Origin of the sequence: Streptomyces sp. NPDC127177 (genome assembly GCF_042672475.1) — a bacterium.
GTDB lineage: Bacteria > Actinomycetota > Actinomycetes > Streptomycetales > Streptomycetaceae > Streptomyces.
In genome coordinates, this window is record NZ_JBHXUW010000017.1 from 1 (window position 1) to 113627 (window position 113627).

General features: G+C 70.7%; 104 protein-coding genes, 2 tRNA genes and 1 pseudogene (1 of these 107 running past the window's edge). 58 read left to right on the forward strand and 49 right to left on the reverse strand.

The features are described from left to right. The first annotated feature begins 191 nt into the window (after positions 1–191). Both ACFVJX_RS12995 and ACFVJX_RS13000 read left to right on the forward strand, forming a co-directional pair. Positions 192–1037: an LLM class F420-dependent oxidoreductase gene (locus ACFVJX_RS12995; protein ID WP_384136572.1), complete on the forward strand. Its 846-nt coding sequence runs from the start codon at positions 192–194 to the stop codon at positions 1035–1037. Positions 1038–1149: 112 nt separating this feature from the next. After that, a complete protein-coding gene (locus ACFVJX_RS13000; RefSeq protein WP_384136570.1) occupies positions 1150–2193 on the forward strand; it encodes an aminoglycoside phosphotransferase family protein in 1044 nt (347 codons plus the stop codon). 43 nt (positions 2194–2236) lie between these two features. Here ACFVJX_RS13000 and ACFVJX_RS13005 read toward each other — a convergent pair whose 3' ends face one another. Next, positions 2237–2995 (reverse strand): SDR family NAD(P)-dependent oxidoreductase, encoded by a 759-nt coding sequence (locus ACFVJX_RS13005; protein ID WP_384136568.1) that lies wholly within the window; start codon positions 2993–2995, stop codon positions 2237–2239. Between the two features lie 164 nt (positions 2996–3159). Here ACFVJX_RS13005 and ACFVJX_RS13010 point away from each other — a divergent pair, with 164 nt between their 5' ends. Next, positions 3160–3813: a TetR/AcrR family transcriptional regulator gene (locus ACFVJX_RS13010; RefSeq protein WP_384136566.1), complete on the forward strand. Its 654-nt coding sequence runs from the start codon at positions 3160–3162 to the stop codon at positions 3811–3813. Positions 3814–4076: 263 nt separating this feature from the next. Here the strand turns inward: ACFVJX_RS13010 and ACFVJX_RS13015 are convergent, their stop codons facing one another. Then, entirely contained in the window at positions 4077–4715 is a 639-nt protein-coding gene (locus ACFVJX_RS13015) for a class I SAM-dependent DNA methyltransferase (protein ID WP_384136564.1), read from the reverse strand. A gap of 103 nt (positions 4716–4818) precedes the next feature. Between ACFVJX_RS13015 and ACFVJX_RS13020 the strand changes: the two genes are divergently transcribed. Then, positions 4819–5589, forward strand: coding sequence for a maleylpyruvate isomerase family mycothiol-dependent enzyme (locus ACFVJX_RS13020; protein ID WP_384136562.1), 771 nt, complete (start codon positions 4819–4821; stop codon positions 5587–5589). Between the two features lie 61 nt (positions 5590–5650). On the opposite strand, the gene ACFVJX_RS13025 is transcribed toward ACFVJX_RS13020, so the two are convergent. Then, positions 5651–6064, reverse strand: coding sequence for a RidA family protein (locus tag ACFVJX_RS13025; RefSeq protein WP_384136560.1), 414 nt, complete (start codon positions 6062–6064; stop codon positions 5651–5653). A gap of 363 nt (positions 6065–6427) precedes the next feature. Here ACFVJX_RS13025 and ACFVJX_RS13030 point away from each other — a divergent pair, with 363 nt between their 5' ends. From ACFVJX_RS13030 to ACFVJX_RS13040, 3 genes are all read left to right on the forward strand, one after another. Beyond that, positions 6428–7078 (forward strand): DUF4333 domain-containing protein, encoded by a 651-nt coding sequence (locus ACFVJX_RS13030; RefSeq protein WP_384136559.1) that lies wholly within the window; start codon positions 6428–6430, stop codon positions 7076–7078. A gap of 71 nt (positions 7079–7149) precedes the next feature. Continuing rightward, positions 7150–7806, forward strand: a complete 657-nt coding sequence (locus ACFVJX_RS13035; RefSeq protein ID WP_384136557.1) for a maleylpyruvate isomerase N-terminal domain-containing protein — start codon at positions 7150–7152, stop codon at positions 7804–7806. 168 nt (positions 7807–7974) lie between these two features. Next, positions 7975–8601, forward strand: coding sequence for an RraA family protein (locus tag ACFVJX_RS13040; RefSeq protein ID WP_384136555.1), 627 nt, complete (start codon positions 7975–7977; stop codon positions 8599–8601). 322 nt (positions 8602–8923) lie between these two features. Here ACFVJX_RS13040 and ACFVJX_RS13045 read toward each other — a convergent pair whose 3' ends face one another. Beyond that, the gene (locus ACFVJX_RS13045) at positions 8924–9601 is read right to left on the reverse strand and encodes an HAD family hydrolase (protein ID WP_384136574.1); all 678 of its coding nucleotides are present in this window, start codon (positions 9599–9601) and stop codon (positions 8924–8926) included. A 119-nt stretch (positions 9602–9720) separates the two neighbouring features. Here ACFVJX_RS13045 and ACFVJX_RS13050 point away from each other — a divergent pair, with 119 nt between their 5' ends. Next, positions 9721–12303, forward strand: a complete 2583-nt coding sequence (locus tag ACFVJX_RS13050; protein WP_384136553.1) for a bifunctional FO biosynthesis protein CofGH — start codon at positions 9721–9723, stop codon at positions 12301–12303. A 61-nt stretch (positions 12304–12364) separates the two neighbouring features. Beyond that, positions 12365–12958, forward strand: a pseudogene (locus tag ACFVJX_RS13055) (hypothetical protein); the annotation flags it as partial. Between the two features lie 7 nt (positions 12959–12965). Here ACFVJX_RS13055 and ACFVJX_RS13060 read toward each other — a convergent pair. Beyond that, positions 12966–13976 (reverse strand): aminoglycoside phosphotransferase family protein, encoded by a 1011-nt coding sequence (locus ACFVJX_RS13060; protein ID WP_384136551.1) that lies wholly within the window; start codon positions 13974–13976, stop codon positions 12966–12968. A 222-nt stretch (positions 13977–14198) separates the two neighbouring features. Here ACFVJX_RS13060 and ACFVJX_RS13065 point away from each other — a divergent pair, with 222 nt between their 5' ends. Further along, positions 14199–15314, forward strand: coding sequence for an ADP-ribosylglycohydrolase family protein (locus ACFVJX_RS13065; protein WP_384136549.1), 1116 nt, complete (start codon positions 14199–14201; stop codon positions 15312–15314). 155 nt (positions 15315–15469) lie between these two features. On the opposite strand, the gene ACFVJX_RS13070 is transcribed toward ACFVJX_RS13065, so the two are convergent. Together ACFVJX_RS13070 and ACFVJX_RS13075 are read right to left on the reverse strand one after the other, a co-directional pair. Then, positions 15470–17059 carry a sodium:solute symporter family protein gene (locus ACFVJX_RS13070; protein ID WP_384136843.1) on the reverse strand — a complete coding sequence of 530 codons (1590 nt, stop codon included), beginning with the start codon at positions 17057–17059 and terminating at the stop codon, positions 15470–15472. A gap of 357 nt (positions 17060–17416) precedes the next feature. Beyond that, positions 17417–18199 carry an SDR family oxidoreductase gene (locus tag ACFVJX_RS13075; protein ID WP_384136841.1) on the reverse strand — a complete coding sequence of 261 codons (783 nt, stop codon included), beginning with the start codon at positions 18197–18199 and terminating at the stop codon, positions 17417–17419. Between the two features lie 126 nt (positions 18200–18325). Between ACFVJX_RS13075 and ACFVJX_RS13080 the strand changes: the two genes are divergently transcribed. Beyond that, complete coding sequence (locus ACFVJX_RS13080) at positions 18326–19198, forward strand: hypothetical protein (RefSeq protein WP_384136845.1); 873 nt, start codon at positions 18326–18328, stop codon at positions 19196–19198. A 110-nt stretch (positions 19199–19308) separates the two neighbouring features. Here ACFVJX_RS13080 and ACFVJX_RS13085 read toward each other — a convergent pair whose 3' ends face one another. The 3 genes from ACFVJX_RS13085 to ACFVJX_RS13095 form a co-directional block, all read right to left on the reverse strand. Continuing rightward, the gene (locus tag ACFVJX_RS13085) at positions 19309–19515 is read right to left on the reverse strand and encodes a DUF397 domain-containing protein (RefSeq protein ID WP_384136839.1); all 207 of its coding nucleotides are present in this window, start codon (positions 19513–19515) and stop codon (positions 19309–19311) included. A gap of 245 nt (positions 19516–19760) precedes the next feature. Beyond that, positions 19761–20630, reverse strand: a complete 870-nt coding sequence (locus ACFVJX_RS13090) for a helix-turn-helix domain-containing protein (protein ID WP_384136838.1) — start codon at positions 20628–20630, stop codon at positions 19761–19763. Between the two features lie 290 nt (positions 20631–20920). Beyond that, positions 20921–21643 (reverse strand): GPP34 family phosphoprotein, encoded by a 723-nt coding sequence (locus ACFVJX_RS13095; protein WP_384127106.1) that lies wholly within the window; start codon positions 21641–21643, stop codon positions 20921–20923. Between the two features lie 163 nt (positions 21644–21806). On the opposite strand from ACFVJX_RS13095, the gene ACFVJX_RS13100 reads away from it, so the two are divergent. The 4 genes from ACFVJX_RS13100 (at position 21807) to ACFVJX_RS13115 (ending at position 28326) form a co-directional block, all read left to right on the forward strand. Beyond that, on the forward strand, positions 21807–24497 hold the full coding sequence (locus tag ACFVJX_RS13100; protein ID WP_384127104.1) for a hypothetical protein: 2691 nt from the start codon (positions 21807–21809) through the stop codon (positions 24495–24497). 161 nt (positions 24498–24658) lie between these two features. Further along, complete coding sequence (locus ACFVJX_RS13105) at positions 24659–26503, forward strand: MFS transporter (RefSeq protein WP_384127103.1); 1845 nt, start codon at positions 24659–24661, stop codon at positions 26501–26503. A 225-nt stretch (positions 26504–26728) separates the two neighbouring features. Next, positions 26729–27568, forward strand: a complete 840-nt coding sequence (locus ACFVJX_RS13110) for a hypothetical protein (RefSeq protein ID WP_384127101.1) — start codon at positions 26729–26731, stop codon at positions 27566–27568. After that, positions 27565–28326 carry a hypothetical protein gene (locus ACFVJX_RS13115; protein ID WP_384127099.1) on the forward strand — a complete coding sequence of 254 codons (762 nt, stop codon included), beginning with the start codon at positions 27565–27567 and terminating at the stop codon, positions 28324–28326. Before ACFVJX_RS13110 ends, ACFVJX_RS13115 begins: the two co-directional genes overlap by 4 nt. A gap of 62 nt (positions 28327–28388) precedes the next feature. Here the strand turns inward: ACFVJX_RS13115 and ACFVJX_RS13120 are convergent, their stop codons facing one another. Continuing rightward, positions 28389–29201: a helix-turn-helix domain-containing protein gene (locus ACFVJX_RS13120; protein WP_384127097.1), complete on the reverse strand. Its 813-nt coding sequence runs from the start codon at positions 29199–29201 to the stop codon at positions 28389–28391. 138 nt (positions 29202–29339) lie between these two features. Here ACFVJX_RS13120 and ACFVJX_RS13125 point away from each other — a divergent pair, with 138 nt between their 5' ends. Next, positions 29340–30089, forward strand: a complete 750-nt coding sequence (locus ACFVJX_RS13125) for an SDR family oxidoreductase (RefSeq protein ID WP_384127095.1) — start codon at positions 29340–29342, stop codon at positions 30087–30089. Positions 30090–30461: 372 nt separating this feature from the next. Here ACFVJX_RS13125 and ACFVJX_RS13130 read toward each other — a convergent pair whose 3' ends face one another. Then, on the reverse strand, positions 30462–32183 hold the full coding sequence (locus ACFVJX_RS13130; protein ID WP_384127093.1) for an AAA family ATPase: 1722 nt from the start codon (positions 32181–32183) through the stop codon (positions 30462–30464). 167 nt (positions 32184–32350) lie between these two features. Here ACFVJX_RS13130 and ACFVJX_RS13135 point away from each other — a divergent pair, with 167 nt between their 5' ends. Further along, positions 32351–32500, forward strand: a complete 150-nt coding sequence (locus ACFVJX_RS13135) for a hypothetical protein (RefSeq protein ID WP_365357075.1) — start codon at positions 32351–32353, stop codon at positions 32498–32500. A 51-nt stretch (positions 32501–32551) separates the two neighbouring features. Here the strand turns inward: ACFVJX_RS13135 and ACFVJX_RS13140 are convergent, their stop codons facing one another. Beyond that, on the reverse strand, positions 32552–33115 hold the full coding sequence (locus ACFVJX_RS13140) for a peptide deformylase (RefSeq protein WP_384127090.1): 564 nt from the start codon (positions 33113–33115) through the stop codon (positions 32552–32554). Next, entirely contained in the window at positions 33112–34083 is a 972-nt protein-coding gene (locus ACFVJX_RS13145; protein ID WP_384127089.1) for a multiprotein-bridging factor 1 family protein, read from the reverse strand. Before ACFVJX_RS13145 ends, ACFVJX_RS13140 begins: the two co-directional genes overlap by 4 nt. A gap of 141 nt (positions 34084–34224) precedes the next feature. Between ACFVJX_RS13145 and ACFVJX_RS13150 the strand changes: the two genes are divergently transcribed. The 5 genes from ACFVJX_RS13150 to ACFVJX_RS13170 are packed head-to-tail and all read left to right on the forward strand — an operon-like array spanning position 34225 to position 38754. Further along, on the forward strand, positions 34225–35382 hold the full coding sequence (locus ACFVJX_RS13150) for a glycosyltransferase (protein ID WP_384127088.1): 1158 nt from the start codon (positions 34225–34227) through the stop codon (positions 35380–35382). Further along, the gene (locus ACFVJX_RS13155; protein WP_384127086.1) at positions 35379–36083 is read left to right on the forward strand and encodes a hypothetical protein; all 705 of its coding nucleotides are present in this window, start codon (positions 35379–35381) and stop codon (positions 36081–36083) included. Before ACFVJX_RS13150 ends, ACFVJX_RS13155 begins: the two co-directional genes overlap by 4 nt. After that, positions 36080–37315: a hypothetical protein gene (locus ACFVJX_RS13160; protein ID WP_384127085.1), complete on the forward strand. Its 1236-nt coding sequence runs from the start codon at positions 36080–36082 to the stop codon at positions 37313–37315. Before ACFVJX_RS13155 ends, ACFVJX_RS13160 begins: the two co-directional genes overlap by 4 nt. Further along, positions 37309–38184: a glycosyltransferase family 2 protein gene (locus ACFVJX_RS13165; protein ID WP_384127084.1), complete on the forward strand. Its 876-nt coding sequence runs from the start codon at positions 37309–37311 to the stop codon at positions 38182–38184. Before ACFVJX_RS13160 ends, ACFVJX_RS13165 begins: the two co-directional genes overlap by 7 nt. Before the next feature lie 39 nt (positions 38185–38223). Continuing rightward, a complete protein-coding gene (locus ACFVJX_RS13170) occupies positions 38224–38754 on the forward strand; it encodes an AAA family ATPase (protein ID WP_384127082.1) in 531 nt (176 codons plus the stop codon). 256 nt (positions 38755–39010) lie between these two features. Here the strand turns inward: ACFVJX_RS13170 and ACFVJX_RS13175 are convergent. Next, positions 39011–39083: transfer RNA gene (locus ACFVJX_RS13175), tRNA-Arg, on the reverse strand. Between the two features lie 378 nt (positions 39084–39461). Here ACFVJX_RS13175 and ACFVJX_RS13180 point away from each other — a divergent pair. Then, positions 39462–40109: a dihydrofolate reductase family protein gene (locus tag ACFVJX_RS13180; RefSeq protein WP_384127081.1), complete on the forward strand. Its 648-nt coding sequence runs from the start codon at positions 39462–39464 to the stop codon at positions 40107–40109. Positions 40110–40190: 81 nt separating this feature from the next. Here the strand turns inward: ACFVJX_RS13180 and ACFVJX_RS13185 are convergent, their stop codons facing one another. Both ACFVJX_RS13185 and ACFVJX_RS13190 read right to left on the reverse strand, forming a co-directional pair. Next, a complete protein-coding gene (locus ACFVJX_RS13185) occupies positions 40191–40340 on the reverse strand; it encodes a hypothetical protein (RefSeq protein ID WP_384127080.1) in 150 nt (49 codons plus the stop codon). A 63-nt stretch (positions 40341–40403) separates the two neighbouring features. Beyond that, positions 40404–41057, reverse strand: coding sequence for a GntR family transcriptional regulator (locus ACFVJX_RS13190; protein ID WP_384127078.1), 654 nt, complete (start codon positions 41055–41057; stop codon positions 40404–40406). Positions 41058–41236: 179 nt separating this feature from the next. On the opposite strand from ACFVJX_RS13190, the gene ACFVJX_RS13195 reads away from it, so the two are divergent. After that, positions 41237–43003 (forward strand): class I adenylate-forming enzyme family protein, encoded by a 1767-nt coding sequence (locus ACFVJX_RS13195; RefSeq protein ID WP_384127077.1) that lies wholly within the window; start codon positions 41237–41239, stop codon positions 43001–43003. Here the strand turns inward: ACFVJX_RS13195 and ACFVJX_RS13200 are convergent. Further along, complete coding sequence (locus ACFVJX_RS13200; RefSeq protein ID WP_384127076.1) at positions 42990–44267, reverse strand: M6 family metalloprotease domain-containing protein; 1278 nt, start codon at positions 44265–44267, stop codon at positions 42990–42992. The two genes, ACFVJX_RS13195 and ACFVJX_RS13200, sit on opposite strands and share 14 nt — an antisense overlap. A gap of 287 nt (positions 44268–44554) precedes the next feature. On the opposite strand from ACFVJX_RS13200, the gene ACFVJX_RS13205 reads away from it, so the two are divergent. Then, positions 44555–45217, forward strand: a complete 663-nt coding sequence (locus ACFVJX_RS13205; RefSeq protein WP_384127075.1) for a TetR/AcrR family transcriptional regulator — start codon at positions 44555–44557, stop codon at positions 45215–45217. A gap of 152 nt (positions 45218–45369) precedes the next feature. Continuing rightward, entirely contained in the window at positions 45370–46899 is a 1530-nt protein-coding gene (locus ACFVJX_RS13210; protein ID WP_384127073.1) for an MFS transporter, read from the forward strand. A 111-nt stretch (positions 46900–47010) separates the two neighbouring features. On the opposite strand, the gene ACFVJX_RS13215 is transcribed toward ACFVJX_RS13210, so the two are convergent. Then, positions 47011–47523 carry a MarR family winged helix-turn-helix transcriptional regulator gene (locus tag ACFVJX_RS13215; RefSeq protein ID WP_384127072.1) on the reverse strand — a complete coding sequence of 171 codons (513 nt, stop codon included), beginning with the start codon at positions 47521–47523 and terminating at the stop codon, positions 47011–47013. A 135-nt stretch (positions 47524–47658) separates the two neighbouring features. Here ACFVJX_RS13215 and ACFVJX_RS13220 point away from each other — a divergent pair, with 135 nt between their 5' ends. After that, positions 47659–48441 (forward strand): dioxygenase, encoded by a 783-nt coding sequence (locus ACFVJX_RS13220; RefSeq protein WP_384127071.1) that lies wholly within the window; start codon positions 47659–47661, stop codon positions 48439–48441. A 201-nt stretch (positions 48442–48642) separates the two neighbouring features. Here the strand turns inward: ACFVJX_RS13220 and ACFVJX_RS13225 are convergent, their stop codons facing one another. Both ACFVJX_RS13225 and ACFVJX_RS13230 read right to left on the reverse strand, forming a co-directional pair. Further along, positions 48643–49683 (reverse strand): questin oxidase family protein, encoded by a 1041-nt coding sequence (locus tag ACFVJX_RS13225; RefSeq protein ID WP_384127069.1) that lies wholly within the window; start codon positions 49681–49683, stop codon positions 48643–48645. 217 nt (positions 49684–49900) lie between these two features. Beyond that, positions 49901–50467 (reverse strand): GNAT family N-acetyltransferase, encoded by a 567-nt coding sequence (locus ACFVJX_RS13230; protein ID WP_384127068.1) that lies wholly within the window; start codon positions 50465–50467, stop codon positions 49901–49903. A 149-nt stretch (positions 50468–50616) separates the two neighbouring features. On the opposite strand from ACFVJX_RS13230, the gene ACFVJX_RS13235 reads away from it, so the two are divergent. Continuing rightward, complete coding sequence (locus ACFVJX_RS13235; RefSeq protein ID WP_384127067.1) at positions 50617–51615, forward strand: RNA polymerase sigma factor RpoD/SigA; 999 nt, start codon at positions 50617–50619, stop codon at positions 51613–51615. Positions 51616–51776: 161 nt separating this feature from the next. Here ACFVJX_RS13235 and ACFVJX_RS13240 read toward each other — a convergent pair whose 3' ends face one another. Further along, positions 51777–52751, reverse strand: a complete 975-nt coding sequence (locus tag ACFVJX_RS13240) for a helix-turn-helix transcriptional regulator (RefSeq protein WP_384127066.1) — start codon at positions 52749–52751, stop codon at positions 51777–51779. Between the two features lie 62 nt (positions 52752–52813). Between ACFVJX_RS13240 and ACFVJX_RS13245 the strand changes: the two genes are divergently transcribed. Beyond that, positions 52814–54358 carry an MFS transporter gene (locus ACFVJX_RS13245; RefSeq protein ID WP_384127064.1) on the forward strand — a complete coding sequence of 515 codons (1545 nt, stop codon included), beginning with the start codon at positions 52814–52816 and terminating at the stop codon, positions 54356–54358. A gap of 115 nt (positions 54359–54473) precedes the next feature. On the opposite strand, the gene ACFVJX_RS13250 is transcribed toward ACFVJX_RS13245, so the two are convergent. Both ACFVJX_RS13250 and ACFVJX_RS13255 read right to left on the reverse strand, forming a co-directional pair. Then, positions 54474–55247: a DUF6227 family protein gene (locus tag ACFVJX_RS13250; RefSeq protein WP_384127063.1), complete on the reverse strand. Its 774-nt coding sequence runs from the start codon at positions 55245–55247 to the stop codon at positions 54474–54476. 134 nt (positions 55248–55381) lie between these two features. After that, complete coding sequence (locus tag ACFVJX_RS13255) at positions 55382–56491, reverse strand: P1 family peptidase (protein WP_384127062.1); 1110 nt, start codon at positions 56489–56491, stop codon at positions 55382–55384. 379 nt (positions 56492–56870) lie between these two features. Between ACFVJX_RS13255 and ACFVJX_RS13260 the strand changes: the two genes are divergently transcribed. The 6 genes from ACFVJX_RS13260 to ACFVJX_RS13285 are packed head-to-tail and all read left to right on the forward strand — an operon-like array spanning position 56871 to position 62391. Further along, the gene (locus ACFVJX_RS13260; protein ID WP_384127061.1) at positions 56871–58022 is read left to right on the forward strand and encodes an MFS transporter; all 1152 of its coding nucleotides are present in this window, start codon (positions 56871–56873) and stop codon (positions 58020–58022) included. Then, the gene (locus ACFVJX_RS13265; protein ID WP_384127059.1) at positions 58019–60343 is read left to right on the forward strand and encodes a molybdopterin oxidoreductase family protein; all 2325 of its coding nucleotides are present in this window, start codon (positions 58019–58021) and stop codon (positions 60341–60343) included. The genes ACFVJX_RS13260 and ACFVJX_RS13265 overlap by 4 nt, the downstream gene beginning before the upstream one ends. Positions 60344–60350: 7 nt before the next feature. Further along, positions 60351–60953 carry a 4Fe-4S dicluster domain-containing protein gene (locus ACFVJX_RS13270; RefSeq protein WP_384127058.1) on the forward strand — a complete coding sequence of 201 codons (603 nt, stop codon included), beginning with the start codon at positions 60351–60353 and terminating at the stop codon, positions 60951–60953. Beyond that, entirely contained in the window at positions 60950–61678 is a 729-nt protein-coding gene (locus tag ACFVJX_RS13275; protein ID WP_384127057.1) for a ubiquinol-cytochrome c reductase iron-sulfur subunit, read from the forward strand. The genes ACFVJX_RS13270 and ACFVJX_RS13275 overlap by 4 nt, the downstream gene beginning before the upstream one ends. Beyond that, the gene (locus tag ACFVJX_RS13280; RefSeq protein WP_384127055.1) at positions 61675–62055 is read left to right on the forward strand and encodes a hypothetical protein; all 381 of its coding nucleotides are present in this window, start codon (positions 61675–61677) and stop codon (positions 62053–62055) included. The genes ACFVJX_RS13275 and ACFVJX_RS13280 overlap by 4 nt, the downstream gene beginning before the upstream one ends. Before the next feature lie 60 nt (positions 62056–62115). Then, the gene (locus tag ACFVJX_RS13285) at positions 62116–62391 is read left to right on the forward strand and encodes a hypothetical protein (RefSeq protein ID WP_384127053.1); all 276 of its coding nucleotides are present in this window, start codon (positions 62116–62118) and stop codon (positions 62389–62391) included. A 5-nt stretch (positions 62392–62396) separates the two neighbouring features. Here ACFVJX_RS13285 and ACFVJX_RS13290 read toward each other — a convergent pair whose 3' ends face one another. The 6 genes from ACFVJX_RS13290 to ACFVJX_RS13315 all read right to left on the reverse strand — a co-directional run bounded on the left by ACFVJX_RS13290 (position 62397) and on the right by ACFVJX_RS13315 (position 68688). Beyond that, positions 62397–62912, reverse strand: a complete 516-nt coding sequence (locus ACFVJX_RS13290; RefSeq protein ID WP_384127052.1) for an MscL family protein — start codon at positions 62910–62912, stop codon at positions 62397–62399. A 123-nt stretch (positions 62913–63035) separates the two neighbouring features. Continuing rightward, on the reverse strand, positions 63036–63536 hold the full coding sequence (locus ACFVJX_RS13295; protein ID WP_384127051.1) for a hypothetical protein: 501 nt from the start codon (positions 63534–63536) through the stop codon (positions 63036–63038). 462 nt (positions 63537–63998) lie between these two features. Next, a complete protein-coding gene (locus tag ACFVJX_RS13300) occupies positions 63999–64832 on the reverse strand; it encodes an S-methyl-5'-thioadenosine phosphorylase (protein WP_384127050.1) in 834 nt (277 codons plus the stop codon). A gap of 168 nt (positions 64833–65000) precedes the next feature. Next, positions 65001–65372, reverse strand: a complete 372-nt coding sequence (locus ACFVJX_RS13305; protein WP_384127048.1) for an FmdB family zinc ribbon protein — start codon at positions 65370–65372, stop codon at positions 65001–65003. Positions 65373–65438: 66 nt separating this feature from the next. After that, positions 65439–66722 carry an MFS transporter gene (locus tag ACFVJX_RS13310; protein WP_384127046.1) on the reverse strand — a complete coding sequence of 428 codons (1284 nt, stop codon included), beginning with the start codon at positions 66720–66722 and terminating at the stop codon, positions 65439–65441. Between the two features lie 331 nt (positions 66723–67053). Next, positions 67054–68688 carry a potassium/proton antiporter gene (locus ACFVJX_RS13315; protein ID WP_384127044.1) on the reverse strand — a complete coding sequence of 545 codons (1635 nt, stop codon included), beginning with the start codon at positions 68686–68688 and terminating at the stop codon, positions 67054–67056. A 277-nt stretch (positions 68689–68965) separates the two neighbouring features. Here ACFVJX_RS13315 and ACFVJX_RS13320 point away from each other — a divergent pair, with 277 nt between their 5' ends. Next, positions 68966–71716 (forward strand): penicillin acylase family protein, encoded by a 2751-nt coding sequence (locus ACFVJX_RS13320; protein WP_384127043.1) that lies wholly within the window; start codon positions 68966–68968, stop codon positions 71714–71716. Between the two features lie 18 nt (positions 71717–71734). On the opposite strand, the gene ACFVJX_RS13325 is transcribed toward ACFVJX_RS13320, so the two are convergent. Beyond that, on the reverse strand, positions 71735–72319 hold the full coding sequence (locus ACFVJX_RS13325) for a 5-formyltetrahydrofolate cyclo-ligase (protein ID WP_384127042.1): 585 nt from the start codon (positions 72317–72319) through the stop codon (positions 71735–71737). A 107-nt stretch (positions 72320–72426) separates the two neighbouring features. Here ACFVJX_RS13325 and galU point away from each other — a divergent pair, with 107 nt between their 5' ends. The 9 genes from galU to ACFVJX_RS13370 all read left to right on the forward strand — a co-directional run bounded on the left by galU (position 72427) and on the right by ACFVJX_RS13370 (position 80030). Further along, a complete protein-coding gene (gene galU, locus ACFVJX_RS13330) occupies positions 72427–73329 on the forward strand; it encodes a UTP--glucose-1-phosphate uridylyltransferase GalU (RefSeq protein WP_384127040.1) in 903 nt (300 codons plus the stop codon). Positions 73330–73333: 4 nt separating this feature from the next. Beyond that, the gene (glp, locus tag ACFVJX_RS13335; RefSeq protein ID WP_384127038.1) at positions 73334–74644 is read left to right on the forward strand and encodes a gephyrin-like molybdotransferase Glp; all 1311 of its coding nucleotides are present in this window, start codon (positions 73334–73336) and stop codon (positions 74642–74644) included. Positions 74645–74766: 122 nt separating this feature from the next. Beyond that, positions 74767–75267 (forward strand): cyclic pyranopterin monophosphate synthase MoaC, encoded by a 501-nt coding sequence (gene moaC, locus ACFVJX_RS13340; protein ID WP_384127037.1) that lies wholly within the window; start codon positions 74767–74769, stop codon positions 75265–75267. Further along, positions 75264–75782, forward strand: coding sequence for a molybdenum cofactor biosynthesis protein B (locus tag ACFVJX_RS13345; protein ID WP_384127036.1), 519 nt, complete (start codon positions 75264–75266; stop codon positions 75780–75782). The genes moaC and ACFVJX_RS13345 overlap by 4 nt, the downstream gene beginning before the upstream one ends. 17 nt (positions 75783–75799) lie before the next feature. After that, positions 75800–76411, forward strand: coding sequence for a GNAT family N-acetyltransferase (locus ACFVJX_RS13350; protein WP_384127035.1), 612 nt, complete (start codon positions 75800–75802; stop codon positions 76409–76411). Between the two features lie 167 nt (positions 76412–76578). Next, entirely contained in the window at positions 76579–77718 is a 1140-nt protein-coding gene (gene glpR / locus ACFVJX_RS13355; protein WP_384127033.1) for a gephyrin-like molybdotransferase receptor GlpR, read from the forward strand. A 96-nt stretch (positions 77719–77814) separates the two neighbouring features. Then, a tRNA-Ala gene (locus ACFVJX_RS13360) sits at positions 77815–77888 on the forward strand. Positions 77889–78414: 526 nt separating this feature from the next. Continuing rightward, positions 78415–79203 (forward strand): SAM-dependent methyltransferase, encoded by a 789-nt coding sequence (locus ACFVJX_RS13365; RefSeq protein WP_384127031.1) that lies wholly within the window; start codon positions 78415–78417, stop codon positions 79201–79203. Then, complete coding sequence (locus ACFVJX_RS13370; RefSeq protein WP_384127029.1) at positions 79200–80030, forward strand: alpha/beta fold hydrolase; 831 nt, start codon at positions 79200–79202, stop codon at positions 80028–80030. The genes ACFVJX_RS13365 and ACFVJX_RS13370 overlap by 4 nt, the downstream gene beginning before the upstream one ends. 25 nt (positions 80031–80055) lie before the next feature. Here ACFVJX_RS13370 and ACFVJX_RS13375 read toward each other — a convergent pair whose 3' ends face one another. Continuing rightward, on the reverse strand, positions 80056–80550 hold the full coding sequence (locus ACFVJX_RS13375; RefSeq protein WP_384127027.1) for a GNAT family N-acetyltransferase: 495 nt from the start codon (positions 80548–80550) through the stop codon (positions 80056–80058). Between the two features lie 50 nt (positions 80551–80600). Between ACFVJX_RS13375 and ACFVJX_RS13380 the strand changes: the two genes are divergently transcribed. Next, a complete protein-coding gene (locus tag ACFVJX_RS13380; RefSeq protein WP_384127025.1) occupies positions 80601–81416 on the forward strand; it encodes an exodeoxyribonuclease III in 816 nt (271 codons plus the stop codon). A 45-nt stretch (positions 81417–81461) separates the two neighbouring features. Here ACFVJX_RS13380 and ACFVJX_RS13385 read toward each other — a convergent pair whose 3' ends face one another. Beyond that, positions 81462–82106, reverse strand: a complete 645-nt coding sequence (locus ACFVJX_RS13385; protein WP_384127118.1) for a MerR family transcriptional regulator — start codon at positions 82104–82106, stop codon at positions 81462–81464. 194 nt (positions 82107–82300) lie between these two features. Here ACFVJX_RS13385 and ACFVJX_RS13390 point away from each other — a divergent pair, with 194 nt between their 5' ends. The 4 genes from ACFVJX_RS13390 to ACFVJX_RS13405 all read left to right on the forward strand — a co-directional run bounded on the left by ACFVJX_RS13390 (position 82301) and on the right by ACFVJX_RS13405 (position 85945). After that, positions 82301–83836, forward strand: a complete 1536-nt coding sequence (locus ACFVJX_RS13390) for a flavin-containing monooxygenase (RefSeq protein ID WP_384127024.1) — start codon at positions 82301–82303, stop codon at positions 83834–83836. Further along, entirely contained in the window at positions 83833–84774 is a 942-nt protein-coding gene (locus ACFVJX_RS13395) for an alpha/beta fold hydrolase (RefSeq protein WP_384127022.1), read from the forward strand. The genes ACFVJX_RS13390 and ACFVJX_RS13395 overlap by 4 nt, the downstream gene beginning before the upstream one ends. Beyond that, complete coding sequence (locus tag ACFVJX_RS13400; protein WP_384127021.1) at positions 84771–85664, forward strand: SDR family oxidoreductase; 894 nt, start codon at positions 84771–84773, stop codon at positions 85662–85664. Before ACFVJX_RS13395 ends, ACFVJX_RS13400 begins: the two co-directional genes overlap by 4 nt. An 86-nt stretch (positions 85665–85750) precedes the next feature. Next, positions 85751–85945, forward strand: a complete 195-nt coding sequence (locus tag ACFVJX_RS13405) for a hypothetical protein (protein ID WP_384127019.1) — start codon at positions 85751–85753, stop codon at positions 85943–85945. A 71-nt stretch (positions 85946–86016) separates the two neighbouring features. On the opposite strand, the gene ACFVJX_RS13410 is transcribed toward ACFVJX_RS13405, so the two are convergent. After that, a complete protein-coding gene (locus ACFVJX_RS13410; protein ID WP_384127017.1) occupies positions 86017–86661 on the reverse strand; it encodes a TetR/AcrR family transcriptional regulator in 645 nt (214 codons plus the stop codon). A gap of 72 nt (positions 86662–86733) precedes the next feature. Between ACFVJX_RS13410 and ACFVJX_RS13415 the strand changes: the two genes are divergently transcribed. Then, a complete protein-coding gene (locus ACFVJX_RS13415) occupies positions 86734–88287 on the forward strand; it encodes an FAD-dependent monooxygenase (RefSeq protein WP_384127117.1) in 1554 nt (517 codons plus the stop codon). 624 nt (positions 88288–88911) lie between these two features. On the opposite strand, the gene ACFVJX_RS13420 is transcribed toward ACFVJX_RS13415, so the two are convergent. From ACFVJX_RS13420 to ACFVJX_RS13430, 3 genes are all read right to left on the reverse strand, one after another. Next, positions 88912–89406 (reverse strand): hypothetical protein, encoded by a 495-nt coding sequence (locus ACFVJX_RS13420; RefSeq protein ID WP_384127015.1) that lies wholly within the window; start codon positions 89404–89406, stop codon positions 88912–88914. 455 nt (positions 89407–89861) lie between these two features. Beyond that, the gene (locus ACFVJX_RS13425) at positions 89862–90653 is read right to left on the reverse strand and encodes a calcium-binding protein (protein WP_384127013.1); all 792 of its coding nucleotides are present in this window, start codon (positions 90651–90653) and stop codon (positions 89862–89864) included. A 192-nt stretch (positions 90654–90845) separates the two neighbouring features. After that, positions 90846–94127, reverse strand: coding sequence for a S41 family peptidase (locus tag ACFVJX_RS13430; RefSeq protein WP_384127012.1), 3282 nt, complete (start codon positions 94125–94127; stop codon positions 90846–90848). Positions 94128–94320: 193 nt separating this feature from the next. Here ACFVJX_RS13430 and ACFVJX_RS13435 point away from each other — a divergent pair, with 193 nt between their 5' ends. Both ACFVJX_RS13435 and ACFVJX_RS13440 read left to right on the forward strand, forming a co-directional pair. After that, complete coding sequence (locus ACFVJX_RS13435; protein ID WP_384127011.1) at positions 94321–94893, forward strand: TetR/AcrR family transcriptional regulator; 573 nt, start codon at positions 94321–94323, stop codon at positions 94891–94893. 120 nt (positions 94894–95013) lie between these two features. Continuing rightward, a complete protein-coding gene (locus ACFVJX_RS13440) occupies positions 95014–97242 on the forward strand; it encodes an MMPL family transporter (RefSeq protein ID WP_384127009.1) in 2229 nt (742 codons plus the stop codon). 143 nt (positions 97243–97385) lie between these two features. Here ACFVJX_RS13440 and ACFVJX_RS13445 read toward each other — a convergent pair whose 3' ends face one another. Then, positions 97386–97736, reverse strand: coding sequence for an SsgA family sporulation/cell division regulator (locus tag ACFVJX_RS13445; RefSeq protein ID WP_384127008.1), 351 nt, complete (start codon positions 97734–97736; stop codon positions 97386–97388). A 188-nt stretch (positions 97737–97924) separates the two neighbouring features. Here ACFVJX_RS13445 and ACFVJX_RS13450 point away from each other — a divergent pair, with 188 nt between their 5' ends. The 5 genes from ACFVJX_RS13450 (at position 97925) to ACFVJX_RS13470 (ending at position 102552) form a co-directional block, all read left to right on the forward strand. Next, positions 97925–98992 (forward strand): energy-coupling factor ABC transporter permease, encoded by a 1068-nt coding sequence (locus ACFVJX_RS13450; protein WP_384127007.1) that lies wholly within the window; start codon positions 97925–97927, stop codon positions 98990–98992. Beyond that, the gene (gene cbiQ / locus ACFVJX_RS13455) at positions 98992–99753 is read left to right on the forward strand and encodes a cobalt ECF transporter T component CbiQ (RefSeq protein WP_123525533.1); all 762 of its coding nucleotides are present in this window, start codon (positions 98992–98994) and stop codon (positions 99751–99753) included. Before ACFVJX_RS13450 ends, cbiQ begins: the two co-directional genes overlap by 1 nt. After that, positions 99750–100526 carry an energy-coupling factor ABC transporter ATP-binding protein gene (locus ACFVJX_RS13460; protein WP_384127005.1) on the forward strand — a complete coding sequence of 259 codons (777 nt, stop codon included), beginning with the start codon at positions 99750–99752 and terminating at the stop codon, positions 100524–100526. Before cbiQ ends, ACFVJX_RS13460 begins: the two co-directional genes overlap by 4 nt. A gap of 74 nt (positions 100527–100600) precedes the next feature. Next, on the forward strand, positions 100601–101761 hold the full coding sequence (locus ACFVJX_RS13465; protein WP_384127115.1) for a serine hydrolase domain-containing protein: 1161 nt from the start codon (positions 100601–100603) through the stop codon (positions 101759–101761). After that, the gene (locus tag ACFVJX_RS13470) at positions 101758–102552 is read left to right on the forward strand and encodes an SDR family NAD(P)-dependent oxidoreductase (RefSeq protein ID WP_384127004.1); all 795 of its coding nucleotides are present in this window, start codon (positions 101758–101760) and stop codon (positions 102550–102552) included. The genes ACFVJX_RS13465 and ACFVJX_RS13470 overlap by 4 nt, the downstream gene beginning before the upstream one ends. A gap of 146 nt (positions 102553–102698) precedes the next feature. On the opposite strand, the gene ACFVJX_RS13475 is transcribed toward ACFVJX_RS13470, so the two are convergent. The 11 genes from ACFVJX_RS13475 to ACFVJX_RS13525 all read right to left on the reverse strand — a co-directional run. After that, entirely contained in the window at positions 102699–103145 is a 447-nt protein-coding gene (locus ACFVJX_RS13475) for a DoxX family protein (RefSeq protein WP_384127114.1), read from the reverse strand. A gap of 19 nt (positions 103146–103164) precedes the next feature. Beyond that, positions 103165–104922: a discoidin domain-containing protein gene (locus tag ACFVJX_RS13480; protein ID WP_384127003.1), complete on the reverse strand. Its 1758-nt coding sequence runs from the start codon at positions 104920–104922 to the stop codon at positions 103165–103167. A gap of 125 nt (positions 104923–105047) precedes the next feature. Further along, positions 105048–106157, reverse strand: coding sequence for a DUF1996 domain-containing protein (locus tag ACFVJX_RS13485; protein WP_384127002.1), 1110 nt, complete (start codon positions 106155–106157; stop codon positions 105048–105050). A 256-nt stretch (positions 106158–106413) separates the two neighbouring features. Beyond that, a complete protein-coding gene (locus ACFVJX_RS13490) occupies positions 106414–107685 on the reverse strand; it encodes a serine/threonine-protein kinase (protein ID WP_384127000.1) in 1272 nt (423 codons plus the stop codon). Between the two features lie 44 nt (positions 107686–107729). After that, positions 107730–108392, reverse strand: coding sequence for a class I SAM-dependent methyltransferase (locus tag ACFVJX_RS13495; RefSeq protein ID WP_384126999.1), 663 nt, complete (start codon positions 108390–108392; stop codon positions 107730–107732). Between the two features lie 35 nt (positions 108393–108427). Continuing rightward, positions 108428–108841, reverse strand: coding sequence for a VOC family protein (locus tag ACFVJX_RS13500; RefSeq protein ID WP_384126998.1), 414 nt, complete (start codon positions 108839–108841; stop codon positions 108428–108430). Positions 108842–108900: 59 nt separating this feature from the next. Further along, the gene (locus tag ACFVJX_RS13505; protein ID WP_384126996.1) at positions 108901–109752 is read right to left on the reverse strand and encodes an EamA family transporter; all 852 of its coding nucleotides are present in this window, start codon (positions 109750–109752) and stop codon (positions 108901–108903) included. A 17-nt stretch (positions 109753–109769) separates the two neighbouring features. Continuing rightward, on the reverse strand, positions 109770–110531 hold the full coding sequence (locus ACFVJX_RS13510) for a hypothetical protein (RefSeq protein ID WP_384126995.1): 762 nt from the start codon (positions 110529–110531) through the stop codon (positions 109770–109772). A 157-nt stretch (positions 110532–110688) separates the two neighbouring features. Further along, complete coding sequence (locus ACFVJX_RS13515) at positions 110689–112341, reverse strand: penicillin-binding transpeptidase domain-containing protein (protein WP_384126994.1); 1653 nt, start codon at positions 112339–112341, stop codon at positions 110689–110691. Between the two features lie 134 nt (positions 112342–112475). Beyond that, the gene (locus tag ACFVJX_RS13520; protein ID WP_384126993.1) at positions 112476–113201 is read right to left on the reverse strand and encodes a hypothetical protein; all 726 of its coding nucleotides are present in this window, start codon (positions 113199–113201) and stop codon (positions 112476–112478) included. A gap of 297 nt (positions 113202–113498) precedes the next feature. Further along, on the reverse strand, positions 113499–113627 hold the 3' end of the coding sequence (locus ACFVJX_RS13525; RefSeq protein ID WP_384126991.1) for a dolichyl-phosphate-mannose--protein mannosyltransferase. 1650 nt of this gene lie beyond the right edge of the window; 129 of the gene's 1779 nt are visible here — the last part of the coding sequence; its start codon lies beyond the right edge, outside the window; it ends in the stop codon at positions 113499–113501.

Here is a 113627-nt window from a genome sequence, read left to right on the forward strand (position 1 = left end):
CGCCATCGGTGAGCCGGCCGGAGGCCGGGCCGGGCGCTCGGCGGCGATACCGCAGACCGCGTAGAGCGTGATGGCGTGGACCACGGCCGCGTCGTCTCCGACGACGTGCGCCCGGCCGTCGGGGTCTCGGTTTCGCAGGCCGAACGGCATACGTTTGGGCGGTCACCCGACGACGACGGAGGTGCCCTCGCATGCGGATCGCCACAACGATCTTCCTCACCGACGAGACGATCACACCGGTACGCCTCGCGCACGAGCTCGAACAGCGTGGCTTCGCCGGGCTCTACCTCCCGGAGCACACGCACATCCCGGTGAGCAGGGACACCCCCTACCCGGCGGGCGGCGAACTGCCGCCCGAGTACGGCCGCACCCTGGACCCCTTCGTGGCGCTCGGGCAGGCCGCCGCGGTCACCGAACGCCTCGCGCTCGGCACCGGCATCACGCTGATCGCCCAGCACGACCCGATCGACCTGGCCAAGCAGATCGCCACCCTCGACCACCTCTCCGGTGGCCGCTTCACCCTGGGCCTCGGCTTCGGCTGGAACGTGGAGGAGGCCGCCGACCACGGCGTGGACTGGCGCAGCCGCCGCGACCTGGGCCGCGACCGCATGGCCCTGATGCGTGCGCTCTGGACGGAGGAACCGACCGCGTACGAGGGTGAGTTCGGCTCGGTCCGGGCCAGTCATGCGTACCCGAAGCCGTTCCAGCAGCCCCGCGGCCCGGTGGTCGGCCCGCGCACCCTGGTCGGCGGAGCGGCCGGCCCGAAGCTGTTCGCGCACATCGCGGAGTACGCGGACGGCTGGCTCCCGATCGGCGGCCGGGGCCTGACGGAGTCGGTGCCACAGCTCCGTACGGCCTGGGAATCCGCCGGCCGGGACCCGAAGGACCTCCAGGTGGTCCCGTACGCGGTCCTGCCGGGCGCGGGCAAGCTGGCGCACTACGCGGACCTGGGCATCGAGGAGGTCGTGCTGCAACTGCCCCCGGCGGGCGAGGGAGAGGTGCTTCGGACGCTGGACGCGTACGCGGAGTACCTCTAGGGGCGTCGGATGGAGGCCCCGGGACGCTCCCGGGTGACGCGGTCCGGGCCTCCGTACCCGCCGAGGCGGAAACCCGCTGGAGACCCGGCGGCCGCGCTGGTGGAATGAGGCGATGCAACGTGACGCGTCGATCGTCTCGGTGGACCGCGGGCGCTACCCGGACGCCGTGACGCCGTGGGAGGCACCGGAGCGGCGGGACGCCGCCCTCGCCTGGGCGGAGCGCGGGCTCGCCGCCCACGGCCTGCGCACGGCGAGACGGCTCACGGTCCGGCTGCGGCCGTGGTCGGTGCTGGTACGGATGTCGGCGGACGGCGAACGCGACGTCTGGTTCAAGGCGACCCCGCCCGCCGCCGCCTTCGAAGCGGGCCTGACCGAGGCGCTGGCCCGCTGGACCCCCGGCCACGTCCTGAAGCCCCTCGCCGTGGACGCCACCCGTGGCTGGTCCCTGCTCCCCGACGGCGGCAGGCTCTTCCGGGACGCGCTCCGTGACGGCCCCGACGGCCCGTGGGCGTGGGAGGAGCCGCTGCGGCAGTACGCGGCGATGCAGCGCGCGCTCGTCCCCCGTACCGATGAGATGGCACAACTCGGTGTCCCGGACGCCCGGATGGCGGTCCTCCCGGGCGTCTTCGACCGCCTGGTCGAGGAGAACACGGCCCTGGACCCCGCCACCCGGGCATCCCTGCGCGAACTGCGCCCCCGCCTCAAGGGCTGGTGCGACGCGCTCGCGGCGACCGGCATCCCCGACTCGCTCGACCACGCCGACCTCCACGACGGCCAGTTCTTCACCGCCGGAGCCGCAACAGCCGCCGGACCGGGCCGCTTCACCTTCTTCGACTGGGGCGACGCCGCGATCTCCCACCCCTTCTGTAGTCTGCTCGTCCCGCTGCGCACGGCCGCCGACCGCTATGGCCCCCAGGTACTGCCGAGGCTGCGCGACGCCTACCTGGAGGCGTGGACGGACACCGGACTCCCGTCGGCGGAACTGCGCCGGGCGGCGACCCTCGCCCGGCGCCTGGGCGCGGTGGGCAGGGCCTGCTCCTGGGCCCGGCTCTTCCCGGACGCGGGCGACGGCCTGACGGCGGTGGGCGACGCTGAGGGCGCGCGGTGGCTGCGGGAGCTGTTGACGGAGCCGGAGCTTCAGGGCCTGTCCGCATAGCCGGTCGGCGTCCGGACCGGCGCGGGGCGCAGGCCGCGCCGGGTCAGGCCGTGGCGTCCTTCGGGTAGTGGCGCCGCAGGTTGGCGGCGAGGATGCGGTCGAGCGCGCGGTCGGGCAGCACTCGGCCCAGGCGCATGATCAGGGCGGCGTCCCGGCCCGCGGTGTAGCGGATACGGGGCCTGCGTGTCGTCACGGCCTTCGCGATGACCCGGGCCGCGGCATCGGCGGTCAGGCCGGACGCGGTGCCCGATGCCATCAACTCGTTGTTCGCCCGGACCAGGCCGCCGTAGCGCTCGGTCTGCTCCGGTGTCATCCCCTCGGCGAGCTGGTTCGCCGTCGCGATCCCGCGGGAGGCCATCTCCGTACGGATGCCGCCGGGTTCGATCACGATCACCTGCACGCCCAGCGGCGCGACCTCGCGGCGCAGCGAGTCGCTGACCGCCTCAAGGGCGAACTTCGCACCGGCGTACGCCCCATAGGTGGCCATGGCGAACCTGCCGCCGATCGAACTGATGTTGATCACGCGGCCCTTGCTGCGCAGCAGTGCGGGAAGGAGCGCCTGGGTGACGGCGATGTGGCCGAACAGGTTGACCTCGAACACCTGGCGCCACTGCGCCATCGGCAGGGCTTCCACCGGGGCGTTCACCTGGACCCCGGCGTTGTTGACGAGCGCGTGCAGAGTGCGTGGGTCCTCGGCGATCCGCGCGGCGAGCGCCGTCACGTGTTCGGGCTCGGTGATGTCGAGGATGACGGGCTCGATGCCGTCGGACCGGATGGCGTCGGCGTCCCGGTCGCGGCGCACTCCGGCCAGGACGTGGTACCCCGGCGGGCCAGCTCGCGGGCGGTCGACGCACCCATGCCGGTGGATGCCCCGGTCACGGCGACGAGCTTCTGGGTTTCAGATGACATTGTCACCTTGATGACGCTACCAGTAGAGATGACACTGTCAACTGTATGATGGGGGTCATGGTCACTCGTGCGGAGTCCGCCGCAGCCACCCGCCGCGCTCTGCTCGACGCGGCCGCCGAACTCCTCGACCTCGGCGGCCCCGAAGCCGTCACCCTGCGCGAGGTGGGCGCGCGCGCGGGCGTGAGCCGGGGGGCGCCCTACCGGCACTTCACGGGCAAGGAAAGCCTGCTGATCGCTGTCACGACCGAGAGCTGGCAGCGCATCGGCGATCAGGTCCACGCCCTGCGGGCCGACCCCGCACTCTCGGAAGTCAGCAGACTGCGCGGCGCTCTGCACACCCTCCTCACCGTCGGCAGGAAGCAGCCGCACGTGTACCAGCTGCTGTTCAGGTGCCACGGGCACCGCACCGAAGAGCCCGCCGGGGGAGTCGACGGCGCCCGGCCCCAGCCGTACGGGCCGGAGGACGCATCGGTCACGGCCGGACTGCGTGCGGCCGGACGCTTCCAGGACGAGTTCCTGGCGATAGTCACCGAACTGGTCGGAGAGCGGAACACACAGCACTACGGCGCCCTGCTGCTCTCCGGTACCCACGGCATCGCGGACATGGAACTCAGCGGCCACCTGGAGGCCGACGGGCTGCGCACCACCGCGGACGAGCTCATCGACACCCTCGTCCGCATGGTCGCCGCCGTGGACGGGTCGACTACATAGCAACGCCATAGCAACGGCCGCCCCGGTGGTGCGTGGTCGTGGTCTCCCGTCAGTCACCCGGTGGTGCGTGGTCCCGTCCGCTCCCTGGTGGCGCGTGCCCCGTCCGCCCCCCGGTGGTTCCTGGCCCCACCGCCCCCGGTGGTGTGTGCTCCCGTCGCATGCTCAGTGGCGCATGGCCGCGTCCTGCCCAGCGGCGCGCCCTGCCGCCCCCCATCAGCGGCGCGGCCTTCCGCCCCACCAGCGGCTCAGCCTCAGGCAGCCCGCTACTCCGCGCGCATCAGCAGATGCCCGCGCCGGAACCGCTCCCCGTCGAGGGGTTCGCGCAGCATCCGGCCGACTTCCGTGAACCCGGCCTTGCCCGCGAGCGCGGCGAGGTCGTCGATCGGCCACCGGTAGGCAGTCGTGACCTTGTGGTCGAAGGCCGTCACCGGCCCGCCCCCGGCCTCGAAGAAGCCCAGCAGGAAGGTCCCGCCCGGGGCCAGCACCCGCCGGAACTCGGTGAAGTACGGAGGCAGTTCCCCCGGTGGCGTATGGATGACCGAATACCAGGACACGACACCGCCCAACTCACCGTCGGCCATCTCCAGCGCGTCCATCGAGCCGACCTCGAACCGCAGCTCCGGGTACGAATCGCGGGCCAGGCCGATCATCACGGGCGACAGGTCGACGCCGAAGGCGTCCAGCCCCAGCCCGTGCAGGTGCGCGGTGAGGTAACCGGGGCCGCAACCCAGCTCGGCGACCGGACCGGCACCGGCCGTCCGCGCCAGATCGGCGAACGCGCCGATCATCGCGCGGTCCAGCGGGAGTGCGGCGAGCGAGTCACGGGCGAAATCGGCGTAGACGGTCGCGATGGCGTCGTAGGCATCGGCTGTCGTCCGGAGGTGAGCGGGGAGTTCGGTCATGGGGGCCGATCCTAGGAGAGTCCGTGGCCGGTGGCCGCGAGTCCGTCGCCTCCGCTGTGAAAACCGCTGGCCGGTCGCGGGATCATGGTGGTAGACAGCCCGGGTGCACATAGAAACCCTGGAGTTCTCCGATCTGCTGCGGCTGATCGACGATCGGTCGACCGCCTTCCGCGCCGCGGTCGCAGCCGCGCCCAGCCTCGACGTGCAGGTGCCGACCTGCCCCGAGTGGACGCTGTTCGATCTGGTGCAGCACCTGGGCGAGGGGCGCCGCTCGTGGGCAGCCACCGTCGCCGCGGGACCGGCGTCGACCAAGTCCGCGGCGCTGGGGGCCCCGGCCGCACCCCGCGAGCGCGAGGCCCTGCTGGACTGGTTGGCCGAGTCCACGGAACAACTGCGGGACGCACTGCTGGAGTCCGGCCCGGACCGTGGTGTCTGGACATGGTGGGGCGCGTCGCAGTCGCCGCAGACCTGCGGCGCCGTCGCCCGGCACCAGCTCCAGCAGATGGCGGTGCACACCTACGACGCCCAGCTGGCCGTGGGCGCCTCGCAGCCCTTGCCGGACGAGGTGGCACTCGACGGTGTCGACGAGTTCCTGTCCACCTGCTGTGCCACGACGGAAGCCGCCTGGCCGCACGAGCCCGCCACCGTCGAATACCGGATCACCGAGGGCCCCTCGTGGCGCCTCCAGCTCTCCGCCGAAGGTGCACGGGTCGCCCGTATCGGCGAGGCCCCGGACACGGCCGACGCCTCCGCCCGGGGCACGGCCGGTGACCTGGTCCTGTTCCTGCACGGCCGCATTCCGGCGGACTCCCTGGAACTCGACGGCAACCGCCACCTCTTCGACCAGCTCCAGGCCTGGGACCCGGACGCGTAGGACGTCACCGCAGGCGGACCACCGCGTCCCGGCGTCCGGGCCCGGCCCCCGGCCCGGCCTCTCAGCCAGGCAGCGCCGCAGTGAGATCGACCTCTACGAGCTGCCCCGTGAAGCCGAGTTGGGCGACGCCCAGCAGGGTGCTCGCGGTGGTGAACGCCGGGCCGAGGGGGGATTCCGTGAGCCGCTGCCAGGCAACCCCCAGTGCGGCCCTGTCATCGCTGCGCACGTAGATCACCGAGCGGACGACATCGAGCGGCCGCGCGCCCACCGCGTCGAGCGCGAGCACCGCGTTCGCCACCACCTGGTCGACCTGCCGCTCCAGATCCCCCGCCCCGACCAGCTTGCCGCCGCCGTCGAGCGGGCACTGCCCGGCGAGATAGGCAGTCCGGCCGGCCTCGACGACGGTGATGTGGTGGTAGCCAGGGGTCTCGTGCAGCGGGGCGGGGTTGATACGCGTGATCTTCGCGGCAGACATGCGGACGAGTCTGACGGGCCGGATGCCGGACCGCACCCGCATTTACGACCGTGCCGGTACGGCCTCGTGCGGGTGCCGACCGGGCGGGCGCTCTCGGCCGCGTATGCGTCGCAACGTCCGGGCTCGGGGCCCTGAGTGCGGGGTCAAACGCGTCGCGGTTCCGGAGTGACAGGCCGAGGCGGGGCCAGGGGGGGCAGGGGGTCAGGCAGCCAGGGGGCCTGGAGTCCCGGGCGTGGGTGGTGCGGCCGTGGGGGAGGCGGCCGCCTCGGCGCAGGACCCGGCGAGAACCCGCCCGTCGGCGCAGGCCATGGTGATAGCTTTGCCCGCCAGATCTTGACATGAACGCTGAACACAGGGGGAACCATGCGGCAGTCGGTGCGGAGTCGAACGGCGACGCGAGCGGTGGCGGGGGTGTTGACGGTGCTCTTCGCCGTGGGCTGTTCGGCCAGTGTGGGCTCGAAGGTCGTGAAGAAGGACGAGGTCGAGAAGCAGGCATCGACGGCCCTGGGCAAGAAGGTCGGCCGCGACCCGGACTCCGTCACCTGTGAGGACGACCTCAAGGCCAAGGCCGGGGAGACCGTGCGCTGCACGGTCACCGTGGACGGCAAGAAGTTGGGCATGACGGCCACCGCGAAGACGGTCGACGGCGACAACGTGCACATGGACTTCAAGGTCGACGACGACGCCGGTGCCGGTTCCACGGCCGACCCGGCACCGAGCGACTCCGCCCAGCCCACCGAATCGGCGAGTACCGGCACCGGCACCGGCGGTGGCGAGCAGTCGGTGGACAAGGCGGAGGTAGCCCGTCAGGGCAAGGCCGCCCTGACGGCGCAGGCGGGCAAGGCGCCCGACGCCTTCTCCTGCCCGGAGAACCTCCCGGCCCGGGTGAACGCCACGGTTCGCTGCCAGTTGGCCTCGGACGGCAAGCAGTACGGCGTGACGGTCACCGCGACGTCGGTCCTCAACGGCCAGGTCAAGATGAACTTCAAGGTCGACGACACCCCGAACGGCTGACCCGACGGCCCGGACCCGGGCGGGACGTGAAATCGACTGCGCCCGGGGACGGCCACTGTTAACTTGCGGCCGTGGACCACTTCTCACGCTCCTGGACAGCACTGCTCGCAGCGGTGGCCGAACTCGCGGACGAGGACTTGGCCCGGCCGTCCGGCTGCACCGGCTGGCTCGTGCGCGACCTGGTCTGCCATCTGGTGATCGACGCCCAGGACGTCCTGATCACGCTCGCCACCCCCGCCGAGACGGAACCGACGCGGGACGCGGTGACGTACTGGGAGGTCGCGCAGACACCGCCGACCGGTGACGACCCGCTCGACGCGCTGACCGTCCGGCTGGCCGCCGCGTACGGGGAGCCGTGGCTGCTCAGGTTCCACTTCGACGACGTCGGTTCGGCCGCCGGACGCGCGGCCGGGCTCGCCGCCCCGGACCTGCGGGTGAGCACCCGCGACGAGGTGCTCACCGCGACCGACTACCTCTCGGTCTACGTCCTGGAGAGCACGCTGCACCACCTCGACCTCGTCGCACACGTGCCGGACGCGGCGGACCCGCCCGCCGAGGGGATGGCGCGGGCGCGCGAACTGCTGGCCGCGATCGTCGGCACGGGGTTTCCGTCGTCGTTCTCCGACAAGGACGCTCTCCTGGTCGGCACCGGCCGCCGCGCCCCGACGGAGTCGGAGAGGGCCGCCCTCGGCGCGTCCGCCGCGAGGCTCCCCGTGTACATCGGCTGAGAGCGGGGCGGCCGACGCCCGCCCCACCCGGACCTCTCCCGACTCCCGCCCCGGGCCGGTTGGGAGTGGGGTGGGGGCTGGGGTGGACCGGTTGACCGGGGCGCCTTCGGGCCGTGGAATACCGGTGATCGTTCCGGCCGGGGCGGCGAGGGTATCGGGAGGATGCGTATGTACGACGTCAGCGGGTTCAGGGAAGTGTCACCGACCACGCTCGCCGATCTCCTCGGGCGCGAGCAGGTGATGGATACCGGGGTGCGACCGCTGTGGTCGTCGCACGAGCGGGTCGCCGGTCCGGCGTTCACCGTGCGGTGCCCTCCGGGGGACAACCTCATGCTGCACGCGGCCATTCACCGCGCCGAGCCCGGATCGGTGATCGTCGTCGAAGCGGGGGACGTGGACTACGCGTTGGCCGGCGGAAACGTGTGTGCCGTCGCCCAGCGGCGGGGGATCGCGGCGTTCGTGCTGGACGGGGTGATCCGGGATCTCGCCGAGGTGCGCGAGATGGGTTTTCCCGTCTTCGCCCGGGGCGTCATCCCGGTTCCGGGGAAGAAGAAAGCCGTGACGCCGCTGAACGAACCCGTCCGGTGCGGTGGGGTGACCGTGCGGGCCGGGGACATCGTGGTGGCCGACGAGGAGGGCATCGTCGTCACGCCGGCGGCCCGGCAGGAGCAGGTGCTGCTCGATGCACGGGCGAAGGCGGCCAAGGAGGCGGACGAGACCCTTGACGCGTGGGAGGCGGCGCACCGCGCCCGTATCGACGAGATCCTCGCGGACAACGGCGCCGCCTCCTCCTAGCCGGTACGCCTCCCTCTGGCCCGGTGCGCCCGGTGCGGCCCGGTGCGCTGCCCGGTCCAACCCGTGCGGCGTCCGAGCACGGAACCCTTCGCTGGGTGGGCGGTTCCGAGAGGGGGCGGCCGGTCAGCCCGGCCTCGGGTCCGTCCTCAAACGCCGGACGGGCTGGATGGGGCCGCCGGGGGCAGGCTGGATCGGGCCTCCGGGGACAGGCCGGATCGGGGCGCACTGGCAGCCCGGATCGGGGCGCCGGGGGCGGCCGGACCAAGCCGCCGGGGCGGGCCGGATTGGGCCGCCGGTGCCCGGAGGGATGGGGCGGTGGGGGTCACAGCGCCCGCAGCGCCCTCGGGCGCGCCGGTGCCGGGGGCTTCGTCAGGAGGGCCGGGATGTCCGTCAGGGCGTTGATGCGGAAGTCCGCCGTGTCGATCACGTCCGGGTGGTCCGCCCACCAGTGCCCGAACGCCCCGCGCCGGAGGTGCGCCGCCGGCATCCCGGAGGACTTGGCGGGGAACAGGTCGTCGGCCGGGTGGTCGCCCACGTACAGGGTGGAGTGAGGGGCCGTCCCGGAGACCTCCAGCACGCGGGCGAAGAACTCCGGGTCCGGCTTGGAGACGCCCCACTCGTCCGAGGTGACGACCAGATCCGCCGGCAGGTCGAGGGCGCGCAGCAGTTCCCCGGCCCGGACCGTGCCGTTTCCGGCGACCACGACCCGCACGCCCAGCGCGCGCAGTTCGGCGAGGGCGGGCCGTACGTCCGGGTAGAGGTCGGACTCGTCGAGGTGCTCGCCGCGCCCCGCCGCGGCCCGCGCGAGAGACGCCTCGGTGACGTCTATGTCGGGGCGCAGGATGCTCAGCGCGTCCGCGCTGTCCCGACCCTGGGCGACCGCCGCCCCGACCAGGGCGCTCATGGTGTGCGGCGGGACGCCCAGCCAGTTGGCCCAGGAGGCCCAGTAGCGGTCGTCGCGGACGAGTGTCTCGCCGATGTCGAAGACGATCGTTTCCATCACCGTGCCGAGCCTACGGGGAGAGCCTGCGGGGAGAGGGTCGCCGCGCGGCCCCGGGCGTCAGGGGTGCGGGCGACCTGCGCCCGTCACCCGTCGGCCGCCGCTCGTATGCTCGGTTCATGACCGATCCTCAGCGCGGACGCCCCACCACCAACTCCATGAGGCGTGCCCTCAAGCGCGCCCGCGACGGTGTCGCCCTCGACGTGGCAGAAGCCGCCGTCCTGCTCCAGGCGCGCGGCGACGACCTGACGGATCTCGCCGCCTCGGCCGCGCGGGTGCGTGACGCCGGCCTGGAGGCAGCGGGCAGGCCGGGCGTGATCACGTACTCCCGCAAGGTCTTCATCCCCCTGACCCGCCTCTGCCGTGACAAGTGCCACTACTGCACCTTCGTCACCGTGCCCGGGAAGCTGCGGCGGGCCGGACACGGCATGTTCCTGTCGCCGGACGAGGTCCTCGACATCGCCCGCAAGGGCGCGGAGGCGGGCTGCAAGGAAGCGCTGTTCACCCTCGGCGACCGGCCCGAGGACCGCTGGCCGGAGGCGCGCGAGTGGCTGGAGGCCGAGGGGTACGACGACACCCTCGCCTACGTACGCGCCATGGCGATCCGCGTGCTGGAGGAGACCGGGCTCCTTCCCCACCTCAATCCGGGCGTCATGACCTGGACCGATCTCCAGCGGCTCAAGCCCGTCGCCCCCTCCATGGGCATGATGCTGGAGACGACCGCGACCCGCCTGTGGTCCGAGCCGGGCGGTCCGCACCACGGCTCCCCGGACAAGGAGCCGGCCGTACGGCTGCGCGTCCTGGAGGACGCGGGCCGGTCCAACGTCCCGTTCACCACCGGCATCCTCATCGGCATCGGCGAGTCGTACGAGGAACGCGCCGACTCCCTCTTCGAGTTGCGCAAGACCGCCCGCGCCTACCACGGCGTCCAGGAAGTCATCGTCCAGAACTTCCGTGCCAAGCCCGACACCGCGATGCGCGGCATGCCGGACGCGGAACTGGAGGAGCTGGCCGCCGCCATTGCCGTGGCCCGGCACATCCTCGGCCCGTCCGCCCGTATCCAGGCCCCGCCGAACCTCGTCGACGCCGAGTACGCGCTGCTCATCGGTGCGGGGATCGACGACTGGGGCGGTGTCTCGCCCCTCACGCCCGACCACGTGAACCCCGAGCGCCCCTGGCCGCACATCGACGAGCTGGCGGCGAAGACCGCCGAGAGCGGCTTCGCGCTGCGTGAACGGCTCACCATCTACCCCGAGTTCATCCAGCGCGGCGAGCCCTGGCTCGACCCGCGTCTGCTCCCGCACGTCCGCGCGCTCGCCGACCCGGAGACCGGGCTCGCGAAGGAGGGTGCGATCCCCGCCGGGCTGCCCTGGCAGGAGCCGGACGAGGGGTTCAACGCCTCCGGCCGCACCGATCTGCACCACACCATCGACACCGAGGGCCGGACCTCCGACCGTCGCGACGACTTCGACGAGGTGTACGGGGACTGGGAGGCGCTCCGCGAGGCCGCGGCCCCAGGCATGGTCCCGTCCCGTCTGGACGGGGACGTCCGCGAAGCGCTCAGCCAGGCCGCGGACGACCCGACGAAGCTCACCGACGAGCAGGCGCTCGCGCTCCTGCACGCGGACGGTCCGGCCCTGGACGAGCTGTGCCGGATCGCGGACACGCTCCGCCGGGACGTGGTCGGGGACGACGTCACCTACATCGTCACCAGGAACATCAACTTCACCAACGTCTGCTACACCGGCTGCCGCTTCTGCGCCTTCGCGCAGCGGCGCACCGACGCCGACGCGTACACCCTCTCCCTGGACCAGGTCGCCGACCGCGCCGCGCAGGCCTGGGACGTCGGCGCCGTCGAGGTCTGCATGCAGGGCGGAATCCACCCGGACCTGCCGGGCACCGCGTACTTCGACATCGCGCGGGCCGTGAAGGAACGCGTGCCCGGCATGCACGTCCACGCGTTCTCGCCGATGGAGGTCGTCAACGGGGCGACCCGTACGGGGATGTCCATCCGGGACTGGCTGGTCGCCGCCAAGGAGGCGGGGCTCGACTCGATCCCCGGTACGGCGGCGGAGATCCTGGACGACGAGGTCCGCTGGGTCCTCACCAAGGGCAAGCTGCCCACGGCCACCTGGCTGGAGGTCATCAAGACCGCCCACGAGGTCGGTCTGCGCTCCTCGTCCACGATGATGTACGGCCATGTCGACCAGCCCCGGCACTGGCTGGGCCACCTGCGGACCCTGGCCGCCCTCCAGCAGGAGACCGGCGGCCTCACCGAGTTCGTGACGCTGCCGTTCATCCACACCAACGCGCCCGTCTACCTGGCCGGCATCGCTCGCCCCGGCCCGACCGACCGCGACAACCGGGCCGTCACCGCGATGGCCCGGCTCCTCCTCCACCCGCACATCACCAACATCCAGACCAGCTGGGTGAAGCTGGGTACGGAGGGTGCGGCCGAGATGCTCCGCTCGGGCGCGAACGACCTGGGCGGCACCCTGATGGAGGAGACCATCTCCCGTATGGCCGGGTCGAGTTACGGCTCGTACAAGTCCGTGCAGGACCTGGTCGAGGTGGCCGAGGCGGCAGGGCGCCCCGCGAAGCCGCGTACGACGCTGTACGGGGAGGTGTCCCAGGAGCGGGTGACCGCGGCCGCCGCCTCGGACGGGCATCTGCCTGAGCTGCTGCCGGTACTGCCGAGCTGAGCGGAGCCCTGGGTGGCTTCCGGAGCCGCGCGGTCGGGCTCCGGAAGCGACAGCTCGCAACCGTCCGCCCGAGCTGCTGCTGGTCGTCTGTCAGGACCGTGCAACCGCGGAATGGGCTTCCCGCCCAGTCGCCATCGGCCCCCGTCAGTGGCCCGCGCTCACTCTGCGCCCGCTCGTCGCCGGCCCGCACAACATGCCGGTGATCACCAATGTCGCCGAGGCCCGCAAGGATCTGGCGCTCACCACGCTGGCGGCTATCACACATGCCGCCGATCCGGACATCGGTGCCATACTGAAAACGCTGTCAGCCGCTCTGCGGGACGTACCGGAAATCATCGCCGATCCCCTTGTCGAACTCACCGCACAGGGCCTGGGCAACCGCCCGGCCGCACATCAGTGGAGGAATCCGGTGGCCGTGGACCTCTCTTTCTACAAGTCCTTCATGGCAGAGGAAATCCGGGACGAGGGCCGGACGGAGGGCCGGACGGAAGGCATCGCGCAGGGCATCCTGCTCTTCCTCGCACGAGCCGGCGTCGACGTATCGGATCAGGCGCGTGAACGGATCACCACCTGCGGCGATCTCGACACCCTGAACCGCTGGCTTCTCCGGGCCCCCACCGCCAGGTCGGCCGAGGACGTCTTCGTCGGGGAGTAGTGGGTTCTCAGCCGAACCGGTCGTGGTCGGTCAGTACGGCCCCGATCACTTGTAGTTCGGAGTCGGCGCGTTCCCGGTCCTCCGCGTCGATGAACCCTGTCAGGTTCAGCAGCGCCTTCCACAGGGCCCAGCCCCGTGCCCGCGCCCAGGTGCCTTCGTCCTGGCCGACCGCGCGCCGGAACGCCTCCCGGCCGGCCCCGGAGAACAGGCCCCACGCGATCACCAGATCACAGGCGGGGTCGCCTACTCCCGACGTACCGAAGTCGATGACGGCCGTCAGCTCGCCATCGGCGACGAGGAGGTTGCCGGAGGCGATGTCGCCGTGGAACCAGACGGGTTCGCCGCGCCACGGTGCGGCGAGTGCCGCCTCCCAGACGGTGCGGGCCCGGTCCGTGTCCACACGGCCGGTGAGGGCGGTCAGACAGCGGCGGGTCTCCTCGTCGTAGTGGGCCGGCGAGGCGCCCCGGTACCAGCTGTGCTCCCCGGCGACCGGCCCGCCGGACGCGTCGCAGCCCTGGAGGGCGAGGATGAATCCGGCCACCTGGAACGCGAATTGCGTCAGATCGTCGATGCGGCCCCGGGCCGCGGTCTCGCCCCGCAGCCAGCCGCGTACGGACCACGGGAAGGGGTAGCCCTCGCCCGGGACACCGAGGCCCAGCACCGGCGGCACGGCGACGGGGAGCGAGGGGGCGAGGACCGGCAGCCAGTGGTTCTCCTTCGCCACCGCGGGGACGTAGCCGGCGGCGGTGGGCAGCCGGACCGTCATGGCGTGGCCGAGCCGGTAGGTGCGGTTGTCCCAGCCGTCGACCTCGACCGGTGTCACGGGCAGCCCGCTCCAGCGCGGGAACTGGGCGTCGATCAGGCGCTTCACGAGCGCCGCGTCGATTCCGGCCCGGCCGTCGGGACCGATGGGCCCGTCGGGGCGGACGGAGTCGGTGAAGCCGGTGGAGGTGCCGGGGCCGGTGGAGATGACAGGGCTGGGGGAGCCGTCGGGACCGTCGGGGCGTGGGGATTCCATCCTGAGATCCTGCGCCGCACGGCCGTCCCGCACAACGCAATTCGGCCGGCCGGCCGAGGACTCCGGACGCAGCGGGAATCCCCGGAGAATGCCCCGCAAAACTGAACCGAACCAGCACTTCGTACATACTGTTCCGCCCCATGAGCTGCGTGGTCGTTCGATTACAGTGCTGCGCAGTTACCGCGCAGTCGCATACGGGTGGACCGACGGGGGAGGGGCACGGTGAGCACAGGGACCACAGCTGTCTGGGGCCGTGCCGAGCAGCAGGACTTCCGCAGCCGGGTACGCGGCGCGATGCTGGGCTGTGCCATCGGGGACGCGCTCGGCGCGGGCGTCAGCGGGCTCTCGCTGGAGGAGATCCGTGAGGCCCATGGGTCCGACGCCGTCACCGACTTCGTCCCGGCCCACGGCGGGCGCGGGCACGTCACCGCCGTCACCCAACTCAACCTGTTCACCGTCGACGGGCTGATCCGCGCCCAGGTCCGGCGCGACATCGGCGCCTGGCACCCGCCGACCGACGTGCACCAGGCGTATCTGCGCTGGGCCGCCACCCAGCACGACTGGGGGCCCGACGAACGCCGCAAGGACAACGGCTGGCTCGCCGGGCAGGAGTGGCTCTACGTCCGCCGCGCACCCACCCGGGAATGCCTGAACGGCTTGGGCGACACCACGATGGGCACCCTCGACCGCCCCAAGAACCCCACCGCACACGATTCGGCCGCCGTCACCCGCTCCGCCCCCTTCGGGCTGCTCGTCGGCTGGGAGCCGCAACTCGTGCTCCAGCTCGCCGTCGAGTGTGCCGCCCAGACGCACGGCCACCCCACGGCCCTGCTGTCGGCCGGCGCCCTCGCCGTGATGGTGCACGGGCTGGCGCGCGGCGAGACGCTGGACGGTTCCGTGCAGCACGCCCTCGCCCTGCTCGCCGAGCGCCCGGGCCACGAGCCCGTCACCGATGCGCTGCAACAGGCCCTCGGCACCGTGCGGCAGGGGATACCGGGACCCGCCCTCATCGAGTCGCTGGGTGCCTCGGATTCCGCCGAGGAGGTCCTCGCGGTGGCCGTGTACTGCGCACTGGTGGGCGAGGACGTCCGGCACGGGCTGCGGCTGGCCGTGAACCACGGGGGGCCGTCCTCGGCCACCGGGGCCCTGTGCGGTGCGCTGCTCGGCGCGCTGCACGGCGAGACGGCTCTGCCGCCGGCCTGGCTCGCCGAGCTGGAGGGGCGGGCGACGCTGCTCGAACTCGCCGACGACTTCGCCATGGAGATGACCCAGGGCCCTGCCCTGCACAGCCCGGTCGCCGTCGCCGCCGGCTGGCTGGCACGCTACCCGCGCGGCTGAACACCCGGCTGAACGCCTGGGTGAGCGCGAGTGTTCACCCGAGGACGAGAGCGGACAGTCGGGGGCGGGTTACGGGGGAGCCGTCGGCATCCCCGTAACCCGCCCCCCGACTCCGTACAGCCGCACGTGGCACAGCGGCGGGCGTCGGTCCGCCGTCAGTCCTTCACGCCCTTCCCACCCTTCGCGCCCTCGACGACCGTCTCGTCGCTCGGTCCGGACTGGACCGGCAGGCTCGCGCCGGTGGCCGGTCCGTCGCCGTCCGAGTTGATCTTCGCGATGATCGCGTCGCGCTCCGGGGTGTCCTCCGGCTTGATGAAACCGATGACGATGAAGAGCACGAGCGAGATCGCCAGCGGCAGAGCCACCTGGTACTGCAACGCGACGTTCGTCTTCGTCGAACCGTCGAAGTTGTAGTTGGTGAAGTAGAACGCCAGCAGACCGGCCGCCCAGCTGACGAGCGCCGCCGTCGGCCCCGACTTACGGAACCGGCGCAGCAGCCCCAGCATGAACGGGATCGCGATCGGGCCCATCAGACCGGCGACCCACTTGATGACGACGGAGATGATGTCCTTGAACGTCGGCGAGTTGATCTGGGTCGCCAGCGCCATCGACAGGCCCAGGAAGCCGAGCGTGGAGATCCGCGCGGCCAGCAGTCCGGCCCGGCTGCTCCAGCTGCGGGCTGCCTTGGAGAAGACCGGCATGATGTCGCGGGTGAAGACGGCCGCGATGGCGTTGGCGTCCGAGGAGCACATGGCCATCGTGTGTGAGAAGAAGCCGACGACGACCAGGCCCAGCAGACCGTGCGGCAGCAACTGCTCGGTCATCAGCGCGTAGCTGTCGGAGGCGTCCGGCTTCTGCGCGTGGACCAGCAGCGGGGCGCACCACATCGGGAAGAAGAGGACCGTCGGCCAGACCAGCCACAGGACGGCGGAGAGCCGGGCCGAGCGGGTCGCGGAGGCGGCGGAGTCCGTGGCCATGTAGCGCTGGGCCTGGTTCCACATCCCGCCGTTGTACTCGAAGGTCTTGATGAACAGGTACGCCAGCAGGAAGGTCACGGTGTACGGGCCGGCCGTCGGGTCCGTGTGGCCCTCGGGCAGCTTGTCCCAGACCGTCCACAGGGTGCTGAAGCCGTCCAGCTTGCTCATGGCCGTGACGAGCATCGCGATACCGGCGAACAGCTGGATGATGAACTGCCCCAGCTCGGTGAGCGCGTCGGCCCACAGCCCGCCGACCGTGCAGTAGACGGCCGTGATGATGCCGGTGATGAAGATGCCCTGGGTGAGGGTGATGCCCGTGAAGACGGAGAGCAGGGTGGCGATGGCGGCCCACTTGGCACCGACGTCCACGATCTTCAGCAGCAGACCGGACCAGGCGAGCGCCTGCTGGGTCTGGATGTTGTAGCGGTTCTTCAGGTATTCGAGCGGTGAGGCGACGTGCAGCCGCGAGCGCAGCCGGTTGAGCCGGGGAGCGAAGAGCTTGGCACCGATGCCGATGCCGATGGCGATCGGCAGCGACCACGTCACGAAGGACGTGACGCCGTACTGGTAGGCGATCCCCGCGTAGCCGGTGAACATCACGGCGCTGTAGCCGGACATGTGGTGCGAGATGCCGGACAGCCACCACGGCATCTTCCCGCCGGCCGTGAAGAAGTCGCTGACATTGTCGACACGCTTGTGGGACCAGAGTCCGATCGCGATCATCACGCCGAAGTAGCCGATGAGCACGACCCAGTCGAGACTGTTCATGTGCCCCCTCCTGGGGTCCGCCTTGTGAACGGGTACGCACTTCGTCAGTACGGCCGTTCAGCGGTGTCCCCGTGCGGGAGCGGGGACATCGGGGATTGAACCGCCTGTCCGGTGCCTCGGTCAAGGTCTCCGGCGGTCAGAGATGTGAACGCGGATCAGTAAGCCGAACGATTTTACGCGTTCTTGACCTTCGGAGGCGTTGTCGTGAACGTGACGGCGGCCACACGATGAGCAGGCACTTCGTCAGGCTGTGCAGAAGAAACGAGAGAACGTCCACGAGAGCCGAAGAGCACAGAAAGACCGCACGGGATGCGGGTCCCGTGCGGCCGAGAAGGAGGAGACCTCTGTACGAGAGGGTCAGCGCATCAGCTCGCCGGCGTTGACCAGCAGGGACTGCCCGGTGATCGACCGTGCCCGGTCGGAGGCCAGGAAGACCGCGGCCTCCGCCACATCGCCGTCCGTGGCCAGCTCCGGCAGTGCCATGCGCCCGGAGAGCCTTTGCAGCACCTCGGCCTCGGGTGCGCCCTCGGTGTGGGCGGTGAACCGTACGTATGCCTGTACCGGCGGCCCCCACATCCAGCCCGGCAGCACGGTGTTCACCCGGATCCGGTCCGGGCCGAACTCCCGGGCCATGGAGTACATCGCGGAGGTCAGCGCGCCCTTGGAGGCCGCGTACGCCGCCTGCCGCACCTGGGAAGGGGCGGCCACCGCGGACTGCGTACCGATGACGACGACCGATCCGCCACGCTCCTTCAGGGCGGGCAGGCAGGCGCGCGTCATCCGCAGGGTGCCGAGCAGATTGACGTCGATGACCGACTTCCAGGTGTCCAGATCGGCGTCCTCGACCCCGCCGAAGTAGCTGTCCCAGGCGGCGACATGGACCACCGCGTCGATCCGCCCGAACCGCTCGACGGCCAGCGCCGCGAGCGCCTCGCACTGCGCCTCGTCGGTGATGTCGGTGGCCAGGTGCGCCGTGCGCCGGCCCTCGGGATCGATCTCCGCCGCCGACTTGGCGAGATTGCCCGCGGTGCGCGCCCCGAGGACCGCGCGGCCGCCGTCCCGTACGACCGTGGCCGCGATCCGGTGCCCGAGCCCGGCGCCCACCCCGGAAACGATGACGGTCTTCCCCGCGAGCAACATCGGCGCCTCCCGGCTCTGGCAGTTTTTCTGACGGAGCGTCAGAGTGGCGTCAGGGTAGGTGCCTCCGGCGGAGTACGGAAGGGGAACGGCGTGAGTGAGGAAACGCGGGACGAGGCGACGGACGAGGTGGCGGACGGGGCTGCGGCGGCCGGTGGCACGCGCAGCGACACGTACGCGGAGCTGGCCGCGCTGGGTCCGTACGGAGTCCGTCCCGGCCACGCGCTGATCACCATGGTGGAGCCGCACCCCGGCCACGAGTACGCGTACAACCGCTGGTACGAGGACGGCCACTACTACGCGGGCGCGATGGCGATGCCCTGGATGTTCGCCGGTCGGCGCTGGGTGGCCACCCGGGAGCTCCAGGAGCTGCGGTACCCGGAGAAGTCGGCGGTCGCGACGCCGGTCGGCGCCGGCTGCTACCTGTCCACGTACTGGGTGACGGAGGGGCGCTACGACGACCACATGAAGTGGACCGTCGGCATCAACAAGCGGCTGAACCGGGACGGCCGGGTCCACCAGGAGCGCACCCATGTCTTCACGGCGTTCCAGGACCACGAGGCGACGGTCTACCGGGACGGTGCGGCGGGGCCACGCGACTTCCACGCGCTCGACCATCCGTACCGCGGGCTGGTCCTCGAAGTGATCGACGCCGAAGGGCCGGAACAGCGGGCCGAGTTGCTGGAATGGCTGCGCTCACGGCATCTGCCGGGACGGCTGAGCGGGTCGCCGGCGGCGATGGTGACGGTGTTCCGCCCCACCCCGTTGCCGGGGGACCGGATGACGTACGTGAAGCAGGTCGAGGGCGTCGACACCCGGCTGACCCTGCTCTGGTTCCTCCAGGAGGATCCGAGGGAATGCTGGGAGCGGCATTTCACCGGGCTCGACGCGACGGTTGCGGAATCAGGCCTGGGGCGGGTGGAGCTGGTGGCGCCGTTCATTCCGACCGTGCCGGGCACGGACCGCTACGTGGATCAGCTGCGCCGGGTCGGCGGCGCCTGACACCGCGAAACCTCGCGGGGAGCCCCCTCGGCCAGGACGGCGAACCAGACGAGAGGGCTACCGGCAGCACCGGGTTCGGTGCGGCGATACGGGAATGCGGGAATCATCGGTCAGGCGGTGACGACGCCCTTGGCGACATCACGCACGAACGCGTTCCAGGCGCCGGGGACGAAGTTGATCGAAGGCCCCTCGGGAGCCTTCGAGTCGCGTACGGCGATCGCCTGCACGAGAGGGGACTTGACTTCGACGCAGGCGCCGTTGCCCCCGGAATACGACGACTTCGTCCACTTATCCGTAGCACCCTGACGAATGGCCATGTTCACTCCGGTTCAGAGAGTTGTGTGAGTGGCGCCAACGATGTGCTGTTGGCGTGATCGACGCTACTCGCCAAGCTCCCCGAGTGAAGGGGCCGTTCACTCGACCGGATGGCATCTGCCATGCAGGTCTTCCGCTACGGGGTGGCGACGGTGTATCGTGCCGTCGCCTCACCCGTAACATCGCTTCTTTTTTCGCATTCCAGACTTTACGGGCTGGCTGGTTTAAGCGCCCGTTCTGCGGGGATTCACGCCGCGTTCGGGCGCGTGTACTCCTTCGCGATCCGGTCGATGAAATCCCGGGTCTGTTCCACGTTCAACGCCTGGGCGCGCAGGTGTTCGTACATGACGCTGTACCGCTGCACGTCATTCGCCTTCTCCAGATAGAGGTCGCTGGTGACGCCCTCGATATAGACGACGCTGGAATCCGCGGCGTCCGGGAATTCCAGGATGGCGTACTGCCCGTTGATGCCCGGGTGGGCGCCCATGTCGAACGGCAGCACCTGGACGGTCACATGCGGAAGGTGCGACAGCTCCACCAGACGCTCCAGCTGTTCGATCATCACCTGCCTGCCGCCGACCAGCCGGCGCAGCGCGGACTCGTCGATCACCGCCCACAGCCGCAGCGGGTGCTCCGGGGCGTTGATCCGGTCCTGGCGGCGCGAACGGACGCTGACGCGCTTGTCGATGTCGGTCTGCGGCGCCTCCGGCAGCGCGCCGTTGATCAGTGCCTCTGCGTACTGCCGGGTCTGCAGCAGGCCGGGGACCACCTGGGGTTCGTAGACCCGCAGCGATTCGGCATCGGTCTCCAGGCCGATGTACACGCTGTACGGGATGTCCCCGAAGGCGTGCCACCAGCCCTGCTGGCGGGAGTCCTTGGCCATCTGCATGAGCGAGTCGACGATCCGGTGGTCCTCGACCTCGTACACCCCGCAGAGATCGCGGACGTCACGCTGGCTGATGGAGCGGCGGCCGTTCTCCAGGCGGCTGATCTTCGACTGCGAGACCAGAAGCCGCTCCGCCACCTCCTCGGCCGTCATGCCCTTGATCTCGCGCAGTCGGCGCAATTCCTGACCCAACCGGCGTCGCCTGACGGTGGGATTGACGTTGGACGGCACGGAAACGGCACCTCCGGCTATGTAGCTGTGCGTATCTACTGCTCAGCAGATTGCCACCCAGGCACCCGGCCGCGCTGGGAAATGGCCACACGCAGCGGCGCGGGGCAGCCGGTGGTACCGGCTGCCCCGCGCTTGGTGCGGCTCCCGAACCGGGTCTTTGGGGACGTCGGTGCGGCGGTATTCGGTTGTTGCGGTGCTGCGTTCGGAGCGGTGGTGCGTACTGCTCTCTGTGTGGTGCGTGGTGCGTGGTGCGGGTTGTGCGGGTGCTGCGTCGACGCCCGTGCGCCGCCCTAGTGGGCCGCGGTGTGCGCCATGCTGTCGCGTCGTGACTGCGACTGCGCTTGCGGTTGCAACGGCACACCCGGCGCCTGGTTGCGACGCGGTTGTGCGACCGCCCCGTTCTGGACGTCCATCACGGCATGCGCCACGAGACCGCCCATCGGGTCGTGTCTGATCAGGTCCCGGAGCCGGGAGCGCGATGAGCGCCCCTCGTTCCCGGGGTACAGGTGCTTGCCGAGTCCGACCGCGTGGGCCAGCGCGGCGAGCGCCGCGGTCCGCGGGTCCGGCGGTACGCCGGTGCGGATCGCACTGTCCAGCCGGGCCCTGATGTCCCGGCTGATTGCCGTGTCCGTCGCCTGGTAGCGAGTCGTCGGCAGCACTCCGCACATCTGGCCCGCCACGGCATGCACCATGCCGCACCGCTCCAGATGAGCGAGGTAGATCTGGCGAAGCCCCAGTCGGGGTCCGCCTATCCAGTGGACGGCCCGAACCGGGCTGCCGCGTCTGCGCAGCAGTTCCAGTGCGGAGTCCAGAGTCGGATCTCCTGTCGGCCGTGGCATCACCACGGCGATACGATCCCCGTCAGGGGCTATCCGTCCTGCCAGAGCCAGCTCTACTAGCTGAGCTCCGGCGAGGCCGAGGTCGAGCGACTGCGGCTGCGCTGTGGTACCCGTGGTCGGGTCCAGAGCGAGCAACAGAAGCTCCTCCGGAATTGTTCTGCGGCTCCTGCCCATCCATGCCTCCCCGCGTGGATGAGTGACAGGGTGACCCCTCTCACATCTGTCTGTCGAGGGTGCCTGGGTGCTTTGTACTGGAACCGTAGGTATGTCGTTCTCGTCTAGCAGCCCAGCCGAGGGTTCACACGGGACACTGGTAGATGGTTCGGACAGCGCGGGGATGTCCCCGCGCCGCATGGAGGAGGCATCGGTGGCGGGCGAGTCCCCCGACAAGTCGGAGCAGCAGAAGTCGTCGGGAGCGGCTCGGAGCGAGCACGATCCGCGGCTCGCGGTGTTCCGCGAACCCGACTCCCCGGCGGAGTCCGGCGGCAGGGCGGACACGGCGACGGCCGTTTTCAGCACGCAGCGGTCGGAGTCCGACGCGGAGACCGAGACGGAGACCGGGCCCGAGGCCGAGGCTCGGTCCGAGGCCGAGCCGGGCGCGGTAGCCGACGCTCGGAAGCCCGAGCCCGAGCCCGAGCCCGAGCCCGAGCCCGAGCCCGAGCCCGAGCCCGAGCCCGAGCCCGAGCCCGAGCCCGAGCCTGCCGCAGGCGCGGAGGGGGTCTCTGGAGGCTCTGAGGGCCCGTTGGAGGCCCCTGGGGTCGATCAGGGCGCTGCGGGGACGGCTGGGGAGCCCGAGGAGCCTGCGGAGGGCGTGGAGCCCGCTGGGGCGGCCGATGCGGCGGAGGGCGATGCGGCGGGGCCGGAGAGTGCGGCTGCCGAGGCCGGAGCTGCCGAGCCCGGGGAGGGCGACGAGCGGCTCCGGGCTGCCGTTGCGGCCTGGGTCTCGAAGGACGGCGACGAACAGGGCTCGGACCCCGAGCCCGAGCCCGAGGACGTGGGCGCGGCGGGCGAGGCTGAGGCCGCCGCCGGGCAGGACGTCGTCGATTCCGATTCCGATTCCGATTCCGACGCCGAAGGCGCTGCCGCTGCCGACGGCGATAGCGAAGGCGACGGCAACGGCGCTTCCGGCAAGGTGCGCGTGCCGCACACCCGTGAGGAATCCGGCGCGGACTCCGGCAAGGAGCCCGGCAAGGAGCCCGGCAAGGCCTCCGCGTCGAAGCTCGAATCCGACTCCGATCCCAAGCCCGCGCAGGACTCCGACCAGGATTCGGCACAGGCACCGGCACAGGCAGAGTCCGACGGGCCCGACAGGTCTGATGAATCCGACGGGTCCGACGGGTCCGACGAGAGCGCCCCCGGCACCACCGAAGGCGCTCAGAACACCACCACCACCGACGACAAGCGCGCGGTGGATCAGCCGACGGCCGTCTTCAAGGCGCCCCGGCTGCCCCGCGTCGACCAGCCCACGACCACGCTGAAGGTCACCCCGCCCGAGACGCCGAAGCCCGGGTCCGGGTCCGGGCCGGATGCCGGCCGGGAGTCGCAGCCCGAGTCCCCCGCCGAGCGGACCAGCAAGTTCGTACCGCTGCGCGCCGATGACGTACGTCCGGCCCCCGCGCCGCGCGCCCCCGTGGCGCCCGCGCGGCCATCCGGCCCGGACGCATCCGCGGCACCCGCGGCATCCGCCCAGCTGCCGCCCCCCGCATCGCTCAGCGGTGCGGAGCGGACCCGGCAGCAGCCGATGCCGCCCCGGCCGCCGCTCGACCTCCTGGCCGAGCTGACGAACACGCCTCCGCCGCCGGAGACACCGGTCCGCACGGCGGTGCGGAGGGTCAAGATCTGGACCCCGTTGGTCCTGCTTCTCCTGATCGCGTTTGCAATCGTGCAGATGGTGCGCCCGCTGCCCGACCCGACCCTCACGCTGTCGGCCAAGCCGACGTACACCTTCGAGGGCGCCAAGCCGACCCTGCCGTGGCCCGACGAGGGCCAGGGCTACATGGCGGCCACCGGCCTCGGGAAGGTCGACTCGTTCGGCGAGCAGAAGCCGGTGCCGATCGCGAGTGTGGCCAAGGCGATGACGGCGTACCTCGTGCTCAAGGACCACCCGCTCAAGCGCGGCGAGAAGGGCCCCGGCATCGAGATCGACGCCAAGGCCGAGTCGGATGGCCGGCTCACCAGCGAGGGCGAGTCCACGCTGGACACGGTGAAGGAGGGTGACGTGCTCTCCGAGCACGACGCGCTCGCCGCCCTCATGATCCCGTCGGCGAACAACATCGCCCGGCTGCTGGCGCGTTGGGACGCGGGCTCCGAGAAGGCCTTCATCAAGAAGATGAACGCGACCGCCGCCGAGCTCGGCATGAAGAACACCACGTACACCGACGCCTCCGGGCTCACCGCTTCGACGGTCAGCACGGCGGAGGATCTGGTGAAGCTGGGGGAGAAGCTCGTCGAGTTCCCGGCGCTGATGGACATCACCAAGCTGCCGGAGTGGAAGGACCCGTCGGGCAAGACCTGGCGGAACTGGAACACGCTCGTGCCCTACGACAACGCCCTCGGTATCAAGACCGGCACCACCACCAAGGCGGGCGGCAACCTGCTCTTCGCCGCACACAAGATGATCGACGGCACGGACCAGCTCATCGTCGGTGCGGTGCTCGCGCAGCACCGGTCCCCGATCATCGACGCGGCGAACGAGGCCAGCAAGAAGGTCATGCTGGCCACGCTGGACCTGCTCGACGGAGCCAAGGTCGTCAAGAAGGGCGATGTGGTCGGCGCGGTCGACGACGGCATGGGCGGCACCACACCCGTGATCGCGACGAAGGACGTGAAGGCGGTCGGCTGGTCAGGCCTCACGGTCAAGCTCGAACTGACCGACGGCGGCAAGGCGATCCCGCACTCGGCGGCAGCCGGTACGCATGTCGGGACGCTCACCGTCGGTGAGGGCACCAGCCAGGTGAAGGTCGCGGTCGCGCTCCAGAGCGACCTGAAGGAGCCGGCGGCCGGCGACAAGCTGACCCGGATCGGCTGACCGGGAGGAAGGGGGCGCCGACTCCGGCGCCCCCTTTCTCGTACGTGTTAGCGTCCCGGAACAACTCGGGGCGAGGGCACAGCGTCCTCACAGGTGAACGGCGTACGGCGTACGAAGCTCGGGGTACGGGACGGGAACTCGGGGAAACGGGGAGAGCTGTAGTGACCACCGCGGAGCCGAAACCCGGCCACGAGGCGGCCGACAGCAGAGGCAAGAGGGGCAGTAACGGCAGTATGCGGACCACAGTGCCTGCCCCCCGTACTCCGGAACCGGGCATAACCGAGCCCGAGACGACCCGGACGACGCGCCTGCTGCGGCATCCGGTGACCATCGCGACGGCCGCCGCGGCCGTCACACACGTCCTCTGGTTCTTCTTCTTCGCGAACAGCGGCGGCGACATCGCGGCGCAGGACGCCTGGGCCGAGTTCGTCGGCCGGCACCCCGGTACCGCGTACAACCTCGCCTGGTACGGGGGCATGCACCCCGTCTCGTACAGCGTCGTGTCGCCGTATCTGATGTCGGTGCTCGGTGTCCGTACGACGATGATGATCGTCGGTACGGTCTCGGCGGCGCTGACGGCGCTGATCCTGGTCAGGGTGCGGGCCGTGCGCAATCCGCTCGCCTGCTCGCTGGCCGGGGTCTTCGCGTACCTGTGCAACGCGCTGTCGGGCCGGGTGACGTTCGGGCTCGGCATGATGTTCGCGGTCGGTGCGGTGGCGGCGGTGTTCTGCTGGCCGTACCGCTGGCGCCACAAGCGGTGGGCGAAGGCGGTCGTCGCCGCGCCCCTCGCCGGGCTCGCGACGGCGGGCAGCCCGGTGGCCGGGCTCTTCCTCGGTGTGGTCGCGGCCGCCCTCTTCCTGAACAAGCGCCGCCCCGGGGCGTATGCGCTGGGGCTGGCACCGGTCGTGGTGGTGGCACTGTCGGCGTGGCTGTTCCCGTTCTCCGGCACGCAGCCGATGTCGGTCGCGACGCTCTCGGGGCCGTTCGTCTTCGCCGTCCTGATCTTCTTCCTCGTGCCGCGCGACTGGAAGACGGTGCGGACGGCGGCCGCGGTGTACGGCATCGGGACGCTGCTCACGTACGTCGTGGACTCGCAGATCGGCTCGAACGTGTCGCGGATGGCGATGCTGTTCGCCGGAGTGGTGCTGCTGGCCGCACTGCCGTACGCGGAGCCCCGCTCCCGCCGGTGGTACGCGCTGGTCCTCGCGTTCGCCGGGCTGAACTTCTGGATCGGGTTCAAGGGTGTGGACGACATCGTCAGGACCGCACCGGACGCGTCCTGGGCGCGGTCGCTGGCCCCGCTGGTCAACCAGCTCCAGAAGGTCGGCGCCGAACGCGGCCGGGTCGAGGTGGTCCCGCCGAGCAGCCACCGGGAGGCGTCCGCGCTGGCCCCGGTGGTCAACCTGGCCCGGGGCTGGAACCGGCAGGCCGACATGGAGCGCAACCCGGTCTTCTACGACGACACCCTGGACTCCGTCAGCTACCGGCAGTGGCTCGACCGCTGGGCCGTGCACTACGTGGTGCTGCCGCAGGGTTCCCCCGACTCCAGTGGGGCGGTGCAGGAGGCGGAGCTCGTCAGCAAGGGGCAGCCGTACCTGAAGCCGATCTGGTCGGACGCCAACTGGCGGCTCTACTCGGTGGACAGCCCGGTGCCGCTGGCCGACCCGCCCGCGACCGTGGACCTGGCGGGCGCGGGGGAGCTGACCATCCACGTGAAGAAGGCCGGACGGGTACTGATCCGGATCCCGTACTCGCGATGGCTCGCCCTGGTCGACGAGAAGGGGCGGAGCCTGGAGCGGCCCCAGGAGACCGAGGCGTCCAAGCACCGCGCGGACAAGGACGTCCCCAAGGACTTCGCCAACACCAACGGCTGCCTCATCAAGGTGGACGAGGACGAGTACGGCGACGAGTGGACGGAACTGCTGGCACCGCGCGCCGGTGTGTACCGGCTGGGCGCCCCGTACCAGCTGACGCCGGGCACGCCCTGCCCGGACGAACTGCGCTGACGGGGCGAGCCCGGCCGTCGGCGGCGTCGGGGTTCTTGAGGAACGGCTGCGCGGCGAGCGCCTCGTCCGTACCGGCGAGCACCGCGTGCGAGGTGTGCAGTCCGCGGGCCGTCCGCCGCTGGTGCGTGCACGGGCCCGCCGTGCTGTACTGACGAGGTGGAGCGAAGGCGCGCACCGGCATCGGCCGCCCACCTGAGGCGGCCCGGCAGGGCGGGTTCGGGCGGTGTGAGCGACCGGCGGGCGGCCCGCGTGCGCACCCGGGTCCGGCTCATGATCGAGATCACGGCACGGGCAGGGGCGTACCGGAAGGGGCTCGTCGAGGCGGCGCGCCGCCTCAGCCCGGAGGAGGCGGCGATCCTTTCGGATCTGGAACGCCACGGACTGCAGGTGCCCCAGTTGCACGACGTACTGTGCGGCGGCCACGTGCTGGTCGATGAACCGCAGCTGTACGAGGACTGGCGGTTCGCCGACGTGAGTCACGAGCGCCTGTCCAGCCACCACCGTGACATCGACAAGACGCGCTATCCCGACATCGGAATGCGCGGGGACGTGGTGCGGGAGAAGCTGCACGGGCGCACCGCCCAGGGCACCTGGATGCAGTTGGAGAAGACACCGGCCGCCTTCGGCGGGCGGAAGATCCCCAGCGTGAGCGACCTGCGCCACCTCATGGACTACGTGGTCTACCGGATCACGCGGAGCAACGTCGGGCCCTGGGGGCTGTCCCGGATGACCGAACGGCACCCGCTGTACCTGGCGCCGGTCCTCGCCCTGCCCACGTCGCTGACGCCTCCGGTCGCGCGGGTGCTGACCCAGGCACTGCGCCGGATCGAGGAGGGCGACGGCACCGCCGTCTCCACGGACCTGGCGGCTCGGTTCCCGCCCCCGGACCGGGAGGGCCTGGCCGGTGAGCTGGGACAGTCGCTGTCCGGCAGGGCGGGCCGTGGACTGTTCGGCAACTCCGAGGTGTGGGTGACCGAGACCCTCTCACGCAGCGCCGCCGCCGTGCTCCGCGAGAGTCGCGTGCCGCCCGTGGTGGAACTCTTGCAGCCCGGAGGACCGTCATGAGCGGCGACGACCAGCGCGATGTTCCCCCTGCGACGCAGTCGGACGCGGGTGCGGCGTCCACCCCCTCGGGACTGGTGTCGGCCGTGGTGAACCTGGTCGACACAGGACCGGTGCTGCTCGGCGCGTACACCGTCGCGGAGCTCATCGCCGTGGACGCGATCGTGGACTTCCTGGAGGCCAGGCCGTCGGACGACGTGATCGCCGAGGCCGTGCGCTCACTGGCGGCCCGGCAGCTTCTGCTGGCGGGTGAGACGGGCGAGGAGGTTCAGGTGCAGGGAGACCTGGGCATCGCCGTGGCGTTCCAGCAGAGGGCCCGCAAGGTGCTCGATGCCCGCACGACCGGGTCGGGCCAGGGCGAGCCGTGGCGGATCCTGTTGCTCCCGCAGCCCGAGGGGATCTGTCTCATGGTCCGCATCGACGCGCTCGGCGTCCACCAGTTGGGGCTGCACAAGATCGACGAAGCCCTGAACACGCTCACCGAGTGGCTGCCGCGAGGCCCGGCGGCGGACCCAGGAGAGCCGGTGGACGCCGAGGCGGTGCTCGCCGCCTCGGAGCGCTCCGCGCTGGTCACCGTCACCGACTACACGGCGCGGGGATCGGCCGAGACCGCGGGCAGCAGCAGGGATCTGGTGCTGGCCCGCAGTGGCGAACGGCTCCACTTCCTCGTCCGGGACCCCGGCGACCGGGAGAAGCTGGTGCCGGATCCCGAGGCGGGCAGGGCGGACGTCAGCGAACGGCTCGTCGGTCTGCTGGCGTAGCCCCGCGACTCGACTGTGCGGTGGCCGGGCCGGGCAGGTGACAGCCGTGGTCCGCCCGCCCTTCACCCCGTGCCGACGCGCACGAGGGACGCGAGCCTCGCCGCGTCCGGGCCGTCTGCCGCCGTGTACGTCCAGATCCGCACGTCCGCGTCCGGGACCTTCAGCACGTCGCAGTCCAGGGCCAGTTCACCGAACACGGCCCGGCCGCCGAGGCGGGAGCCCAGAGCGGACCGCGCCCACAGGGCGTGCCCGTCCGGGTCGGCGGACCGAGCCTCGGTGACGAGCTCCGTGAGGTCGTCGTCGTCCGGGTAGGCGGCCCGGGCGAGACGCAGTTCGGCGACGAGGGCGGTGCGGAAACCGGCGTGGAAGGGGCCCGGGGGAAGGCCGGGGGAGGCAGCTCCCGGCACGAAGACCGCGCGGACCAGATTGACGGGTGGCCCGGCCGGGGGTGCGCCCAGGAGCGCGACCCAGGCCGCGTTCCATTCCAGGAGCGTCCAGTCGGCGGCGAACACCCCTGCCGGGACATCACCCAAGCGGGCGACGACACGTCCCACGCTCGGCGGGACGCGGTCGGGGACCCGCCCCGGTGCGGGCGGGAGCTGCCCGGCGACCAGGTGCAGATGGCAGGACTCGTCGGCGGACAGCCGCAGCGTCTGGGCGAGCGCGGCCAGGACGTGCCGCGAGGGACGCCGCGCCCTTCCCTGCTCCAGACGCAGCAGGTAGTCGACGGAGACCCCGGCGAGCGCGGCCAGCTCCTCGCGCCGCAGTCCTGCCGTCCGGCGGCGTCCGGTCGCGGGCAGACCGACGTCCTCGGTGGAGAGCCGGTCGCGCCACGCACGCAGGGCCTCGCCCAGGGGGTTCTCGGTACCGCTCATGCGTCCCATTGTCGCCCGCCGCCCCGGGAGCCCCAGCCTGGTACTGCGATTCCCAGGCTCGACCGGGTACTGGCTCCGGTCGGGGGACGCGCCGACGCTGGTCCGGTACCCGCCCACCATCGCCCTGGAGCACCGCACATGAACCACGCAGCACCCTCCCTCGCCGGCCGCGTCGCCCTCGTCACCGGCGCCTCAAGCGGCATCGGCCGAGCCACCGCCATCGAGTTCGTACGGCGGGGCGCGAAGGTCGCGGTCTCGGCCCGGCGCGCCGACCGCCTCAAGGAGCTCGCGGCGGAGCTCGGCGACGCCGCCCTCGCACTGCCCGCCGACCTGACCGCCCCCGGCCAGGCCGAGGAGACCGTCCGGCGGACCCTTGGCGGTCTCGGCCGGCTCGACATCCTCGTCAACAACGCCGGGTACGCGACCAACGGGCTCGTCGAGGACGGCGACCCCGCGGTGTGGGACACCGTCGTCGACATCAACCTCCGTGCCGTCATGACCCTTTCGCGGGCCGCGCTCCCGCACCTGCTGGCGGCGGCGGGCGGCCCGGCGGGCGTCGCCGACCTGGTCACGGTCAGCTCCGTCGTCGGCCGCAGGGCCAGCGCGGGGAACGCCCCCTACGCCGCGACGAAGCACGCCGTGATCGCGTTCAGCGAGGTGATGCGCCAGGAGGTCGCGGCGCGCCGCGTGCGCGTCGGCGTGATCGAGCCCGGAATGGTCGCCACTGAAATGACCCTCGGCACCGGCATCGGCGGCGAACTCGGCACCTCCGCCGACGACTGGCTGCGGGAACAGGACCTCGCCGAGGCCATCGCGTTCATGGTGACCCGCCCTAAGCAGGCGGCCATAAGCGAGATCCTGATGCGCCCCACCACTCAGGAGTTCTGAGACCCCCGCTGATCCGTGGGGACGATTCGGGGGAAGCGACTCCCCGCCCGCTCACGCGAAACGGCCCCGGACGAGAAGTCCGAGGCCGATCAGAGCGCCTTACTGGGAGAGAAACCCCAGGTCAGCGGTGTAACGCACTGTGCCCCCGGCAGGATTCGAACCTACGACACCCGCTTCGGGAGTTTTCCCTGATCAAAGCTTTGAGCTGCATAAACGTCGGGTGCAGGGTGTCTGGCCTGCGAAAACTTCCCTCCGTAGTTCTCACGTGTTCGCGCGGTTTCCCGGCCTCATGTGTGCTGAATCCGTTCCACACGATCTCCTGCCGCCTATGCGGGCTACGCGGAGCAGGCGCCGTCAGATCAGGGGCAACTCTCAACAAGGCAAGGTCACTGCCATGAGATTGCCGTCCCCAAGGTGCAGCCATCCCCGGCCAGGAGTGATCGGCCTGCCGACAATGGAGTCTCCCGTTTTGATGCCGATCCAATCACCGGCGTGCCGCTGCTGGGGAGACAGAAGGAGGCCGCGGTGGGCTCTCTTCGCCCTGTCCAACCAGGGGTAGTGCGGTCGGAGCTTGTCCTCATCGCCTGCCAGGACCAGCGCCACCCCCTCGTCGAAGCCGTGCTTCAGCAGGTTCCGCAGCACTCGCCGGGCATCGCACTCGTCCAAGAGCTGTGCGTCGTCCATCACGACAACGATCGGCTGCTCAGCAGACGCCTCCGACAATGCCTCTTCGAGCTCGTCGTGCCCGATGTCATCTTGATCGAAGCAGGCCACCACGCCGTCTCGATCAGCCAACTCCCTTAGAGGTGAAGGCTTGGGCGTCGCGAACACGAGTTGGGTGCCCGATGCGAGCAGAGAGCGTGCGATGGTCACCAGTGCCGTGGAGCGACCTGATCCTGAGGGACCGGCCACGACGAAGGCGGGAGCCGTACCGGAGGCAAGATCAGGGCCGTACACGGCTAGATTCCCCTCTCCGACGCCCCCGACTCCTGTGAGTGCCCACATCCTCGGTGCCGCAGGGTCACGCATTGCCCACGCCTCGTCGAAGGTGATACCGGACGGTAATACGTCAGAGCGCTCCTGCGCCTCCAAGGCAGCACGGGCCGCGTCCCAAAGGCCGAGCAACAGGACGTGATCCTCCATCTGGAGTCCTGCCATGTGAGAGAACGCGACGAGCGCCTCACGCTCGGGCAACTCATCGTGGGTGTACCAGCGGATCCACGCATTCGACGAGACGCCCGTCTGCTTCTCCATGTCGGTGAAGGACCACTTGCGCTTCGACCTGTGTTCGTCAAGGCGGCGATGCAGCGTGACCAGCTCTAGTCGCGCCGGGGAGTAAGGCACCTCGAACTCTCTGCTCTTCACGCCGTAGAACGTCGCGTTCGCTGGCCGTCGCTCCTCCGCGGCATCAGCCATCTTGGCGAAGCCTTCACTACGGCGTACCACACCGAGAAACAATCTCAACGCGTCCTTGTCGTACCAAAGGGCCTGCGCTGCGTTGAGGATCAGCCCCTTCAAGGACTCCTCTGCGTAGTTGAACTGCGCAGAGGGTCGGTCAGGGTTGGATGGTGCCTTCCCGCCGACCGGTGGTTCTTCCGTTGTCCGCCGGCTTGAATCCGTGGTGTCCTGCTTCGGCAAGTCCTCCGAATGGTCAGCCGTGTCGCTCACGTCGTCATTGTCGGCAGGGGTTCTATCCGCTGGAGGCTGTACTGAAGCTTGGGCGACTGTTTCCCTGACGACTTGCTTCCACAGGTCCTTGAAACGGTTGACCTCGCCGTCTACATCGTTGTGCCCACCGACTTCGGCCAGGACACGGACGATGACCTCAAGGCGGCCCCGCGGCGGCCGATCAGGCTTCTGGAAGGTGTCCAGCACTGCCTGGTGATTCACGATCCAGTAGTCCTGCGCATCCTTCCCGACGCCGTCGCGAATAGTCCGGGCTGACGGGAGACCCGCTTCCAGCCTCAGATCGTGGAGCTCATCGTTCAGCTTCTTCAGGTCAGGCTGGTCAGCCAGCTCGGGCCTCTTCCACGGCTGAGCGACCATCGTCTCTGCCCCCTTCTGATGACTCTGCGTCAGTTTCTGGTAGGCCATGCGCGTCGGTGCCTGCACTTACGAGCGTCAGGACCTGTCCCGCGCTGTCATTCAGCGGCTGTTCTTGTCCGATGCTGTCAGCGATCGTCTTGAGCTGTCAGGGCCGTCCGTGAGGCCCCCACGCTGGATGCACAACCCAGTCGGTGCCATATGGAAGGTAGATCTTCATGGAACAGATCAGCGTGCGCCTCGTAGTCCTCCTGTTGGTCGGAGTCCTCGTAGTCGCTCTGATCCTGCATGCGCCCGAAGTCGGGGCGGCCTTGGTGGGAGCCACGGCGGTGGTGGCGCTTCTCGCTCAACTCATGGGCCGCGAGTGACCCTGCTAAGGCGGCATCACCGGTGAGCGTCGAGGTCGCTGATTTCGGGCCCTACTCGTACGCCCAAGCCCGTCCGGTCTGCCGGTACTCCCCCACGGGGATCGGTTTCACTCCAGTGTGCATGCGGGCGGTGTAGAGGAAGCCGTCGAGGTGGTCGATTTCGTGGTGGATGAGGCGGGCGAGGCCGCGTTCGTACACGGCGGACACGGTCTCACCTGTCCGGGCCGTGGTCTCCACTGTGATCTTCAGGGGGCGGGGGACCAGGCCACGGACGTCGAAGAAGCTCAGGCAGCCCTCGTACTGTTCGTCCATCTCGTCGGAGTGGGTGGTGATCCGCGGGTTGAGCAGGATGATGGCGGGGGCGTCGTCGGGCGGTTGGACAACGGCGGCGGTTCGCGCGATGCCAATCTGCGGGGCGGCGATACCCATGCCCTTGGCGAAGGGGTGGACCTGGCCGATTCGCTCCATGGCAGCGAACAGTTCGTCGGTGATGCGCTCGGCCTCGTCGCACTCGGCAGGCAGGTCGAAGGCGCGGGCCGGTTCGGCGAGGATGCCAGCGCCGTGTTGGACGACGCCGAGGTCTCGCATCTGCTGGCTGGGCCGCACGTCAATCACCTGAACTCCCCTTGGTCTGTTACGCGTTCGGGCCGTGCCCGAAACCGCCACTCCAGACGGTACCGAGCGTGCAGGGCGGGTGTGGTCGTGATCCACGTGAATTGCCGTAGTTCACCGTGGTCGCTGCGGACGGGAGGGGTTCGTAGCGGGGAGGCTTCGGCGGTCATGGAGGTCTCGGTGCCCCACACGACGGGGTCAAGGGCGGCTGGGAAAGCGAGCTGGACTTCCAACTGCTCAGTGGGCAGGCGGACGGCTCGCTGGAACCAGTTGCCCCACTTCTCGTCGCCGACGGTGTAGGCGTACTCGATCCACACGGACTCGCCGGGATAGAGCGGGAAGCGGCCGTGTTCGTTGTCGAACAGCAGCCAGACTTCCTTGAAGGCGTCGCGGTCGTGCTTGGCCTGCCACCGCATCGCCTCGCCCCGGCAGGTGGCGGTGAGGTCGAGTTCGCCCCAGGTCAGCGGGTGGGCTCGGTAGTGCGCGTTGGACTGCTCAGGGTCGCCGGGGTAGCGGTCCACGGAGATGCGAATCAAGTAGCGGGTCACCGGTTCGTCGCCGGTGTTCCGCAGCCGTCGGCGCATGGTCAGCCGGTACGAGGCGCCGTCGTACTGGAGCCGTGCCGCGTCGTGTTCCACGACGAGGGCCGAACCGGTCGCATACGGCTGTTCGGGCCTGCGCTGGGCGGGCGGCGCCGCCGGCCGCCGGGTACGGGCCCTTGCCTGCTCGTAGTCGCACCAGCGTCTCCAGATCGCCTTCCCGGCGTTCAGCGACTCGTCGGCGAGACGTGAGAACTCCTCGCTGGGCTTGTGGCGACCCGACTCCACGTGGCTGACGTAGGACGGGTCGAAGCCCATGGCCAGCGCCAACGCCCTCTTGGACATGCCGCGTACTTCCCGCCAGCGCGCCACCTCGGCCGCGTAGTCCTCGGCCGCCTGCTCGGCGGTGATCTCCTCGCCTTGCGCTTCCATCGAAGCCCCGCGTCATCGTTGGTGAGCATGAATGAACCGTGAGTGATCCAAGTTCACCATTTCGTCACGGTCTGCGTCGCCGCTTTCCTTCCCTTACTGGCCCGGATCGAGCCTCCGGGCGAATGAGGGAGGCGAAGCAACATGCGCATGCTGTACCTGCTGAACATCTCCAACCCCGACCGGCTTTCGGCCGACTCGGGGTGGATTTTCGCGGACCTGCTTGCCCCGGCTCTGGCGGATGCCGGAGCGAAGGTGACGGTCGCGGCCCCGGCATCGGTCGGGGATGCCCGCTGCGGATTCCATCAGACGAAGGTGCCGGGGACGAAGTATCGGGCCCGCTTCTCCGCGGACATTGATGAACTGGTTGCACTGATCCGGGCGGAGAAGCCCGACGTGGTCGTGGCCAACCAGATCGAGGAGACCCCGGCGATCCGCACAGCCCTGCTGGAGGCCGGATCCAACGCCCTACTGGCCGGCTACTGCCACTACCTGCCGTTCTCCTTCGCGGGCGGCGGCCAGCTCCAGCTCGACCCGTCCCTGAACGACGCGGAGCTCGGGCGGCCGGTGCTGCTGGCATTCGCCGCCGGATTGGCCGCCTGCGACCGGGTGCTGGTCCACTCCTCCACGGCCGCGTCCTGGGTGTCGGCGGCAGCCGCCCGGATGACCGTGGACATCGGCGAGCAGCTACGAGTGGTGCCCGCCCCGCGTGACGAGCGTCTGGTACGCGACCCCGCCAGCACGCAGCCCGCCTCCGGCGCCGGGGCGATCGGCGTCTACAACCACCGGCTGTACGCGCACTACGGCACCGGGCAGTTCGTGGACCTGGCCCGCGACCTGGTCGCGTCCGGCACCGTCGTGCTGCGGGTCATGGACCTGTTCGGCCAGCGCCGGGCGGAGCGCAAGGGCCTGGACGACAGCCCCGAGAGGATGCGCGACCAGCTCGCCGCACTGCCGCACGTACAGATCGTCTCCGACCGGGGCGACCGCGTTCGCTACAAGGACCTGCTGGCCGGCGCGCGCTTCGGTATCGCCCCGTTCCGGCCCGGCTGCCCCTGGTCGATGAGCGTGATCGACTGCCAGGGCATGGGCCTTCCGGTCATCTCGCCCCGTCTTGGCTGGCTCGCCGAGCACATCGACCCCGAGCTGTGCTTCTCCACCCAGGCCGAGGCCGTCGCCTTGGCCGAACGGCTCGCCACGGACGCTGAATTCCATGCCCTGCACGCCAAGCGGGCCCACGCCTCCACCGCCGACTTCACCCCCGCCCTGATCGCGGCCCGCTACCTGGAGGCCGTCTCGTGAATGGCTTCGACGCGGTTCTCCTCTCGTACGACGAGCCGATGGCCACCTCTCTGCACTCCCGGCTCCAGCGCACGCTCGGCGGCAGGGTCAAGCGCCTGCACGGCGTACACGGGATGCGCCGGGCCTACCGCCTGTGTGCAGAGCTCGTCGACCACGAGCAGTTCTTCCTCGCCGACGGGGACTTCGCCATCGACGCCAGCTTTGCCCCCGCCACGGTGGAACCGCTGGACGAGGGCGTGTCGATGCGGGTATGGCGGGCGGTCAACCCGGTCAACGGTCTGACCTACGGCTACGGCGGGCTGAAACTGGTCCGCCGCAGTGCCCTGCGCGAGATGGGCGAGGCCGTGGACGTGCTCGCTGCCCTGCCCGGACGGATCGAGTTCGCCCAGCAGACCGCGGGGATCACGAGGTTCAACCAGAGTCCTTTTCACGCTTGGAAGGCCGGTTTCCGCGAGTGCGCGATGCTCGCCCGCGGCAGCGAGTACGGCATGGCCGACGACGACTCCCGGCAGCGGGTGGAGGCATGGACCAAGAGTCGCAACGGCGAGTTCGCCCCGTACGCCGCCGCCGGGGCTCGCGAAGGGGTCGCCTTCGCCGAGGAGTTCGCCCGCGCCCCCGGACGGTTCGACCACCTCAACGACCCCACGTGGCTGCGGACGAGGTTCACAGCCGCCCACGGGGACCAGGCCGTGGGCGGGTGACCGGCCCGTTGGTGCTGATCGAGCCGTACGCCGACCGCCTGGGCGGGCACCACCAGCGCACGCTGGGGGCGCTCGCCCAGGTGCGGCCCGGGAGCCTGGTGATCGCCCCACATGGGATCGTCCGCGAGGCGGTGGCCGCCCTGCGCGAGGCCGGGGCCCGGCTGGTGACCGTACCGGCCGGGCACCCGGCAGCCGTGCTGCTGGCCGTCTCCCGCCTTGCGGCCGGGCTCTCCAAGGCTGGGCTGCGGGTCTTCCGCTCGCGCCGCTGGCCGCGCTTCCTGCGGCGGCTTCCGCACCAGATCACCCTCATCGCCCGGTGTCTTGCGGAGGCGTCGGCCCTGCGGACCGCCCGCCGGCTGGAGCCCGGCGCCGAGGCGGTGGTGATCCTGAGCGCGAACGAGGCTCTGCACGGTGCCGCCGCCCTCCTCGGCGGGCTGCCACACCTGCGGTTCGTCCACGAACAAGTAACCACCGAGGACGCCGCCGTGCGGTTCCTCGGCCGGCTCGCCCGCCGGGGCGAGAGGCAGGTTCTGGCGGTGTGCCCGACCCAGGCCGTAGGCGATCAGTTCACGGCAGCCTTCCCGGACCTGCCCGCAGTGGTCCGGGCCTTCGCGGTCGACGACGGCCGCCGCCTCACCGACGCTGAACGCGACGGCGGCCGTACCGCCTTCGACATCCCTACCGGCGAAGCCGCGGTGTGCCTCGTCGGCGGCTGGTGGCCCTACAAGGACATCGGAGTCATCGACGCCGCCCTGCCCATGCTGAAGGAGCCGCTGCACCTGATGGTCACCGGTATCCCGCTCGACGAGGCCGTGCTCGCCCGATGGCGTGACCTGCCGAACGTCCGACTCCACACGATTCCCGGACCGGTCAGTGAATCGGTGCTGCGGCTGGTCTACGCCGCCGCCGACGCCGCCCTGGTCACCCGTCACCCCGGCGTCGGCAAGGAGTCCGGACTCGTGATGGACGCCGCCCGCCTCGGCGTCCCCCTGGTCGTCTCCGACCACGACCGCGCCCTCACCGCCCGCCTTCACGGCCGGCCCTGGGCCCTGACCTTCACCGCCGGCGCCCCGGACGCCCTCGCCGACGCCCTACATACCGTCATCTGCCAGCCGCCTCCGCTGCCCGACCTCGACGCTCCCGGCTTGCTGGGGGTGCGGTCGGCCGCCGGGCAGGCCGACTTCCTCACCCGCACCTTCGCCTCACTGCGTACGAAGGACTCCCGATGCTGAGCACCCCTCCCGCGCTGATCGCCGTCGTCGGCCCCGTCGAACCCCCGCTGCTGGCCGCCTGGGTCCGCCACTACCGGTGGCTGGGTGTCGAGCGGTTCCTGATCGCCTTCCACTTCCCCGAGCACGTGCCCGACCAGCAGCGGTACGAACTCCAGGACGCCAGCCGCGAACTGGGCATCATCCCCACCGGCACCAGCACCGGCCCGTGGCACGAGCACACCAACACCCAGCTCAGGGACGCTCTGCGGCACCGGGCCGGCCAGGGCTGGCACCTGCTCGCCGATGCCGACGAGTTCCAGCAGTACCCCGCCCCGCTGAGTGAGGTGATCGCCCAGGCCGAGAGGTCCGGCCACCGTGTGGTGGGCGGCCTGATGCTCGACCGGATCGCCGCGAGCGGGCGCCTGACCGGCTGGAGGCCCGAAGGCGGACTGGATCTCGCCTATCCCCTCGGCGGGCACCTCACCCACCGGCTCCTGCACGGAGACCCCCGCAAGATCGTTCTCGCCCGCCACGATGTCACCGTTGCGGGCGGCAACCACAGGGCCCCCGGACAGCGTCCGGATGCCGGCCGTATCTGCGCGGTTCACCACTTCAAGTGGCGCTCGGGCGTCCTGGACGACCTTCGCCGCCGGGTCCAGCACTTCTCGACCGGCACATGGCAGGAACAGACCCCGGCCGTGCGCGACGAGGCCAGCCGCCTCCTGTCACACGTCGGCCAGCACGGCGGCGTGATCAACACCAGTGATCCGCGGTTCGCCTTCCGCCGGGTGAGCCTGGACCGCATGCCGTTCAGCTGGCCCAGCGAGGCCCGCAGCATCGTCACCGCCTGGCGGCCGCACGCGCACACCTGTAAGGATCAGAGACAATGACCGTGCCTACGGACAGCTCGCCGCGGAAGGGATGATCTCGTGCCCCTTGCCGTTCTCCTGGCCGGCATCACCGGCTCCGGGAAGACCACCGTCGCCCGAGCCCTCGCGGGCCACGGCTACATGCGGCTGTCCGTGGACGAGGAGGTGCACCGCCTCCACGGCCGATACGGCGTGGACTACCCCGAGGACACCTACTTCGAGCGCGAACGGCCCGTCGTCGAGGCGATCCGGCAGCGGTTCGTCAAGGAGCTGGAGGCCGGCAACGACGTCGTCCTGGACCACGGGCTGTGGCGGCGCGCCGAGCGCGACGCCTGGCAGCGGGCTGCCCGCGAAGCGGGCAGCCACCCGCTCGTGGTCTACCTCCCCGCCGACCGGGAGGAACTGCTGCGACGCCTTGCCGAACGCAACGAGCGCGAGGACGCCAACGCCCTCACTGTCACTTCCGAAGCTCTCGACGACTTCTTCGCCCGCTTCGACCCCCCGGCCGACGACGAGCAAGTCATCGTCTACACCGGAGACCTGGACGCGCTCGTGGCGGCGCTGTCTTCGGTCAGGCACAGGCAGGTCTGAAGTAATTCCACTCACTGTTCGATATCACCGAGCATGGCGTGGTCCGCCAACGGCTTGGCGGTGGCTGCGCTCATCGCTCTGCTCGCGCACTGCCGAGGGCACGGACTGCGGTGCGGTACACGAAGGACGTGGCGGGAGGCCCAAGGAGTCGAGCGGCTGTTCAAGAGCGGCTCGGCCGTGAGTGGCCGTCGCCCTTGATGTCAGCTGTAGATGTCAAAGACCCCGGGCCATGATCGGTCCGGGGTCTTTTTGCTTGTGCCCCCGGCAGGATTCGAACCTGCGACACCCGCTTTAGGAGAGCGGTGCTCTATCCCCTGAGCTACGAAGGCGGGGCTTGTCGAAGCCTTGCCGGAACCCCGGCAGGAGCGAGACAAACGCCCTGGTCAGGCTTCCTCGCGGTGGTGCAGGGGCAGGGGTCCGGAGGACGCTGTCCCGAGCAGGCGCGCTGAAGGTCGACTGACCGCTGACAGCCTAGCGGATAGGGGTCACGGAGGTCGCCCCCGTTGCCGCTAAGCGTCGGTCCGGGCTCGCGCCGGCCCCTTTGAGCTGCGAAGTTCCTCGTGGGATGCGCGGGCCGAGCCGACGCGATCAAGGTGTCGGCCGGGTGCGGGCTCGACGGGACCGGGACGACGAGGCGATGAGATTTCCCGGCCCGGCCGGTCTACCGTTCGTCAGGTGATCAGGAAGCGCGGAGTGCGAGGAGCGACATGAGCCAGTTGCTGCGGGTCCAGAACTTCACCGTCTCGAGCGACGGGTTCGGTGCGGGCGAGGGGCAGAGCCTCGAGACGCCGTTCGGTCATGCCGATCCGGGGGAGATGTTCGCCTGGGCCATCGCCACTGACCACCCACCCGTGAACCGCTCAGGGCCCGCTGGCAGTCGGGGTCTGGACGACTACATCACACGGGACTACGCCCGCAACATCGGCGCCGAGATCATGGGCCGCAACAAGTTCGGCCCGCAGCGCGGGCCCTGGGAGGACCACGAGTGGCAGGGGTGGTGGGGTGACGAGCCCCCGTTCCGCACGCCGGTGTTCGTCGTGACGCACCACAAGCGCCCGTCGTTCACGCTCGCCGACACGACGTTCCACTTCGTCGACGGCGACCCGGCCGCGGTGCTCGCCCGGGCGAAGGAGGCGGCTCAGGGCCAGGACGTCCGGCTCGGCGGTGGGGCCACGATCATCCGGCAGTTCCTCGATGCCGGTCTCGTCGACACCCTGCACGTGGCGGTCCTGCCGACGAAGCTCGGCTCCGGGGCACGGCTGTGGGAGTCCCCCGATGAGCTGCTCGACCGGTTCCACCGGGACGTCGTGCCCAGCCCGAGCGGGGTTACGCACCACTTGTTCTGGCGGAAGTGAGGCCCGGCCAACGGTGACGGCTCCGTGCCGTCACCGCCCGGCCCGGCCCTCGGGCCGAGTCGGTGTCCGTGGAACACGGGGCTACCGGATCAGCGTCTCGAAACCGGCATCGCCGCAGTACCGCACCACATGGGCCATCGCGTTGCGGTCGCCGTACTTTATCGCCGCCGCCGCCGTCTCCTCACCCAGGGAGCGGCCCCCGTTGACGGTCTCGTCCCGGATCGGTCGCATCGCGAGGTAGACGTCCTCGGCGACGATAGCGGCGTCGTCCTCGGTCGGTGGCCCCGAGCCGCGTCAGTCGTCGCGCAAGGCGTCGATCACGCTGCCGAGGTGGGCGCGGACGGCAGCTTCCGCCGCCTGCGGGTCCCTGGCCCTGATCGCGTCGATCACGGCCAGATGCTCACTCAGGGACTTCTGTGGACGGCCCGGCCTGAGCGCCAACTGGAACTGGTGGCGCACCGATTGGGCGTTCAGTCGCTCCAGGAGTCCGAGGGCCGTCTGCTGGCCGGAGAACTCCCGGATCAGGGAGTGCAGTTGGTGGTTGAGCTCGGAGTAGGTCATCGGTTCGCCGTCGGCGACGGCCTTGGACATCGCCGCGCCCGTCTCCGTCAGCCGGTCCAGCTGCTCATCGGTGGCGTCCGCCGCCACCTTGGCCGCGCACAGCCCTTCGAGGACCATCCGGCACTCGGTGATGGCGACCGCCTCCTCCTTGGTCACCACCCGCACGCGTGATCCGCGGTTACGGATCCGCTCGACCAGCCCCTCCGATGCCAGCTCGAGAAGTGCCGCCCGGATGCTGGCCCGTGTCACGCCGAACTGCTCGGCGAGTTCGTCCTCCACCAGCCGCTGGGCCGGTGCCATCTCGCCTTGCAGGATCGCCTGCCGCAGCTGCGCGAGCGCGTGCTGTTTGGCCTGCTCGCCGGTGCTTGGACGGGCTTCCTTCGGCATCAATGCCCTCCCTGAGTGAGTGCCTGTCGAACCTGAACTTAGGGCAACAAGATTGTCAACGATTTTGTTTCCGCTATTGCCGACGCGGCTCGGCGGTGCTGTGTGTCGCGCTCTTGACGGAGGCCAGGTCCAGGCATAGCGTCGCGAAGGCCCTGAGCAAGCGCTTAGAAAGGTCGTTCGTGCCGCACACCGACCCGACCCCAGCCCCATCCGCCCCCGCCGGGGCCGCCGCCCGGATCGAGGCCGCGCTGACCGGTCCGGGGGGCCCGTTCGCCGTCGTACGTGCCGAGGACGGACCCTCGGCCGGCTCGCTCGTCTACGCGGACGGGCCCAGGACCCTGCGCGAGTTCGTGGAGACCACCTGGGCGTTCGGGGACCGGCCGTTCCTGATCGCCGGGGAACGCAGTTACACGTACGCCGAGTTCTTCGCCGCCGCCTCCGCGCTGGCGTGCCGGCTGAACGGCACGTACGGGCTCCGGCCGGGTGACCGGGCCGTGGTGGCGATGCGCAACCATCCGGAGTGGCAGATCGCTTTCTGGGCCGTCCAGTTGGCAGGTCTGGTCGCCGTTCCGCTGAACGGCTGGTGGACCGAGGACGAGTTCACGTACGCGCTCGACGACTCCGGGCCGCGGGTGCTGCTGGTCGACGGTGAGCGGCTGCCGCGTGTCGCGGCCTGGGCGCGCGGGGCCGGGGCCCGGGTGATCGTCTTCCACGACGAGGAGCGCGCGGGCCGCGGGGAGCCGTCGGGCCAGCTGGAGTGGTACGAGGACCTGCCCGAGCCCGATCCGTTCGCGGCCCCGCCCGACGTCGAGATCCGGCCCGAGGACGACGCCACGATCATCTACACCTCCGGCACCACGGGCAGGCCCAAGGGTGCCGTCGCCACGCACCTCGCCCAGGCGGGTGCCGCGCGCAACCCGGGGTTCCACGCGGCGGCCTCGGCGCTCGGCCGGGGGATCATCCCGGGACAGGGCCCGGCGCCCGTCTCGTTGCTGACGTTCCCGTTCTTCCACGTCGCCGCGTTCACCGGTTTCTACGCCGCGATGTCGGCGGGAGGCGCCATCGTCCTGATGCGCAAGTGGGACGCCCGGGAGGCGCTGCGGCTGATCCGTGAACACGGGGTGACGCACTACGCCGGGGTCCCGGCCACCGCGCTCCAGCTGCTCACGGCTGCCGCCCAGGAGGGGGACGCGCTGGAGGGCCTGCAGATGCTCAACACCGGCGGGGCCGCGGCACCGCCCGACCTGGTCGCCAGGCTGACCGCCCGGCACGGCGAGCGGATCGAGCCGCGCAACGGGTACGGGCTGACCGAGACCAGCGGTGGCGTCATGGCGAACTTCGGCGCCGAGTACCGGCTCCACCCGGGCAGCGTCGGCCGGCCGACGCCCACCACGGAGGTGCGGATCGCCGGTCCGGCGGGGGAGCCGCTGCCCGACGGCGAGGTCGGCGAGCTGTGGCTGCGCGGCCAGGCGCTGGTGCGGGGCTACTGGCGGGACGAGGCGGCCACGGAGCAGGCCTTCACCGGCGGCTGGTTCCGTACCGGGGACCTGGCCGTGGTGCACGAAGGCCGGGTCAGCATCGTCGACCGGATCAAGGACATGGTGATCCGGGGCGGCGAGAACGTGTACTGCGTCGAGGTGGAGGCCGTGCTGCACGACCATCCGGACGTCGAGGACGCGGCCGTCCTCGGGGTGGCGCACCCCGTGCTGGGCGAGGAGGTCGCCGCGGTCGTCCGGCTCCTCCCCGGTGCCGGCACCACGGCCGAGGACCTGCGGGCGCACGTCGGGCGGAGCCTGGCCGCGTTCAAGGTCCCGGCCCATGTGGTGCTGTCCGGGGAGCCGCTGCCCCGCAACGCCACCGGCAAGATCCTCAAGCGCGAGCTGCGCGGACCGGTGGAGCGGCGGGTGCGGGCCGGCGGGGAAGAGGGCCAGGTCAGGGGCGGGTGACCCGTACGCGGTAGTTCCCCTTCGCGTCCTTGTCGACCACGGATATGCGTATCCCAGTGGCCCGGTCGGTGAAGGTCTGGCCGGGCTGGAACGGGGCGTCGGAGAGCTCGGCGTGCACGTTGGGCAGCCGGGTGCAGCCGCTGCTGTCCTTGGTGCTGTCCGCCACGGAGATCGGGCCCTGTCCGGTGTCGACGTCCGAGCTGACCTTGTAGATGAGCACGCCGGGCCGGCAGACCGCCTGGTCGTTGCCCGACTGGGTCCGCACCTCCACCGCGTAACCCGACTCCGCGGTCAGCGGGACGAACGCCAGCTTCGTGCCGCCGCGGGTGGACAGCGGTTCCAGGACGTGGTCGCTGGTGCCGGCCGCGGATGCGCAGCTGATCTGGTTGTTGTCGAGCCAGCCGAGCTTCCACTTGTGCCAGCCCAGCAGGTCGTTGTTGGCACCCCAGTCCTCGGACATGATGTCCCAGTGCCCGACCGAGCCGCCGCCCTCCATCGTGTACAGGTCGGGCAGGCCGAAGACGTGGCCGTTCTCGTGCGGCAGCACGCGGTATCCGGTCTGGGCGTACGAGCCCGAGCCGTCGTCCTGGCGGCTGTAGACGAAGGACGTGTTGGCGAGCGGCACACCGTCCGCGAAGGGGGCGTCGTCGTTGCCCGAGAACGTCACGGACAGCACGGTGTCCAGGGCGGAGGGCCCGGCGTTCGGGGTGACGAGGATGTTGACGAGGTCGTAGTCGCTGAAGTCCACCTTCGGATCGGCCGCGGCGACGATGTCCTGGACGAGGTGGCGGTAGCCCGGCTCGTACGGTGAACCGCGCTCGATCCCGTAGCCCGAGAACGGCAGGGGCATCCGCAGCCAGGACTTCACCGGGGTCTCCGGCACGTAGGTGAGGCGACCGTAGGAGCTGGTGCGGAACCAGTCCGTGGTCTGCGGGAAGAATTCGGCGAGCCGGTCCATGGCCGGTTCGGTCCCCGGCGCGTCCGGGAAGTCGACCATCAGGTTGAGCGCGTGGATCTGGCCGGTGGAGCGGGCGTAGCCCGGCTGGGTGGGCATGCCCTCCGACATCTGTACGCCCATGGTGGCCGATATCCGGCACGGGCCGAGACCGGCTGTGCCGGTGCTGGACACCGGTCCGGCGGACGCCCGGCTGGGGAGCGGGAGCGTGCTGCTGGCGGAGGCCAGCGCAGCGATGACCAGGGCTGTTGCCGCGCCAAGGACGACCGTCTGACGGTGCTTGCGTATCCGGTGGCGGGGCTGCTGCATTTCAGGCGCCTTCGGGTCCGCGGCAGCCGGCCGACCCTGGCTGCGCTCTGCCGATCAGCCTGTGTCGGGAGGTGCGGCGCCGCGCGTTGGGTGCGCCGAAGGGGTGGGATTTGCCCGTTTCCTGGTGAGGTGACTCAGGTCACATCGGGGCGGGAAATAACCGGGGATCGTTTCCCCGTTTGAACTCGTGTCCCCGCGAAACGGGGAGGCGGTCCCCGGTTACACGGAGAGGTCGCCCGAGTTACGAACGCACGAACAGCGAACGCGAACAGAGAAGGAGTGCCGCCGTGGACACCGTCGCCCGTACCGCCGCCGGAACGGCGCAGCCGCGTACGCCCCGGCCGAGGGCCGACGCGCTGCGCAACCGGGAGCGGATCGTGACGGCCGCGCGCGAGATGTTCGTCGAGTTCGGGCCGGATGTACCGCTCGACGAGGTCGCACGCCGCGCAGGCGTCGGCAACGCCACGCTCTACCGCAACTTCCCCGACCGGGCCGCGCTGACCCGTGAGGTCGTCCTCGCGGTCACCTCACGCACCACCGACCGTGCCGAGGAGGCCGCGAACGAAGGGGGAGACCCCTTCGTCGCACTCAGCCGCTTCGTGCACGCGGCGGCCGACGAACGGATCGGGGCGCTGTGCCCGATGCTGTCCGGCGGCTTCGACAAGGACCACCCCGAACTGCTCGCCGAGCGGCGGCGCCTCGAAGAGGCCGTCGAAGGACTCGTCGGGCGCGCCATGTCCGCGGGGCGCCTGCGTACCGACATCGCCGTCGGTGACGTACTGGTCGCCCTCTCCCAGCTCACCCGGCCGCTGCCCGGCATCGCCTGCCTGAACATCGACCGGTTCACCCACCGCCACATCCAGCTGTTCCTGGACGGACTGGAGGCCCCGGCCCGGTCCGTGCTCCCCGGGACAGCGGCGACCTTGGAGGATCTGCGGCGCCGGAACTGACCACCGCGCCGGGTCCCTGAGCGGGCTGCCCGGCCGCGTGTCCGCCACGCCTCGACCACCCGACCCCGATCGACGCTCGCCCCGACGAGCCCTCACCGCATTCACGGTTCACGACTTCGCGCGCCCGAGCGCGCCCTTAGGTGGCTACTCCCATGTCAAAAACAGACGTCCGACTCCCTGATCCGAGTCGCTGGAAAGCGCTGGCGTTCATCGCGCTCGCCCAGCTGATGGTCGTGCTCGATGCCACGATCGTGAACATCGCGCTGCCGCACGCCCAGACGGACCTGGGCATCACGGATGCCAACAAGCAGTGGGTCATCACGGCCTACGCCCTCGCCTTCGGCGGGCTGCTGCTCTTCGGAGGTCGGATAGCCGACCTCTGGGGCCGCAAGCGCACCTTCGTCGTCGGCCTGATCGGCTTCGCGCTGGCCTCGGCGCTCGGCGGGGCGGCCCAGAACCAGGGCATGCTCTTCGGCTCGCGCGCACTCCAGGGTGTGTTCGGTGCCCTGCTGGCCCCCGCGGCCCTCTCGCTGCTCGCCGTGATGTTCACCGATGCCAAGGAGCGCGCCAAGGCGTTCGGCATCTACGGTGCGATCGCCGGTGGCGGTGGCGCCGTCGGCCTGATCCTCGGCGGCTTCCTCACCCAGACGCTGAACTGGCGCTGGACCTTCTTCGTCAACATCCCGTTCGCGGTCATCGCCGCCGCCGGCGCGTACTTCGTGATCCGTGAGCCGTCCGGTGGCCGTAACCGGTCCTCGCTCGACATCCCGGGCGTCGTCCTGTCCGCGCTGGGTCTGGTCTCGCTGGTGTACGGATTCACCCGCGCCGAGTCCAGCGGCTGGTCGGACTCGCTGACCATCGGTACGTTCGTCGTCGCCGTCGTGCTGCTGGCGGCCTTCGTCCTGACCGAGTCCAAGGTCAAGTCGCCGCTGCTCCCGCTGCGCGTCGTGATGGACCGCAACCGCGGTGGCGTCTACCTCTCGCTCGGCCTGGCCATCATCGCGATGTTCGGCCTGTTCCTCTTCCTCACGTACTACCTCCAGGTGGTCCAGGGCTTCTCGCCGATCAAGACGGGCTTCGCCTTCCTCCCGATGATCGCGGGAATGATCACCGGTTCGACGCAGATCGGTGCCCGGCTGATGACCCGGGTCCCGGCCCGCGCGCTGATGGCTCCGGGCTTCCTCGTCGCCGCCGTGGGCATGCTGCTGCTCACGCAGCTGCAGATGGACTCGTCCTACGCGGCGGTCATCCTGCCGGGTGAGCTGCTGCTGGGTCTGGGCATGGGTACGGCGTTCATGCCGGCCATGTCGCTGGCCACGCACGGCATCGAGCCGCGTGACGCGGGTGTCGCCTCCGCGATGGTCAACACCTCGCAGCAGGTCGGCGGTGCGATCGGCACGGCGCTGCTCAACACCATCGCCGCCTCCGCGGCCACGGCGTACGCCACCTCGCACGCCGCGCTCGGTGCCACCGACCCGGAGCTGCTGAAGCTCCAGTCGTTGGTGCACGGCTTCACCGGCGCCATCTGGTGGGCCGTCGGCATCCTGGTGGTGGCCTCCGCGATCGCGGCGACCTTCATCAACGCCGGCCGCCCCTCGTCGGTCACCACGTCCGGCGGTACCGGCTCCGATGCCGGAGACGGTGTCGAGGACGAGGTCAGGATCCCGGTCGTCGCTCACTGAGCCACCGGGCACGACGTCCCGTGACGTGACGTGAAGCGCACTCTGCCCCGGTTCCGTTCGACGGAACCGGGGCAGAGGTGCGTGCGGTGCGGGGACGCGGCGTCGGACGGGTCAGCGGAGCCAGGGCAGGTCCGCGTCCGAACCCTCCGGCTGGAGCCCGCCCGCCAGAACCTGCATGATCTCGCCGAGCGAGCGCACCTGCTCAGGGGTGAGCCGGTCGAACATGGCCTGGCGTACCGCGCTGACGTGGCCCGGCGCCGAGCGGCGGAGCATCTCGTGCCCCTCCTCGGTGAGGACCGCGTTCTGGCCGCGCTTGTCGGACGGGCAGTCCTCGCGGCGCACCCAGCCGTTCTTCTCCAGCCGGGCGACGGCGTGCGAGAGCCGGGACCGGGTGATCTTGGCGTCCTTGGCCAGCTCGGTCATCCGCTTCTGGCGGCGGGGCGCCTGGGAGAGCTGGACGAGCAGCCCGTAGTAGATGTGCGGCATACCGGCATCACGCTGCAACTGGCGGTCGAGATGATCCTCCAGGAGCGTGGTGGCGTGCAGGTAGGCGCGCCACACCCGCTGTTCTTCGTCGGTGAGCCAGCGCGGCGCACCGGTGGATGCCGTGGTCATGTACTCCACTGTACGACCTTTTCTTGAAAGTTGAACTAGATAGAGCTAAGGTCTCCGAAGGTAGGAACTTGAAACTTAAAGAAAAGTTCCTGCCCAATGCCCATGAAGAAGACTTACCTTGAGTAGCAGCGGATGGGGAGTGTCATGACAGTCACCGCGGAGCGCATGCCCGCCCTCTATCTCTCCCACGGCGCCCCGCCCCTGGCGGACGACCCGGTCTGGCCGGGCGAACTGGCGGCCTGGTCGGCGGGTCTGCCGCGCCCCACCGCCGTCCTCATGGTCTCCGCCCACTGGGAGGAGGCCCCGCTCGCACTCGGCGCGACCGAGACGATCCCGCTCGTCTACGACTTCTGGGGCTTCCCCGAGCACTACTACCAGGTGCGGTACGCCGCCCCGGGCGCCCCGCGGCTGGCCGAGAGCGTCCGCAAGCTGCTGCGCGGCGCCGGTACGCCGGTGCAGGACATCCCGGACCGCGGGCTCGACCACGGCGCGTACGTGCCGCTGGTGGAGATGTTCCCGGAGGCCGACATCCCGGTGCTTCAGATCTCCATGCCGACGCTGGACCCGCGGAAGCTGATGGACATCGGACGCAAGCTCGCGCCACTGCGCGACGAGGGCGTACTGATCGTCGGCAGCGGGTTCTTCACCCACAACCTGGCCGCTCTGCGGCACCCGGGCGGCGGCACCCCCGGCTGGTCGGCGGAGTTCGACGACTGGGGGAGCCGCGCGCTCCAGGCGCAGGACATCGACGCGCTGCTGGACTTCGAGCACAAGTCACCGGCGGGCCGGCTCGCCCACCCGCGCACCGAGCACTTCGCCCCGCTCTTCGTCACGCTGGGAGCGGCGGAGGAAGAGCTGGGCGAGGGGCGCAGCGTGATCGACGGGTTCTGGATGGGACTGGCCAAGCGCTCGCTCCAGTACGGCTAAGGGCTCTCTGTTCCGTAATCCCTGGTGGATCAGCGCGCGGCGTCGGATGCGGTGCCACCGCAAGGCGGAGGGGCGTCCGCGTACTGGATGTGTTCGGGCGTTCCGACCACGCGGCGAGGCGCCGTGGCCGGCGTCGCGCGCCCGCCGGGGATCACGGGACAGCCCTTAGGAAGGGCCCTCGGCCGCGATGCTCCCGGGCAGTCAGAGGGCCGGCGGGTTGAGCTCGATCGAGCGGAGCGCGGCGGCCAGTGCGGGTGCGTCGCCGACGTCCAGCGCCGTGTCGGTGAACTTGATGGTGTGGTCGTCACCGTGGGCGGCCGCCCGCGCGAAGACCTCCTCGGGGGTCAGTCCGTCGGGCGCGGCCGGGTGGTCGGCGGGCCGCGCCGGGGAGTACGCCGCGGTCACCGCCGCGCCGGCCGTCCACGCCGCGTCCAGGCTCGGTGCCCACAGGTCCCGGGGGAGCGCGGGCAGTGTGCGCAGTACGGCGTTGGGCGCCGTGGCGGCGTGCACCAGCATGATCGGCCCGCCATGCGCGTACGCCGCGTAGCGGTGGGTCGCGGCCCGCACCAGCTCCTCCAGCCGGGCGCGGGCCAGGTCCGGGTCGGTCACGGGGTGCCGCGGCCACCGCGGGAACGCGGTGAGCTGTCCCAGCCTGTCCCGGATGCCGCCGCTCTGGTCAGGCACCCGGTCCACCGCGTCCAAGGCCGCCGCCGCGCCGGTGACGGGAGCGAGCGGGGCCAGTGGCGGCAGCGGCTGGTGGCGGGCCGCCCAGTAACCGAGACCGTGCGCCAGCTCGGCGATGCGGGGTTCGTTCTCCCCGGCGCTCAGCAGGGTGCGTACGCAGTGCCCGACCCGGATCACCGGGTGCGTGGCCCCGGCCGCGATGCCCGGCAGCAGCCGGGGCCACCACTCGGCGAGGACCTCCCGCCAGGGCCGGTCGGCAATCTCCCGCTGGAAGTACGCCGTCCAGTCGGCGATGCGGCGCGGGTCGCCCAGGGCCTCGCGCCAGTTGGCCGGGGTCACCTCGGTGAACCGGTCCGGCATGTCCTCCAGCTTCGCCCGGTAGTGGTCCAGCCACCGGTGCACGGCCGGCGCCTGACCGTGGTGCACCAGCGCCTCGACCGCCATCGGGGCGTGATTGCTCAGCCAGCCGTTCCGTTCGGGGCCGAAGGAATGAAGCCGCTCCAGGGCCTCGTCGAGCGTGCCGGATGTGTCGGGTGCGTTGCGCGTCGTGTCGTCCATGCGCAATCACGCTAGGCACCGCACAGGCGTCGCGTAACGGGCTGTGGACCTAGGGAGGGCCCGGGCTGCCGACCTAGGGAAGGCCCCGGCTGTGGACCTAGGCAAGGCCCGCCTGTGGACCCGGGGAGGTGCGGGCGGAGGAACTGGGGAGGCTGCGGGCCGGGGCCCGGGGAGGGCGCGGACCGCGGGCCCGGGGGAGGCCGGCGGCGGGACGGGGTCAACGGGGTCCTGTGCGCGGGCACAGTTGTTTCTCGTACCAGGCGACGTCCCAGTACCGGTCGAATTTGCGGCCGACCTCCTCGTACGTACCGAGGTGCCGGAAGCCGAAGTGGTCGTGCAGCCGGACCGAGGCCTCGTTCGGCTGGGTGATGCCGGCGTACGCCCGGTGCAGGTCCTCCTCGGCGAGCGCTTCGAAGAGCGCCGCGTACAGGAGGGTGCCGATCCCGCGCCCGGCGGCGCTGGGCGCGCAGTACACGCTCACCTCGACGGAGGTGGAGTACGCCGGCTTCGGGCGGAAGGCGCTGCTGGTGGCGTACCCCAGGATCCGGGGAACCCGGCCGTTGCCCGGTCCGTTGACATTACGGACATCCTGAGCAACCAGGAGTCTGTGCGGACCGTCTACAGGGTGGGAGCGCAACCAGGGCAGGCGCTGGTCGGCAGTGAAGGGGACCGTGTCGAATGTGAGGGCGGTCTCACGCACGTAGTGGTTGTAGATGTCGGTCAGGGCCTCCAGATCGCTCTCCATACCGGGCCTGACCTGCGTATCCGTGCCGGACTGTGTCATGCGCCCTCCATCGGTGGCGCGACAGGGTACTGCATGATCGCGAAAATGAGTGCCAGGCATGGGAATTCTGTCCGGATTCCAGTCGTTGTTTCCATCGGAAGCTGGGCACCCGAAAGGGTGTCGCGACCTACTCAGCAGGAGGAGCACGCATGGCAACCCGTGCCGTCGCCCGACGTTCGTCCGCCACCGGCGGGACCAACCGGGCAAGCAGTGTTCGCGCCGTGGGCGGGGAGATCGCCGATCGCGACCTGGTCGGCATGTACCTGGACGAGATCGCGCGCACGCCGCTGCTCGATGCCGCCAAGGAGGTCGAGCTGTCGCAGGCCGTCGAGGCGGGCGTATTCGCGCAGCAGGTCCTCGACAGCGTGGTGGAGAGCGATGCCGGCGGGGCCTCGCGCGAGGAGCTTGAGGCGCTGGTCGCCGATGGCGAGCGCGCCAAGGACGTATTCATCCGATCCAACCTGCGACTCGTGGTCGCCGTCGCCCGCCGGTATCCGCGGGCCGGGCTTCCCCTGCTCGACCTGATCCAGGAGGGCAACGCGGGCCTGGTGCGCGCGGTCGAGAAGTTCGACTACGCCAAGGGCTTCAAGTTCTCCACCTATGCGACGTGGTGGATCCGGCAGGCCATCACCCGTTCCATAGCCGACCAGTCGCGCACGATCCGGCTCCCCGTCCACCTGGTGGAGGAGCTCGGCCGGATCCGTCGTGTGCAGCGCGAGTTCAACCGCGAGCACGGGCGCGACCCGGAGCACGCGGAGATCGCCGCCGAGCTGGACTCCACGACGTCCCGCGTCGGTGACGTACTGGACTGGGCCCGTGACCCGGTCTCCCTCAACATGTCGGTCGACGACGACGGCGACACGCAGTTCGGTGACCTCCTGGAGGACACCTCGGCGGTCTCCCCCGAACAGTCCGTGATGACGCTCCTGCGCAGCGAGGAGCTGGAGGAGCTGATCGGCAAGCTCGACAACCGCACCGCCTCCATCATCCGGATGCGTTACGGCATCGAGGACGGCCGTGAGCGGACGCTGACCGAAGTGGGCAAGCAGCACGGGCTCACCCGGGAGCGAATCCGCCAGATCGAGAAGCACGCACTGCTCGAACTGAAGCGAATGGCTCACGACACGGGCTTTGACGCTGCGGCGTGAGCCCAAGTCCAGTAACCTCCGAATTGGGCCGCTTCATATCGGTCCCCCTGAGCTGAGTCCCGGCGCCCACCCCCCCCTGGCGCCGGGGCTCATCCCTTTTTACGAGGCCGTTTGCGGGGCCGTGCGTGGGGCCGTTTACGGGGCTGCTCATCCCCCTTTTTTCACGGCGCTGCTGAGGACATGGCGGCGCGGGTGAGCCTGGAGCCCAGGTCGTTCAGGTACGTCACCAGCTGCGGCGGCCGGTGCGCGGTGAACTCGCAGTCCACCAGGGCCAGCCGCAGCGCCACCCACTCCAGCGAGTCGGACAGCACCGTGCGCAGCCGGCAGCTCTGCTCGCCCGTCGGTTCCAGCGGCCCGATCGAGGCGGGCAGCCGCGCGGCGACGAACTCCGCCGGGGCCGCGAAGCTCACCTCGACCGCCAGCTCCGGCTTGATGCGCGACATGGAACGGCTCAGGAACTCCGCCGCGTCGCCGGTGGGCAGCGCACGGGGCGCGAACCGGGCCCCGGTCGCGAACGGATCGCTCACCCGGTCGACCCGGAAGGTGCGCCAGTCCTCCCGCTCCAGGTCGTACGCGACCAGGTACCAGCGCCACCCGGTGCTGACCAGGCGGTACGGCTCGACCTGCCGCCGGGTCTCGGCCCCGTCGCCCGCGCGGTAGGCGAACCGCAGCCGCTCCCGGCCGGTGATCGCCGACGCCATCACGGTCAGCGTCTGCGGGTCGATCGTCGCCCCGTCACCGCGGGTCAGCGGCACCGTCGCGTTCTGGAGGACCGAGACCCGGTGGCGCAGCCGCGACGGCAGCACCTGCTCCAGCTTGGCGAGCGCCCGCACGGAGGCCTCGTCGACGCCCTCGATGGCGTGACCGGCCCCGGCCCGCAGTCCCACCGCGATGGCCACCGCCTCCTCGTCGTCCAGCAGCAGCGGCGGCATGGCCGCGCCGGCCACCAGCCGGTAGCCGCCCACTGCGCCGCGCGACGCCTCGACCGGGTACCCCAGGTCGCGGAGTCGGTCGATGTCACGGCGGATCGTGCGCGGGCTGACCTCGAGGCGGTCGGCGAGTTCACTGCCCGGCCACTCACGCGGCGTCTGGAGCAATGACAGCAGATTCAGCAGTCGTGCCGGGGTGTCGGTCATGTCACCCAGGATGCCCGCCCATTGGGTCACGACCTGACCTAATGGACGTTTAACTTCTTCATATGACTTCTCCCGCACCCCAGCCGTCCGGGGCGGCCGCCCTCCCGGCGTCCTCGGACTCCTCGGACCGCCGCAGGTGGTTCGCGCTGGCCATCGTGATGACCGCGGCCTTCATGGACCTGGTCGACGTCACGATCGTCAACATCGCCATCCCGAGCATCCAGCGGGACACCGGCGCCACGTTCAGCTCGATCCAGTGGATCACCGCCGGATACGCCCTGGCCTTCGCCGCCGGGCTGATCACGGGTGGCCGGCTCGGGGACATCTACGGCCGCAAGCGGCTCTTCCTCATCGGGATCGGCGGCTTCACCCTGGCCTCCGCCCTCTGCGGCTTCGCGGCCAACCCGGAGATGCTGGTCGCCTCCCGCATCCTCCAGGGCGGCACGGCCGCGCTGATGGTCCCCCAGGTGCTGTCGATCGTGCACGCCACCTTCCCGGCGCACGAGCGAGGCAAGGTCTTCGGTCTGTTCGGCGCGATCGTCGGCCTCGGCGCGGTCTCCGGCCCGCTGCTGGGCGCGCTGCTCACCGAGTGGAACATCGCCGGCCTCGAATGGCGCCCGATCTTCCTGATCAACCTGCCGGTCGGCATCGCGGGCCTGATCCTGGGGAGCAGGTTCATCACCGAGTCCAAGGCGCCGAAGGCGCTGCGCCTCGACCTGACGGGCGTGGCGCTGGTGACGGCGGGGATGCTCATGCTGATCTACCCGCTGACCCGCGGCGAGGAGCTGGGCTGGCCGCTCTGGGGCTACCTCTCGATGGCCGGCAGCCTCGTGGTGTTCCTGGTCCTCGTGCTCTTCGAGCGGGCGAAGGCGAGCCGGGACGGTTCGCCCCTGATCGAGCTGTCGCTGTTCCGGGTCAAGAGCTTCGCGGCGGGCATCGCCGTACAGCTGACCTTCGGAATCGGCCTCGGCATCTTCTTCCTGGTCTGGACGCTGTACATGCAGCAGGGGCTCGGCTGGAGCGCGCTGCGGGCCGGTACGACCGGTATCCCGTTCTCGGTCGCCGTCTCGTTCGCCGCCGGTATCTCCGTGCAGAAGCTGGTGCCGCGCTTCGGGCGCAAGGTGCTCCAGGCGGGTGCGCTGCTCATGATCGCCGGTCTGCTGCTCTACATCTGGGAGTCCGATCGCTACGGCATGGGGATCACGTCCTGGCAGATGGCACTGCCGCTGGTGGTCATGGGCGTCGGCATGGGTCTGATCGTGGCGCCGCTGGCCGACGCGGTGCTCTCCGAGGTCCCGAAGGAGCACTCGGGTTCCGCCTCCGGACTGTTCAACACCGTGCAGCAGATGGGCAACGCGCTGGGGCTCGCGCTCGTCTCCGTCGTCTTCTTCGGGGCGATCGGCGACAAGCTGACGCCGCCGCAGGTCGGTCCCGCGTTCGCGGAGGCCTTCGAGCACTCGCTGTGGTGGGTGGCCGGTGTGCTCGCGGTCATCTTCCTGCTGATGTTCGCACTGCCGTCCCGGCCGAAGCAGCACGTGGAGGGCGGCGAGGCGGCCGAGGCCACCTTCCCGGCGGAGCCTGTCGACGAGCCCGTACTCACGCACTGAGACGAGCCCGTGCTCACGCACTGAGACCGGCCTGTGCAGGCTGCTGAGCGGACGGAGAACTGGACGGTGCCCGCACCCCCCGGGGGTGCGGGCACCGTCCACGTTCCGTGCGGGTTCAGCAGATGCGTGTGCGGCTCTCCATCGCGCCGCGTGCGGTGGCCTCGTCGCCGTACACCTCGCACATGTGGCGGCCGTCCGGCGTCGCCGTGTGCTCGACCTCCCACAGGCTCGTCTCGCTGCCGTCCAGGAGCAGGAAGGCGTGCTCGTACAGCGTGAAGCCCGCGTCCCGCCCGTCGACCCGGCACTGCCGGCCGAAGACCTGCGTGATGTGGTGGGCGAAGGCGGCCCGCAGCAGATGGGCGGTCCCCTCGCCCGGCACGTCCCCGTTCTCCGCGCGGCGCAGCACCCGGCGGGCGTGGTCCGCGGAATTGTCCGGGGCGTACATCCGGGGGAGCGGGGCCGGGGGCGCGGCCATCAGGGCCGTGAGGATGTCGAGGTCGGCCTGCGGTCCCTCGTCCCCGAAGACCGGGGCGTCGCGGAAGCCGCCGGCCAGCCGGGCCGCGGCGATGTGCACGTCCGCCTCGTCGTCGTAGAGCTCGTGCTGCCGGCCGTCGGTCTGCGACGAACCGTGGCGTTGGTCCGCGGTGTTCCGCTGACCGCAGTGCACCAGCTCCCAGAGGGTGAACGGGCTGCCGTCGGCCAGCAGATACGTATGCCGGTACGTCTCGCGGTGCAGGGTCGAGCTGTGGTGCGAGGAGTGCAGGGAACTGCTGTGGGCGAGGGCTGTGCCGAGCCGCTCCACCGTACTGTCGGGCAGGTCGAACGAGTTGAGAGCCCGTCGCAGGAGTCGCTCGAGGTGCTGCTCGGTTGTCTCGTACGGATCGCTCAAGGTGCTGTCTCCAGGCCGTCGCCGCGTGTTACCCGATGCGTGCTTAACGTAGTCCCTGGGTCCGACATCGTGACCGGGGTTCAGGAAAACGTACGCCGCACGCAGAAGGTTCCCGGCGTTTCGTCCGAACTTCCTTACGCGGAGGGTGAGTCGGTTCCCCCGCCGCTGCCGCCCGTCCTGCCTCGCGGTGGCCGCTGTGTGCCGTAGAGATCGCCGTACGCGGGATAGGTGCCGCCGCCCTCGCGGCCGTTGACGCCCGTGGCCGCCCGGACCGCCTTCACGATGGCCCGGGTCACGGCCTCCGCACCCGCTGCCAGCAGGCCGTTGAGCGCGACCGGGTTCGCCGGGTCCAGGGGCAGTCCGCCGGTGGCCAGGGCGAAAACGGTGTCCCCGTCGGTCAGCAGATGTACCGGCCGGATGGCGCGAGCCAGTCCGTCATGGGCCGTGCCCGCGAGCTTCTGCGCCTGCGCCCGGCCGAGATCGGCGTCCGTGGCGACGACGGCGAGCGTGGTGTTGAGCGGGGGGCGCGTGTTCTCGTCGTGCGCCTGCGCCAGGCGCTGTTGCGCTGCCCGGTGGACCTCCGGCGCGGGGGCGACGGCAGGTTCGGTGCCGCCGTACTCGCCGTACAGCACCCCGGTGAGCGGATCGAGTACGGAGCCCGCCGCGTTCACCACGACCAGGGCGCCGACCGTGATCCCGGACGGCAGCAGGACGCTCGCCGTCCCCACCCCGCCCTTCAGCCCGCCGGCGACCGCGCCCGTACCGGCGCCGACGCACCCCTGCGCGACCGCAGTCCCCGGTTCGGTGCGCGCGGCGTCCTCCACCGCGGCCCGGCCGGTCGACGCGTCCGGGCGGGCCCGCCAGTCGCCGCCCCGGCCCAGGTCGAAGACGCACGCCGCCGGGACCACGGGGACGACCTGCGCCGGATCGGCCCCGACCCGCACGCCGCGCCCCTGCTCCTCCAGCCAGGCCATCACCCCGGACGCCGCGTCCAGGCCGAACGCGCTGCCGCCGGTGAGGACCACGGCATCGATGCGCTGCACCAGATTGCGCGGATCGAGCGCGTCCGTCTCCCGGGTGCCGGGGCCGCCGCCGCGCACATCGACGGCGGCGACGGCGCCGCCCTCGGGGGCCAGGACCACGGTGGTGCCGCTGAGCGCCCCCTCGCCTGTGAGCCGCGCGTGCCCGACCCGCACCCCGGCGACATCGGTCAGCGCGTCCAGCCGGTCGGAGGGGGCTTTCACGTGCGGCGGGTGCGAGGGGTGCGACGGCCGGTGCGGCGGCCGAGGCGGCGGCGGGGGTGCGGCCGACGGCTCCGGGCGCTCCGGTGATCGGTGTCGGGGCTGCTCCGACGGCTCCGGGGTGTCCTGGCCGGTCATGCGGTGCTCCTCGTCGTGCGGGTGGCCGTCTGCGGGCCCGTGCTCGGTGAACGTACAGGGGTGGACGCGGTGGACGCGGCGGACGTGGCGTACCGGTGCCACGGGGGTCCGCGCCGCGGATGCGACAGAGGTCCGCACCGCTGATGCGCGGATCCAGGAACCCCCGAAGGCCGCGGTGCGACGCGCTCACCCCGTGGAGTCGCAAAACAGGACCAATCTCCCCATGCGGTCCTACGGTGACGGAGTGACCGAGCCACCAGAACCCTCCGCTGCCGCCGCGCGATCCGCCCACGGCGCCGGTGCCGGCTCGTCCACGACGGCCGCTGCCCCGCCGGCGGCCGAGGGGCCCGCCCGCGGCGGCGGTGCGGTACCCCGGTCCGCCACCGCGCGCGCGACCGCGGCCGGCGTCATCGTCTCCCTCCTGCTCATCGTCGCGATCGTGCTCGGCAGCAGACTTCTGGAGAACTTCGACTCGGCCCTCCTGCCCTATGCCGTGGCCACCGTCTTCCTCGCCTTCGGGGTGGCCTACCGCTACACGGTCTGGGTCTCCGCCCCGGGCGCACGACGGCTGTTCAGGAAGGGCTGGGGGAGCCTCTTCTCGGTCGCCAACTTCCGTAAGGCCCCCACCGCACTGCCGAAGATGATCGCCACCTACCTCGGCTTCCAGAAATTCCTCGGCGCCCGCTCCCACGCCCGCTGGGCCGCCCACCAGCTGATCTTCTGGGGCTGCATCCTCGCCTCCCTGATCACCTTCCCGCTGACGTGGGGCTGGTTCACCTTCACCTCCGGCAGCGGGTCCGGACCCGGTTACGAGATGCGTATCTGGGGCTTCAAGATCATCGGATTCGATTCCCTGGACATCCTCGGCTGGCTGATGTTCCACGGCCTGGACATCGCCGCGGTTCTCGTCATCCCCGGCGCCTCCTACTTCCTGTGGCGGCGGATGAAGGACCGCGGCGCCATCACCGGCCAGCGGTTCGCCTACGACCTGGTGCCGCTGATCGCGCTCATCGTGATTTCCGTGACCGGCCTGCTGCTCACCTTCTCCTCGATCTTCCTGCACGGCGGGGGATACGAGTTCCTGGCGATCCTGCACATGGTTTCGGTGGTCTTCACCCTCATCTACATCCCGTTCGGGAAGTTCTTCCACATCGTCCAGCGTCCCGCCGCGGTCGGCATGCAGCTGTTCAAGTACACCGGCCGGCAGGACCAGGAGGTCTTCGGCTGCCGCCGCTGCGAGGAGCCGATCGACACCGCCCCGTACATGGACAACCTCCGCTCCACCATGCGCGACCTCAGCCTCGACTTCGACGCGTGGGCCGAATACTGCCCGCGCTGCAAGCGGGTGCTGCGCGGCAGTGCCTATCTCTCCCAGGTGAAGAAGGGCTTCAAGTGACCGCGGACCCCCGAGCGGCCGAACCCCGGGCGATCGTGCCCCTCGACCCCTCCCTCGCACCGCCGGGCACCCGCGGCTTCCGGGACGCGGGTGGCATCCCCGCCGACCAGTGGCACGCCGACCAGAACGGCGAGACGCTCGTCCCCACCCACTGCTGCTTCTGCGGCGTCCAGTGCGGGATGTATCTGCGCGTCGACCGCGGCGGCAAGGTCTTCGGCGTCGAGCCCCGCAACCACGACATCAACCGGATGCGCCTGTGCCCCAAGGGCATCAACGCCTACCAGCAGGTCAACCACCCCGACCGGCTCACCGCCCCGCTCATGCGCCGCTCCCGCGACGAGGACTTCCGCGAGGTCTCCTGGGACGAGGCCCTCGACTACACCGTCGCCGAGATCAAGCGCATCCAGCAGACGCACGGGAACGACGCGTTCGGGCTGCTCGGCGGCGCCAGCCTGTTCTCCGAGAAGACCTATCTCGTCGGCAAGTTCGCCCGGGTCGCCCTCAAGTCCCGGCACGTCGACTACAACGGCCGGCTCTGCATGGTCAGCGCCGCAGGCGCCAACAAGCTCGCCTTCGGTATCGACCGGGCAGGCAACCCCTTCTCCGACATCCTGCTCACGGACTGCCTGCTCATCGCGGGCTCCAACGTCGGCGAGTGCTTCCCCGTGATGACCCAGTACGTATGGGGCGCCCGGGACCGCGGGGCAAGCCTGATCGTCATCGACCCGCGCGAGACGGCCATCGCCAGGACCGCCGACATCCATGTCGCGCTCAAGCCCGGTACCGACTCGGCGTTCTTCAACGCCGTGCTGAACGTGGTCATCGAGGAAGGGCTCACCGACGAGAACTACCTCGCCGCCCACGCCACCGGCTGGGAAGAGGTGAAGTCCAAGGCGGCCGAGTACCCGCCGGCCAGGTCCGCCGAGATCTGCGGGGTGCCCGCCGAACAGATCATCCAGGTCGCCCGCACGTTCGCCCGCGCGCCCAGGGCCATGGCCTGGCACGCCCGCGGCATCGAGCACCACTCGCAGGGCGTCGAGAACTGCCTCACCGTGATCAACCTCTGCACGGCCACCGGGCACATCGGCAAGCCCGGTGCCGGATACGGGACCATCACCGGCCAGGGCAACGGCCAGGGCGGCCGGGAACACGGCCAGAAGTCCGACCTGCTGCCCGGCGGCCGCTCCATCAACAACGAGGAGCACCGCCGGCAGATCTGCGAAATTTGGGGCATCGAGGAGTCCGAACTCCCGCCCGCCGGAACCTCGATGATGGAAATGGTCTGGCAGATGCAGCGCCGCGAGATCCGCGGACTGATCGGCGTCTGCAACAACCCGTTCGTCTCCCTCCCCAACTACAAGGTGGTCAAGGAGGGGTACGACGCGACTGAGTTCCATGCCCAATTCGACTTCTTCCTTTCAGAGACCGCGGCCAACGCCCATGTCGTCTTCCCCGTCACCACCTGGGCCGAGGACGAAGGAGTGATGGCCAACGCCGAGGCCCGGGTGGTCAAGCACAACAAGGCCCAGGACCCGCCCCCCGGAGTCCGGACCGACACCTGGGTGATGTGCGAACTGGCCGAACGCCTCGGCGCGGGCGACAAATTCGCCTTCGCCGACTCCCGCGCGGTCTTCGACGAACTGCGGATCGCCTCCGCCGGCACCGTCAACGACTACTACGGCATCACCTACGAACGGCTGGAGGAGACCGGCGGTATCGCCTGGCCCTGCCCCTCCACCGACCACCCCGGCACCCCCCGGCTCTTCGAGGACGGCAGGACCTACCACCCCGACGGCAAGATCCATATGCAGGTCGTCGAATGGCACCCGCCGATGGACCCGTACGACGACGAGCACCCGATGTCCCTCACCACAGGACGCACGGTCGCCCACTTCCTCTCCGGCAACCAGACCCGCCGCCTGGGCGCCCTCGTCGAGCAGACCCCGCGCCCCTGGGCCGAGATCCACCCCTCCCACGGCTTCCGCAACGGCGAACCGGTCCGCGTCGTCACCCGGCGCGGCAGCGAGGTCTTCCCCGCCCTGGTCACCGAGGCGATCCGCCCCGACACCGTCTTCGTGCCCTACCACTGGCCCGTCCCCACCGCGGCCAACGCGCTGACCATCGACGCCCTGGACCCCCGCTCCAAGATCCCCGAGTACAAGGTCTGCGCCTGCCGCATCGAGCACGCCGAGGCGATCGACGAGGTCCCCGCACCCCCTGTCGCGCCGGGCCATGCCGCCTACCCGGAGACCCAGGTCTCCCGTACCGACCCGTTGCCGCCCACGTCCCCGCAAGGCCGTGGCACATCGGAGAGGAGCTGAGGCCCGCATGATGGGCAGAACGATCTTCATCGACCCGGGGCGCTGCATCGGCTGCCAGGCCTGTGTCTCCGCCTGCCGGGAATGCGACTCGCACCGCGGCAAGTCGATGATCCACCTCGACTACACCGACGAGGGCCAGTCGGTCGCCTCCCTTCCCACTGTCTGCATGCACTGCGAGGACCCCGTCGCCCCGTGCGCCGAGGTCTGTCCCGCCGACGCGATCCTGGTGACCGCGGACGGGGTGGTGCAGCAGGCGGACACCACCCGCTGCATCGGCTGCGCCAACTGCGTCAACGCCTGCCCCTTCGGCGTCCCGAAGATCGACCTCCAGGCCAAGCTTCAGATGAAGTGCAACCTCTGCTACGACCGCACCGCCTACGGCCTCGCCCCGATGTGCGCGACCGTCTGCCCGACGGGCGCGCTCTTCTACGGCACGGCCGAGGAGCTCCAGGCCGAACGCCCCGGCGTCCAGGTCGCCGGCACCTTCGTCTTCGGCGAGAGCGAGGTCCGCACCGGAGTCGCCATGGTCGTCCCCGCCGACAAGGTCCAGTGGCCGGTCCCCGGCGGTCTGCCCGTCGTGGAGATCAACGGGAAGGACGTCCGCCGATGAGCGTCACCGAACAGCCGGCCCCCGGGGACCCGCGCGAGGCCCTGCACGACCGGATCGCCGCCGACTCCCTCACCACCCGGCGCGACTACCTCCGGATCGTCGCCACCGTCTCCGGCGGCCTCGCCGTCGGCGGTCTCGGTGTCGCCGCCGGCATCCTCCCGCGCCACGGCGACTCCGAGAGCGCCGAAGCGCCACCGCCGAAGAGGGTCAGCGCCCAACTGCTGCCCGGGGAGTCCGTCTCCTTCCGCTACCCGGACGAGGAGGACCGCGCGGTCGCCGTCCGGCTCAACGACGGGACCCTCGTCGGCTACTCGGCCATCTGCACCCATCTCGCCTGTGCCGTGCTCTGGCGGAAGGACCGCGGCTCCGAGGGCGAGCTGTACTGCCCCTGCCACGAGGGCGTCTTCGACGCCCGCACCGGCGAGGTCACCGCGGGACCGCCGCCCCGTGGACTGCCCAAGGTGGCGCTCACCGAGGAGACCGACGGCAGCATCTGGGCCGTCGGCACCACCCGCTCCGGCGAGAGCATCGAACACGGTCTGTGCCGCCGGCTGGGCGACGACCGCCCGGACCTCGCTTCACGGATCGGCTGCCCCGGAGCCAAGAAGGGCGCCGAGGCCCCCGAGGCGGCCGGAGCCACCGAGCCCCCCGGCCGCTCCCGTACCGGGGTCCTCGGGGCCGCCGGACCCGAGAGCGGTACCGAGACCCCGGGCAGGCGTACATGACCGACGCCCCGCAGCCCGCGCCCGGACCGCACTACCCGGAGTACCACCCGGGCAGCTCCCGTCCCGAACTCAACCGGCCCGTCCACGAGCGCTACCCGCAGATCCGGCCCACCAGCGGATACGGCGATCCACGCGTCCGTCACACCGGACCGGGGCCGGGAGCCGGCACCGACCAGGAGCCGGAACGCTCCTCGAAGCTCACGGCACGGCTGACCCTCGCCATGACCGTGGTCATCGGGCAGCTCTGGGGCCTGACCGTCATCATCGACGAATGGATGGAGGGCAACTCCGGCACCGCCTGGTGGGGGGCCGGATTCCTGTGCCTGTCGTTCCTCGTCGTGCTCGGTCTCTGGGCGCTGGACCCGAAGGACCGCTGAGGGCGGCGGCCGGGCACCGGAGGCCGGTGGTTCCTCGGAGGGCGGCCGTACCCTGGGGGTATGAGTGCCGCCCCCGCCCCCGGACCGCGTGATCCGAAGCCGGACCCGTCCGCCCCCTCCAACGACTCCCCGAAGCAGGACCCGAAGCAGGGCCTGAAACAGGACCCGAAGCAGGACCCGAAGCCGAAGCCGAAAGCGGCGCTGGTCTTCGACGATCCGCTGGACCAGCAGTCCTCGGACGACACGGACCGGGGCTGGGGAGAGCGGGCTCCGTCCGGCAGCAGCGCCGCCGACCTGTCCCGTTTCCTCGACGAGAAGCCGCCGCACCACGTCTGAGCGGGCTACTCCTTGCTGCCGGGCCCGGGGAGGCCGGCTCCGGGGGCACCGTCCGCCGGGCCGCTGCGCTGCGCGACCAGTGCGTCGCGGATCTCCTTCAGCACCTCCAGCTCGCTGACCTCCAGCGTCTCCTGCACGCCTTCCTTCGCCGCCTGTGCGGCCGCCCGCCGGGCGAGGTACTTCGCCATCGGCAGGACCATCAGGAAGTAGACGACGGCAGCGGTGATCAGGAAGCTGAGGGTGGCGCTGAGCACCGAACCCCAAAGGATCCGGATGCCCTCGATTGCCTCGCCCGTCTTCGGGTCCTTCACGCAGGGGCCCTTGAGGCAGGACGCGTAGTTCTCCAGGTCCTTGGTGCCGAACGCACCGACGAGCGGGTTGATGACGCCCTTGACGATCGCGTTCACGATGTTGCTGAACGCGGCGCCGATGACGACGGCTACCGCCAGATCGATCACATTGCCGCGCATCAGGAAGGCCTTGAAACCGTCCAGCAGATTGAACTTCTTCATCTCGCTCAAGGGTGAGCCGTCCTTCGTATGTGCCGTAAGGGGAGCGAACTCCTCCGCAACCTACGGCAGTACAAGGTGGAACAACCCAATTTCGCGTTGTCGTCAGGTGACATGGTGGCGCGCCAGTACGAATCAGCACAGGATCACCGCAAGACCGGCCGAAACCCCCACACCAGCCAGCGTCGCAGCGGTGGCCCGCGGAACGGACAGCACGATGAGCGCGCCGTTCTCCGTCGAGGCGTCGGCGGACGCCTGAGGCACCTGGGTCACCCGCGCACCCCTCGCCAGGATCCTGGCGTCGGCGCCGGCCTCCTCGGACGCGATCACGTCGACGTGATCTCCCGGCCGCAGCAGCCGGACGGTCGCCGCATCCGCGATCCGGACCGGAGCCGACACCAGCCGGGCCGCCGGCGACGCCCGCTCCCGTACCGCACCGGCATTACCCGTCGACGCGCCCGCCACCCCGTGAGCCGCCTCGCCGCTCCGGCCCCCGCTCCCGCCGAGGCTCGAAGCGGCCAGGGCGGCTGCCGTCAACGCCAGCCCGGCCGCCATCGCCCGGCGTCGGCGCCACACCGCCCGCCGTAACCGGTACCCGCCGCTCCCGCGCACCCGCAGCGGCGGGAAGGCGGGCACCCCGCAGGGAGCGGGCGCGGAAGCGCACGTCGGGGGAGGGCCGGAGGGCGGAACGGCCCGCGAGGGTGCGAACGAACCGGGTGGGCCAGGTGGGCCAGATGGGCCGGGTGGGCTAGGTGGGACAAGTGAACGGGGTGAGCCGGGTGCGCCGGGCGAGCTTGATGAGCCGGATGTGAGCATGCCGAACACCGCCTGCAACGGGGGAGTTGTGGGTGAACCGGGGAATTGCGTCCGCCCCGGATGAACACCCCTCACGATCCGGCATCCGAGAGATTCCCGCTGAGCCCTGTGCACGGCCGGGCCGATGTGGACAACTCCCTCACCCGGGACGGCGATGCTCACCCGGGACGGCGATGCTCACCCGGGACGGCGAAGCTCACCCGGGACCGCGAAGCTCACCCAGGGCGGCGACAGCCCACCCGGAACATCCCCCACCCCCCCACCCCGCGCCCCGCCACTGCCCTAAGGCAGCTCGATCCCCGTGTCCATCCCGTCCAGCGCGTGCGCGCACAGGCAGTCGCGGTCCGCCTCCGCGGGCAACCCGGCCACCGCGTCGAAGAGGACCGACCGCAGGCGGTCGACGTTGGCCGCGAACACCTTGAGCACCTCTTCGTGCGAGACGCCCTCACCTGACTCCGCGCCCGCGTCCAGGTCCGTCACCAGCGTCATCGTCGTGTAGCAGAGGCCCAGTTCACGGGCGAGTACGGCCTCCGGGTGGCCGGTCATGCCGACCACCGACCAGCCCATCGCCGCGTGCCAGCGCGATTCGGCCCGGGTCGAGAAGCGCGGCCCCTCGACGACCACCAGCGTCCCGCCGTCCACGGGCTCCCAGTCCCGGCCCCGGGCGGCCGCCAGAGCGGCCTTGCGTCCCGCGGGGCAGTAGGGGTCGGCGAAGCCGAGGTGCACCACGTTCGGCGCCACGCCGTCCGCCCGGGTCTCCCCGTCGTAGAACGTCTGGGTGCGGGCCTTCGTACGGTCCACCAGCTGGTCCGGCACGAGCAGCGTCCCCGGACCGTAATCCGGCCGGAGCCCGCCGACCGCGCACGGGCCGAGCACCTGGCGTACCCCTACCGAGCGCAGCGCCCACAGATTGGCGCGGTAGTTGATGCGGTGCGGCGGCACGTGGTGGCCGCGTCCGTGCCGGGGAAGGAAGGCGACCCGGCGGCCGCCGACCTCGCCGAGGAAGACGGAGTCGCTCGGCTCTCCGTAGGGCGTCTCCACGCGAACCTCGGTCACGTCCTCCAGGAAGGAGTAGAGCCCCGAGCCGCCGATCACACCGATCTCTGCGTTCACCATGCGATCACACTAGCGGGGCCGGAAACGCCGAGAACCCCGCCGAGTGGATCAGCGGGGTTGTCGGTCGCAGCAGGCGGAAGCCGGCCGCAGCGAGCCGAGCCGGAGCGGGGGCCCGACGGCTCCGGCAGCCAGCGAATCGGGCAGCCGGCGAATCGGGCAGCCGATAAATCAGGCAGCCGACGAACCGCTCGACGAAGACGAAGAGGAGGACGAGGACGTCGAGGAAGACGACGAACTCGAAGAGGAGGACGAAGACGACGAACTCGAAGAGGCCGAGGACTTGGTGTCCGACCCGGTCGAGGACGAGGCTCCGGAACCGGAGGCCTTCGCGGCAGCCGACGCAGGCGTGCTGCTCGACGAGGAGCCGCGGCTGTCGTTCCGGTAGAAACCGGAACCCTTGAAGACAATGCCGACCGCCGAGAACACCTTCTTGAGGCGTCCTTCGCAGTTCGGGCACACCGTCAGGGCGTCATCGGTGAACTTCTGCACCGCTTCGAGGCCCTCGCCACACTCGGTGCACTGGTACTGATAGGTCGGCACTTGTTCCTCCTGGCACTCTGACTCAATGAGTGCTAACGACGCTCCATAGTGACGTATTCCGCTGGATCAGTCCACCGTGACCGGCCCGCGGTGACCGATACCACGTGCCACGGTCCTCCCCGAGGTGCTCGGTACGAGCCGGGAACGCAGGCTCAGCAGGGTCGCCAGGGCCAGCACGGTGCCCACCAGCGGCACCAGGAATCCGGTGCTCGCGCCGTGGGCGTCCGCGAGCTGTCCAGCGACCGTCACGGCCGCCGCCTGGCCCAGTGCGACCGCGCCCGTCAGCCAGGTGAAGGCCTCGGTCCGGGCGGAGTTCGGCACCAGCGCCTCGACCAGCGTGTAGCCGCTGATCAGGGCGGGGGCGATGCAGAGACCGACCAGCAGCCCGAGTCCGGCCAGCAGCGGCACGGAGTGCACCGCCCACAGGCCCGACGCGGTCAGGGTCAGTGCCGCGTACCCGGCGATCAGCCGGCGCCGCGGTCCGGTCTTCCATGCGATGGCCCCGCAGGCGATCCCGGCCAGCATGTTGCCGGCCGCGAAGATGCCGTACAGCACCCCGTTCGAGCCGGGGCTGCCGATCTCCTCGGCGAAGGCGGTCAGTGAGACCTGCATGCCGCCGAAGACCGCCCCGATCCCGAGGAAGGCCACCGCGAGGACGCGTACGCCCGGTACCGAGAGGGCGGAGGCATGCCGCGGGGAGCCGGCGGGCCGGGCGTCGCGCACGCTCGGCTGGGTGGCACGCCGGGCGGCGAATAGCAGCCCGCCGGTCACCGTCAGCGCGGCCTCCGCGACGAGGCCCGCCGCCGGGTGCACCCCGGTGCAGAGCGCCGTGGCGATGACCGGGCCGATGACGAAGGTGAACTCGTCCGTCACCGATTCGAAGGCGGCCGCGGTCGACATCAGCGGCGAGGCCTCACGGCCGGGCGCCGCTCCGAGTACGGCCGCCCAGCGGGCCCGCACCATCGGTCCGATCTGGGGAATGGAGGCGCCCGTCGGCACGGCGGCCAGGAAGAGCGCCCAGATCGGGGCGTCCGCCAGCGCGAGCACCGTCAGGGCCGAAACGGACGCGGCGTGCACCAGCACGCCCGGCAGCAGGACGGCCCGCTGGCCGAACCGGTCGGCGAGCTTGCCGGTCTGCGGCGCGAACAGGGCCATGGAGACGCCGCTCACGGCGGCGACGGCGCCCGCGCTGCCGTAGGAGCCGGTGGTGTGCTGAACCAGCAGCACGATGCTGATGGTCAGCATGGCGAAGGGCTGCCGTGCGGCGAAGCCCGGCAGGAGGAAGGTCCACGCACCCGGAGTGCGCAGCAACTGCCCGTATCCGGGGCGGTCGGAGACCGTGGACACCACGGTCCATGCCTTTCTGCCGCCTGGTGGCCGTGCTCCTGCGGGCGGGCCGGCACATGAGTGCGGGGCCCGGTCAGGGGCTGCCGAGAGCTGTCCTCTTCGCGCGGAACTGCGGTAGATGCCGGGCGCTCGCAACAGAGGCGGAGGACGCCACGACCGCCATACGGTCGCGCCAGCTCTGCGTCAGGCAGAGTTGGTCGATCAAGATCGTTGAAAATCGATACTGCCCGCTGCGGAGCAGGGGCAGGATTCCTTCATGGTACAGGCGTAGTGCCGCATGTACCTGCGAATGCGGGTCAGTAACCCTCCGTAACCTGTGAACGCGGGTGCATATTCACCGGCGGGCCTTCGTCTCCCGGCCCTTCGCGTCCCGGTTCTTCGCGTCCCCGCCCTTCGTCTCCCGGTTCTTCGCGTCCCGGTTCCTTGTCTCGCGCGACGAAGTCCCCTCCGGGGTCCAACCCAGCTTCTTCACGGCCCTGAGGGCATTGGACACATGCGGTCCGGCGATGGCGTCACCGCCGGGATTGGCGGGGGGACTGGCCTCGGCCCCCAGCCAGCCGGCCAGCTTGCCGTTCTCGCCGACCGCGCGCAGCCGTGCCTCCGCCGCGTCGCGCACCGGATCGGTCGCCACCACCAGAAGTTCGTCACCGCGCCGCAGCACCGTCGACGGTGTGGGCACGAAGCTCTTGTCGTCCCGGACGACGAGGGTGACCGCGGCCCCCGACGGCAGCCGCAGTTCGCCGACCTCGACACCGTGCATCTTCGATCTGGCGGGGATGGCGACCGACAGCAGGTGCCCGCGCAGCCGCTCCAGGGGGGCCGACTCGATGCCGAGGTCGGCGGCTTCGGACGGGTCCTCGCCGATCTTGAGGGCCTTCGCGAGCCAGGGCAGGGTCGGTCCCTGGATGAGGGTGTAGACGATGACGAGCACGAAGACGATGTTGAAGACCCGGTTGGAACCGTCGATGCCGGACACCATCGGGATGGTCGCCAGGATGATGGGCACGGCGCCGCGCAGCCCGGCCCAGGACATCAGGGCCTTCTCCTGCCACGGCAGCCGGAACGGCGCCAGTGAGATGAAGACCTCCAGCGGCCGGGCCACCACGGTGAGCACCAGGCCCACGACGACGGCGGGCCAGAAGTCGTCCAGCAGGTCGTGCGGGGTGACCAGCAGACCGAGCAGGACGAACATGCCGATCTGGGCCAGCCAGCCGAGCCCGTCGGCGAAGCCGCGGGTGGCGGGCCAGTGCGGCAGCTTGGCGTTGCCGAGGATCATCGCCGCGAGGTAGACGGCCAGGAACCCACTGCCGTGGGCCATGGCGCCCGCCGCGTACGCGGACACCGCGATCGCCATCACGGCGATGGGGTAGAGGCCGGAGGCGGGCAGCGCCACATGACGCAGTCCGTACGAGCCGAGCCAGCCGACGGCGATGCCGATGGCGGCGCCGATGGCCAGTTCCAGTGCTATCTCGCCGACCAGGACGTACCAGTGGTCCACCGGTCCGACGGTCGAGAAGGCGACCACGAGGATCACCACGGGGGCGTCGTTGAAGCCGGATTCGGCCTCCAGGACGCCGGTGATCCGGGAGGGCAGCGGCACCTTGCGCAGCACGGAGAAGACCGCGGCGGCATCCGTGGACGAGACCACCGCACCGATGATCAGTGCCTGCCGCCACTCCAGCCCGACCAGGTAGTGCGCTCCGGCCGCCGTCACGCCCACGCTCACCGCGACGCCCACGAGGGAGAGCATCACGGCCGCGGGCAGCGCGGGTTTGATCTCTTTCCACTTCGTGCCGAGTCCACCCTCGGCGAGGATCACGACGAGGGCGGCATAGCCGATCACCTGCGTCAGTTCCGCGTTGTCGAACTTGACGTCGAAGAGGCCGTCCTGGCCCATGACGATGCCGATGCCGAGGTACAGGAGCAGGCTCGGGAGCCCGCTGCGTGACGAGATCCGTACCGCCGCCACCGCGACGAGCAGGACAAGCGAGCAGACGAGCAGGAGTTCGTTGAGCGTGTGGACAGTCAGTGGCCGGATCCTTCCCTGCGAACGCCTGCCGGATCGTTTCCCGGCAGCCGGTACTTCGTTACCTTACCTAATCTTTAACGTTTTCTTGATGCGTTCGAGTACTCGTGCGATCGCTACGCAATTCGAACCATCCCGATACCGCGTCAGAGGGCCTTCGGCGCTGCGCCTATGGTTGCTCCTGCACTCCCAGGACCACCCTGCCCCTCGAAGGACAGCGATGCCCGCCAACACAACCGCCTCTTCCGGCTCCACCGGTTCCGCCGGTGACAGGCCGCGCAAGAAGAAGGGGCGACGCGCCCGCCTGATCGTGATCGTTCTGGTGCTGGCGCTTGTCGCGGGTATCGGATACGGCACGTACTGGTCCGTATCCACCGTGCGGGCCTCGTACCCGCAGACCAGCGGGACAGCCCAGCTCGCCGGCCTCGACAGCAACGTCGAGGTGAAGCGCGACAGCTACGGCATTCCGCAGATCTACGCGGACTCCGATTCCGACCTGTTCCGCGCCCAGGGCTTCGTCCAGGCGCAGGACCGCTTCTGGGAGATGGACGTCCGCCGTCACATGACGTCCGGCCGGCTCTCCGAGATGTTCGGCTCCGGACAGGTCGAGACGGACTCCTTCCTGCGCACGCTGGGCTGGCGCAAGGTCGCACAGGAGGAGTACGACCACGTCCTGTCCGCGGAGACCAAGAAGAACCTCCAGTCGTACGCGGACGGCGTGAACGCCTACCTCAAGGGCCGCGACGGCAAGGACATCTCCGTCGAGTACGCGGCGCTGGGCCTCACCAACGACTACAAGCCGACGGAGTGGACCCCGGTCGACTCGGTGGCCTGGCTGAAGGCCATGGCCTGGGACCTGCGCGGCAACATGCAGGACGAGATCGACCGTTCGCTGATGACCAGCAGGCTCGACACGAAGCAGATCGAGGACCTGTACCCGGCGTACCCGTACGACACCCACAAGCCGATCGTCTCCGAGGGCGGGGTCTCCCCGGCCACGGGGAAGTTCGACCCGGCGGCGACGCCGTCCGACAACATCGCCTCGTCCACCGCGGCGGGTGCCACGGAGGGGCTGAACAGTCAGCTCGGCGCGCTCTCCGACACCCTCGACGAGATCCCCTCGCTGCTCGGCCCCAACGGCACCGGCATCGGGTCGAACTCCTGGGTGGTCTCCGGCAAGTACACGACGACCGACAAGCCGCTGCTGGCCAACGACCCGCACCTGGCGCCGCAGCTGCCCTCGCTCTGGTACCAGATGGGGCTGCACTGCCGCACCGTCTCGGCGACCTGCAAGTACGACACCGCCGGCTACACCTTCTCCGGTATGCCGGGCGTGATCATCGGCCACAACCAGGACGTCGCCTGGGGCTTCACCAACCTGGGCGCCGACGTCACCGACCTCTTCCTGGAGAAGGTCTCCGGAGACGGCTACCTGTACGACGGCAAGGTCAAGCCGTTCACCACCCGCGAGGAGACCATCAAGGTCGCGGGCGGCAAGGACCGGCACATCACCGTCCGTGAGACCAACAACGGGCCGCTTGTCTCCGACCGCAACAGCGAGCTGGAGAAGGTCGGCCAGAAGGCGCCCGTCACCAACGCGGCGCCGGACCGTGCGGACGGTTACGCGGTCGCCCTGAAGTGGACCGCGCTGGAACCGGGCCACTCCATGGACGCCGTCTTCGAGCTGAACCGCGCCAAGGACTTCACGACCTTCCGTGCGGCGGCCGAGCACTTCGAGGTTCCCTCGCAGAACCTCATCTACGCCGACACCAAGGGCCACATCGGCTACCAGGCGCCGGGGAGGATCCCGGTCCGCAAGTCCGGTGACGGCACGATGCCCAGTCCCGGCTGGTCCTCGGCGTACGGCTGGAAGAAGGACCCGATCCCGTTCGACGAGCTGCCGTACGAGTACGACCCGAAGCGCGGGTACATCGTCACCGCCAACCAGGCGGTCATCGACGAGGACAAGTACCCGTACATGCTCACCAAGGACTGGGGCTACGGCACCCGCAGCCAGCGGATCAACGACCTCATCGAGTCGAAGATCAAGGGCGGCGGGAAGATCTCGACCGACGACATGCAGAAGATGCAGATGGACAACACCAGCGAGATCGCCGCGCTCCTGGTGCCCGAGCTGATGAAGATCAACATCTCGGACAAGGACGTCCGGGAGGCGCAGAAGCTGCTGGAGGGCTGGGACTACACCCAGGAGTCCGACTCGGCGGCGGCCGCGTACTTCAACGCGGTCTGGCGCAACATCCTCAAGCTGGCCTTCGGCGACAAGCTGCCCAAGGAGATGCGGGTCAAGGGCGAGTGCCTGAACGTGCCCCCGGCCAAGAGCTCGGGCCCGGTCGACGAGCAGGACAAGCTGGTACGCGAATGCGGTCAGCGCGCCGCGGACTCGGCACAGCCGGACGGCGGTGACCGCTGGTACCAGGTCGTCGAGAACCTCATGGACAAGCCGGACAGCAACTGGTGGAAGACGCCGGCGAACCGCAAGGACGCGGCGACCGAGAACCGTGACGAGCTGTTCGCCCGTGCCATGGAGGACGCCCGCTGGGAGCTGACGGCCAAGCTCGGCAAGGACATCACCACCTGGAACTGGGGCCGGCTGCACCAGCTGACCCTGAAGAACCAGACCCTCGGCAAGGAAGGCCCCGGGCTGCTCCAGCGAGTGCTCAACCGGGGCCCGTGGAACCTCGGCGGCGGCGAGGCCGCGGTGGACGCCACCGGCTGGAACGCGGCGGGCGGCTACGAGGTCGTCTGGGTCCCGTCGATGCGGATGGTCGTCAACGTGGGGGACTGGGACAAGTCCCGCTGGATCAACCTCACCGGCGCCTCCGGACACGCGTTCAGCGCGCACTACACCGACCAGACCGACAAGTGGGTCAACGGTGAGCTGCTGGACTGGTCCTTCGGGACGAACGCGGTGGCCGGGGCGACGAAGGACACGCTGACACTGAAGCCGTAGGACCGGCCCAGGGGTTCTTCAGCGGCCGCTGAAGCGCCGCGGGCCGTCCGGTGTCACCACGGCGTCCACGGGGTGGTCGTGCGGTTCCTCCGGGACCCGCACGGCCACCTCGTTGCCGTACAGCAGGACGATCAGCGCCGGGTGGGCCCCGGCCGCCGTGAGGCGGGCCAGCACCCGGTCGTAGCTCCCGCCGCCCCTGCCCAGCCGCATCCCGCGCCCGTCGACCGCCAGGCCCGGCAGAAGCACCGCGTCGGCGTCCAGGACGGCGTCCGGGCCGAGCCGCTCCCCGGCGGGCTCCAGCAGCCCGCGGCCGGCCTTCTCCAGGCTCGCGGCGCCTTCGTACGGGGCCCAGTCGAGATCGTTGTCCGGCAGGAGCACCGGAAGCAGCACCCGTACGCCTCGCGCTCGCAGCGCGTCCAGCAGGGCGCGGGTGCCCGGTTCGCGTCCGACCGATACGTACGCGGCGACGGTACGGGCTCCGGAGAGCTCGGGGAGAGCGAGTGCGTGACGGGCCAGAACCGCGGCGGCCCTTTCGGCGTCCTCCTCGGTGAGGAGACGTCGTGCGGCGAGCAGTTCACGCCGCAGCAGTGCCTTTGCGGACATGTCGGTGTTCAACGGGGCACCCACTGATCTGTCGTACCGGCATATATGAGTACAAAGTTAACCGGAGGCTCATCTTCCGCCCATGTGCGCCGGTTAAGGTTCAGCGCATGACTCAGTCGAACCCCAGGATCAGCAAGGCGGTCATCCCGGCGGCGGGCCTCGGTACCCGCTTCCTGCCGGCCACCAAAGCCACTCCCAAAGAGATGCTGCCTGTCGTCGACAAGCCTGCCATCCAGTACGTCGTCGAGGAGGCGGTGGCCGCCGGGCTCTCCGACGTACTGATGATCACCGGTCGCAACAAGCGTCCTCTGGAGGACCACTTCGACCGCAATTACGAACTGGAGTCGGCGCTCACCCGCAAGGGCGATGCCGAACGGCTGCGCAGGGTGCAGGAGTCGAGCGACCTCGCCACGATGCACTACGTCCGGCAGGGCGACCCGCGCGGTCTCGGGCACGCGGTGCTGTGCGCGGCACCGCACGTCGGTGACCAGCCGTTCGCGGTCCTCCTGGGCGACGACCTGATCGACCCGCGCGACCCGCTGCTGGCCCGCATGGTCGAGATCCAGGAGCGCGAGGGCGGCAGCGTCATCGCGCTCATGGAGGTGCCGCCCGAACTGATCCACCAGTACGGCTGCGCCGCCGTCGAGCCCACCGCCGAAGGCGATGTGATGCGGATCACCGGCCTGGTCGAGAAGCCGGAACCGGCCGACGCGCCCAGCAACCTGGCCATCATCGGCCGATACGTCCTGGACCCCGCGGTCTTCGACATACTGCGCCGGACCGAGCCGGGCCGCGGCGACGAGATCCAGCTGACCGACGCCCTGCAGCTGCTGGCCGAGGACGAGAAGGTGGGCGGCCCGGTGCACGGCGTCGTCTTCAAGGGCCGCCGCTATGACACCGGTGACCGGAGCGACTACCTCCGTGCCATTGTCAGACTCGCGTGCGAACGTGAAGATCTGGGACCGGAGTTCCGGACCTGGCTCCGCAGTTACGTCACCGAGGAGATGTAGCACCTTGAGCAGCACGATCTGGTCGGTGGACGAGCACCTGGAAGACATCCTCGCCGCGGTGAAGCCGCTCGAACCCATCGAGCTGCAACTGCCCGAGGCGCAGGGCTGTGTCCTGGTCGAGGACGTCGTGGTGGAGATCGCCCTGCCGCCCTTCGACAACAGCTCGATGGACGGCTACGCGGTCCGCGTCGCCGATGTGGAGGGCGCGTCCGAGGAGTTTCCCGCCGTCCTCACCGTCATCGGGGACGTCGCGGCGGGCGACGCAGGACTCCTCGGCGGCCAGCGGGTCGGACCGGGCGAGGCCGCCCGCATCATGACCGGCGCCCCGCTGCCGGCCGGTGCGGAGGCCGTGGTCCCGGTCGAGTGGACCGACGGCGGCACGGGCGGTGGACCGGCGGCCGCGATGCGCGCCCACAGGGACGCCCCCGAGGGTGCGGGCGGCGAGGTCCGGGTCCACCGGGCGGCCGAGGCCCGCGCCCACGTGCGGGACCGCGGCAGCGATGTGCGCCCGGGCGATCTGGCGCTGCGGGCCGGTTCGGTGATCGGACCGCCGCAGATCGGCCTGCTCGCGGCCATCGGCCGCTCGACGGTGAAGGTGCGGCCCCGGCCGCGCGTCGTCGTCATCTCCACCGGCAGCGAACTGGTCCAGCCCGGCGAGGAGCTGACCGCCGGACAGATCTACGACTCGAACAGCTTCGCGCTGACGGCCGCCGCACGCGACGCCGGAGCGATCACCTACCGGGTCGGCGCCGTCACCGACGACGCCGAGACGCTGCGCGCCACGATCGAGGACCAGCTGATCCGCGCCGACATCGTCGTCACCACCGGTGGCGTCAGCGTCGGCGCGTACGACGTGGTCAAGGAGGCGCTGTCCTCGGTGGGCGACGAGGACGAGCCGGGCAGCGGCATCGACTTCCGCAAGCTCGCCATGCAGCCCGGCAAGCCGCAGGGCTTCGGCTCCATCGGCCCGGAACACACCCCGCTGCTGGCACTGCCGGGCAACCCGGTCTCCAGCTACGTCTCCTTCGAACTGTTCGTACGGCCCGCGATCCGCACCCTGATGGGCCTGCCGGATGTGAACCGCCCTTCCACCAGGGCCACGCTGGTCACCGACAAGGCCCTGTCGTCGCCCGCCGGCAGACGGCAGTTCCTGCGCGGCACGTACGACGCGGACGCGGGCACCGTCACCCCCGTCGGCGGGTCCGGATCGCATCTGATCGCCGCTCTCGCCCAGGCGGACGCGCTGATCGTGCTGCCCGAGGAGGTCACCTCCGTCGAACCCGGCACGGACGCCGAGGTGATCCTGATCCGCTGACCCGGGCCGGGTGGCGGTACGGTATCTGCCGCTGTGCCTTCCGGGGGACACCCCCCGGACCCCGGGCCCGCACCCCGGTGCGGCACAGGGGCAACCGGCGCCCTACCGCTAGGCGGAGTTAGTTGAGTACGCAGAACAGGCTGACGCACATCGACGAGGCGGGCGCCGCCCGCATGGTCGACGTCTCCGAGAAGGACGTCACCGCGCGCGTCGCCCGCGCAGGCGGCCGGGTCCTCGTCTCGCCGCGTGTCATCGAACTGCTCCGGGGCGAGGGAGTCCCCAAGGGGGACGCCCTCGCCACCGCGCGTATCGCCGGGATCATGGGGGCCAAGCGCACTCCCGAGCTGATCCCCCTCTGTCACCCGCTCGCCGTCTCCGGAGTCACGGTCGACCTGGCGGTGGCGGACGACGCGGTCGAGATCACGGCCACCGTGAGGACCACGGACCGCACGGGCGTGGAGATGGAGGCCCTGACCGCGGTGACGGTCGCCGCGCTCACCGTCATCGACATGGTCAAGGCGGTCGACAAGGCCGCGGTCATCACCGACGTCCGGGTCGAGGCGAAGTCGGGCGGCAAGTCCGGCGACTACCGGCGCACCGCACCCGAAGGGGCGGACGCATGAGCACGTCCGGCGCGGCCCCGGCCCCGTACCGCGCCCTCGTGGTGACCGCGTCGAACCGCGCAGCCGCCGGGGTCTACGCCGACAAGGGCGGCCCGCTGATCGCCGAGGCGCTGACCGGGCTCGGCTTCACCGTCGACGGGCCGCGGGTCGTCCCCGACGGCGATCCGGTCGAGGAGGCGCTGCGCGCCGGGGTGTCCGCCGGCTACGACGTCATCGTGACCACCGGCGGTACGGGCGTCTCGCCCACCGACCGCACCCCCGAGGCGACCCGCCGCGTCCTGGACCACGAGGTCCCCGGCATCCCCGAGGCGATCCGCGCCGAGGGCCGGGACAAGGTCCCCACGGCCGCGCTCTCGCGGGGTCTGGCGGGCGTGGCCGGCCGCACTCTCGTCGTCAACCTGCCCGGTTCCACCGGCGGGGTGCGCGACGGACTGGCGGTCCTGACCCGACTCCTGGTGCACGCCGTCGACCAGCTCCGCGGCGGCGATCACCCCCGACCCGGGAGCCCGAGCTGAACGTCCCGACCTGGCCGGTGACCCTGGTGGACGGCGACGTCGCCCTCCGGCCGATAAAGCTGCGCGACCAGACCATGTGGCGCGAGGTCAACCGGCGCAACCGGGACTGGCTGCGCCCCTGGGAGGCGACCGTGCCGCCGCCGGCCCCGGGCGGACCGGTGGCCCAGCGCCCCACGTACCGGCAGATGATCCGCCACCTGCGGGCCGAGGCTCACGCCGGCCGGATGCTTCCCTTCGCCATCGAGTACCAGGGGCGGCTGGTCGGTCAGCTGACCGTCGCCGGGATCACCTGGGGCTCGATGTGTTCGGGCCATGTCGGCTACTGGGTGGACCAGGAAGTGGCGGGCCGCGGTGTGATGCCGACCGCCGTCGCCCTCGCCGTCGACCACTGTTTCCGGGCTGTCGGACTGCACCGGATCGAGGTGTGCATTCGCCCGGAGAACGGGCCCAGCCGACGCGTCGTGGAAAAACTCGGATTCCGTGAGGAAGGGATCCGGCCGCGCTATCTGCACATCGACGGCGCCTGGCGGGACCATCTGATCTACGCGCTCACCGCCGAGGAGGTGCCCGACGGGCTGCTCCGGAGGTGGCAGCGGGTCCGACAGGAGCCACCCCGGACATCGCACTAAATAAAATATGTGTTCGAAAGTGACCATCGTTTGACCGCTAACGGGCACGCAAACACCGACTGTTGATCCGAACAATCACAAAAAAAGTCCGTGATATCAGCCGGATCGTGCGACACACCGCGCCAATTGGCGGATGCCTCCATGCAAACCCCTCTACGGTGTGAGATGTGAGCAGCAGCGGCCTCATCTACGCAGTCATCGTCGGGGCCTGGGCCGCCTACTTGGTGCCGATGTGGCTCCGCAGGCAGGACGAGCTCAACGAAGCCCGTCCGACGGAACGCTTCAGCACCGCCATCCGGCTGCTGTCCGGAAGGGCGGCGATGGAGCGCCGGTATGCCAAGGGGCTTCAGGAGCGCACCGACGATGAGGCGGCGCCCGACGCCGAACCGGACGTGAGCACGGATCGAATGGATTCCGTCGACGTCCGGAACTTCTCCGCGCCTCCGGCACATACCGAGGCCCGGGTGCACGACCCGGCTCGTACGCCGGAGCGCGCACCGAAGGAACGCCACGCCCGGGAACGATCCGCGCCCGCGTCCGACCCCGCACCCGCCTCCGCCCGGCGCCCGCGCCCCGGCGGAATCGACGCGGAACGCGCCCGGCGCGCGCAGCGCCTCCAGGTACTCGCACGCCGGCGACGCACCACAGTCGTCCTCTTCCTCGCCTTCACGCTCGGCGCGGTCGTCGCGGCGGTCGGCGGCCTGCAGTTCCTCTGGGCACCCGCGGTCCCCGCGGTGCTGCTGAGCACGTACATCGTGCATCTGCGCGCCCAGGAGCGGCGCAGGTTCGCCTTCACCATGGACCGGCGACGGGCCGAGGTGGCGGCGCAGCGGCTCCGCGAGAACCGCCCGCGCAGGCACCAGCCCGCCACGGCGGCGCCCGCCGAGCCCGACGAGGACCCCGAAGCGCGCCACCCCGCCCCCGAGCCCACCCCCACGGTCTCCCCGCAGGAGGCCGGCCGCCGCGCCCTGGTCGAGCAGACGGACCACGCGGAGTGGGTGGACCAGCAGCGCGAGCGCGGCCGGGTCCAGGGCGACAGCTGGGAGCCGGTCCCCGTCCCGCTGCCCACCTACGTCACCGCCCCGGTAGCCCCGCGCGCCACGGGCGGCGTGGAGGTCGGCGATCCGGAGACCTGGAGCGCGGCCCGCTCCAGCACTGCCGAGCCCACCCGGCCGGCCGTGGCGCCACCCGTGGACCCGGCGCCGCGCCAGCGCACCAGCCAGTCCCGCCGCGCCCGCGACCGGGGCCGGACCCCGCTCTTCGACCAGTACGACGAGGACGACCGCCCCCGCGCGGCCAACGAGTGAGACCTCCCGCCCGCGCCCTGACGCCGACTCGGCTGACCAGCGCGGAACGGATTTCCGACCACCCCGGTGAGGGTGCTAAAGTTTCACTCGTTGCAAGGGCCTGTGGCGCAGTCTGGTAGCGCACCTCGTTCGCATCGAGGGGGTCTGGGGTTCAAATCCCCACAGGTCCACCGCACAACGAAGGTCCCGTCCGGTCGAAAGATCGGACGGGACCTTCGTCGTTGCTCCAGCTCTCCAGCCCTCCAGCTCTCCAGCTCTCCAGCCCTCCGGGCCTCCGTTTCTCCGTCGCAGCGGTCTCCACCACCGTCCGGATCACGGACGTGGGCCCGCCGAGGTCGCCGTACGCCCACGGCGGGCCGGCCGGAGGACGCTCGGGGCCTTCGGGCAGCGGGATGGGGACGACGACCTCGACGCGCGGCCGGTAGTGGATCAGGCTGTCCTTGGTGAGGCCCTTTCGGGGGTCTCCGCATGGACCTCGCTCTGTCTCTGCTGGAGACCGCCCCGGGCACGGGCGACAGCGGCCACCCGCGGCCACCCGAGGGCGTTCACCGCACAGGATCGGTTCGGGGCCGCGCGTTCGAGTGCGTTTCTGTGCAGGGCTGTTGAGTAAGACCGGTGGGCAGGAAAGGATTAGACCTCGCTTAGGCTGAAAAGCGTTTACCCGCTCGCGAAGTTCTCCGTACCGAGGAGCGCCCTGTGACCGCAGGCATACCCAACCCCCGGATCGACACCAGCAAGCCTCACCCCGCGCGGGTGTACGACTGGTTGCTGGGCGGCAAGGACAACTATCCGGTCGATCAGCAGGTGGCGGAGAGGCTGCCGGAGGAGGCGCGGGGCAACGCGGCGCGGAACCGGGCGTTCATGCACCGGGCTTCGGCCTGGCTGGCGCGGGGCGGGGTCGACCAGTTCCTCGACATCGGCACCGGGATCCCCACCGAGCCCAACCTCCACCAGATCGTGCAGGCGATCACGCCGACGGCGCGGATCGCGTACGCGGACAACGACCCGATCGTGCTGCGTCACGCGGAGGCGCTGCTCGTCAGCACGCCCGAAGGGGCCACCGACTATCTTCACGCCGATGTGCGGGAGCCTCAGGCGATCCTCGAACGGGCCCGGAAGGTGCTGGACTTCGACCGGCCCATCGCCCTTTCGCTGATCGCGCTGATGCACTTCCTGCCGGACGACCAGGACCCGTACGGCATCACCCGCACGCTGGTCGACGCGCTGCCGGTGGGCAGTTACCTGGTCCTCTCGCACGGCACCGCGGATCAGCACCCGGAGCTGAAGCAGGAGACGGAGGCGGCGTACAAGAAGGGCGCCATCGCGCTGCGGATGCGTACGCGGGCCGAGGTCGAGCCGTTCTTCGAGGGGCTCGAGCTCGTCGAGCCGGGGCTCGTCCCCGCGACCGAGTGGTACCGGGAGGAACCGGCGCCGGTCGTCGAGCGCAGCGGGTTCTACGTGGGCGTCGGGCGGGTGGTGCGGTGAGCGGCCGGTTCACGGCGCGGGACGGCACCGTCCTCGTGTACGACGACCTGGGGCCGGCCGGGGATCCGCCGCCGGTCGTCCTCGTGCACGGACATCCGTTCAACCGGACCATGTGGCGGTCGCAGACCGCCGCGCTGGTGGCTGCCGGACGCCGGGTGATCGTGTCCGACCTGCGGGGGTACGGGGACAGCGACGTCGTACCGGGCCGCACCCTGCTCGCGGACTTCGCCGACGACATCGCCGCGCTGCTGGACCACCTCGGCATCGAGCGGGCCGTCGTGGGCGGGGTGTCCATGGGCGGGCAGATCGCGATGGAGTTCCACCGCTCGTACCCGGGCCGGGTGGCGGCGCTGGTGCTCGCCGACACCTCACCGGCCGCCGAGACCGAGGACGGCAAGGCGTTCCGTAACCGTCTTGCCGACCGGCTGCTCGCCGAGGGGATGGACGGGTACGCGGACGAGGTGATCGACAAGATGCTGGCCCCGTACAACGTCACCGCGCTGCCGGACGTCGCCGCCCGGGTGCTGGGGATGATGCGTACCACCGCTCCGGAGGGGGCGGCGGCCGCGCTGCGGGGCCGGGCCGAGCGGTCCGACTACCGCGACTCGCTCGCCGGGGTCCGGACGCCGGTCCTGGTCGTCGTCGGCGCGGACGACGTGTACACGCCGGTCGCGGAGGCCCGGGGGCTGCACGGGCTGATGCCGGACGCGGAACTGGTGGTGGTCGAGGAGGCCGGGCACCTGCCCTGCCTGGAGCGGCCGGAGGCGTTCAACGACGCGCTCCTGCGGTTCCTGGCCGGGGCGGACGGCTCCCGGGGCGTGGCCTGAAGGTCCCGCCTGCCGCGCGGGCGGTTCAGGACACGGCCCAGGACCGCAGCGGCTTGGCGAAGCAGCGGCTGTTGTCGTACGTGCGGTAGTGACCGAACTTCTCGCAGGGCGTGTAGCCGCTGGAGAGGTACAGGGCGATCGCCTCGGGCTGCTGGTCGCCGGTCTCCAGGACCATGCGGGTGCGGCCCGCCGCACGGGCGTCGTCCTCCAGGGCGGCCAGGATGCGGCGGGCCAGGCCCTGGCCGCGTCCCTCGGGTATCACGTACATCCGCTTCAGCTCGGCGTCGCCGTCCGAGTAGCCCTCGTCGTTGCGTTCCTGCGACCGCCAGCCCCCGGTGGCGACCGGGCTCTCCCGCGCGTCGTAGGCGATCAGGTACAGGCCGCGCGGGGGGTCGAACATCGTGGCGTCCAGCGGTGTGACATCGCCCTCGTCCCCGTAGCGCTCGGCGTACTCGAGCTGGACGCGGTCGTTGAGTTTGACGGCGTCGGGGTGGTCGAAGGCCCGAGTGTGGATATTCATACGAGCGATGGTACATGTATGCGGCATCCGGATGTCGGTATCGTGCCGGGATGCTCACTGTGACCTCCGTGAATGTAAACGGTCTCCGCGCCGCCGCCAAGAAGGGCTTCGTCGAGTGGCTGGCGCAGACCGACGCCGATGTGATCTGCCTCCAGGAAGTGCGGGCCGAGCCGCAGCAGCTGCCCGAGGAGGTGCGTGAGCCCGAGGGGTGGCACACCGTCCACGCGCCCGCCGCCGCGAAGGGCCGGGCCGGGGTCTCGCTCTACTCCCGCCGGGCGCCCGAGCGGGTGCAGATCGGCTTCGGCGGCTTCGGTGACGCGGGCGGCGAGGAGTTCGACGCGAGCGGCCGGTACGTCGAGATCGACCTGCCGGGCGTCACCGTCGCGAGCCTGTATCTGCCCTCCGGCGAGGTCGGCACCGAGAAGCAGGACGAGAAGGAGCGCTTCATGGCGGCCTTCCTGCCCTACCTCACCGGGCTGAAGGCGCGGGCCGCCGCCGAGGGCCGCGAGGTGGTCGTCTGCGGTGACTGGAACATCGCCCACCAGGAGGCCGACCTCAAGAACTGGAAGGGCAACAAGAAGAACTCCGGTTTCCTCCCCGAGGAGCGGGAGTGGCTGACCCGGGTCTTCGAGGAGGCCGCGTACGTCGACGTCGTACGGGGTCTGCACCCGGACGTCGAGGGACCGTACTCGTGGTGGTCCTACCGGGGCCGCGCCTTCGACAACGACACGGGCTGGCGCATCGACTACCAGGTGGCGACCGCCGGTCTGGCCGCGCGTGCGGTGAAGGCGTGGGTCGAGCGGGCGGCCACGCACGGCGAGCGGTGGAGCGACCACGCACCGGTGACGGTGGTGTACGAGCAGTAGGCAGGGGCGGGTCGGTCCGGTCCGCCACGGGCCGTCGGGCGGGCCCTACGCTGCCGGCGGCTTCGGCGCCTCGGCGTCGCGGCGCAGCCGGCGGTCCAGGGCCATGGAGAGTTCCGCGTCCACCACCGCGCGGGCCAGCGGGCGCAGTTGGGGCGGCTCGGCCTCCGTGCTGTGCTCGCGCAGGGTGGCGACGAAGAGGTCGGCCAGGGCGTCCGCGTGCTCGCGGACCCGGCGACCGGACGCGAGGACCGTGGCGAGCGGGACGCCCTCGCGCACCAGCTCGGCCGAGACCTCCAGGAGGCGGCGGCTGATGTGCACGATCTCGTCGCCGTCCGTGCCGAGGTAGCCCAGCTCCATGGCGGTCGCCAGGTTCTCGGGGGTGGACTCGCCCTCGAAGTAGTCCGCGAGCTGTTCGGGCGTGAGCCGGACCGGGGTCTCCTCGGTCGGTTCGCCCAGGCCCAGCACCTCGGCGACATCGCGGCCGCTCTCGAAGGTGCGCGCGAGGTCGGCGATGCCGGTCAGGGTGTGGCCGCGCTCCAGCAGGCCCGCGATGGTGCGCAGGCGGGCCAGGTGGTGGTCGTCGTACCAGGCGATGCGGCCCTCGCGGCGTGGCGGCGAGATCAGTCCGCGCTCCCGGTAGAAGCGCAGGGTCCGCACGGGGATGCCGGCCTCCTTGGCCAGCTCCTCCATGCGGTATTCGCGGTGCTCGCGTCCTTCGGCCACCCCCGCACCCTACCGGCCCGGCCGGTGGGGAGGCCGCGTGTTGTACCGCCGGTAACTTTCCCCCGTCGTACCCCTACCCATCGGTACGGAGCTGTTCTACTCTCCCAACAATGCCAGTGATTGCTGGCAGAGTCGTGTGACGTACCGCGGGAGGCGGCAGCATGGCCCAGCACGAGCATGTACGAGTGGCGGTGATCGGATCCGGATTCGGGGGCCTCGGGGCCGCTGTCCGGCTCCGTCGCGAAGGCATCACCGATTTCGTGATCCTGGAGCGCGCCGGTTCCGTCGGTGGCACCTGGCGTGACAACAGCTATCCGGGCTGCGCCTGCGACGTACCGTCCCACCTCTACTCGTTCTCGTTCGCACCCAACCCCGAGTGGCCGCGCACCTTCTCCGGGCAGGAGCACATCCGCGCCTACCTGGAGCACGTCGCTGACACCTTCGGGCTGCGGCCGCACCTCAGGCTGAATCACGAGGTGACGATGATGCGCTGGGACAACGACGAGCTGAACTGGGTCATCGAGAGCGCCGACGGCACCACGACCGTCGCCGACGTCGTCGTCTCCGCGACCGGACCGCTCTCCGACCCGAAGACCCCTGACATCCCCGGGCTCGCCGACTTCCCCGGCAAGGTCTTCCACTCCGCCCGCTGGGACCACGACGCCGACCTCACCGGCAAACGGGTCGCGATGATCGGCACCGGAGCCTCCGCGATCCAGATCGTGCCCGCGATCCAGCCGAAGGCGGGGAAGCTCACGCTCTTCCAGCGCACCCCGCCGTGGGTGATGCCGCGGATGGACCGCGCCATCGGCGGAGCCGAGCGCTGGCTGCACCGCACGCTCCCCTTCACCGGCACCGCGCGCCGCGGACTGCTCTGGGGCATCAGGGAGTTGCAGGTCAGCGCCTTCACCAAGCACCCCGACCAGCTGGGCCTGGTCGAGCGGATAGCCAAGTCCAACATGGCGCGCTCCATCAAGGACCCGGCGCTGCGGGCCAAGCTGACCCCCTCGTACCGCATCGGCTGCAAGCGCATCCTGCTCTCCAGCACCTACTACCCGGCGCTCGCCCAGCCCAATGTGGACGTCGTCGACTCCGGACTGAGCGAGGTGCGCGGTTCGACCCTCGTCGCGTCCGACGGTACGGAGGCCGAGGTCGACGCGATCGTCTTCGGCACCGGCTTCCATGTGACGGACATGCCGATCGCCGAACGCGTGGTGGGCGCGGAGGGCATCACGCTCGCCGAATCGTGGAAGGGCGGCATGGAGTCGCTGCGCGGTGCGAGCGCGGCCGGTTTCCCCAACTGGATGACGATCATCGGCCCCAACACGGGCCTCGGGAACTCCTCGATGATCCTGATGATCGAGGCCCAGCTGAACTACATGGCCGACTACCTCCGCCAGTTGGACGTGCTCGGCGGGCGCGTCGCGCTCGACGCCCGCCCCTCGGCCGTCGGGACCTGGAACCGCCGCGTCCAGGAGCGGATGAAGCGCACGGTCTGGAACACCGGCGGCTGCACCAGCTGGTACCTGGACGCCGGCGGGCGCAACACCACGGTCTGGCCGGGCACCACCTCCGAGTTCCGCAGGGCGACGCGGACGGTCGACATCGCGGAGTACCAGGTCGTACGGGTGCCCGCCCAGCGGGACGCGGAGAAGACCGTCACGGAGAAGGCCGTCGCAGGGGAGGCCGCCCGATGAGCCGGCAGCCGCGGCGCGACGCCGCCCGGCCGGTGCCGGTCCGCGAACTCATGGCCGTCTCCGCCGACGGTTCCCGCCTCCACGTGGAGGTGCACGGACAGGAGGGCGCCCCCGCGGTGGTCCTGTCCCACGGCTGGACCTGCAACACGGGCTTCTGGGACGCGCAGATCCGGGACCTGGCCCTCGACCACCGGGTCATCGCCTACGACCAGCGCGGCCACGGCACCTCGCCCGCGGTCGGCCCGGCCGGATACAGCACCGAAGCCCTCGCCGACGACCTCGAAGCGGTCCTCGCCGCCACGCTGGAACCGGGGGAGAAGGCCGTACTCGTGGGGCACTCCATGGGCGGCATGACGATGATGGCCGCCTCGCGGCGGGCCGGGCTGCGCGAGCACGCGGCCGCCGTCCTGCTGTGCAGCACCGGCAGTTCGCGGCTGATCGCCGAATCGCTGGTCGTGCCGATCCGGGCCGGTGCGGTCCGCACCAGGATGACCCGCGCCATCCTCGGTGCGCGCGCCCCGCTCGGGCCGGTCACGCCGCTCTCCCGTCGTCTCCTCAAGTACGGGACGATGGGAGCAGGCTCGGCCCCGGACAGGGTCGACACCTGCGCCCGGATCGTGCACGCCTGCCCCCGGGGCCCGCGGGTCGCCTGGGGCCACGTCCTCGCGGACCTGGACCTCGAAGAGGGCGTACGGGAGCTGCGGGTGCCCACCGCGGTGATCGCGGGTACGGAGGACCGGCTGACCCCGCCGGTGCACGCCCGCGCCCTCGCCGCGGCGCTGCCCGACTGCCTCGGGCTCACCGAACTGGCGGGCCTGGGCCACATGACGCCGGTCGAGGCACCGGAGGTGGTCACGGCGAAGATCCGGGAACTGGTGACCACCTGTCTCCCGTTTCGGGATACGGCTGATGTCGAGGGCAAGGAGGAGGTCGTATGAGCGGCAGGCACAGTCTCGAAGGACAGGTCGTCGTCGTCACCGGGGCGGCGCGCGGTGTGGGTGAGCTGCTCGCCCGCAAGCTCTCGGCGCGCGGCGCGAAGCTGGCCCTGGTCGGCCTGGAGCCCGACGAGCTGAAGAAGGTCTCCGAGCGGCTGCACGGGGAGAGCGACCACTGGTACGCGGACGTCACCGACCACGAGGCGATGGCGCGGATCGCGCAGGAGGTCAAGGCACGGTTCGGCAAGGTCGACGTCGTCGTCGCCAACGCCGGCGTCGCCTCGGGCGGCCCGTTCATGGACTCCGATCCGGTCGCCTGGCGGCGGGTCATCGAGGTCAACCTGATCGGCGGCGCGGTCACCGGCCGTGCGTTCCTGCCGGTCCTGGTGGAGAGCCGCGGCTACTTCCTCCAGATCGCCTCGCTCGCTGCCATGACGCCCGCGCCGATGATGAGCGCGTACTGCGCGTCGAAGTCCGGCGTCGAGGCGTTCGCCCACAGCCTGCGGGCCGAGGTCGGCTACCGCGGGGTGAAGGTCGGCGTCGGCTACCTGTCCTGGACCGATACGGACATGGTGCGCGGTGCCGACGAGGACGACGTGATGCGGGAGCTGCGGCAGCGGCTGCCCTGGCCGTCGAACCGCACGTACCCGCTCGGCCCGGCCGTCGACCGGATAGTCGCCGGCATCGAGCGGCGCTCCGCGCATGTGTACGCCCAGTGGTGGCTGCGCGGGATGCAGTCGGTGCGCGGCTACCTGCCGACCCTGATCGGTGCCGTCGGGCAGCGGGAGATGCGGCGCTTCGGTCCGCGGCTGGAGGGGATCAGCAAGGGGCTGGTCGGCGCGGGGGGCGCGGCTGACCAGGACGAACGTGCTGCGCGCACACAGAGTGAATGATCGAAATGCGCTGAATGCCCGGTCGTGTAAGTCTGGTCGAGGCCCTTCCGGGGCCATCCCCCACGCACCCACGAGGAGTGAACAGCATGGGCATCGCCGACCAGTTCAAGGACAAGGCGCAGGAGCTTGCCGACCAGGGTCAGAAGAAGATGAAGGGCGGCAAGGACGAGGACCAGGAGCGGTCGCAGGACGCGTCCGAGCGGGCTTCGGACGCGTCTGAGCAGGGTCGTGACAAGGCCCAGGGCGCGGTGGACGACGTTCGCAAGAAGTTCGACCACTGACGTCGCACCTTGACGTGTGAGGGGCGTGCCCGGTTCGTTCCGGGCGCGCCCCTTCGGCGTGTGCGGCGCCCTTACCCGAGCGCCGCCTCCAGCGCGTCGAACGCCGCGTGCACCCGCGCCCTGTGGTCGTCCGCAAGTGCCGCCGCGGACTCGCCGGCGAGCAGGCGGCGGGCCGTGGTGACGTGGACCGAACGGTAGGCGGCGACCGTCAGGGCCGCCGCGAAGGCCGGGTCGGCGCATTCGGGACCGGTCTCGGCGAAGGCCCGCGCCAGGGCTTCCTCCAGCTCCTCGACGCCCTCGCGGGCGCGGGCGCGCAGGGCGGGCGATGCGATGACGATCCGCCAGAAGGCGGGGTAGTCGTCGTCCACCGCGGACAGTGGGTGGCGCTGGTCGAGGAGTTCGAGCACCAGGCGGCGCAGGGCGCGCAGCGGGGGCTCGTCCGGTCCCCGTCGCCGCACGGCCCCGGTGAACAGTTCGACCGCCTGGGGGATGCGGTCGAGGAAGAGGTCTTCCTTGCGCGGGAAGTAGTTGAAGACCGTCATGGCGGAGACCTCGGCGGCTCGGGCGACGTCCGCGACGGTCACCTCGTCGAAGCCGTTCGCGACGATGAGCCCCGTCGCCACGTCCGAGATCCGCTGCCGTGTCGCCCGCTTCTTGCGCTCCCGCAAGGGCAGGTCGGCCTCCGGTTCCCGGTCCTTCGCCATAGCGGACGTCATGGCGGAAACTGTAGCTCGAAACCTATAGCGAATACACTTTTTTAGTGACTACAGTTATCTGTCATGGATGTCATGACGCACTACGACGTGGTGATCGCCGGCGCCGGTCCCGTCGGCCTGATGCTCGGCTGCGAACTGAGACTCGGCGGGGTCGCCCGCGTGCTGGTCGTCGAGCGCCTGGTCGAGGTGGACGAGACGATCAAGGCGGGCGCCGTCAACATTCCCACCGTCATGGCGATGGACCGGCGCGGGCTCCTGCCCGCCCTGGAGGAGGTCCAGCGGGAGACGATGGAACGGTTCCGGGAGTTCCAGCGGTCACGCGGCGGGGACGGGAACGCTCCGCCGCCCCCGAAGTTCGCCGGGCACTTCGCCGGGATCATGCTGGACGGGGCCCTGCTGGACGAGAAGGATCCGGCCTTCACCGACGTCGGTCCTGCGGGTGATGTGGGCCTGGTGCCGCAGTCCTCGCTGGAGCGGCTGCTCGCCGACCGCGCCGGGGAACTCGGTGTCGAACTGCGCCGGGGCGTCGAGCTGACCGGCTTCGAACAGGACGACGACGGGGTGACCGTGCATCTGGCGGCCGTCGACGGCTCGGCGCCCGAGTCCGTACGCGCCGGCCGGCTGGCCGGCTGCGACGGCGGCCACAGCATCGTGCGCAAACTCGCCGGATTCGACTTCCCCGGGACACCGCCGGAGATCACCGGCTACCAGGCGCTCGTCGGTCTGACCGGTGGTGAAGAGCTCAGGTCCGGCTGGACCGCGACGGACACCGGCGTGTACGTCCACGGCCCGGTGCACGGCCGTATCCTCACCGTCGAGTTCGACGGCCCGCCCGCCGACCGCACCGCGCCCGTCACCGCCGATGAGCTGCAGCGGAGCCTGCGCCGGGTCTCCGGCGTGGACGTCACCGTGACCGATGTGAGCACGGCGACGCGGTTCACCGACAACTGCCGTCAGGTCACCGACTACCGGGCGGGCCGGGTGCTGCTCGCGGGCGACGCGGCCCACGTCCACTCGCCCTTCGGCGGGCAGGGGCTGAACCTCGGCATCGGGGACGCCATGAACCTGGGCTGGAAGCTCGCCGCCGTGGTGTGCGGCCGGGCGCCGGAGGAGCTTCTCGACTCGTACACGGCGGAACGGCATCCGATCGGCGCGTGGGTGCTGGACTGGACGCGCGCCCAGATCGCCCTCATGCGGCCGGAGTCGCACGCGCGCAGGCTCCGCGCGGTGTTCACCGATCTGGCGCGTACCGTCGACGGCACCACGCACCTGGTCAAGAAGATCTCCGGCGTCTGGCAGCGCTACGACCTGCCGGGTGACCATCCGCTGGTCGGCCGCAGCGCACCCGATCTCCGGCTCGCCGACGGCACCCGGCTCGCGGACCACCTCCACGGCGGGCGCGCGCTCCTCCTCGACCTGGCCGACGATCCCGACCTGCGGGCCGCTGCCGGGGGCCACGGCGACCGGGTCGACGTCCGGACCGCCGTCTGCCCCGACCGGCCGGAACTGTCCGGTCTCCTGGTGCGCCCGGACGGATACACGGCCTGGGCCGCGGATCTCGGCCGGCCGGGGGGCGCGGTGGCGGAGGCTCTGGAACGCTGGCTCGGAGCACCTGCGGGGCGCTGAGCGGGCTCCGCCCCCGGGCCCCCGCTCCTCAACCGCCGGAGGGGCTTGACGGGCCCGCCAGCCCCGTTGCGAGACCCGGAGGGCTTGACGGCCCGACGGGAAGAACAGGGCAGTCAGGTGCGGGCCGTCAGGTGCGGCCTACGATTCGCCATGCGTAGGCGCCACTGTTCGATCGGCTCCCGTCGATGACCGCGTCGAACTTTCCGTCGAACGAGAGGGATTTGGCTTCCGCTCCGCACTTCACCTTTGCTTCGCTGTCTCCCTTCGAGAGGGAGAGATTCACCGAGACGGCGCCACTTCCGGAGCACGCGATCTGGAAAAGATGTCCACCCGGCAGTGATTCGGAGATCCGCTGGCCGGACGCTTTGGCCCAGTCGTATCCGGATGCGACGGGAGACGTCCGGTAGCCGCTGGGCGTGTGCCGGTCAACGAGTGCCACGGCCGGCTTGGCTGTGTCGTCCAGACTCCCGCCGGGCGATGACTGGGAGGCCCCCGAGGCAGGTGACGACGGGTCCTTCCCCGGAGCGGACTCCCCGGAACAGGCCGCCAGCCCGGCCGTGGCGAGCGCGGCCGCGAGCAGGACGGTGGCCGACCGTGCCGGGCGTCGGCGCCGACCGTCGAATGTCACGATGCAGTCTCCCAGTATTTCCAGCCGACGGAGCTCACCGGGAGGGTCGCGGTGCCTTTGGCGAGAGTGGTGGTGGTGCAGTTCGGGTTGGTCTTGTTCGACTCCCATCCCACTTTGTACCCGCTGGAGCCGTACTGCATGTGGCCGTACTTCTTGGCTCCGATGTCATGCGCGTACGTGTGGCCGACCGTCACCGCCGTGGACTTCTGGATGCTGCCGCTCACCTGCGCCTTGGCCGAGGCGAAGAGGTATTCCGCGCCGACTTCCAGCGACGTCGACACCGTGTAGGTGATCGTGCTGGCCTTGGTGACGCTGACCGTCATGGTCCCTCCGGGGCCGTCCTTGAAGGACTGGCCGCTGGCGGGGATGAAGTACCCGGTGTGCGATGTGATGAGCACCCCGTAGTCGACGGGGCATTGCGGCGGAACCACATGGGTGCTCGCACCGGCAGAGGCGGTCCCACCCCAGGTCAGTGCTACACCCATCACCATGACCGTGCTCATTCTCATGGCTTTGCTCATATTTCCCCCTGGTTGGCCAACCTGTCGGCTCCCCCCGTGGAAGCTGACATGAGCGGACCATATTGACGCGGTGAGTACACGGTCAAGGAGCTGATCGAGAACCCCGGAGGAAACCGCGATTGAGAATTCCCTCGGCCCGTTCCGAATTTGAGGACGATCTGAGGTTGGGGGTTGCGATCGGAATATCGATGCTTTCGACCTCGATCCCGGGCCGGGCCAGGTTTCTGGACGCCGATGCGACGCCCTCCGTGAGTCCGGCTCTTGACCCTCACGTGGCGTCAGGCCGCACGCGGGCTCGGCCTCGTGTGAGGCCGCCGCCGCGGAGAGCCTGCCCTTCGGAGACCACTCCTTCGGCGCCGCGACGGCCGTCTCCACCGTTCACTGCGCGTGGCCTGAATGACGCCGACGGTCCCCCGGCGTGCGGGCTACTTCACGTCGACGTAGTCCACCGCGGAGATGACCGCCGGGGTCGTCGGCGTGCCGGCGAAGGAGTAGCGGAAGTAGCCGTCCGCCGTGGCCTTCGTCGTCGTCCTCAGGTTGCCCTTGTTGTCCGTCGTGACGGTCTTGAGGGTCTTGTAGGTGCTCGTGCCGTTCTTCCTGAACTGGAGCTTCACCGGCTGCTTCGTGTAGCCCGCGTACTTGTAGGTCTCCCAGTTGGCGCGGGTCAGGGCGCCCGTGACGGCGACCGTACTGTTCTTCTTCGCCGGCTCGGGCGAGGCGTTGACCGTCAGCCTGGAGTTGCGCAGGACCTTCGCCTTCGCGGCGGAGTCCTTGCCGATGTAGTCGCCGTCGTTGCCCAGGGCGTAGGCGCTCACGGTCCAGGTCCCGGCCGTGGTGTTGTCCTGGGGTTCGATGCGCGGGTTCATCTTCAGGGCGTAGGTGCACGTGGTCGTCGTGAAACTCTGGCGCACGCACGTGCCCACGACGTCTTCGGGGATCACGAGGCCCCAGGGGTCGCCGAGCTTGTCGACGGGGCCGTGCCACATGGTGGGGAAGGTCTTTCCCACCTCGATGCCCGAGTCGTCCGTGGCGGTCACCGCGATGGTGAACCCCTTCACGTCCGTGGTCCCCAGGACGATGTTCTTCCCGCCGTTGACGACCACCTTCGTGATCTTGGTGTCGCCCGAGGAGTCATCCGCCCTGGCGGCACCCGGAATCGCAAGCGCGGACAGGACGAGTGCTCCGGCGAAGGCTGCCACGGTGGTGCGGTGACGCATGAAGGCGTTCCCCAGGTTCCAGCGCCCCGGCGATGTCCCGGGGCGGAGCCGACGATGCCCACCCGGTACGCGGATGGCGTCGGATACGACCATCGGGTGACGGGAATGGTTGCCCCCGGACGCACGGCGGCCCGCGCAGGGCGCGGGCGGCCTCCGCCGGTGGCGCGGCTCGCGCGCGGCGCCGCCCAGGTCCTAACGCGGGGGCAGCGGGGGCCGCTTGAGGTTGGGGGCCGTGTCGTAGCTCGGCGGGGTCGCCGGGGGGTGGGCGGCCAGCAGGTTCAGGGCGACCCGCACCGCGTCGTCGAGTACCGCGTGGCGGCCCTCCGCCCAGTCGAGGGGGGTGCGCAGGGCCTCCAGGTCCGGTTCGACACCGTGGTTCTCCACCGACCAGCCGTAGGTGTCGAACCACGCGGCGTTCATCGGGACCGTGATCACGGTGCCGTCGCCCAGCCGGTGGCGGCCGGTCATGCCGACCACGCCGCCCCAGGTGCGCTGGCCGACGACCGGGCCGAGGTCCAGCAGGCGGAACGCGGCGGTGATCATGTCGCCGTCGGAGGACGTCGCCTCGTCGGCGAGCGCGACGACCGGGCCCCGGGGGGCGTTGGAGGCGTAACTGACCGGCTGGGCGTCCCGGGTGAGGTCCCAGCCGAGGATCGTGCGGGTGAGTTTCTCGACGACGAGTTCGCTGATGTGGCCGCCCGCGTTGCCGCGTACGTCCACGATCAGGGCCGGGCGGGAGACCTCCAGGCGCAGGTCCCGGTTGAACTGGGCCCAGCCGGAGCCGCCCATGTCCGGGATGTGGAGGTAGCCGCAGCGGCCGCCGCTCACCTCCCGTACGACCTCGCGGCGTTTGGCGACCCAGTCCTGGTAGCGCAGCGGGCGTTCGTCGACCAGGGGGACGATGGCCACGCGACGGGACAGTCCCTCGGCCCCGGCGGGGGTGAAGGTCAGTTCCACCGTGGTGCCGCCCGCCGCCGCGAGCAGCGGGTAGGGGCCGGCGACCGGGTCGACGGGGCGCCCGTCCACATGGGTGAGGACCGCACCCTCCCGGATGCCCGTACCCGCCAGCGGGGAGCGGGCCTTGGAGTCCGACGAGTCGCCGGGCAGGATGCGCTGGATGGTCCAGTCGCCTTCCCGGCAGACGAAGTTCACGCCGAGCAGGCCCATCGCCCGCTGGTAGTGCGGCGGCCCCTCGTTGCGGCGGGCGGGGGAGACGTACGCGTGCGAGGTGCCCAGTTCGCCCAGGACCTCGCGCAGGAGGTCGGCGAACTCGTCGGGGGTGGCGACCCGTTCGACGAGCGGGCGGTACTGGTCGAGGATCGCGGGCCAGTCGATGCCGCACATGTCCGGCTCCCAGAAGTAGGAGCGGATGATGCGGCCCGCCTCGTCGAACGCGCCCCGCCACTCCGCCGCCGGGTCGACGTCGTGCAGGATGCGGCGCAGGTCGAGGTAGACCGTGGAGTCGTTGTCGCCGGGTTCGGTGGCGGGGACGGCGCGCAGTTCGCCGTCGTCCATGACGACCAGCCGTGAGGCGTCGCCGCTGACGGCGAACCAGTCGAGGTGGTCGACGAGTTCGGTCTTCTTCGCCTTGGCGATGCTGAAGTGCTCCAGGGTCGGCCGGCCCGACATGTCCGCCGGGTTGGCGAACGTCTCACCGAGCGCGCCGGAGATCGGCCACCGCAGCCAGACGAGGCCGCCGCCGCTGACCGGGTACAGCGCCGAGTACTTGGAGGCCGAGACCGGGAAGGGCGTGACCCGGCTCTCCAGACCCTCGAACTCGACGGTGACCGTGGACCCTTCGGCAACGCCCGCCTCGGCGGAGTCCACCGGGTCGAGGCCGCCCGCGGCCGGCCGGCCGTCGGGCGAGAGCGCGAAGGGGGAAGGGGTCGCCGAGGAGAGCGGGACCAGGTACGGGCGGCAACCGAGCGGGAAGGAGAGGTCGCCGGTGTGCACGTCGTACACCGGGTCGAAGCCGCGCCAGGAGAGGAACGCCAGGTAGCGGCCGTCACCGGTGAAGACGGGGTTCTCGTCCTCGAAGCGGCCGTTGGTCACGTCGACGACCACGGGGGAGCCGGCACCCATGATCCGGGCGAGTTTGATCTGGCGCAGCGAGCGGCCGATTCCGGGGTGCGACCAGGTGATCCAGGCCCCGTCCGGGGAGAACGCCAGATCGCGGACGGGCCCGTTGACGGAGCGGATCAGCTCGACGGGTTCGCCGTCGGCGTCCTCGTCGGTGTCCAGGAGGAGCAGCCGGCCGTCGTGCGAGGCCATGGCGAGGATGTCGCCGTCCGGGCCGGCGATCAGCTCCTGGACGCGGCCGAGCCGGCCGGAGGCGAGCCGGCGCGGGGCGCGGTCGCCGCTGGCGCGCGGCAGGTAGGCGATCTCGATCGCGTCCTCGCCGTCCGCGTCCGTCACGTATGCCACCTGACCGCCGCTGCCGAGCATCTCCGGCAGCCGGACCCGTACGCCGGGGGTGTCGGCGATGGTGCGGGCGGGCCCGTCGCGGTGGGTGAGCCAGTACAGGCTGCCGCGTACCGAAACGGCGCTGGCCCGGCCCGTCTCGTCCACGGAGAGCGCGTCGACATGGCTGGACGCCGGCACCTGGTAGGTGCGCCGGCCGGCCCGCGGCCCGCCGAGCCGTACCTCCAGCCTGCGGGGGACCGCGTCCGGCGACTCCAGGTCGTCGGCCAGCCACAGCTCGCCCGCGCACTGGTAGACGACGCGTCGCCCGTCGCTGGAGGCATGCCGGGCGTAGAACGCGTCGTGGTCGCTGTGGCGGCGCAGATCGCTGCCGTCCGGCAGGCAGGAGTAGAGGTTGCCGACGCCCTCGTGGTCGGAGAGGAAGGCGATCCGGCCGCCGACGAACATGGGCGAGTCCAGATGGCCGCCGATGTCCGGCAGCAGCCGTTCGCCGTGCAGCCACAGGCGCCCGGTAGCGCCGCCCCGGTACCGCTTCCAGGCGGCCGGCTCGTGCGGCGGCTTTCCGGTGAGCAGCAGGGTGCGGCGCTCGCCGTCGGTCTCCGCGACGGCGATGTCGGAGACCGGGCCCCAGGGCAGCCGGCCGCCGGGGCTGCCGTCCGTGGGCACGCTGTAGGCCCAGGAGAAGTACGAGAACGGCTGGCGGTGCGAGGACACGGCGAGGATCTGCGCGGTGTCCCCGGTGCCGGGGGTCCAGCCGCAGACGCGGGCGTCCGTCGAGCCCCAATAGGTGAGCCGGCGGGCCGGGCCGCCGGAGACGGGGGCGAGATGGATCTCGGGATCCAGGCTGCGCCAGGTCGTGTACGCGATCCGGGTCCCGTCGGGGGAGAAGCGTGGATGGCTGACTCTGGTGCGGTCGACGGTCACCCGCCAGGCGCGTCCGGGCCGGTCGCCCTCGGGTGTGAGGGGGGCGACCCAGAGATCGTCCTCCGCGGCGAAGCAGAGCAGATCCTCGTGGAGGTGCGGGAACCGGAGATACGAGACGTCGTCACTCACCCCCCAATGCTTTCCGCGCGAGAGGGCCGCGGCAACTTGTGGTGCGGAACACAAGCGAAACGATTCCGTTTCGCTGGGTGCTCGGGGTACGGTCGATGTGTACGAAACAGTTTCGTTCGGTCGGCTGGTAATCGGCCGGCATTCGAGCGAGCGACGTACGCACCGCACGAGCTCAGGAACAGGAGGTCGACCCATGGCACGCACACGGCTCACGCCCGAGCGTGAGAGCGAGCTGTACGCCGCCGTGCTCGACCTGCTCCGCGAGGTCGGCTACGACGCCCTGACCATGGACGCCGTCGCCGCGCGCACCCGTTCCAGCAAGGCGACCCTCTACCGCCAGTGGGGGAGCAAGCCCGAGCTCGTCGTCACGGCTCTGCGGCACAACAAGCCCGTGACGCTCGGCGAGGTCGACACCGGCTCGCTGCGGGGCGACTTCCACGCCGTCCTGAGCCGCAGTGACGACTGTCAGATGGAGAAGGACGCCGCGCTGATGCGGGGTCTGAGCCATGCCGTCCACGACAATCCCGATCTCCTCCAGGCCCTGCGCGAACTGCTGATCGAACCGGAAATGACCGGTCTCGACCTGCTGCTGCGCCGGGCGGTGGACCGGGGTGAGCTGCGTCCGGACCAACCGGCGCTGAAGTACGTACCGCACATGCTGATCGGCGCTGTCGCCGCCCGGCAACTGGTCGAGGACCGCGCCGTCGATCAGGCGTTCCTTCTCGACTACGTCGACTCCGTGATCCTCCCCGCTCTCGGAGTCTGACCGCCGTCCCCACGGCACCCCGCACGGCCCTCTCCCCAAGCCCCACCTGACACGCCGCTCTCGTCGTCGGGCTGGTTCCTCACGCCCTTTTCCACTCGACCTGACCGGGAGTACGCCTCCGTGGCCACATTCCTCTACAAGCTCGGACGGCTCGCCTTCCGGCGCCGCCGCTATGTCGCCCTGATCTGGGTGGCTCTGCTGGCGCTCGCCGGTTTCGGCGCGGCCTCCGCGTCCACCGCCACCTCCAGCTCCTTCTCGATCCCGGGTACGGAGGCCCAGAAGGCCTTCGACCTGCTGGAACAGCGATTCCCCGCGGCCAGCGCCGACGGCGCGACCGCTCGGATCGTCTTCAAGGCCCCCGAGAACGAGAAGATGACGGACCCGGCCAACAAGGCCGACGTCAAAAAGATCACCGGTCAGCTGAAGTCCGGCTCGGACCAGATCGCCTCGGTCGTCGACCCGTACGCGGGCAAGGCGGTCTCCAAGAACGGCTCGACCGCGTACATCTCGGTCACCTACAAGGTCAACTCGATGGAGCTGACCGACGCCACCCGGGACGCCCTGGAGGACGCGGGCGAGGCGGCGCAGAAGAGCGGCATGACCGTGGAGATCGGCGGTGACGCGCTCCAGGTGATGCCGGAGACCGGTGCCACCGAGGTCATCGGTATCGCGCTGGCCGCTGTGGTGCTCGTCATCACCTTCGGCTCGCTGATCGCGGCGGGGCTGCCACTGCTCACCGCCCTGATCGGGGTCGGTATCGGCGTCTCGACGATCACGGCGCTGGCCAACGTGCTGGACCTGGGCTCCACCACCTCGACCCTCGCCATGATGATCGGCCTCGCCGTCGGCATCGACTACGCGCTCTTCATCGTCTCCCGCTACCGCGCCGAACTGGCCGAGGGCCGGGAGCGCGAGGAAGCGGCCGGACGGGCGGTCGGCACGGCGGGCTCCGCGGTCGTCTTCGCCGGGCTCACCGTGGTCATCGCCCTGGTCGGCCTGGCCGTCGTGAACATCCCGATGCTGTCGAAGATGGGCTTCGCCGCGGCCGGCACGGTCGCGATCGCCGTCCTCATCGCCCTCACCCTCGTCCCGGCCATGATGGGCTTCGCGGGCAAGCGGGTCATGGGGCGCAAGGCGCGCAAGGCCGCCGAGGCGGAGAACCGGCCCGACGCCAAGCCGAACATGGGCACCCGCTGGGCGCGGTTCGTGCTGCGCAAGCCGGTGTGGGTGCTGCTCGTCGGTGTCCTCGGCCTCGGTGCCATCGCCATTCCGGCCGCCTCGTTGGAGATGGGCCTGCCGGACGACGGCTCCCAGCCCACCAGCACCACCCAGCGCCGCGCCTACGACCTGCTGTCGGACGGATTCGGCCCCGGGTTCAACGGGCCGCTGATGGTGGTCGTCGACACCGCGAACAGCTCCGACGGCAAGACCGCCGCCAAGCAGGTCGGCGACGAGATCTCCGGCATGAAGGGCGTCGTCGCCGTCACCCCGGCCACCTTCAACAAGGCCGGCGACGCGGCGATGATCACCGTCGTCCCGAAGGACCGGCCGAGCTCCGTCGAGACGGAGAACGTGGTCCACGCCATCCGTGACGCGGGCAAGGACATCAAGTCCGACACCGGCGCCGAGGTCCTGGTCACCGGTTCCACCGCGATGAACATCGACTTCTCGCAGAAGATGAACGACGCGCTGCTGCCGTACCTGGCGCTCGTCGTCGGCCTCGCCTTCCTGCTGCTGATGGTGGTCTTCCGGTCGGTGCTGGTGCCGCTGAAGGCGGCGCTCGGCTTCCTGCTCTCGGTCGTCGCGGCCCTGGGCGCGGTCGTCGCGGTCTTCCAGTGGGGCTGGCTCGGCTCGCTCTTCGGGGTCGAGCAGACCGGTCCGATCATGTCGATGATGCCGATCTTCATGGTGGGTGTCGTCTTCGGTCTCGCGATGGACTACGAGGTCTTCCTCGTCACCCGGATGCGCGAGGCGTACGTCCACGGCGAGAAGCCCGGCCAGGCCATCGTCACCGGCTTCAGGCACGGTGCCCGGGTGGTCACGGCGGCGGCCGTGATCATGATGGCGGTCTTCTCCGGCTTCATCGGCTCCAGCGAGTCGATGATCAAGATGATCGGCTTCTCGCTCGCCATCGCCGTCTTCTTCGACGCGTTCGTCGTGCGGATGGCCATCGTGCCCGCGGTCCTCGCACTGCTCGGCAAGCGCGCGTGGTGGCTGCCGCGCTGGCTGGACCGGGCGCTGCCCAACGTGGACGTGGAGGGCGAGGGGCTGCGCAAGGAGCTCGGCGCCTCCGCCGACGGAAGCGCCGGCCCGGACGCCGGCGGTGAGCGTGAGCTGACCCGCGTCTGAGCCGTCTCCGAGAGCCGCTGACCTCCGGGGCCGCGTCTGAGCGGAGCGCGGCCCCGGAAGCGCCGGTTACCTGTGGGGACGGGGGACCGGGGCGACGGGAGCCCCCGTGCACATCGTGCACGGGGGCTCCCGCCATGCCGGGGTCAGGCGCGGGCGGTCTCGGCCCTGGCCTCGGTGTGGGTGCGCCGCAGGAAGCGGATCAGGGGGGCGCTGTCGAACTGCACCACCTCGACACCGGTGGCGGAATGGAGCTCGACGACCAGCTGGGCCCGGCCGCACGGCCAGATCCGGAAGCCGCCCTGGGTGACGGGGGCGCGCAGCCCGCGCTCCAGCCGCTCCCGTTCGAGGGCCCACTCCGTCCCGCCAGGGAAGGCGATGTGGATCGTGTGCGGGTCGTCGGCGGTGTCGTAACGCAGCTCGACCGGGACCGTGGGCAGGTCGCGGGCGTCGGTGACGAGCCGGGCTCGGGCATGTTCTGTGATCACGGGGGACATGGGGCCGGCTCCTCCTATGCGTATCTCTTTGTCCTCCAATGTCCCATATTTTACGTAAAGAGCACTGTGAGAACCTTGGGCAGTTGTGACAGAGGCGCTCTTGCGAACGGTTCGCAACAAGGCTCTATTATTGAGAGGTTCACGACCCCGCGCAGCAACGCAGGAACGCAGGAAGCGGAGCCTCCCCCATGCATGTACCCGACGGATTCATCAATGCACCCGTCTCCGCCGTAGCCGGAGTCGTGGCCGCCGGTGCCGTGGCCGTCAGTCTGAAGGGGGCCCGCCGGGAGCTGGATGAGCGGACCGCGCCGCTGGCCGGGCTGGTCGCCGCCTTCATCTTCGCCGTGCAGATGCTGAACTTCCCGGTCGCCGCCGGTACCAGCGGCCATCTGCTGGGCGGGGCGCTGGCCGCGATCCTCGTCGGGCCCTACACCGGGATCCTCTGCATATCCGTCGTCCTGCTGATGCAGGGCATCCTGTTCGCCGACGGCGGGCTGACCGCGCTCGGCGTGAACATCCTCGACATGGGCATCGTGACCACCGTCGTCGCCTACGCCCTCTTCCGCGGACTCGTCGGCCTGCTGCCGCGCACCCGCCGTTCCATGACCGTCGCGTCCTTCGTCGCCGCGCTGATCTCGGTACCGGCCGCGGCCTGCGCCTTCACGCTGATGTACTGGATCGGCGGCACCACCGACATCCCCATCGGCAAGGTCTTCACCGCGATGGTCGGGGTGCACGTCCTGATCGGCGTCGGTGAGGCCGTGATCACCGCGCTGACCGTCGGCGCCGTCATCGCGGTGCGCCCCGACCTGGTCCACGGCGCCCGCGGTCTCACCGCCCCGCTCAAGCTCCGTATCGACGGCGAACTCGTCGACGCACCCACCCGGGAACCCGCCGCCCCGGCCCCGGCCCACCGGTCCAACCGGGGCCTGTGGGCCACCGGCCTGGTCACCGCGCTCGTACTCGCCGGCTTCGTCTCCTTCTACGCCTCCGCCAATCCGGACGGTCTGGAGAAGGTCGCCACCGACCAGGGCATCGACAAGAAGGCCGAGGAGCACGCCGCCAAGGACTCCCCGCTCGCCGACTACGGCGTCAAGGACATCTCCGACGCCCGGATGTCCGGCGGACTGGCCGGAGTGATCGGCGTCGGCGCCACCCTCGTCGTCGGCAGCGGCGCCTTCTACGTCGTCACCCGCCGCCGCCGTGCGCAGGACGAGCGGGCGGACAGCGACTCCCGCACCGACGAGAAGGTCTGATGGGCGCGGGGCACGCCCACAAGCTCTACCGGCACGGGCACTCACCGGTCCACGACCTGCCGCCGCACTGCAAGCTCGCCGCCGTCTTCTGCTTCGTCGTGGTCGTCGTCACCACCCCGCGCGAGGCGGTGTGGGCCTTCGGGCTGTACGCGCTGCTCATCGCGGGCGTCACCGTACTGGCCCGCATCCCGGCCGGCTTCCTGCTCAAACGGCTGCTGATCGAGGTGCCGTTCGTCGCGTTCGCACTGCTCATGCCGTTCGTCGTGCCCGGCGAACAGACCCATGTGCTCGGTCTCTCCGTCAGCGTCCCCGGACTCTGGGGCGCCTGGAACGTGCTGGCCAAGGGCACCCTCGGCGTAGCCGCATCCGTACTCCTCGCCTCCACCACCGAACTGCGCTCGCTGCTGCTCGGTCTGCAACGGCTCAGACTGCCGCCGCTGCTCGTCCAGATCGCCTCCTTCATGATCCGGTACGGCGATGTGATCACCGACGAGATGCGCCGGATGTCCATCGCCCGCCGCTCGCGCGGATTCGAGGCGCGCGGGGTACGGCAGTGGGGCGTGCTGGCCAAATCGGCGGGCGCCCTGTTCATCCGGTCCTACGAGCGCGGCGAACGCGTCCACCTCGCCATGGTCAGCCGTGGCTACACCGGCACCATGCCGGTCATCGACGAGGTGACGGCCTCGCGCACCCAGTGGGCGTACGCCTCGGCACTCCCCCTGCTCGCCCTCGTCGTGTGTCTGCTGGGATGGACCGTATGAGCCAGCCCTCCGCCGCCCCCACGCCGCCCTCCCTCGAGGTCAGCGGACTCGCCTACGCCTACCCCGACGGCCACCAGGCGCTCTTCGGCGTCGACCTGACCGTCGCGCACGGCGAGCGCGTCGCCCTGCTCGGCCCGAACGGGGCCGGCAAGACCACCCTCGTCCTGCACCTCAACGGCATCCTCGACGCGGGCGCCGGCACCGTCCGGGTCGCCGGACTCCCGGTCGAGAAGCGCAATCTCGCCGAGATCCGCCGCCGCGTCGGCATCGTCTTCCAGGACCCCGACGACCAGCTCTTCATGCCCACCGTCCGTGAGGACGTCGCCTTCGGGCCCGCGTCGGGTGGACTGCGCGGCGCCGAACTGGAGGAGCGGGTCACCGAAGCGCTCAAGCAGGTCGGCATGGAGGAGTTCGTCAACCGGCCGCCGCACCACCTCTCCTTCGGGCAGCGCCGCCGCGTCGCCGTCGCCACGGTCCTCGCGATGCGGCCGGAGATCCTCGTCCTCGACGAGCCCTCCTCCAACCTGGACCCGGCCTCCCGCCGCGAACTGGCCGACATCCTGCGCTCCCTGGACGTCACCGTGCTGATGGTCACGCACGATCTGCCGTACGCCCTGGAGCTGTGCGGCCGGGCCGTCATCCTCAGCGACGGGGTCATCGCCGCCGACGACCGCACCCAGGACCTCCTCTGCGACGAGGAACTGATGCGCGCCCACCGGCTGGAGCTCCCGTTCGGCTTCGACCCGCGCTCCGTGACGGTGAACATGAGGTAACTACCTCACCCGCCCCACCTGCGACCTGCGAAGCAATGCACCATGGGGGGATGAGCGGGAGCGCGGGAACAGGCGTGGACGTACGGGGCACGGTGGCGCCCGGATTCGAACCGGTTCGGGATGCTTTCATCCGGAACTTCGAGCAGCGCGGCGACCGCGGGGCAGCGGTCACCGTCTACCGGCACGGGCGCAAGGTCGTCGACCTGTGGGCCGGGACCAGAGACGTCGACGGCGTCGAACCGTGGGCCGTCGACACCGTGCAGGTCGTACGTTCCGCGGGCAAGGGCATCGCCGCCGCCGTCCCGCTGCTGCTGCACCAGCGCGGCCAGATCGACCTGCACGCCCCCGTCGGCACGTACTGGCCGGAGTTCAAGGCCAACGGCAAGGAGCGGGTGCTCGTCCGCGATCTCCTCGCCCACCGCGCCGGGGTGCCGGCCCTGGACCGGACGCTGACCCCGGAGGAAGCGGCCGACGGGGTGAGCGGGCCGCGGGCGGTCGCCGCCCAACGGCCCCAGTGGGAGCCCGGCACCGAACACGGGTACCACGCCCAGACCTACAGCTGGCTCGTCGGCGAACTGGTGCGACGCGTCACCGGACGCACCGTCGGCCGCTGGGTCGCCGAGGAGATCGCCCGCCCGCTCGGCCTGGACTTCTGGTTCGGCATCCCGGCGGACGAGGCCCACCGGGTGGGCCGGATCGGCCCGGTCGAGGCCCCCGCGGCGGACGGCACGGGCGCGCTGCGGATGCGCCCCAAGCGCTCGGTCGTGGACGCCTACCGCGACCCGGACTCGCTGACCCGCCGGGCGTTCGGGGCCATCGACCCGTTCCCCGACGAGAACGACCCCGGCTACCGGTCCGCCGAACTCCCCGCCTCCAACGGCACCGCCACCGCCCGGGGCCTGGCCCGCTGCTACGCCGCGATGATCGGGCCGGTCGACGGCCACCGGCTGTTCGCCCCGGCCACCCTCACCCTGGCCCGCACCGAGGAGTCCGCGGGACCCGACCGGGTGCTGGTCGTCAACACCCGTTTCGGGCTCGGCTACATGCTGCACGGACCCGCGTCCCCGCTGCTCTCGCCGGGCTCCTTCGGCCACCCCGGCCGAGGCGGATCGCTCGGCTTCGCCGACCCCGAATCGGGCATCGCGCTCGGCTATGTGACCAACGGACTGCAGAAGGGAGTCACCGCCGACCCCCGTGCCCAGGCACTGGTCCGCGCAGTACGGTCGGCGCTATGACTTCTGCCGCTCTCTCGCGATTCGACGGATACAGCGTTCTCATCACCGGCGCGGGCCAGGGCATCGGCGCCGCCACGGCCCGCCGGCTGGCGGCCGAGGGCGCCCAGGTCCTGGTCACCGACCTGGACCCGGAACGGGCCGGGCGGGTCGCGGCGAGGCTGGCGGAGAGCGGCGGCAGGGCGCAGGCGCTGGCCTGCGACGTGACGGACCGGGCGGCGGTCGAGGCGGCGGTGGCCCACGCCGTCTCGGTCTTCGGCGGTCTCGACGTACTGGTGAACAACGCGTACTCGTGCACACCCGACGCCCCGCTCTTCGAGGAAGAACCGGACGCGGCCTGGCAGTTGGACCTCGACGTCACTCTCAGCGGCGCCTACCGGTGCGCGCGGGCAGCGCTGCCGCATCTGGTGGAGTCCGGCCGGGGCGCGATCGTCACCATCGGCTCGGTCAACGGCGAACAGTCCTTCGGCAACCACGCCTACAGCGCCGCCAAGGCGGGCCTGACCAGCCTCACCCGTACGCTCGCCGGCCACGCCGGACCGCGCGGGGTGCGGGTCAACCTGGTCACGCCCGGCACGATCCGCACCGACGCCTGGACCGGGCGCGAGGCCGAACTCTCCCGGGTCAGTGGGCTCTACCCGCTCGGCCGGGTCGGCGAGCCGGACGACATCGCGGCCGCCGTGGCCTTCCTCGCCTCCCGGGACGCGGCCTGGGTCACCGGGACCACGCTGTGCGTGGACGGCGGGCTGACCGCGGTGAACACGGGCTTCCTGCAGGCACTCACCAAGGAGTAGCCGGGGCCTCCGGGCCGCCGCGAACGCTCACCCCGCTCCGGCACCAGCACCCGCTGAGTCCCCGACGGCACACAGCACGGCACACAGCACCGCACCGGCCTCCCGGGGACAGTCCCGGGAGGCCGGTGCGCAGGGTGCCCGCCCCCTCAGGCGGGCACCCCCAAGTGCTGCTCCTGCTGGGCCTCCACGCCCTCCCGGGTGGCTCCGCGGGAGGTGAACATCCGGTCAGCGGCCAGCGCGCCCGGACCCGAGAAGGCGATCAGCAGCAGCGTCCAGCAGAAGAACACCGCCGCCTCGCCGCCGTTCTCCATCGGCAGCAGACCCCGCTGCTGGTGCACGTCGAAGTACGCGAAGGCCATGGAGCCGGAGCCCACCAGAGCGGCCGTTCTCGTACCCAGGCCGAGGAGCACGAGCGTGCCCCCGGCCAGCTGGATGACAGCGGCGTACCAGCCCGGCCAGGTGCCCGCCGGGACCGGTGCGCCGCCGAGGACGCCGAACAGCGAGGCGACCCCGTGGCAGGTGAACAGCAACCCGATGACGATGCGGAACAGGCTGAGCACATAGGGCCTGGCCCGGTCGAGGTGAGTGATCATCATGAGTGCCGGCCTCCTGTCAGCTGTAGACGCCGAACTCGTAGAGCGAGTAGCCGTAGCCGGAGCCGCGGGCCGTGCCGTTGATCCGCACGTAGCGGCCCGTGCCGTTGACGTCGATGTCGTCGATGTCGCCGTTGCCGTCGGTCACCGACTTCACCGTCGTCCAGCTCTGCCCGTCATCGGACGTCTGGATGTCGTAGGCCTTGCCGTACGCCGGGTCCCAGGCGAGCTGCACGTGCTTGAAGCTCGTCGAGGCGCCGAGGTCGACCTGGAGCCACTGCGGGTCGCTCCAGTCGCTGGCCCAGCGGGTGTCGAACTTGCCGTCCACCGCGTTGTCCGCACCGCACGGGCAGCCGCCGGTGGGGTCGGTCTGGAACGAGGACGCCGTGGCGGTCTTGCCCTGGGAGACGTTGGTGCCGTCCACCTTCGGCGGGATCACCTTGATGGACTTGGTCTCGATGCCCGCGTTGCCCTTGCCGTCCGTGGCCTTCACATAGACCTTGTAGACGCCGGTCTTGCTCGGAGCCTTCGCGGTCAGGGTGCCGTCGCCGTTGTCCGTGGTCTCGGCGGGCACGAGCGCCTTGTTCTCGTCGATGTAGTTGCTGCTGAACAGGACCTGGTATTTGACCGCGTCGCCGTCCGGATCGCTGGTGTGGGTGCTGATCCGCACGTCACCCCCGGTGGGGACACCGGCGGTGGCGTCGTCCACCGTCATGTCCGTGATCACCGGCGGGGTGTTGTCGCCCGCGGTGTCGCCCCCGTACGCCTTCTTCACGGCGTAGTACGAGAGCCGCTTCTCGCCGCCGGGCAGCAGGTTGAACCAGACGCCGCCGAAGTCGTCCTCGACGCCGTAGTGGAACATCGTGGCGCCGAGCGCGACGCCGGTGTGGCCGGTGATGCAGTCCCACGCCTTGGTGTAGCCCTCGCCCTTGGCGACATCGGTCGGCTCGGTGGGGACGCCGTTGGCGTCGTCGTCCACCTCCCACTCGCCGGCCGGGCCGGTCTCGGTGACGATGTAGGGCTTGTCGTAACCTCCCTGCTCCCAGTCGGACTTGATGTTGCACACCGCGTTGTAGGCGTTGACGGCGTACAGGTCGAGGTCCGGGGCGTTCTTCTTGTAGTACGGCCAGGCCCCCGTCCAGGCGTCGGTCGAGGTGACCGGGTGGTTGGGGTCGACCTCGTGGATCTTCTTCGCGATGTCGTTCACGAAGGTGGTGTACGCGTTGCGCTGGGCCTCCAGCTCGTCACCGCCGTAACAGTTCTGGAGGCCGAGCGTGGACTCGTTGCCGACGTTCCACATCAGTACGCCCGGGTTGTCCTTGTAGGTGTCGACCCACTTGGGGAACTCGGCGAGCATGTCGTTCTTGTACTGGGTGTCCGTCAGGTAGTTCACACAGCCGCCGCTGCCGGGGCCGCCGCCCGGCTGGAGCCAGAAGCCGGCGATCACCTTGACGCCGTTGGCCGCCGCCGTGTCGAAGAGCGGTTTGCTGGTGGCGTCCGTGCCCCAGGTGCGGATGGTGTTGACGCCCATGGACGCCACGTCCGGCATGTACTTCCCGGCGTCGGCGACCGACGGACCCCAGGTCAGGCCTTTGACGGTGTACGGCGAACCGTCCACGGTCAGCTGCCAGTCGCCCTGCGAGCCGGTGACCTTGACGACGCTGCCGGCCGCCTGCGCGGCCGGCGCCTGGACGGCCACCAGGGCACCGGTCAGCAGGGCCGCCGCCGCGAACGGGGCCACGAGGCGTTTGGCCGAGCGGGTGGGGGGATGGTGCATGTCACTCTCCTTGCGGGTGGGTCGGCTGGGGAGGGGCGGGCGCAACGGGTGGTGGAGGGCGCGATCTTGGAGAGCGCTCTCCGGCCGGGGCCGAAAAAAAGCCCCGGTCGGGGTGGCGGCGCGGGCTACGGCAGTTCGTAGTTCTCGTCGAGCACGGGGCCCGCTTCCGGGTGGTTCTCGTCGTAGCCGTGCGGGTCGCACTGCAGGCCGCCCTTGACGCAGTGGGTGACCATCGCGTCGAGCGTGGCGGCGTCCCAGCCGTTCATGAAGTCGTAGTGGAACGAGAAGCCGGCACCGCTCGCCAGCTTCACCTGGGACATGTCACCGTTGACCGGCCAGGCCATCTTGAACTCGATCATCGGCAGCGCGACGGGGTGGTCGGCCGGGCAGCTGTTGTAGTTGTTGCCCGAGGCCTCCGGGTACGCCATGTGGCTCTTGTGGTCGGGCGTGTCCAGGTGGATGCCGTCCCAGCAACTGGGCGCCTGGAGGCGCAGGTTGAGCTGGGTGTCGCGGCTGGTCGGGCAGGTGGCCGGGAAGTCGTAGTTCTTGAACTGCTCGCCGCACTCCCAGCCCTCGACGGTGCCCTTGAGGTTCTTGAACTCGTCCTCGCTCTGCATCGGGCTGCCGACCACGTACCGCAGTCCCCTGGGGAAGGGCCGGACGCTGCGGTAGTCCGTGACACCCGACTTGTAGTAGATGGTCTGGACGCCGTCGGGGAGGACCTTGTCGTCCCCGTTGAACAGGCTCGGCATCCAGTAGCCGGACTTGTCGCCGGGGGCCAGGCAGGTGGTGTCGCCCGCCTCCAGCGAGGCGGTGGTGGTGTTGGCGTTCGTCGTGGTGTTGCCCATGAACGTGTGGTCATGGGACTTGCCGGGCTGCCCCGGGTAGACGATCGGGTCGTCCGGAGCGGTGTGCGTGGGTGCGCACTTGGCCTGGAACTCGTGGAAGTACGCCTGCGGCGGCACCTCCGTCGACGGGGTGACCCCGGTGACCGGCGGGTCGGCCATGATGTAGCCATCGCCGTCCGGGTCGTCGCCCGAAGCCTTGGTGGAAGCCTCCATGCCGGGCATGCCGGGCATGGAGTACGCGGCGTGCTCGGCATGCGTGCCCGCCGCCGCGGCCGTCGTCTCCGTGGAGGCGTTCGCGGTCGCGGCTATCCCGGCGATCCCGGCCGTGGTCAGGGTCAGCGAGGTGAACAAGAGCAGTCCGGTGAGTGTTCTCGACCTCCGTGGCATGGAGACCTCCTGCTGCGTGGGTGGGGGATGCATGAGGACGGATGGGAGAGCGCTCTCCCGTCTCCGGAGTGTTCCGCTCCTGACAAGAGCGTGTCAATAGTTGGTTAACGATGGCCGTTGCAGGCGGAGTTGGCGCGGTGCGTCGAGCCGGTGGCGGTGGACCCGGGTGACCTGCGAGGAGACTCGCGGAGGTGCCGACTCGTGTGCAGCATGCACGTGTTACCTGTTACCGAGGGCGATGCTCCGGCCGTGGACGTCAGCCCTGCATGCGGGCGATCGCATCGGCCAGGTCGCGGTGCCACTCCCGGGCGCGGGCGGCGCGGCGGGCCTTGATCTCGCTCTCCACCGTCGAGCCGTCGCGCAGGTGGACGGTGATGTGCAGCCGGGTCCGGTGGGTGATGCGGTGGACGACGCCGGCGATTTCCGGCCAGGAGAGCTCGATCTCATCGTCAGTCACACCGAGGTCCTCGTCGTTCTCCATCTGGTCGAGCGGCAGCCCGCGCCCGTAGAGGATCAGCACCACCCCGTCGGCGTCGACCACGACGCTGGAGTCCCCGTCCGCGGCGATGAACGCATCGCCGTCGCGGGCGTCATCCGGGCCGGGGCGAGCGGCTGCCCGGGTGGCGACGGCCGTGGGTGGGTGGGAGTGGACGGGGGAGGGTGGCGGCCCGGACGGGAGCGGGGGCGCGAGGGGATACGACGTCGGCGCCCCGCTGTCCGGCAACTCCTCCAGCCGGTCCAGGAGTTGGTCCGGTCCGGGGCGTAGGTGCGGCTCCTTGGCCAGGCAGGAGGCGACCAGCCCGCGCATCGCCGGCGGGACGGCGCTCAGGTCGGGCGGTTCGTGCACCGACCGAAACATCAGCCCCATCGGCGTACCTCCCCCGAACGCGCTGCCACCCGCCGCCGCCACGAGGACCACACCCAGCGCGAACACGTCCGCCGCTCCCGTGACGTCCTCGCCCATCGCCTGCTCGGGCGCGAGGAAGCCCGGCGTACCGAAGGCGTGGCCCGTCGCCGTCAGGCGGGTGAGCTCAACCGCCCGCGCGATCCCGAAGTCGAGTACGCGGGGCCCGTCCTCGGCCATGATGATGTTGCCGGGCTTCAGATCGCGGTGGACCAGACCGCAACGGTGGATGGCCGCCAGCGCCTCGGCGAGCGCCGCGCCGAGCGCCTTCAGTCCCGGTGTGTCCATGGGGCCTTGGGACCGGATGCATTCGGCGAGTGTCGGCCCCTTGATGTACGCCGTCGCCAGCCAGGGCGGGTTCGCGTCGGGGTCCGCGTCCACGACGGGCGCCGTATGGAAGCCGCCGACGGCGCGCGCCGCGGTCACCTCGGCCCGGAACCGGGCGCGGAAGCCGGGGTCGGCGGCGAGTTCGCCCCGCGCGACCTTCACGGCGACGGCACGCCCACCGCGCGAGCGGGCCAGGTAGACGGTTCCCATGCCGCCCTCGCCGATCTTGCGCTCGATGGCGTACGGCCCGATGCGCTCGGTGCGCCCCTCGTTCCCCGGCCATCCGTTCGCGCTCATTCGCTCCCCCGAGTCCGTTCTGCCGGTCCGTGCGCCGACGGGGATCATCTCACCGCGGATATCGCGGCCGCGCGGCGCGCGAACAGGATTCCGCCGAGCCTGCTCTCGGCCGAGGTGAGGGACGTCTGCGCCTCGACCGTGAAGCCGGCCTCTTCTAGCCGTGCGGCCATTTGGCCGGGCCGGCGGAGATGGACGTGGACCTTCATCGGGTGTCCCCCGTAGCCCCGCGTCTTCGGCCGCGATCCGTCACCGATGTGGAAGCCGAGCAGCAGGAGGCCGCCGGGCCGCAGTACGCGCCGGAAGTGCGCGAGCACCGGGCCGATCTCGTCGTCGGGTACGTGGATCAGCGAGTACCAGGCGACGATGCCGGCCGCCGACGTGTCGGCGAGGTCGAGGTCCGTCATGGAGCCCACCTCGAACCGGAGCCCCGGGTGGTCGCGCCGGGCCACCTCGATCATGGCGGGCGAGAGATCGATACCGAAGGCGTCCGCACCCAGCCCACTGAGGTGGGCCGTGATCCTTCCCGGCCCGCATCCCACGTCCGCTACCGGTCCGCCGCCGGCGGTTCGCACCAGGTCGGCGAAGAGCGCCAGGGCGGCGCGTTCGTGGGGCGACCGGTCCAGGAGGTCGCGCACCTGGTCCGCGTAGTCGGCGGCGACGGTGTCGTAGGAGGCCCGGGTGTCCGCCAGCCAGCTTTCGGCATCCATGGCGGGCCAGGCTAGTCCATGAAACTCGCACCGCCCTACGGGCCGTCGAGTCCGATGGCGGTCGCCAAGTGCCGTACGGCGGAGCCCTCGGGGACGTCCGTGATGTGCAGCCGAACGGGTCCACCACCCGGCAGATCCGCCGGTCCGGGGGCGATCCTCAGCGGACCGCGGTGGTGAGTGCGGCCCGCGGCCGGTAGCCGGTCGCGGACACGGCCCACGTCGTCGACGGCCCAGCACGGGACCGGACTGCCACCGCGTCTGTTGCGCTCCTCGTCGAGCGGATGGAATCCGAACTCCACGCCGGCCACGTCGAGCCATGCGTAGACCGCCTGGACCGCGGTTTTGTCGGTGTCGACGCGCGCCTCGGTCCCGAGAACCCCGGCCCGCCGACGGGCGCACCGCTCGGGGCCCTCGGCGAGGACCATGACGGTGCGGACGCCGTGGAACATGTCGTCATCCGTCGGGTGACCCGGCGCGGTCACTTCTGGCACGGGCCGCTGTCGCGTGCTCAACTCGTATGCAGCATCAGTCCGATGCCGACCACCATCAGTCCGGCCGCCGCGACCCGCGGGGCGCCGAACCGCTCCTTGAAGAACACCGTGCCGATGGCCGCGCCGACGATGATCGATGACTCGCGCAGGGCCGCGACCGGGGCCAGCGCCGCCCGCGTCTGGGCCCACAGGACCAGTCCGTAGGCCGTCACCGACAGGGCGGCGCCGAGCAGGCCGCGCACCGCGTACGGGCGGAGCTCGCCGGCGAGGGCGGAGCGGCGGCGGTACAGGGCGTAGAGGGGGATCGCGACGCCCTCAAGGATCATCAGCCAGGCGATGTACCCGAGTGAACTGCCGGAGGCGCGTACGCCCACGCCGTCCACCGTCGTGTAGCCGGCGATGGCGAGACCGGTCGCGAGCGCGGCCAGGATCGCGGGCCAGTGGGGGCGTTTGCCGGAGCCGCGGATGCCCCACAGGGCCAGCCCGACCAGTCCTGCCGATGCCACCGCGACGCCGGCCGTGGCCCAGCCGTCCGGGCGCTCACCCACGAAGACCGCGGCGAGGACGGTGACCACGAGCGGGGCGGTGCCGCGGGCGATCGGGTACATCTGGCCGAAGTCGCCGAGGCTGAACGAGCGCATCAGCAGCAGCATGTACGCCACGTGCAGGGCGGCGGAGACGAACAGGTAGGGCCAGGCGTCCGCGGCCGGGAACGGGACGAAGAGGGCCGCGGCCGCACCGATCAGCAGCCCGCCGCCGGAGATCAGGGTGAAGGAGATCAGCTGGTCCTTGATCGCGTGCGCGATCGCGTTCCAGCCGGCGTGCGTGAAGGCGGCGGTCAGGACGGCTATGGCGACGAGCGGTGTCACGTGGTACCTGGTTCCGGTCAGCGGGGGCGGCGGCCGGTGAGCGCGTGCCGGCGCGCACGGGCGGCGTCGAGATCCTGGCGGGCTCTGGGGATACGGGGGTCGCCGCCCTGGCGGGCGGTGACCGCGTCGAGACGGAGACCCGCCTCGGAGCGTCCGGTGGTGTCGTTCCGGATTCGTCTCGGTTCGGCCTCGGACTCACGGATGAGGCGGGGGCGGTCCCGCTGGAACGTCCTGGCGGCGGCGACGGCGTTCCGCACGTCGACGACGAACTTGGGGACGTACTCCTCGTCCAGCTCGTGCGTGGGGTAGGTCACCGGGTACTGGCGCCCGTCCGGGCCGGTCAGATAGATGTGGGAGGCCGTAGGGGAGTGATCGGAACGGATGGAGATCCGGTCCGGCGGAAGGTCTCCGGGCCACTCGTCGGGGATGTCCGCGACGAGGACGTGCTGGTAGAGCGAGAGGTGGTTGATCTCGTCCAGGTACGGCCCGCGGCCCGGGTCGCGCAGGTGGGCGACGTCGTCCTCGGCCGCGCTCAACCGGCGGCGCCGGCTGCGTTCGGCCCGCCGGGCGGCGGCCTGTGCGCCGGACAGCTCCTTGCGCGCGGCCCGTTCCAGGCCGCGCACGGCGTCCCACGCGGTGTCGAGGTCGCGGCGCGCGGCGGAGTGCTCGCCGCCGAAGGCGAACCGCCGGCCTCCCGGGTAGCGGTGGAGCCGCCGGCCGATTCCGCCCGCGCCGGCGACGGCCAGTGCGAGCAGCAGCAGTACCGAGCCCGCGCTCATGGTGCTTCCCCCCGTACCGCTGACGCTCTTCCCAGGGCCGGACCGGTCCCGGCGTGCCCCGGCCCACCGGGACGACTATCCGGAAACCGGACGGTGTTCGTCAACTTCTTTGGTGAACGGTGAACGGTGAACGGTGAACCGGGGGGCTGCCCATTCCTCACGGTCCCGCGAGCAGGACCTCCGCGACGACCGGACCCGCCGCGGCCCCGCCGTGACCGCCGGACTGGACCAGGGCCGCCGCCGCCAGGTCGTTGCTGAAGCCGGTGAACCAGCTGTCGGACGTGGCGTGGCCGTCGATCTCCGCCGAGCCGGTCTTGGCGCCCTTGGCGCCGCCCACGCGCGCCATGGCCTCGGTGGCCGTGCCCTCCTGGGCGGTGGCCGTGTAGTTCAGCATCTCCTTCAGCTGCGCCGACACCCCGCCCGGGAGCGGGTTGGCGACGGCGAACGTCCGGTTGTCCAGGGACTTCGCGACGATGTAGGGCTGCAGGAACTGTCCGTGGACGGCGGTGGCGGTTACGGAGGCCATGTTCAGCGGGTTCATCTGGATCTTGCCCTGGCCGATGAACGAGGCGGCCGTCTCCGCGCCCGCGGACTCGGGCACCTCGCCGTCCCAGGAGGTGATGCCGGTCTGCCAGTTGAGGCCGATCCCGAAGTACTGCCCGGCCTCCTCGCGCAGCGCCCGGTCCCGCTTGTCCCCCAGCGGGAGTATGGGCTTGATGAAGGCGGTGTTGCAGGACCTTGCGAAGGCCCGCTTCAACGTGGGGCCGTCGGTCATCGAGAAGCCGTCCAGGTTGTTGAAGGTCACGCCCTCCCACGGCACCGATGACGGGCACTGGACCGATCCGTTCGCACTGCCCAGACCGTTCTGGATGATCATCGCGGCCGTCACGATCTTCATCGTCGAGCCGGGCGCCACCTTGGCCAACCGGGCCGCGTCGAACGCGTCGTCCCGGTTGTTGGCGATGGCCCGGATCGCGCCGGTCGACGGCTCGACGGCGACCACGGACGACTGCGCGTACTTCTTCACGCCGCGCTCGGCCGCCGCCTGGATCCTCGCGTCCAGCGTGGTCCGGAGCTTGCCCGGCTTCCCCTTGACCAGGGTCAGCAGCGTCTTGTTCGCCCCGTCCGCGTTCGCGCTGTTGATCCAGGTCTCGATGCCCGCGGTGCCACCGGTCTTCCCGCCGTACTTCTTGCGCAACTCGTCCAGGACGGCGCCCAGCGAGGGGTACTTCTCCTTGCTGAGCACCTGTCCGTTGCGGTCGACCGCCTCGATCGGGGCGGTGTCCGCCCCGCCCGTCTCCAGCGATTCGCCCTTGGCCAGATCCGGGTGGATGACGGACGGCTTCCAGTCGACGAGCGCGTGGCCGGTGGTCAGTCCGCGGACCACGGTCAGTTCGGACGCGTACGACCAGGGCTTCGTCGTCCCCTTGTAGGAGACGGTCGCCTTGACCGTGTACGGAACCCTCGAACCGGTCGCCGCCCCCGGTGTGATCACGGCGTTGGTGACATGGGCCGTATCGCTGTAGCCGGTCAGCGCCGGTTCGGCCTCGACCTTGTTGTTGGTCAGCTGGGCCGCGGTTTCCGCGTCACCCTTCGCCCACGCCGCGAGGAACTTCTTCGACGTGTCGGCTATCTCCTGCTCGGTGACCGGACCGGTACGCACCTCCTCCGAGGTCGTCCGGGTGTCCGTGCCGCCCCCGACACCGCTGTCGCCGAGCCCGTCCAGGATGTTGTAGGCCCCGTACCCGACCCCGCCGAGCACGAGCGCGAACGCCCCGCCGACTATGCCTACCTTCGCCCCACTGCGCATTCCTGCAGTCCCCCTCCCCAGGAGGCCTCCTTGAACGTGTTCAAGGAGGCTCTGACGGAAAGTTTACGGGCCGGGAGTGACAGCGGAGCCGGTTGTTACCGGAATGCGATGCGGGGGTGCGGGGGCCTGCCTGGTCAGTCCGCCTTCGGCCACACGTAGAGCGCCCCGCTGACGGACACGTCGAATCTGTCGCCCTCGGCGATGTGGTCGATCAGCGCCATGGAGACGGCGCCCTGGTCCGTGACGGAACACAGGGCCGCGCCTTCGACGAACCCCCGCTCCTCGCGGACGTCGTCCTGGGCGAGCGCGAGGCTCCCCAGACCGGTCCCGGAAGCCGCCTTGCAGGAGTCGAAGGACTTCGGCATGTCGGCCCGCAGGATCCCCACCCGGGTGTTGGGCAGCGCGCGCAGCAGGTAGTCGCTCATGCCGGAGCAGGTGTCGGGCCAGTAGACGAGCTCGGCCCCGCGCGGTTCCTCCACCAGGCCGCTGCGCTCGGTCTCCACGCGGCTCGCGCCGTCGTCGAGGTCCACGACCTGCTGTTCGTGCACGGTGCACCGCTCGGGCGCGAGCCCCCACATGGCCGTGCGCACCGGCGCGTACCCGGCCGGCGAGGTGAGGTCGGCATCCGAGGGAGACGCGGACGGGGACGTCGGGTCGGCGCTCGGGGACGGTGGGTCGGCGGTCGGGCTCGGGCTCTCGGTGGAGTCCTGTACCGGGCTGGCCGGGCCTGAGGTCCTGGGCCGCGGGCTGTCGGCGGCGGCGGCGGTCGGGGCAGGGGCCGGAGCCGATGCGGTGTCGTGGTCGTTGCTGACGATCAGGGACGCCAGGATGCCGACCAACGGGATGGCGATCCCGCCCACCCACCACGCCCACCGGGGCGGGTCGTTGCGCGGCGGAACGGGAGGGTGGGGCGGCGGGGGAGGAGTGCCCGGGGGATGGGGCGGCGGAGGGTTTCCGCCGGCGTGCGTGCTCATTCGTTCCCCTCAACAGCGCCGATTCCAGGGCCGGTTGTCAGGCTATCGATCAGATCTTCGGAGGGCCACCGGACTTTCCGGACCCCGGGGACATGCGAAGAGGGGCACAGCGACGGATGTGCCCCTCTTCGCGTGATCCCGGTTCGAATGCCGCGCCCCCGGCCACGGTCCGCCAGGCAGTACTCAGATCCAGGTATCCAGCCACATGCGGTCGCGCCAGGAGTTCTCCGGAATCGAGGTCCCCGTGTACAGGGGCCAGAAATAGATGAAGTTCCAGACAATCAGCAGGACCAGTACGCCCGCCGCGACCGC

Bases quoted from the DNA above. Each gene is read 5' to 3' on its own strand.
- ACFVJX_RS12995 (WP_384136572.1), top strand. From the start codon at position 192: ATGCGGATCGCCACAACGATCTTCCTCACCGACGAGACGATCACACCG.
- ACFVJX_RS13000 (WP_384136570.1), top strand. From the start codon at position 1,150: ATGCAACGTGACGCGTCGATCGTCTCGGTGGACCGCGGGCGCTACCCG.
- ACFVJX_RS13010 (WP_384136566.1), top strand. From the start codon at position 3,160: ATGGTCACTCGTGCGGAGTCCGCCGCAGCCACCCGCCGCGCTCTGCTC.
- ACFVJX_RS13015 (WP_384136564.1), bottom strand. From the start codon at position 4,715: ATGACCGAACTCCCCGCTCACCTCCGGACGACAGCCGATGCCTACGAC.
- ACFVJX_RS13025 (WP_384136560.1), bottom strand. From the start codon at position 6,064: ATGTCTGCCGCGAAGATCACGCGTATCAACCCCGCCCCGCTGCACGAG.
- ACFVJX_RS13030 (WP_384136559.1), top strand. From the start codon at position 6,428: ATGCGGCAGTCGGTGCGGAGTCGAACGGCGACGCGAGCGGTGGCGGGG.
- ACFVJX_RS13040 (WP_384136555.1), top strand. From the start codon at position 7,975: ATGTACGACGTCAGCGGGTTCAGGGAAGTGTCACCGACCACGCTCGCC.
- ACFVJX_RS13045 (WP_384136574.1), bottom strand. From the start codon at position 9,601: ATGGAAACGATCGTCTTCGACATCGGCGAGACACTCGTCCGCGACGAC.
- ACFVJX_RS13050 (WP_384136553.1), top strand. From the start codon at position 9,721: ATGACCGATCCTCAGCGCGGACGCCCCACCACCAACTCCATGAGGCGT.
- ACFVJX_RS13060 (WP_384136551.1), bottom strand. From the start codon at position 13,976: ATGGAATCCCCACGCCCCGACGGTCCCGACGGCTCCCCCAGCCCTGTC.
- ACFVJX_RS13070 (WP_384136843.1), bottom strand. From the start codon at position 17,059: ATGAACAGTCTCGACTGGGTCGTGCTCATCGGCTACTTCGGCGTGATG.
- ACFVJX_RS13075 (WP_384136841.1), bottom strand. From the start codon at position 18,199: ATGTTGCTCGCGGGGAAGACCGTCATCGTTTCCGGGGTGGGCGCCGGG.
- ACFVJX_RS13085 (WP_384136839.1), bottom strand. From the start codon at position 19,515: ATGGCCATTCGTCAGGGTGCTACGGATAAGTGGACGAAGTCGTCGTAT.
- ACFVJX_RS13095 (WP_384127106.1), bottom strand. From the start codon at position 21,643: ATGGGCAGGAGCCGCAGAACAATTCCGGAGGAGCTTCTGTTGCTCGCT.
- ACFVJX_RS13100 (WP_384127104.1), top strand. From the start codon at position 21,807: ATGTCCCCGCGCCGCATGGAGGAGGCATCGGTGGCGGGCGAGTCCCCC.
- ACFVJX_RS13115 (WP_384127099.1), top strand. From the start codon at position 27,565: ATGAGCGGCGACGACCAGCGCGATGTTCCCCCTGCGACGCAGTCGGAC.
- ACFVJX_RS13120 (WP_384127097.1), bottom strand. From the start codon at position 29,201: ATGAGCGGTACCGAGAACCCCCTGGGCGAGGCCCTGCGTGCGTGGCGC.
- ACFVJX_RS13125 (WP_384127095.1), top strand. From the start codon at position 29,340: ATGAACCACGCAGCACCCTCCCTCGCCGGCCGCGTCGCCCTCGTCACC.
- ACFVJX_RS13130 (WP_384127093.1), bottom strand. From the start codon at position 32,183: ATGGCCTACCAGAAACTGACGCAGAGTCATCAGAAGGGGGCAGAGACG.
- ACFVJX_RS13135 (WP_365357075.1), top strand. From the start codon at position 32,351: ATGGAACAGATCAGCGTGCGCCTCGTAGTCCTCCTGTTGGTCGGAGTC.
- ACFVJX_RS13145 (WP_384127089.1), bottom strand. From the start codon at position 34,083: ATGGAAGCGCAAGGCGAGGAGATCACCGCCGAGCAGGCGGCCGAGGAC.
- ACFVJX_RS13150 (WP_384127088.1), top strand. From the start codon at position 34,225: ATGCGCATGCTGTACCTGCTGAACATCTCCAACCCCGACCGGCTTTCG.
- ACFVJX_RS13165 (WP_384127084.1), top strand. From the start codon at position 37,309: ATGCTGAGCACCCCTCCCGCGCTGATCGCCGTCGTCGGCCCCGTCGAA.
- ACFVJX_RS13180 (WP_384127081.1), top strand. From the start codon at position 39,462: ATGAGCCAGTTGCTGCGGGTCCAGAACTTCACCGTCTCGAGCGACGGG.
- ACFVJX_RS13185 (WP_384127080.1), bottom strand. From the start codon at position 40,340: ATGCGACCGATCCGGGACGAGACCGTCAACGGGGGCCGCTCCCTGGGT.
- ACFVJX_RS13190 (WP_384127078.1), bottom strand. From the start codon at position 41,057: ATGCCGAAGGAAGCCCGTCCAAGCACCGGCGAGCAGGCCAAACAGCAC.
- ACFVJX_RS13200 (WP_384127076.1), bottom strand. From the start codon at position 44,267: ATGCAGCAGCCCCGCCACCGGATACGCAAGCACCGTCAGACGGTCGTC.
- ACFVJX_RS13210 (WP_384127073.1), top strand. From the start codon at position 45,370: ATGTCAAAAACAGACGTCCGACTCCCTGATCCGAGTCGCTGGAAAGCG.
- ACFVJX_RS13220 (WP_384127071.1), top strand. From the start codon at position 47,659: ATGACAGTCACCGCGGAGCGCATGCCCGCCCTCTATCTCTCCCACGGC.
- ACFVJX_RS13225 (WP_384127069.1), bottom strand. From the start codon at position 49,683: ATGGACGACACGACGCGCAACGCACCCGACACATCCGGCACGCTCGAC.
- ACFVJX_RS13230 (WP_384127068.1), bottom strand. From the start codon at position 50,467: ATGACACAGTCCGGCACGGATACGCAGGTCAGGCCCGGTATGGAGAGC.
- ACFVJX_RS13235 (WP_384127067.1), top strand. From the start codon at position 50,617: ATGGCAACCCGTGCCGTCGCCCGACGTTCGTCCGCCACCGGCGGGACC.
- ACFVJX_RS13240 (WP_384127066.1), bottom strand. From the start codon at position 52,751: ATGACCGACACCCCGGCACGACTGCTGAATCTGCTGTCATTGCTCCAG.
- ACFVJX_RS13245 (WP_384127064.1), top strand. From the start codon at position 52,814: ATGACTTCTCCCGCACCCCAGCCGTCCGGGGCGGCCGCCCTCCCGGCG.
- ACFVJX_RS13270 (WP_384127058.1), top strand. From the start codon at position 60,351: ATGATGGGCAGAACGATCTTCATCGACCCGGGGCGCTGCATCGGCTGC.
- ACFVJX_RS13275 (WP_384127057.1), top strand. From the start codon at position 60,950: ATGAGCGTCACCGAACAGCCGGCCCCCGGGGACCCGCGCGAGGCCCTG.
- ACFVJX_RS13280 (WP_384127055.1), top strand. From the start codon at position 61,675: ATGACCGACGCCCCGCAGCCCGCGCCCGGACCGCACTACCCGGAGTAC.
- ACFVJX_RS13285 (WP_384127053.1), top strand. From the start codon at position 62,116: ATGAGTGCCGCCCCCGCCCCCGGACCGCGTGATCCGAAGCCGGACCCG.
- ACFVJX_RS13300 (WP_384127050.1), bottom strand. From the start codon at position 64,832: ATGGTGAACGCAGAGATCGGTGTGATCGGCGGCTCGGGGCTCTACTCC.
- ACFVJX_RS13320 (WP_384127043.1), top strand. From the start codon at position 68,966: ATGCCCGCCAACACAACCGCCTCTTCCGGCTCCACCGGTTCCGCCGGT.
- ACFVJX_RS13325 (WP_384127042.1), bottom strand. From the start codon at position 72,319: ATGTCCGCAAAGGCACTGCTGCGGCGTGAACTGCTCGCCGCACGACGT.
- galU (WP_384127040.1), top strand. From the start codon at position 72,427: ATGACTCAGTCGAACCCCAGGATCAGCAAGGCGGTCATCCCGGCGGCG.
- ACFVJX_RS13345 (WP_384127036.1), top strand. From the start codon at position 75,264: ATGAGCACGTCCGGCGCGGCCCCGGCCCCGTACCGCGCCCTCGTGGTG.
- ACFVJX_RS13375 (WP_384127027.1), bottom strand. From the start codon at position 80,550: ATGAATATCCACACTCGGGCCTTCGACCACCCCGACGCCGTCAAACTC.
- ACFVJX_RS13380 (WP_384127025.1), top strand. From the start codon at position 80,601: ATGCTCACTGTGACCTCCGTGAATGTAAACGGTCTCCGCGCCGCCGCC.
- ACFVJX_RS13385 (WP_384127118.1), bottom strand. From the start codon at position 82,106: ATGGAGGAGCTGGCCAAGGAGGCCGGCATCCCCGTGCGGACCCTGCGC.
- ACFVJX_RS13390 (WP_384127024.1), top strand. From the start codon at position 82,301: ATGGCCCAGCACGAGCATGTACGAGTGGCGGTGATCGGATCCGGATTC.
- ACFVJX_RS13395 (WP_384127022.1), top strand. From the start codon at position 83,833: ATGAGCCGGCAGCCGCGGCGCGACGCCGCCCGGCCGGTGCCGGTCCGC.
- ACFVJX_RS13400 (WP_384127021.1), top strand. From the start codon at position 84,771: ATGAGCGGCAGGCACAGTCTCGAAGGACAGGTCGTCGTCGTCACCGGG.
- ACFVJX_RS13405 (WP_384127019.1), top strand. From the start codon at position 85,751: ATGGGCATCGCCGACCAGTTCAAGGACAAGGCGCAGGAGCTTGCCGAC.
- ACFVJX_RS13410 (WP_384127017.1), bottom strand. From the start codon at position 86,661: ATGACGTCCGCTATGGCGAAGGACCGGGAACCGGAGGCCGACCTGCCC.
- ACFVJX_RS13415 (WP_384127117.1), top strand. From the start codon at position 86,734: ATGACGCACTACGACGTGGTGATCGCCGGCGCCGGTCCCGTCGGCCTG.
- ACFVJX_RS13420 (WP_384127015.1), bottom strand. From the start codon at position 89,406: ATGGTGATGGGTGTAGCACTGACCTGGGGTGGGACCGCCTCTGCCGGT.
- ACFVJX_RS13425 (WP_384127013.1), bottom strand. From the start codon at position 90,653: ATGCGTCACCGCACCACCGTGGCAGCCTTCGCCGGAGCACTCGTCCTG.
- ACFVJX_RS13435 (WP_384127011.1), top strand. From the start codon at position 94,321: ATGGCACGCACACGGCTCACGCCCGAGCGTGAGAGCGAGCTGTACGCC.
- ACFVJX_RS13445 (WP_384127008.1), bottom strand. From the start codon at position 97,736: ATGTCCCCCGTGATCACAGAACATGCCCGAGCCCGGCTCGTCACCGAC.
- ACFVJX_RS13450 (WP_384127007.1), top strand. From the start codon at position 97,925: ATGCATGTACCCGACGGATTCATCAATGCACCCGTCTCCGCCGTAGCC.
- cbiQ (WP_123525533.1), top strand. From the start codon at position 98,992: ATGGGCGCGGGGCACGCCCACAAGCTCTACCGGCACGGGCACTCACCG.
- ACFVJX_RS13460 (WP_384127005.1), top strand. From the start codon at position 99,750: ATGAGCCAGCCCTCCGCCGCCCCCACGCCGCCCTCCCTCGAGGTCAGC.
- ACFVJX_RS13470 (WP_384127004.1), top strand. From the start codon at position 101,758: ATGACTTCTGCCGCTCTCTCGCGATTCGACGGATACAGCGTTCTCATC.
- ACFVJX_RS13475 (WP_384127114.1), bottom strand. From the start codon at position 103,145: ATGATCACTCACCTCGACCGGGCCAGGCCCTATGTGCTCAGCCTGTTC.
- ACFVJX_RS13480 (WP_384127003.1), bottom strand. From the start codon at position 104,922: ATGCACCATCCCCCCACCCGCTCGGCCAAACGCCTCGTGGCCCCGTTC.
- ACFVJX_RS13485 (WP_384127002.1), bottom strand. From the start codon at position 106,157: ATGCCACGGAGGTCGAGAACACTCACCGGACTGCTCTTGTTCACCTCG.
- ACFVJX_RS13490 (WP_384127000.1), bottom strand. From the start codon at position 107,685: ATGAGCGCGAACGGATGGCCGGGGAACGAGGGGCGCACCGAGCGCATC.
- ACFVJX_RS13495 (WP_384126999.1), bottom strand. From the start codon at position 108,392: ATGGATGCCGAAAGCTGGCTGGCGGACACCCGGGCCTCCTACGACACC.
- ACFVJX_RS13500 (WP_384126998.1), bottom strand. From the start codon at position 108,841: ATGTTCCACGGCGTCCGCACCGTCATGGTCCTCGCCGAGGGCCCCGAG.
- ACFVJX_RS13510 (WP_384126995.1), bottom strand. From the start codon at position 110,531: ATGAGCGCGGGCTCGGTACTGCTGCTGCTCGCACTGGCCGTCGCCGGC.
- ACFVJX_RS13515 (WP_384126994.1), bottom strand. From the start codon at position 112,341: ATGCGCAGTGGGGCGAAGGTAGGCATAGTCGGCGGGGCGTTCGCGCTC.